97 protein-coding genes, 1 tRNA gene, 15 pseudogenes and 1 riboswitch (2 of these 114 cut by a window edge) are annotated in these 115,343 nt (G+C 62.0%); of the genes and pseudogenes, 45 read left to right on the top strand and 68 right to left on the bottom strand.

Translation table 11 applies throughout. From position 1 onward, the window contains the following. Positions 1–504, bottom strand: the 5' portion of a protein-coding gene (locus MF410_RS20470) for an invasion associated locus B family protein (RefSeq protein WP_003589764.1). It extends 6 nt beyond the left edge of the window; only the first 504 of its 510 coding nucleotides appear in the window; the start codon lies at positions 502–504; its stop codon lies off the left edge, out of view. A gap of 336 nt (positions 505–840) precedes the next feature. Here MF410_RS20470 and MF410_RS20465 point away from each other — a divergent pair, with 336 nt between their 5' ends. Beyond that, the gene (locus MF410_RS20465; RefSeq protein ID WP_097624942.1) at positions 841–1,401 is read left to right on the top strand and encodes a sigma-70 family RNA polymerase sigma factor; all 561 of its coding nucleotides are present in this window, start codon (positions 841–843) and stop codon (positions 1,399–1,401) included. Here the strand turns inward: MF410_RS20465 and MF410_RS20460 are convergent. Together MF410_RS20460 and MF410_RS20455 are read right to left on the bottom strand one after the other, a co-directional pair. Continuing rightward, the gene (locus MF410_RS20460) at positions 1,398–1,790 is read right to left on the bottom strand and encodes a YkvA family protein (RefSeq protein ID WP_097624943.1); all 393 of its coding nucleotides are present in this window, start codon (positions 1,788–1,790) and stop codon (positions 1,398–1,400) included. The genes MF410_RS20465 and MF410_RS20460 overlap by 4 nt on opposite strands. Positions 1,791–1,856: 66 nt before the next feature. Then, positions 1,857–2,162 (bottom strand): 4a-hydroxytetrahydrobiopterin dehydratase, encoded by a 306-nt coding sequence (locus tag MF410_RS20455; protein ID WP_097624944.1) that lies wholly within the window; start codon positions 2,160–2,162, stop codon positions 1,857–1,859. Between MF410_RS20455 and MF410_RS20450 the strand changes: the two are divergent. After that, positions 2,044–2,571: pseudogene (locus MF410_RS20450) on the top strand (low molecular weight protein-tyrosine-phosphatase); the annotation flags it as partial. The gene MF410_RS20455 and the pseudogene MF410_RS20450 sit on opposite strands and share 119 nt — an antisense overlap. Before the next feature lie 42 nt (positions 2,572–2,613). Here the strand turns inward: MF410_RS20450 and thpR are convergent. Both thpR and MF410_RS20440 read right to left on the bottom strand, forming a co-directional pair. Beyond that, a pseudogene (thpR, locus tag MF410_RS20445) lies at positions 2,614–3,198 on the bottom strand (RNA 2',3'-cyclic phosphodiesterase); the annotation flags it as partial. A 67-nt stretch (positions 3,199–3,265) separates the two neighbouring features. Further along, the gene (locus tag MF410_RS20440; protein ID WP_097624946.1) at positions 3,266–3,910 is read right to left on the bottom strand and encodes an arylesterase; all 645 of its coding nucleotides are present in this window, start codon (positions 3,908–3,910) and stop codon (positions 3,266–3,268) included. Positions 3,911–3,982: 72 nt separating this feature from the next. Here MF410_RS20440 and MF410_RS20435 point away from each other — a divergent pair, with 72 nt between their 5' ends. The 4 genes from MF410_RS20435 (at position 3,983) to MF410_RS20420 (ending at position 8,803) form a co-directional block, all read left to right on the top strand. Then, positions 3,983–4,690: an ABC transporter ATP-binding protein gene (locus MF410_RS20435; protein ID WP_097624947.1), complete on the top strand. Its 708-nt coding sequence runs from the start codon at positions 3,983–3,985 to the stop codon at positions 4,688–4,690. Then, a complete protein-coding gene (locus MF410_RS20430) occupies positions 4,687–7,230 on the top strand; it encodes an ABC transporter permease (protein WP_239620001.1) in 2,544 nt (847 codons plus the stop codon). The genes MF410_RS20435 and MF410_RS20430 overlap by 4 nt, the downstream gene beginning before the upstream one ends. Positions 7,231–7,409: 179 nt before the next feature. Continuing rightward, positions 7,410–8,138, top strand: coding sequence for a Bax inhibitor-1/YccA family protein (locus MF410_RS20425; RefSeq protein WP_097624949.1), 729 nt, complete (start codon positions 7,410–7,412; stop codon positions 8,136–8,138). A 107-nt stretch (positions 8,139–8,245) separates the two neighbouring features. After that, on the top strand, positions 8,246–8,803 hold the full coding sequence (locus MF410_RS20420; RefSeq protein WP_097625142.1) for a GNAT family N-acetyltransferase: 558 nt from the start codon (positions 8,246–8,248) through the stop codon (positions 8,801–8,803). A 58-nt stretch (positions 8,804–8,861) separates the two neighbouring features. Here the strand turns inward: MF410_RS20420 and MF410_RS20415 are convergent, their stop codons facing one another. The 3 genes and pseudogenes from MF410_RS20415 to acnA all read right to left on the bottom strand — a co-directional run bounded on the left by MF410_RS20415 (position 8,862) and on the right by acnA (position 13,275). Continuing rightward, positions 8,862–9,263: a DUF2794 domain-containing protein gene (locus MF410_RS20415; RefSeq protein ID WP_097624950.1), complete on the bottom strand. Its 402-nt coding sequence runs from the start codon at positions 9,261–9,263 to the stop codon at positions 8,862–8,864. A 348-nt stretch (positions 9,264–9,611) separates the two neighbouring features. Next, the gene (locus MF410_RS20410; RefSeq protein WP_097624951.1) at positions 9,612–10,352 is read right to left on the bottom strand and encodes a thioredoxin family protein; all 741 of its coding nucleotides are present in this window, start codon (positions 10,350–10,352) and stop codon (positions 9,612–9,614) included. A gap of 233 nt (positions 10,353–10,585) precedes the next feature. Then, positions 10,586–13,275: pseudogene (gene acnA, locus MF410_RS20405) on the bottom strand (aconitate hydratase AcnA). A gap of 262 nt (positions 13,276–13,537) precedes the next feature. On the opposite strand from acnA, the gene ccmA reads away from it, so the two are divergent. The 5 genes from ccmA to MF410_RS20380 all read left to right on the top strand — a co-directional run bounded on the left by ccmA (position 13,538) and on the right by MF410_RS20380 (position 16,653). Then, positions 13,538–14,173, top strand: a complete 636-nt coding sequence (ccmA, locus tag MF410_RS20400; RefSeq protein ID WP_097624953.1) for a heme ABC exporter ATP-binding protein CcmA — start codon at positions 13,538–13,540, stop codon at positions 14,171–14,173. Between the two features lie 234 nt (positions 14,174–14,407). After that, complete coding sequence (gene ccmB, locus MF410_RS20395; protein ID WP_097624954.1) at positions 14,408–15,067, top strand: heme exporter protein CcmB; 660 nt, start codon at positions 14,408–14,410, stop codon at positions 15,065–15,067. A 48-nt stretch (positions 15,068–15,115) separates the two neighbouring features. Continuing rightward, on the top strand, positions 15,116–15,877 hold the full coding sequence (locus tag MF410_RS20390; protein ID WP_097624955.1) for a heme ABC transporter permease: 762 nt from the start codon (positions 15,116–15,118) through the stop codon (positions 15,875–15,877). Positions 15,878–15,880: 3 nt separating this feature from the next. Next, positions 15,881–16,048 (top strand): heme exporter protein CcmD, encoded by a 168-nt coding sequence (gene ccmD / locus MF410_RS20385; protein ID WP_097624956.1) that lies wholly within the window; start codon positions 15,881–15,883, stop codon positions 16,046–16,048. Further along, the gene (locus MF410_RS20380; protein WP_097624957.1) at positions 16,045–16,653 is read left to right on the top strand and encodes a DsbE family thiol:disulfide interchange protein; all 609 of its coding nucleotides are present in this window, start codon (positions 16,045–16,047) and stop codon (positions 16,651–16,653) included. Before ccmD ends, MF410_RS20380 begins: the two co-directional genes overlap by 4 nt. 186 nt (positions 16,654–16,839) lie before the next feature. Here MF410_RS20380 and MF410_RS20375 read toward each other — a convergent pair whose 3' ends face one another. From MF410_RS20375 to MF410_RS20350, 6 genes and pseudogenes are all read right to left on the bottom strand, one after another. Next, positions 16,840–17,424 (bottom strand): DUF2585 domain-containing protein, encoded by a 585-nt coding sequence (locus MF410_RS20375; RefSeq protein ID WP_131710924.1) that lies wholly within the window; start codon positions 17,422–17,424, stop codon positions 16,840–16,842. Further along, positions 17,421–18,065, bottom strand: coding sequence for a septation protein A (locus tag MF410_RS20370; RefSeq protein ID WP_097624959.1), 645 nt, complete (start codon positions 18,063–18,065; stop codon positions 17,421–17,423). Before MF410_RS20370 ends, MF410_RS20375 begins: the two co-directional genes overlap by 4 nt. A gap of 78 nt (positions 18,066–18,143) precedes the next feature. Continuing rightward, positions 18,144–19,738 (bottom strand): annotated as a pseudogene (gene ftsY, locus MF410_RS20365) (signal recognition particle-docking protein FtsY). 16 nt (positions 19,739–19,754) lie between these two features. Beyond that, positions 19,755–21,029, bottom strand: a complete 1,275-nt coding sequence (gene mtaB / locus MF410_RS20360; protein ID WP_097624961.1) for a tRNA (N(6)-L-threonylcarbamoyladenosine(37)-C(2))-methylthiotransferase MtaB — start codon at positions 21,027–21,029, stop codon at positions 19,755–19,757. Continuing rightward, a complete protein-coding gene (dapF, locus tag MF410_RS20355; RefSeq protein WP_097624962.1) occupies positions 21,026–21,931 on the bottom strand; it encodes a diaminopimelate epimerase in 906 nt (301 codons plus the stop codon). The genes mtaB and dapF overlap by 4 nt, the downstream gene beginning before the upstream one ends. Positions 21,932–22,043: 112 nt before the next feature. Further along, complete coding sequence (locus MF410_RS20350; RefSeq protein ID WP_097624963.1) at positions 22,044–22,247, bottom strand: hypothetical protein; 204 nt, start codon at positions 22,245–22,247, stop codon at positions 22,044–22,046. Positions 22,248–22,667: 420 nt separating this feature from the next. On the opposite strand from MF410_RS20350, the gene ffh reads away from it, so the two are divergent. From ffh to MF410_RS20295, 11 genes are all read left to right on the top strand, one after another. After that, positions 22,668–24,254, top strand: a complete 1,587-nt coding sequence (gene ffh / locus MF410_RS20345; RefSeq protein WP_097624964.1) for a signal recognition particle protein — start codon at positions 22,668–22,670, stop codon at positions 24,252–24,254. Positions 24,255–24,270: 16 nt separating this feature from the next. Beyond that, positions 24,271–24,591 (top strand): chorismate mutase, encoded by a 321-nt coding sequence (locus MF410_RS20340; protein WP_011427149.1) that lies wholly within the window; start codon positions 24,271–24,273, stop codon positions 24,589–24,591. Positions 24,592–24,635: 44 nt separating this feature from the next. Further along, complete coding sequence (gene rpsP / locus MF410_RS20335) at positions 24,636–25,007, top strand: 30S ribosomal protein S16 (protein WP_097624965.1); 372 nt, start codon at positions 24,636–24,638, stop codon at positions 25,005–25,007. Positions 25,008–25,122: 115 nt separating this feature from the next. Further along, entirely contained in the window at positions 25,123–25,692 is a 570-nt protein-coding gene (gene rimM / locus MF410_RS20330) for a ribosome maturation factor RimM (RefSeq protein ID WP_097625143.1), read from the top strand. Continuing rightward, positions 25,692–26,393: a tRNA (guanosine(37)-N1)-methyltransferase TrmD gene (trmD, locus tag MF410_RS20325; RefSeq protein WP_097624966.1), complete on the top strand. Its 702-nt coding sequence runs from the start codon at positions 25,692–25,694 to the stop codon at positions 26,391–26,393. Before rimM ends, trmD begins: the two co-directional genes overlap by 1 nt. Positions 26,394–26,605: 212 nt before the next feature. Next, the gene (gene rplS / locus MF410_RS20320) at positions 26,606–27,160 is read left to right on the top strand and encodes a 50S ribosomal protein L19 (RefSeq protein ID WP_028758031.1); all 555 of its coding nucleotides are present in this window, start codon (positions 26,606–26,608) and stop codon (positions 27,158–27,160) included. 145 nt (positions 27,161–27,305) lie between these two features. Further along, positions 27,306–28,103: a transporter substrate-binding domain-containing protein gene (locus MF410_RS20315; protein ID WP_097624967.1), complete on the top strand. Its 798-nt coding sequence runs from the start codon at positions 27,306–27,308 to the stop codon at positions 28,101–28,103. 16 nt (positions 28,104–28,119) lie between these two features. Then, positions 28,120–28,932, top strand: a complete 813-nt coding sequence (locus MF410_RS20310; RefSeq protein ID WP_097624968.1) for an amino acid ABC transporter permease — start codon at positions 28,120–28,122, stop codon at positions 28,930–28,932. Positions 28,933–28,965: 33 nt separating this feature from the next. Continuing rightward, positions 28,966–29,130: a hypothetical protein gene (locus MF410_RS20305; protein WP_164918664.1), complete on the top strand. Its 165-nt coding sequence runs from the start codon at positions 28,966–28,968 to the stop codon at positions 29,128–29,130. 75 nt (positions 29,131–29,205) lie between these two features. Next, positions 29,206–30,615 (top strand): 3-isopropylmalate dehydratase large subunit, encoded by a 1,410-nt coding sequence (gene leuC / locus MF410_RS20300; protein ID WP_097624969.1) that lies wholly within the window; start codon positions 29,206–29,208, stop codon positions 30,613–30,615. A gap of 256 nt (positions 30,616–30,871) precedes the next feature. After that, a complete protein-coding gene (locus tag MF410_RS20295) occupies positions 30,872–31,225 on the top strand; it encodes a cell surface protein (RefSeq protein WP_097625144.1) in 354 nt (117 codons plus the stop codon). A 197-nt stretch (positions 31,226–31,422) separates the two neighbouring features. On the opposite strand, the gene MF410_RS20290 is transcribed toward MF410_RS20295, so the two are convergent. Then, positions 31,423–32,253: an aldo/keto reductase gene (locus MF410_RS20290; RefSeq protein WP_097624970.1), complete on the bottom strand. Its 831-nt coding sequence runs from the start codon at positions 32,251–32,253 to the stop codon at positions 31,423–31,425. Between the two features lie 132 nt (positions 32,254–32,385). Further along, on the bottom strand, positions 32,386–32,907 hold the full coding sequence (locus tag MF410_RS20285) for a L,D-transpeptidase family protein (RefSeq protein ID WP_097624971.1): 522 nt from the start codon (positions 32,905–32,907) through the stop codon (positions 32,386–32,388). Positions 32,908–33,074: 167 nt separating this feature from the next. On the opposite strand from MF410_RS20285, the gene MF410_RS20280 reads away from it, so the two are divergent. Further along, positions 33,075–33,758: a response regulator transcription factor gene (locus tag MF410_RS20280; RefSeq protein WP_003582964.1), complete on the top strand. Its 684-nt coding sequence runs from the start codon at positions 33,075–33,077 to the stop codon at positions 33,756–33,758. A gap of 114 nt (positions 33,759–33,872) precedes the next feature. Further along, positions 33,873–34,328 carry a cyclic nucleotide-binding domain-containing protein gene (locus MF410_RS20275; RefSeq protein ID WP_097624972.1) on the top strand — a complete coding sequence of 152 codons (456 nt, stop codon included), beginning with the start codon at positions 33,873–33,875 and terminating at the stop codon, positions 34,326–34,328. 35 nt (positions 34,329–34,363) lie between these two features. Here MF410_RS20275 and MF410_RS20270 read toward each other — a convergent pair whose 3' ends face one another. From MF410_RS20270 to tesB, 6 genes and pseudogenes are all read right to left on the bottom strand, one after another. Further along, a complete protein-coding gene (locus MF410_RS20270; RefSeq protein ID WP_131710940.1) occupies positions 34,364–35,167 on the bottom strand; it encodes an exodeoxyribonuclease III in 804 nt (267 codons plus the stop codon). 124 nt (positions 35,168–35,291) lie between these two features. Continuing rightward, positions 35,292–35,961: pseudogene (locus MF410_RS20265) on the bottom strand (outer membrane lipoprotein carrier protein LolA). A 141-nt stretch (positions 35,962–36,102) separates the two neighbouring features. Next, a pseudogene (locus tag MF410_RS20260) lies at positions 36,103–38,791 on the bottom strand (DNA translocase FtsK). Between the two features lie 279 nt (positions 38,792–39,070). Next, on the bottom strand, positions 39,071–40,504 hold the full coding sequence (locus tag MF410_RS20255) for an ammonium transporter (RefSeq protein WP_097624975.1): 1,434 nt from the start codon (positions 40,502–40,504) through the stop codon (positions 39,071–39,073). 25 nt (positions 40,505–40,529) lie between these two features. Next, the gene (locus MF410_RS20250; protein WP_003543684.1) at positions 40,530–40,880 is read right to left on the bottom strand and encodes a P-II family nitrogen regulator; all 351 of its coding nucleotides are present in this window, start codon (positions 40,878–40,880) and stop codon (positions 40,530–40,532) included. A gap of 221 nt (positions 40,881–41,101) precedes the next feature. Next, positions 41,102–41,986 carry an acyl-CoA thioesterase II gene (gene tesB / locus MF410_RS20245; RefSeq protein WP_097624976.1) on the bottom strand — a complete coding sequence of 295 codons (885 nt, stop codon included), beginning with the start codon at positions 41,984–41,986 and terminating at the stop codon, positions 41,102–41,104. 84 nt (positions 41,987–42,070) lie between these two features. Here tesB and MF410_RS20240 point away from each other — a divergent pair, with 84 nt between their 5' ends. After that, the gene (locus tag MF410_RS20240; protein ID WP_097624977.1) at positions 42,071–43,285 is read left to right on the top strand and encodes a ubiquinone biosynthesis hydroxylase; all 1,215 of its coding nucleotides are present in this window, start codon (positions 42,071–42,073) and stop codon (positions 43,283–43,285) included. Between the two features lie 18 nt (positions 43,286–43,303). Here the strand turns inward: MF410_RS20240 and MF410_RS20235 are convergent, their stop codons facing one another. The 4 genes from MF410_RS20235 to MF410_RS20220 all read right to left on the bottom strand — a co-directional run bounded on the left by MF410_RS20235 (position 43,304) and on the right by MF410_RS20220 (position 45,906). Then, the gene (locus tag MF410_RS20235) at positions 43,304–43,492 is read right to left on the bottom strand and encodes a Trm112 family protein (RefSeq protein WP_003589705.1); all 189 of its coding nucleotides are present in this window, start codon (positions 43,490–43,492) and stop codon (positions 43,304–43,306) included. 9 nt (positions 43,493–43,501) lie between these two features. Continuing rightward, on the bottom strand, positions 43,502–44,188 hold the full coding sequence (locus tag MF410_RS20230) for an LON peptidase substrate-binding domain-containing protein (RefSeq protein ID WP_172643304.1): 687 nt from the start codon (positions 44,186–44,188) through the stop codon (positions 43,502–43,504). Positions 44,189–44,365: 177 nt separating this feature from the next. Then, a complete protein-coding gene (trxA, locus tag MF410_RS20225) occupies positions 44,366–45,340 on the bottom strand; it encodes a thioredoxin (protein ID WP_097624978.1) in 975 nt (324 codons plus the stop codon). A gap of 56 nt (positions 45,341–45,396) precedes the next feature. After that, on the bottom strand, positions 45,397–45,906 hold the full coding sequence (locus MF410_RS20220; protein WP_097624979.1) for a prolyl-tRNA synthetase associated domain-containing protein: 510 nt from the start codon (positions 45,904–45,906) through the stop codon (positions 45,397–45,399). Positions 45,907–46,162: 256 nt separating this feature from the next. Between MF410_RS20220 and MF410_RS20215 the strand changes: the two genes are divergently transcribed. After that, positions 46,163–46,237 (top strand) — tRNA-Gly (locus tag MF410_RS20215). Positions 46,238–46,367: 130 nt separating this feature from the next. On the opposite strand, the pseudogene MF410_RS20210 reads toward MF410_RS20215, so the two are convergent. After that, positions 46,368–46,643: pseudogene (locus MF410_RS20210) on the bottom strand (HNH endonuclease); the annotation flags it as partial. 185 nt (positions 46,644–46,828) lie between these two features. Here MF410_RS20210 and MF410_RS20205 point away from each other — a divergent pair. From MF410_RS20205 to MF410_RS20195, 3 genes are all read left to right on the top strand, one after another. Next, entirely contained in the window at positions 46,829–48,271 is a 1,443-nt protein-coding gene (locus MF410_RS20205) for a M81 family metallopeptidase (RefSeq protein WP_097624980.1), read from the top strand. 71 nt (positions 48,272–48,342) lie between these two features. After that, positions 48,343–50,124 carry a gamma-glutamyltransferase family protein gene (locus MF410_RS20200; protein WP_097624981.1) on the top strand — a complete coding sequence of 594 codons (1,782 nt, stop codon included), beginning with the start codon at positions 48,343–48,345 and terminating at the stop codon, positions 50,122–50,124. A gap of 266 nt (positions 50,125–50,390) precedes the next feature. Then, positions 50,391–51,725: a glucoamylase family protein gene (locus MF410_RS20195; RefSeq protein ID WP_097624982.1), complete on the top strand. Its 1,335-nt coding sequence runs from the start codon at positions 50,391–50,393 to the stop codon at positions 51,723–51,725. A gap of 2 nt (positions 51,726–51,727) precedes the next feature. Here MF410_RS20195 and MF410_RS20190 read toward each other — a convergent pair whose 3' ends face one another. The 6 genes from MF410_RS20190 to MF410_RS20165 all read right to left on the bottom strand — a co-directional run bounded on the left by MF410_RS20190 (position 51,728) and on the right by MF410_RS20165 (position 60,177). Then, entirely contained in the window at positions 51,728–52,765 is a 1,038-nt protein-coding gene (locus tag MF410_RS20190) for an ABC transporter ATP-binding protein (RefSeq protein WP_097624983.1), read from the bottom strand. After that, positions 52,762–54,429: an iron ABC transporter permease gene (locus tag MF410_RS20185; RefSeq protein WP_097624984.1), complete on the bottom strand. Its 1,668-nt coding sequence runs from the start codon at positions 54,427–54,429 to the stop codon at positions 52,762–52,764. Before MF410_RS20185 ends, MF410_RS20190 begins: the two co-directional genes overlap by 4 nt. Before the next feature lie 63 nt (positions 54,430–54,492). Further along, positions 54,493–55,515: an iron ABC transporter substrate-binding protein gene (locus MF410_RS20180; protein WP_097624985.1), complete on the bottom strand. Its 1,023-nt coding sequence runs from the start codon at positions 55,513–55,515 to the stop codon at positions 54,493–54,495. A gap of 316 nt (positions 55,516–55,831) precedes the next feature. Continuing rightward, a complete protein-coding gene (locus MF410_RS20175) occupies positions 55,832–57,370 on the bottom strand; it encodes an aldehyde dehydrogenase family protein (RefSeq protein ID WP_097624986.1) in 1,539 nt (512 codons plus the stop codon). A 45-nt stretch (positions 57,371–57,415) separates the two neighbouring features. Beyond that, the gene (locus MF410_RS20170) at positions 57,416–58,699 is read right to left on the bottom strand and encodes an FAD-binding oxidoreductase (protein ID WP_097624987.1); all 1,284 of its coding nucleotides are present in this window, start codon (positions 58,697–58,699) and stop codon (positions 57,416–57,418) included. A gap of 65 nt (positions 58,700–58,764) precedes the next feature. Continuing rightward, the gene (locus MF410_RS20165; RefSeq protein WP_097624988.1) at positions 58,765–60,177 is read right to left on the bottom strand and encodes a VOC family protein; all 1,413 of its coding nucleotides are present in this window, start codon (positions 60,175–60,177) and stop codon (positions 58,765–58,767) included. A gap of 103 nt (positions 60,178–60,280) precedes the next feature. Between MF410_RS20165 and MF410_RS20160 the strand changes: the two genes are divergently transcribed. The 3 genes and pseudogenes from MF410_RS20160 (at position 60,281) to MF410_RS20150 (ending at position 62,942) form a co-directional block, all read left to right on the top strand. After that, a complete protein-coding gene (locus MF410_RS20160) occupies positions 60,281–61,189 on the top strand; it encodes a LysR family transcriptional regulator (protein WP_097624989.1) in 909 nt (302 codons plus the stop codon). 70 nt (positions 61,190–61,259) lie between these two features. After that, positions 61,260–61,495: pseudogene (locus MF410_RS20155) on the top strand (Lrp/AsnC ligand binding domain-containing protein). A gap of 268 nt (positions 61,496–61,763) precedes the next feature. Beyond that, positions 61,764–62,942, top strand: a complete 1,179-nt coding sequence (locus MF410_RS20150; RefSeq protein WP_097624990.1) for a glycosyltransferase family 4 protein — start codon at positions 61,764–61,766, stop codon at positions 62,940–62,942. A gap of 19 nt (positions 62,943–62,961) precedes the next feature. Here the strand turns inward: MF410_RS20150 and MF410_RS20145 are convergent. The 9 genes and pseudogenes from MF410_RS20145 to epmA form a co-directional block, all read right to left on the bottom strand. Further along, a pseudogene (locus tag MF410_RS20145) lies at positions 62,962–66,274 on the bottom strand (alpha/beta fold hydrolase). 191 nt (positions 66,275–66,465) lie between these two features. Then, a pseudogene (locus MF410_RS20140) lies at positions 66,466–67,643 on the bottom strand (glycosyltransferase family 4 protein). Positions 67,644–67,689: 46 nt separating this feature from the next. Then, complete coding sequence (locus MF410_RS20135) at positions 67,690–70,170, bottom strand: glycoside hydrolase family 2 protein (protein WP_239619999.1); 2,481 nt, start codon at positions 70,168–70,170, stop codon at positions 67,690–67,692. A 16-nt stretch (positions 70,171–70,186) separates the two neighbouring features. Continuing rightward, positions 70,187–71,166, bottom strand: a pseudogene (locus MF410_RS20130) (DUF1839 family protein). Further along, entirely contained in the window at positions 71,157–72,065 is a 909-nt protein-coding gene (locus MF410_RS20125) for an amino acid--[acyl-carrier-protein] ligase (RefSeq protein ID WP_097624993.1), read from the bottom strand. The pseudogene MF410_RS20130 and the gene MF410_RS20125 overlap by 10 nt, the downstream one beginning before the upstream one ends. Before the next feature lie 5 nt (positions 72,066–72,070). Then, positions 72,071–73,252, bottom strand: a complete 1,182-nt coding sequence (locus MF410_RS20120) for an acyl-CoA dehydrogenase family protein (protein ID WP_097624994.1) — start codon at positions 73,250–73,252, stop codon at positions 72,071–72,073. Beyond that, positions 73,252–73,503: an acyl carrier protein gene (locus tag MF410_RS20115; protein WP_012559298.1), complete on the bottom strand. Its 252-nt coding sequence runs from the start codon at positions 73,501–73,503 to the stop codon at positions 73,252–73,254. Before MF410_RS20115 ends, MF410_RS20120 begins: the two co-directional genes overlap by 1 nt. A gap of 262 nt (positions 73,504–73,765) precedes the next feature. Next, complete coding sequence (locus MF410_RS20110) at positions 73,766–74,818, bottom strand: lysine-2,3-aminomutase-like protein (RefSeq protein WP_097624995.1); 1,053 nt, start codon at positions 74,816–74,818, stop codon at positions 73,766–73,768. Further along, complete coding sequence (gene epmA, locus MF410_RS20105; protein WP_097624996.1) at positions 74,815–75,876, bottom strand: EF-P lysine aminoacylase EpmA; 1,062 nt, start codon at positions 75,874–75,876, stop codon at positions 74,815–74,817. The genes MF410_RS20110 and epmA overlap by 4 nt, the downstream gene beginning before the upstream one ends. Before the next feature lie 147 nt (positions 75,877–76,023). Here epmA and efp point away from each other — a divergent pair, with 147 nt between their 5' ends. Next, positions 76,024–76,593, top strand: coding sequence for an elongation factor P (gene efp, locus MF410_RS20100; RefSeq protein ID WP_097624997.1), 570 nt, complete (start codon positions 76,024–76,026; stop codon positions 76,591–76,593). Between the two features lie 160 nt (positions 76,594–76,753). Here the strand turns inward: efp and MF410_RS20095 are convergent, their stop codons facing one another. The 6 genes and pseudogenes from MF410_RS20095 to metA form a co-directional block, all read right to left on the bottom strand. Further along, entirely contained in the window at positions 76,754–77,482 is a 729-nt protein-coding gene (locus MF410_RS20095; protein WP_097624998.1) for an SIS domain-containing protein, read from the bottom strand. Positions 77,483–77,499: 17 nt separating this feature from the next. After that, positions 77,500–78,650: pseudogene (nagA, locus tag MF410_RS20090) on the bottom strand (N-acetylglucosamine-6-phosphate deacetylase). Continuing rightward, positions 78,650–79,681, bottom strand: coding sequence for an SIS domain-containing protein (locus MF410_RS20085; RefSeq protein WP_097625000.1), 1,032 nt, complete (start codon positions 79,679–79,681; stop codon positions 78,650–78,652). Before MF410_RS20085 ends, nagA begins: the two are co-directional and overlap by 1 nt. After that, a pseudogene (locus tag MF410_RS20080) lies at positions 79,678–80,450 on the bottom strand (GntR family transcriptional regulator). Before MF410_RS20080 ends, MF410_RS20085 begins: the two are co-directional and overlap by 4 nt. Before the next feature lie 147 nt (positions 80,451–80,597). After that, positions 80,598–81,620: an aldose epimerase family protein gene (locus MF410_RS20075; protein WP_097625002.1), complete on the bottom strand. Its 1,023-nt coding sequence runs from the start codon at positions 81,618–81,620 to the stop codon at positions 80,598–80,600. A gap of 93 nt (positions 81,621–81,713) precedes the next feature. Next, positions 81,714–82,637, bottom strand: a complete 924-nt coding sequence (metA, locus tag MF410_RS20070; RefSeq protein ID WP_097625003.1) for a homoserine O-succinyltransferase — start codon at positions 82,635–82,637, stop codon at positions 81,714–81,716. A gap of 48 nt (positions 82,638–82,685) precedes the next feature. After that, a riboswitch (SAM riboswitch) is annotated at positions 82,686–82,763 on the bottom strand. 155 nt (positions 82,764–82,918) lie between these two features. Between metA and MF410_RS20065 the strand changes: the two genes are divergently transcribed. Beyond that, positions 82,919–84,784, top strand: a complete 1,866-nt coding sequence (locus MF410_RS20065) for an ABC transporter ATP-binding protein/permease (RefSeq protein ID WP_097625004.1) — start codon at positions 82,919–82,921, stop codon at positions 84,782–84,784. Positions 84,785–84,830: 46 nt separating this feature from the next. On the opposite strand, the gene MF410_RS20060 is transcribed toward MF410_RS20065, so the two are convergent. The 4 genes from MF410_RS20060 to MF410_RS20045 all read right to left on the bottom strand — a co-directional run bounded on the left by MF410_RS20060 (position 84,831) and on the right by MF410_RS20045 (position 88,753). Further along, positions 84,831–85,460: a DUF5666 domain-containing protein gene (locus tag MF410_RS20060; protein WP_097625005.1), complete on the bottom strand. Its 630-nt coding sequence runs from the start codon at positions 85,458–85,460 to the stop codon at positions 84,831–84,833. 171 nt (positions 85,461–85,631) lie between these two features. After that, complete coding sequence (locus tag MF410_RS20055) at positions 85,632–87,452, bottom strand: ABC-F family ATP-binding cassette domain-containing protein (protein ID WP_097625006.1); 1,821 nt, start codon at positions 87,450–87,452, stop codon at positions 85,632–85,634. 3 nt (positions 87,453–87,455) lie between these two features. Beyond that, positions 87,456–88,112, bottom strand: a complete 657-nt coding sequence (locus MF410_RS20050; protein ID WP_179867093.1) for a thiamine diphosphokinase — start codon at positions 88,110–88,112, stop codon at positions 87,456–87,458. A gap of 113 nt (positions 88,113–88,225) precedes the next feature. Beyond that, positions 88,226–88,753: a MarR family winged helix-turn-helix transcriptional regulator gene (locus tag MF410_RS20045; protein ID WP_097625008.1), complete on the bottom strand. Its 528-nt coding sequence runs from the start codon at positions 88,751–88,753 to the stop codon at positions 88,226–88,228. Between the two features lie 115 nt (positions 88,754–88,868). Here MF410_RS20045 and MF410_RS20040 point away from each other — a divergent pair, with 115 nt between their 5' ends. Then, the gene (locus MF410_RS20040) at positions 88,869–90,407 is read left to right on the top strand and encodes an MDR family MFS transporter (protein ID WP_097625009.1); all 1,539 of its coding nucleotides are present in this window, start codon (positions 88,869–88,871) and stop codon (positions 90,405–90,407) included. A gap of 382 nt (positions 90,408–90,789) precedes the next feature. Further along, positions 90,790–92,334, top strand: a complete 1,545-nt coding sequence (locus tag MF410_RS20035) for a M48 family metalloprotease (RefSeq protein ID WP_097625010.1) — start codon at positions 90,790–90,792, stop codon at positions 92,332–92,334. 102 nt (positions 92,335–92,436) lie between these two features. On the opposite strand, the gene MF410_RS20030 is transcribed toward MF410_RS20035, so the two are convergent. From MF410_RS20030 to MF410_RS20010, 5 genes and pseudogenes are all read right to left on the bottom strand, one after another. Then, a complete protein-coding gene (locus MF410_RS20030; protein ID WP_097625011.1) occupies positions 92,437–93,300 on the bottom strand; it encodes an RNA polymerase factor sigma-32 in 864 nt (287 codons plus the stop codon). Positions 93,301–93,677: 377 nt separating this feature from the next. Then, on the bottom strand, positions 93,678–94,250 hold the full coding sequence (locus MF410_RS20025; RefSeq protein ID WP_003543775.1) for a CarD family transcriptional regulator: 573 nt from the start codon (positions 94,248–94,250) through the stop codon (positions 93,678–93,680). Between the two features lie 395 nt (positions 94,251–94,645). Further along, the gene (gene fdxA / locus MF410_RS20020) at positions 94,646–94,984 is read right to left on the bottom strand and encodes a ferredoxin FdxA (protein ID WP_007632346.1); all 339 of its coding nucleotides are present in this window, start codon (positions 94,982–94,984) and stop codon (positions 94,646–94,648) included. 193 nt (positions 94,985–95,177) lie between these two features. After that, a pseudogene (locus MF410_RS20015) lies at positions 95,178–95,583 on the bottom strand (RNA-binding S4 domain-containing protein). Positions 95,584–95,585: 2 nt separating this feature from the next. Continuing rightward, on the bottom strand, positions 95,586–98,789 hold the full coding sequence (locus MF410_RS20010) for a helicase-related protein (protein ID WP_239619996.1): 3,204 nt from the start codon (positions 98,787–98,789) through the stop codon (positions 95,586–95,588). An 816-nt stretch (positions 98,790–99,605) separates the two neighbouring features. Between MF410_RS20010 and MF410_RS20005 the strand changes: the two genes are divergently transcribed. From MF410_RS20005 to MF410_RS19995, 3 genes are all read left to right on the top strand, one after another. Further along, entirely contained in the window at positions 99,606–99,761 is a 156-nt protein-coding gene (locus tag MF410_RS20005; RefSeq protein ID WP_003543790.1) for a DUF3309 family protein, read from the top strand. 27 nt (positions 99,762–99,788) lie between these two features. Next, entirely contained in the window at positions 99,789–100,049 is a 261-nt protein-coding gene (locus MF410_RS20000; protein ID WP_003543792.1) for a glycine zipper domain-containing protein, read from the top strand. 194 nt (positions 100,050–100,243) lie between these two features. Then, positions 100,244–100,402, top strand: a complete 159-nt coding sequence (locus MF410_RS19995) for a hypothetical protein (protein ID WP_165503890.1) — start codon at positions 100,244–100,246, stop codon at positions 100,400–100,402. 91 nt (positions 100,403–100,493) lie between these two features. Here the strand turns inward: MF410_RS19995 and MF410_RS19990 are convergent, their stop codons facing one another. Beyond that, positions 100,494–101,219 carry a beta-ketoacyl-ACP reductase gene (locus tag MF410_RS19990; RefSeq protein ID WP_012559314.1) on the bottom strand — a complete coding sequence of 242 codons (726 nt, stop codon included), beginning with the start codon at positions 101,217–101,219 and terminating at the stop codon, positions 100,494–100,496. A gap of 69 nt (positions 101,220–101,288) precedes the next feature. Beyond that, positions 101,289–102,470, bottom strand: coding sequence for an acetyl-CoA C-acetyltransferase (locus MF410_RS19985; protein ID WP_097625013.1), 1,182 nt, complete (start codon positions 102,468–102,470; stop codon positions 101,289–101,291). A gap of 238 nt (positions 102,471–102,708) precedes the next feature. Here MF410_RS19985 and phaR point away from each other — a divergent pair, with 238 nt between their 5' ends. After that, on the top strand, positions 102,709–103,281 hold the full coding sequence (phaR, locus tag MF410_RS19980; protein ID WP_003583046.1) for a polyhydroxyalkanoate synthesis repressor PhaR: 573 nt from the start codon (positions 102,709–102,711) through the stop codon (positions 103,279–103,281). On the opposite strand, the gene MF410_RS19975 is transcribed toward phaR, so the two are convergent. The 5 genes from MF410_RS19975 to MF410_RS19955 form a co-directional block, all read right to left on the bottom strand. Further along, positions 103,276–103,683 (bottom strand): hypothetical protein, encoded by a 408-nt coding sequence (locus tag MF410_RS19975; RefSeq protein ID WP_003589652.1) that lies wholly within the window; start codon positions 103,681–103,683, stop codon positions 103,276–103,278. The two genes, phaR and MF410_RS19975, sit on opposite strands and share 6 nt — an antisense overlap. A 143-nt stretch (positions 103,684–103,826) precedes the next feature. Next, the gene (gene rpmF, locus MF410_RS19970) at positions 103,827–104,012 is read right to left on the bottom strand and encodes a 50S ribosomal protein L32 (protein ID WP_003543812.1); all 186 of its coding nucleotides are present in this window, start codon (positions 104,010–104,012) and stop codon (positions 103,827–103,829) included. Between the two features lie 155 nt (positions 104,013–104,167). Further along, positions 104,168–104,815, bottom strand: coding sequence for a glutathione S-transferase family protein (locus tag MF410_RS19965; protein WP_097625014.1), 648 nt, complete (start codon positions 104,813–104,815; stop codon positions 104,168–104,170). A 13-nt stretch (positions 104,816–104,828) separates the two neighbouring features. Beyond that, positions 104,829–105,551 (bottom strand): DUF1868 domain-containing protein, encoded by a 723-nt coding sequence (locus tag MF410_RS19960; protein ID WP_097625015.1) that lies wholly within the window; start codon positions 105,549–105,551, stop codon positions 104,829–104,831. A gap of 95 nt (positions 105,552–105,646) precedes the next feature. After that, positions 105,647–106,384, bottom strand: coding sequence for a transglycosylase domain-containing protein (locus MF410_RS19955; protein ID WP_097625016.1), 738 nt, complete (start codon positions 106,382–106,384; stop codon positions 105,647–105,649). A 134-nt stretch (positions 106,385–106,518) separates the two neighbouring features. On the opposite strand from MF410_RS19955, the gene MF410_RS19950 reads away from it, so the two are divergent. After that, a complete protein-coding gene (locus MF410_RS19950; protein ID WP_097625017.1) occupies positions 106,519–107,433 on the top strand; it encodes a polyprenyl synthetase family protein in 915 nt (304 codons plus the stop codon). A gap of 8 nt (positions 107,434–107,441) precedes the next feature. Here the strand turns inward: MF410_RS19950 and hisC are convergent, their stop codons facing one another. From hisC to MF410_RS19930, 4 genes and pseudogenes are all read right to left on the bottom strand, one after another. After that, positions 107,442–108,503: a histidinol-phosphate transaminase gene (gene hisC / locus MF410_RS19945; RefSeq protein ID WP_097625018.1), complete on the bottom strand. Its 1,062-nt coding sequence runs from the start codon at positions 108,501–108,503 to the stop codon at positions 107,442–107,444. Between the two features lie 16 nt (positions 108,504–108,519). Beyond that, positions 108,520–109,770: a flavodoxin-dependent (E)-4-hydroxy-3-methylbut-2-enyl-diphosphate synthase gene (gene ispG, locus MF410_RS19940; protein WP_097625019.1), complete on the bottom strand. Its 1,251-nt coding sequence runs from the start codon at positions 109,768–109,770 to the stop codon at positions 108,520–108,522. A gap of 96 nt (positions 109,771–109,866) precedes the next feature. Then, on the bottom strand, positions 109,867–111,060 hold the full coding sequence (locus MF410_RS19935) for an MFS transporter (RefSeq protein WP_097625020.1): 1,194 nt from the start codon (positions 111,058–111,060) through the stop codon (positions 109,867–109,869). A gap of 64 nt (positions 111,061–111,124) precedes the next feature. Continuing rightward, positions 111,125–111,900: pseudogene (locus tag MF410_RS19930) on the bottom strand (DeoR/GlpR family DNA-binding transcription regulator). 202 nt (positions 111,901–112,102) lie between these two features. Here MF410_RS19930 and MF410_RS19925 point away from each other — a divergent pair. The 4 genes from MF410_RS19925 to MF410_RS19910 form a co-directional block, all read left to right on the top strand. Further along, positions 112,103–112,960, top strand: a complete 858-nt coding sequence (locus tag MF410_RS19925) for a DMT family transporter (RefSeq protein ID WP_097625022.1) — start codon at positions 112,103–112,105, stop codon at positions 112,958–112,960. Positions 112,961–113,113: 153 nt separating this feature from the next. Continuing rightward, positions 113,114–113,887: an amino acid ABC transporter substrate-binding protein gene (locus MF410_RS19920; protein ID WP_097625023.1), complete on the top strand. Its 774-nt coding sequence runs from the start codon at positions 113,114–113,116 to the stop codon at positions 113,885–113,887. A gap of 207 nt (positions 113,888–114,094) precedes the next feature. Further along, positions 114,095–114,775 carry an amino acid ABC transporter permease gene (locus MF410_RS19915; RefSeq protein WP_064841116.1) on the top strand — a complete coding sequence of 227 codons (681 nt, stop codon included), beginning with the start codon at positions 114,095–114,097 and terminating at the stop codon, positions 114,773–114,775. Then, positions 114,772–115,343, top strand: partial view of an amino acid ABC transporter ATP-binding protein gene (locus tag MF410_RS19910; RefSeq protein WP_097625024.1) — the 5' portion only. It continues 193 nt past the right edge of the window; only the first 572 of its 765 coding nucleotides appear in the window; its start codon is at positions 114,772–114,774; the stop codon falls past the right edge of the window. The genes MF410_RS19915 and MF410_RS19910 overlap by 4 nt, the downstream gene beginning before the upstream one ends.

The following is a 115,343-nucleotide window of genomic DNA, read 5'->3' as shown; positions in this document are numbered from 1 at the left end:
GCAGCTTTCAATCTGCTTCAGCGCAGCCGAGATGCCAGAAAGCGAATAGCTGTAGGAGGTGCCGGTGCCTTTGCGCGAGACGGCATTCACCGTCATCGAATGACCGGTCTTCATCGCGGCGACCAGGGCGGGCTCCTGCGCCGCATTCTCGACCCAGCCGGCCTTGTCCTTGGTGAACATCACGAAGGTCTTATTGTCGATGACGACATTGATCTTCGAATTTTCCTTCACCGTGTAACCCATCATCGCCTGCGGTTCGTAGGAGATGTTCTGGCCCGGACGCTGCGAGACGATGAAGAAGTTGTCGCCGTGGTCGACGCTTGCCGGCTGCTTTGCCGTCGGAACCGACAACACGTAGCAGACGGTGCTGGCGCCCGACTTGTAGGAGTAGGCGCCCCATGCCTGGAACTGCTGGATGCGGTTCGGCGCGGCCTGCTGCGCTGCCGCAACTCCGGCCATGGCAAGGGTGAGTGCGAGAGCGGATACGATACTTTTTACAAACATGGATTCCTGCCGGTTCTTGCGATTCAAGGCCCGAAGCGATCATAGCGGGCGCCGCATAATCACGATCTGCTTTATTTTGACTTAATTCAGGTTACCAAATGGTCAACAATAGCTGCGATTTGTATCTGCCTGTGTCATTTCAGCTCGGGTACCAATTTTCGCCCCTTTGACGGTATCGGCCGCGACACGGTGCCCCGATGGCACTGGCCGTCCGTTCGGCTGAATTTAAGACACAAAGATTCAGGCAAGAGTTTGACCTTTCCCAAATCCGTTGTACCTCAGTAAGACTTGGAAATCCGATACGAAATTATTGCCGCAGGGGGCTCGTGAGGGGACATGGATGCCGAGCAAAGACAGCGTTTCGCTGCCCTCGCGAAGGCCGTCGCCAGGGATCGCGACCAGCAGGCCTTTTCCATCCTGTTCGACTATTTCGCACCGCGGCTGAAAGCCTGGCTGATGCGCCAGAAGATGACATCAGCCGAGGCCGAGGAACTGGTCCAGGAGATCATGATCGTGCTTTGGCATAAGGCGGATCTCTACGATGCCACGCGATCTTCCCTTTCAACCTGGCTTTTCCGCATTGCTCGGAACCGCCGCATCGACGTACAGCGCCGCACCAATACCCGCATCTTCGACGAGACCGATCCGGCCCTGCAGCCGTCGGCCGAGATCGGCGCAGATGAAATCATCGACAATGATGATCGCGACGCCAGGATCCGCGCCGCCGTCGGCCAATTGCCGGAGGAGCAGCGCGACATGCTGCGTGCCGCCTTCTTCCTTGGTCAATCGCATTCGGAGATCGCCGAAGCGACCGGGCTGCCGCTCGGCACGGTGAAATCGCGTATCCGGCTCGCCTTCGGCAAGCTCCGCAAGGTGCTGGAGCGCGAAAACGCTTAAATAGTTTTCATCGTTTCCTCAGTCCGGTCGGCCAGAACGCGGTCGGCTGCCTCGTAGTGACCTGGGCGGATATGGCCGCGCACCATGGCGAAGGCGGCCGAGAGCACGGCGATGTCGTCGGAGAAGCCGATGACGGCGAAAACATCCGGGATCATGTCGACGGGCATGACGAAATAGGCGAGTGCTGCGAGCAGCACGCCGCGCACTTTCGTCGGCGTCTGCGGATCGAGCGCACAGTAAAACCCGGCAATGACATCGCGTGAGAACGGAATCTGCCGCACGGCGCGGCGGAAGGTCGGCCAGAATTTCTGCCTGACCGTCTTCTCCCGCCGGCTCTGGGTGTCCTCGTCGCCTGGCAACAGAATTTCCCCGAACTTGACCTCGTCCATCCCTTCCATCCTTTCGTCCCTGCGAACATATGGTGATGGCGCGAACTCTTTCAATCGGCCCCGCTTTTAGACGCCGCGTCGGGTCGCGGCCTTGTCCATCGCCTTGGCGAGCTTGAAATCCAGCTCCGTCAGTCCGCCGGCATCATGCGTATTCAGCGTGACATCCACCCTGGAATAGACGTTGAACCATTCGGGATGGTGGTTGAGTTTTTCGGCGGTGATCGCCGCCTCGGTCATAAAGCCGAATGCCTCGATGAAATTCGAAAACTTGAAGGTCTTCGATATTGATGAAGCCGCCTCATTGAGTACCCAGCCCGCAAGCCCGGCCAGTTGCGCCTCGACCGCGGTCCGTTCCAGTCTTTCCATTTTCATGCCATGGTCCTCTCATCTGCCGATAGGTTTACCGATGAAACGCATCAGCATCCTCTTCGTTTGCATGGGCAATATATGCCGTTCTCCGCTCGCGGAAGGAATTTTCAGCCATCTGGTCGCCGAGGCGGGCTTGACCGGCCGTTTCACGGTCGATTCCGCCGGCACCGGCGGCTGGCATGAAGGCGCACCGCCCGACCAGCGGTCGATTGCCACCGCCAAAAGCCACGGCATCGATATCTTGAGGCAACGCGCCCGCCGAATCCGCTCCAGCGATTTCAGGGATTTCGATCTGATCCTGGCGATGGACCGCGACAATGTGGCGGCGCTCGAAACGATCGCGCCGCCTGAGGCGACCATCGGCCTCTTCGGCGATATCGCGCTTGGAACGGGAGAGGATATTCCCGATCCCTATTATGGCGGCCCGGCAGGTTTCGAGCTGGTCTATACCAGAACTCTTGACCGGCTGCAGCAGCCTGCTCGAAGCGCTGGGCACCGAGCGCGCCTCGTGCAGCGGGAACACTTCCTCGGTGAGGTAGGGCCCGCCGCCGACCGATTCGCGCGACGACAGCAGCACGAAACGCGGCGCCGTGAAGGTTGACGTGTGGAAATTGCCGCGTCCGGCCAGATATTGCACGACATCGTCGAGCCGCGAGGATTTGAGCCGTGCCAGCGTCACATGCGGAGTGAATTTGCGGGGATCTGGCGGCAGCCCGATGCGCTGGCAGATCCGCTCGATCTCGCCCTGCAGGGCATACATCTCCGGCGATTGAGAAACGCCGGCCCAGACCGAATGCGGTTTCTTCGAGCCGAAGGAACCAATGCCTTCGAGCCGGAACTGGAATTCCGGCCGATCGATCCGGTCGAGGCGTTCTACGATTTCATCGGCCGTGCGGCCGTCGACATCACCGATAAAGCGCAGGGTGATGTGGTAATTTTCCACATCGATCCATCGTGCTCCGGGGAGGCCACCGCGCAGCAATGAAAGGCTCATCGCCGCATTGCGCGGAATTTCGAGGGCGGTAAACAGTCTCGGCATAACGAGCACTCCCCAAATCTTTTGCAGTGCTTACACGGAATCATGCAATCAATGACCGCGCAAGCCCCTATTTCTTCACAGAAGAAATCGTCCCGACGAAATTTGTGACATCGGCTTCCATCTTCTGAACCATGACATCGACGCCCTTCGCATTCGGATGCATGCCGTCGTCGAGTTTAAGCCCCGCATCGAGCGCCACGCCGTCGAGAAAGAAGGCATAGAGCTTAACTCCGTGTTTCTCCGAAAGTTTCCGATAAATCGGATTGAAGCGTGCAGCATAATCCGCCCCCATATTGGGCGGCGCCATCATGCCGACCAGCAGCACGGCAATGCCGCGCTCCTTCAGCCGCGTTATCATCTGGTCGAGATTTTTCTCGCTTTCTTCTGGCGGGATGCCGCGCAGCGCATCGTTGGCGCCGAGTTCGAGGATGACGCCGTCGGTACCGTCGGGTATCGACCAGTCGATCCGCGCAAGCCCCCCTGTCGTCGTGTCGCCGGAGACCCCGGCATTGGCAATAGTGACGTCTAGCCCCTTCGCCTTCAGGGCCGCCTGCAGCTTTTCCGGAAAGCCGTCGCCGGGCGGCAATTGGTAGCCCGCCATCAAACTGTCCCCAAAACCGACGAGGTTGATCGTCCGGGCATTGGCTGCGGCGGCAAAGATCAGTGAGACGGCAATGACGGTGAATTGAAGCGCGGCAACTTTAAATCTCATTCTGGCTTCCCTAGATTGGCGAAGTGCCGTTATGCGGCTGTTTCGTTATAGATTTATATAGGGCGATTTCTGTTGGCAAAAACCATCATCGAGTTGAAGGGCGCCGATCTGACGCTTGGCAGTGCGGCCGCTTCGGTGCATGTGCTGAAGGGCATCGACCTCGATATCACATCAGGCGAATCCGTCGGCATCGTCGGCCCGTCCGGATCCGGCAAGTCGACCCTGCTGATGGTGCTTGCCGGGCTGGAGAAGCTCGACAGCGGCGAAATCAATATCAACAACACGCCGATCCACGCGCTGAGCGAGGATCAGGTCGCCGATTTCCGCGGCCGCAACATCGGCATCGTCTTCCAGTCCTTCCACTTGATCGCCAACATGACGGCGCTGGAAAACGTCGCCGTGCCGCTCGAACTTGCCAATGTCGGCAACGCCTTCGAGATCGCCCATCGCGAGCTGAAGTCGGTCGGCCTCGGTGAACGGCTGAACCACTATCCCGGCCAGCTTTCCGGCGGCGAACAGCAGCGCGTGGCGATCGCCAGGGCGCTCGCCCCCTCGCCCGCCCTGCTGATCGCCGATGAGCCCACAGGCAATCTCGACACCGAGACCGGCCGTCAGATCGCCGACTTGCTGTTTTCCAAACAGGCCGAACGCGGCATGACTTTGCTTCTCGTCACCCACGACGTCTCGCTTGCGAACCGCTGCTCGCGCCAGATCCGCGTCCGATCCGGCCGGATCGAAGGCGACAGCGCCACCCGCCGTAGCGAGGCGGCAATCGCATGAGCATCATCACGCCGCGCGTTTCGCTCGCTTTTCGCCTGGCGCTCCGCGAGCTGCGCGGCGGCATTCGCGGCTTTTACATCTTCCTCGCCTGCATCGCGCTCGGCACCGGGGCGATTGCCGCCGTCAATTCGGTCTCACAGTCGATCATCGATACGATCGCCTCGCAGGGACAGGAGCTCTTGGCCGGCGACGTCCGTTTCGAACTCAACAACCGCGAAGCCACGCCTGAGGAAATGGCTTTCCTCGACGGCCTCGGTACCGTTTCGGTGTCGACCGGCCTGCGCTCGATGGCCCGCAAGCCTGACGGTTCCGATCAGGCGCTGGTGGAGGTCAAGGCGGTCGACGACGCCTACCCGCTCTACGGCAGCTTCAAAGCCGAGCCGGACTATCCGCTCGCAGCTCTGCTTTCGGGCCAGGGCGGCACCTATGGCGCCGTGGCAGCGCCCCTCCTTCTCGATCGGCTGGGGCTTGCGGTCGGGGATGAATTGCTGCTTGGCAACGTCAAGCTCAGCATCACCGGCACCGTCAAAACCGAGCCGGATGCGCTGTCGGAAGGTTTCGGTTTTGCGCCGCGTCTGCTGGTCAGCCGCCGGGCGCTCGAAGCCTCCGGGCTGATCCAGACGGGAAGCCTGGTCGAACATGCCTATAAGATCCGGCTGGAAGACAAGGGCGCAATGTCGGGCATCCAGGCGCGCGCCGCCAAGGAATTCCCTTCTGCCGGCTGGGCCGTTCGGACCAGCGACCGCGCCGCGCCCTCGCTCACCGAAAACATCAACCGCTTCTCGCAGTTCCTGACGCTGGTCGGCCTCACCGCGCTGATCGTCGGGGGCGTCGGCGTCGCCAATGCCGTCCGCGCCTTCCTCGATTCCAAGCGCACCACCATCGCAACCTTCAAATGCCTCGGTGCGCCGGCGCAGGTCGTCGTTCTGATCTATCTTTTCCAGATCGCCATCATCGCCCTTGGCGGCATCACGATCGGCCTTCTCATCGGCGCCCTGTCGCCGATCTTCGCCGCCCAGTTTCTGGCGCAGTTCCTGCCGGTCTCGACGGCGCCGACGCTTTATCCCGGCGCCTTGCTGCTGGCGACGCTCTTCGGCATCCTGACGACGCTCGCCTTCGCCATCCTGCCGCTCGGCCATGCCCGCGAAGTGCCGGCGACCGCGCTCTTCCGCGAGCAGGGCTTCGAGGCCCGCCGCCTTCCCTCCTGGCCCTACATCCTGCTGGCCGCGCTGTTCATGGTCGCCCTTGCCGGCCTTGCCATCCTCACCGCCTATGACCGCTTCATTGCCGTCGTCTTCGTCGGCGCGATCGTCTTCGCCTTCGTCGTGCTGCGCCTGGTCGCAGCAGCGATCGCCTGGCTTGCGCGTCGCAGCCCGCGGGTCAACTCGCCGGCATTGCGGCTTGCGATCGGCAACATCCACCGCCCCGGCGCATCGACGCCCTCGGTCGTGCTCTCGCTCGGCCTCGGCCTGGCATTGCTGGTGACGCTGACCCTTATCGACGGAAACCTGCGCCAGCAGCTGACCGGCCGCATGAATGAGGGCGCGCCGAACTTCTTCTTCGTCGATATCCAGAGCGCCGAGGTCGATGCTTTCCGTGCTCTCGTCCAGGCACAGGCGCCGAAGGGCAAGCTGATGGAAGTGCCGATGCTGCGCGGCCGGATCATCGCCTTCAACGGCGAGGACGTCAGCAAGATGAACGTCCCGGCCGCCGGCCGCTGGGTGCTGAACGGCGATCGCGGCATCACCTACGCCGACACCCTGCCGGAAAATGCCGCGCTGACCGAAGGCAGCTGGTGGGACAAGGATTACAGCGGCGAGCCGCTCGTCTCCTTCTCCTCGGAAGAAGCCCATGAACTCGGCCTGAAGATCGGCGACAAGGTCACTGTCAACGTGCTCGGCCGCAACATCACCGCGAAGATCGCCAATCTGCGCCGCGTCCAATGGGAATCGCTATCGATCAATTTCGTCATGGTCTTCTCGCCGAATACCTTTCGCGGCGCCCCGCATGCGTGGCTGGCGACGCTGACCGATCCCGCCTCGACGCCGGCAGAAGATGCGGCGATCCTGAAATCCGTCACCAACACCTATCCGACGATCACCAGTGTGCGCGTCAAGGACGCGATCGATATCGTCAACCAGCTGGTGGCGCAGCTTGCAACCGCAATCCGCGCCGCAGCCTCGGTCGCCCTCATCGCCTCGATCCTCGTCCTTGCCGGGGCCCTTGCCGCCGGAAACCGGGCGCGCACGCACGACGCGGTGGTGCTGAAGACGCTCGGCGCCACCCGCGCCATGCTCATTCGCGCCTTCAGCTACGAATATCTGATCCTGGGGCTGGCAACCGCGATCTTCGCGCTGATGGCCGGCAGCGTTGCCGCCTGGTTCATCGTCGCCCGCATCATGCACCTGCCCTCGACCTTCCTGCCCGATGTGGCGGGGCTGACACTCGTCACCGCCCTCGTCCTGACGGTCGGCATCGGCCTGATCGGCACCTGGCGCATCCTCGGCCAGAAGGCCGCACCCGTCCTGCGCGAGCTTTGACCGGGCAGCGGCAGCCAAACCCTTCACCTTACGGCGATTTAACCGGCCGGGCTGTTGCAACCCTCTTGTTTGCGATGAACGAAAGCCTCATATTGTCGGCAGGCATGCTGGAGCTCCGCAGCGGCGCCCGGGTCGAAAACCCGACACCGTATCTCCATCGGAGCTTTTAAGAGGAAACTATGGCTGACCTTCGTAACTATCAAAGCCGCGCTCAGACCGGCGAGATGATTGATCAAGGCCTGCGCGCTTATATGCTCAAGGTTTACAACCTGATGGCGCTGGGTCTGGCGATCACCGGCGTGGCGGCATATCTCGGATTCAACTTCGCTGTTCAGGACGGACAACTCACCCAGTTCGGCGTGCTGCTGTTCCAGTCGCCCTTGCGCTGGGTCGTGATCCTCGCGCCTCTCGCGGCTGTCTTCTTCCTGAGCTTCCGCATCAATAGCATGAGCGTGGCCGCCGCACAGACGACCTTCTGGGTCTATGCCGGCCTGGTCGGCCTGTCGCTCTCGTCGATCTTCCTGGTCTACACGGGCCAGAGCGTCGTTCAGACCTTCTTCGTCACCGCCGCCTCCTTCGGCGCGCTGTCGCTTTACGGCTACACGACGAAGCGTGATCTGTCAGCGATGGGTTCGTTCCTGGTCATGGGTCTTTTCGGCCTGATCATCGCTTCGATCGTCAACGTCTTCTTGGCCTCGTCGGCCATGCAGTTTGCGATCTCGGTGATCGGCGTTCTGATCTTCGCCGGCCTCACCGCCTACGACACGCAGCGGATCAAGGAACTGTACCTAGAAGCCGATGACGTCGCCGTGGCCGGCCGCAAGGCGATCATGGGCGCGCTGACGCTCTATCTCGACTTCATCAACCTCTTCATGTTCCTGCTGCAGTTCATGGGCAACCGCAAATAAGCAAGCGGACAGAGATCGAAAAGGCGGCTTCGGCCGCCTTTTTTGTTGCGCTCATTTTGCCGGGATGGTTTTAGAGGAGCCCTGCCTTCCTGATGGACCAGCCGCCAATGTCATTCCTCCTGCGCGACGCGTCGCAAGCCGATATTCCCGCCATCACCGGTATCTACCGGGAATCCGTTCTGAACGGCACGTCGAGCTACGAGATCACCCCGCCATCCGAGGCGGAGATGGCGCAGCGTTTTGCGGCGATCGTCGGCCAGCAATATCCCTATATCGCCGCAGCCGGTGCGGATGGCGGCATGCTCGGTTATGCCTATGCCTCGGCCTTTCGCGTCCGCCCGGCCTATCGCTGGATGGTCGAGGATTCGATCTATCTGGCGCCCGAAGCCCGCGGCCTCGGCATCGGCAAAGCATTGATGGCCGAACTGATCGACCGCTGCACCAATCTCGGTTTTCGTCAGATGATCGCCGTCATCGGCGGCGCCAGCCCCGCCTCGATCGCGCTTCATCTCAAGACGGGCTTCGTGGAGGTCGGCCTGATGCGGGGCGCCGGCTACAAACACGGCCGCTGGCTGGATACGATGCTCATGCAGCGCGTCCTCGGCGAGGGCATGACGACCGATCCGGATCCCTCCGCCTATCCCGGCACGCTGTTTGCCGGCTGATGCATGTGCCCGGAAGCGTGAAGCGGTTCCGGGATAACGACATGCAGAAAAAAGCGTCCTACTTGTCGACGAGCTTCAGCGCCTTGTCGAACACCTTCAGCACCTGGTTCAACTCGTGACCGCGCTTCAGGATGGTGCCGTGGACGTTGATCACGGAATAGGCGCCCTGTTTGGCGGCGAGCTTGGGATTTTTCTCGATGCGGAAGAGCGGCATTTCGCCGGAGCGCTTGAAGACGGAGAACACCGCTTTGTCCTTCAGGTGATCGATGGCGTAATCGCGCCATTCGCCGTCACCGACCATACGACCGTAGATCCAGAGGATCGCGTCCAGTTCGCGCCGATGAAAGGTCACCGGAAGCGGGTCCTTGCTCTGCTTGTATTCCCTGAGATCGACGACGACTGAGGAACTATTGTCGACGGAACGGCTTTCGCCGTGTCGCAAATCCGGCTGATCTGTCATTCAGTCTCCAAGGCCTCTGCATGTGACAGGAGGGTGACAGTGTGCCCGAGCCGCCGCAAATTGCAAGAGCGCCGGCCGTCACATTCGGCCGCACTACAGCGCCGCGCGCAGCCCGCATGAACGCTGTAGCACTTTGAATCGGCGCATCGTCCGATGCGCGTGACAGCGCTGTCGCTTTCTCGGCAGCGCCGCATTTCAGTCAAAACAGCGCCTCATTTGCAGGAGATTTATGAATCCCGGTTTGGCGCCAGCGCGCCAAAGGGCCCGGCGGAGCGTATCGACCTTAACCCCAGCCCCGAATACGCTCAGCCGGGCCGCCCGGTACTTCACCCGCAAGCGGATGAAATCTCAGATATTTTTGCCAGCCATTACCACGGTCGCGCCAAGGATCGCCGCCGGATCGCCGTTGTCGTCCGCCGATTGCAGCAGGATCGCGCAGCCCTCGAGCTGCGGCCGCTGCAGGACGCTGGCCGGCAGCGTCAGACTGGTCGCGTTGCCGTCCCACATGCCGACCGTTTCGACATTGGTGACGCTGTGCAGATAGGACAGCTTCTTTCCGCTGTTCTCGCCTTTTTCGACCTCGATCGTCTTTTCCTTGTCGAAATAGACCATCACCACATTGGCTTTGCCCTGCCCCGCGCCGATCTTGATTTCCAGCTCGTCGCCGCGCATTGCCGCGCTGATGGGAACGGTCAGCCCGTTGCCTTCGCCGCTATAGGTGTCGATCTTGCTGTTGATGCCGTTGAGATCGGCGCCGGCCAGGTGGCCGCGCCCGTTGACGATCGCCTGCGGCGTATAGACGTTGCTGCGGCCCATTGTTCTCGCATAGCCGTATTGCCGCTCGGTGTTTTCCTTGGAGCTCAGCGTATCGGCCCAGCCGAGATAATTCCAGTAATCGACATGATAGGCGAGCGCGATGACATCGCCCTGGCTCACCAGCTTGCGGAAAGCGGCGTCAGCAGGAGGACAGGAAGAGCAGCCCTGCGCCGTGAAAAGTTCGACGACACCTTTCGGCGTGCCGTCTTCGGCCTGTAGCGGGCCTGAGAGAACAACGCCGGCGATCAGCGGAATCAAAAAACGGGGGGACATTCACCTGCACCTCTTTTTCAGCGCCGACGGCGTGATTGAACCGAAGGCACTGACATATGAACGTACGAATAATCCTTCCGGGTCCAAACGAAAAGTCACGAACGGGTGAGACGCAGCGCGACCGGAACCCGCATAAAACAAATCATCGTGAGCCCCCGCAAATCCCGTCGCCACAAAGAAAGGCCGCCGGAAACTGCTCTCCGGCGGCCATTATCATGCGAGGCTATTAACAATCAGGCAGCGAGGTCGCGCAGAACCGTCTGCAGGATGCCGCCATTGTTGAGGTAGACCACCTCATCGAGCGTATCGACGCGCGACAGCAGCGGAACTTCCTTCACGGTGCCGTCGCCATAGGTGATCTTGGCGATCTTCTTCTCACGCGGCTTGATCTTGTCGAGGCCTTCGATGGTGACGAGCTCGTCGCCCTTCAGGCCGAGGCTCTGCCAGGTCGTGCCCTCTTCGAAGACGAAGGGGATGACGCCCATGCCGACCAGGTTCGAGCGATGGATACGCTCGAAGGATTGAGCGACGACAGCCTTGACGCCGAGGAGGTTGGTGCCCTTGGCAGCCCAGTCGCGCGAAGAGCCGTTGCCGTATTCGACACCGGCGAAGATGACGAGCGGCACGCCTTCGGCCTTGTACTGCATGGCGGCGTCGTAGATCGATGTCTCCTCCTTCGACGGATAGTGTATGGTGTAACCACCTTCCTTGCCGTTCGGGCCGAGCATGTGGTTGCGGATGCGGATATTGGCAAACGTGCCGCGCATCATCACTTCATGGTTGCCGCGGCGCGTGCCGTACTGGTTGAAGTCGGCAACGGCGACCTCGTGGTCGATGAGGTAAGCGCCGGCCGGCGACGCCGCCTTGATCGAACCGGCCGGCGAAATGTGGTCGGTGGTGATCTTGTCGCCGAACAGGCCGAGGACGCGTGCGCCCTTGATGTCGGAGACGCCGGTGCCCTTCTTGCCCATGCCGACGAAGTAAGGCGGGTTCTGGACATAGGTCGAATTGTCATCCCAGGCATAGGTCTGGCCCGGCGGAACCTGAACGGCCTGCCAGTTGACGTCGCCCTTGAAGACGTCGGCATACTTGCTTTCGTAAAGCTCGCGGGTCACGTATTTCAGGATGAATTCCTGGACTTCCTTCGAGGTCGGCCAGATGTCCTTGAGATAGACCGGGTTGCCGTTCTGGTCTTCGCCGATCGGCTCCTTGGTCAGGTCCTTCTGCACCGTGCCGGCGAGCGCATAGGCGACGACGAGCGGCGGCGAAGCCAGATAATTCGCCTGCACATCGGGCGAAATGCGTCCTTCGAAGTTACGGTTGCCGGAGAGAACGCCCGATACGATCAGGCCCTTGTCGTTGATCGTCTTCGAGATCGGCGCCGGCAGCGGGCCGGAATTGCCGATGCAGGTGGTGCAGCCGAAGCCGACGAGGTTGAAGCCGAGCTTATCGAGATCGGCCTGCAGGCCCGACTTGGCGAGATATTCACCGACGACCTGCGATCCCGGCGCCAGCGAGGTCTTGACCCACGGCTTGGTCTTCAATCCCTTGGCAACGGCGTTGCGGGCGAGAAGGCCGGCGGCGATCAGCACCGACGGGTTGGAGGTGTTGGTGCAGGACGTGATGGCGGCAATCGCCACGTCGCCATGACCGAGATCGAAATCCGTGCCTTCGACCGCGTAGCGGTTGTCGAGCTGGCCGGGCTTCTTGTAGTCGGCTTCCATTGAGCCGGCAAAACCGGAGGCAATGTTTTCGAGCGCGATGCGGCCTTCCGGACGCTTCGGGCCGGCCATCGACGGCACGACGTCGCCGAGGTCGAGTTCCAGCGTGTCGGTGAAGACGAGATCCGAACCGTCGCCGTCACGCCACATGCCCTGGGCCTTCGAATAGGCTTCGACGAGCGCGATCCGGTCATGCGTGCGGCCGGACATGGTGAGGTAGTTGATGGTTTCCCCATCGACCGGGAAGAAGCCGCAGGTAGCGCCGTATTCCGGCCCCATGTTGCCGATCGTTGCGCGGTCGGCGAGCGGCATATTGTCCATGCCGGGACCGAAAAATTCGACGAACTTCGAAACGACGCCCTTCTTGCGCAGCATCTGCACGACGGTCAGAACGAGGTCGGTCGCGGTCACGCCTTCCTTGAGCTTGCCGGTCAGCTTGAAGCCGATGACTTCAGGAAGCAGCATCGAGACCGGCTGGCCGAGCATCGCCGCTTCAGCTTCGATACCGCCGACGCCCCAGCCGAGCACGCCGAGACCATTGATCATCGTCGTATGGCTGTCGGTGCCGACGCAGGTATCGGGATAGGCGATCGTCTCGCCGTCTTCTTCCTTGGTCCAGACGGTCTGGCCGAGATATTCGAGATTGACCTGGTGACAGATGCCGGTGCCGGGGGAACAACGCGGAAATTCTTGAAGGCCTGCTGCCCCCACTTCAGGAAGCGGTAGCGCTCGCCGTTGCGCTGGTATTCCAGCTCGACGTTACGGGCGAAGGCCTGCGGCGTACCGAACTCGTCGACGATGACCGAGTGGTCAATGACGAGATCGACGGGAACCAGCGGGTTGATCTTCTCGGGATCGCCGCCGAGGGACACCATCGCGTCGCGCATCGCGGCAAGATCGACAACGGCCGGAACGCCGGTAAAGTCCTGCATCAGCACGCGCGCCGGGCGATAGGCGATCTCGTTTTCGACTGCACCCTTATTGTTCAGCCATTCGGCAACGGCCAGGATGTGCTCCTTGGTGACCGACTGGCCGTCTTCGAAACGCAGCAGGTTTTCCAGCAACACCTTCATCGAATAGGGAAGCTTCGAGACGCCGGGCAGACCGTTTGCCTCAGCCTTGGGCAGGCTGTAATAGACATAGTCCTTTCCACCAACGGAAAGCGTGGAACGACAATTGAAACTGTCAAGAGATTTAGACACGAGAGACCCCGTTTCTGATAGCCAACACAGTCGTGCGAACGCCTATGCACTTAATGCACATCAGGATGCGGGTACGGCCATTTCCGCTGTCCGCACGTGGAACGGATGCTCCAAGTTCGGCGCAAGGATGAAATTCACGCCGACCGCTGGCGTGGTTGCCGGTCTTATAGATAATTTCCTAAAAACTTGCCATACCCGAGCAAGGTCAAAATCGGAGATTTTTTGACCACTCCGGAAGCCGAAACCAAGAAAGAGCCGACGCATGCATCTCACTGCCGAAAATCTGGCTGCAAGGCGCGGTGAGGACCTGATTTTCGTAAACATTTCCTTTCACTTGGCCGCCGGCGGGGCGCTCGTCCTGACGGGCAGAAATGGATCGGGAAAGTCCACTTTACTGCGCGTCGTCGCCGGCCTCCTGAGGCCGGACAAGGGCACTGTCATCTTCCGCGACGGAGAGGGCCGGGAAGACAGGCATCCGGGCGAGGCCAGCCACTACCTCGGCCATCGGAACGCAATGAAGAATGAACTTACGGTTGCAGAAAATCTCGACTTCTGGCGCAGCTTTCTCGGAAGTACCGGCTCCTCCGTCGAGGATGCGGCTAACGCCGTCGGCCTGTCGGGGATAACCCATCTTCCCTTCGGTTACCTCTCCGCCGGCCAGCAGCGCCGGATAGCTTTCGCCAAACTGCTCGTCGCCCACCGCCCCGTCTGGATCCTCGACGAACCCACGGCGGCACTCGATGCCAGCGCCGACCGGCTGTTGGCCGGGTTGATCGAAGCGCATCTGGCAGAAGGCGGCATCGTGCTGGCAGCGACACATCAGCCGCTGGGATTGAAGAATACGCAGGAATTGAAGATGACGGGTTTTTCACGTGTGGATGCGGGGGTATGGGGATGATGGTTTGCCGTGTCGCTACCCCCCTCTGCCCTGCCGGGCATCTCCCCCACAAGGGGGAGATCGGCCAGGGGGGCCCTCTTGCCCCAATGAAACGCCGCAGATAGCCGCGGCCGCTCGGCGCACGATTAAGGTTTCGCGAAGCCGGTGCATCTTGCCAATCTCCCCCCTTGTGGGGGAGATGCCCGGCAGGGCAGAGGGGGGTGCCGCCCCATCAACCGCACAGAGCCGCCCCGCATGATCGCCCTCTTCCTCCGCGATCTCAAACTCTCGATCCGCGCCGGCGGCGGCGCGCTGGTCGGGGTGCTGTTCTTTCTGACGGTCGTCGCCGTCATCCCCTTCGGCGTCGGTCCCGATCTCAAGCTGCTGTCGCGCATCGGCCCCGCCATCGTCTGGATCGGCGCGCTGCTGGCCGCACTTCTCGGCCTCGACCGGCTGTTCCAGGCCGAGCGCGACGACGGCTCGCTCGACCTGATGCTGATGCAGGATACGCCGCTCGTTCTCACCGTACTCGTCAAATGCTTCGCCCACTGGACGGCGACCAGCCTGCCGCTGGTCATCGCCTCGCCGCTGCTCGGCCTGTTCATGAACATGGACGAGGCGGCGATCGGCGCGACGGCGCTGACGCTTCTTGTCGGCTCGCCCGCCATCACCTTCATCGGCGCCGTCGGCGCCGCCGTCGCCGTGGCGCTGCCGCGCGGCGGCCTGCTGGTCTCGATCCTTGTGTTGCCGCTGACCATCCCGGTGCTGATCTTCGGCGTCAGCGCCGCCTATGCCGCGGTCGAGGATCCCGCCCCGTTCCTGCCGCCTTTCCTCATCCTCATCGCGCTGACGCTGTTCTTTGCCGTCATCGGCCCGGCTGCCGCCGCGCTGGCGCTGCGAAACACGACGGATTGAGCAGCCATTCGATTGCGGGAAAAGCCGGATCAAGGTAAGGAAGCGGACATGAGCCAAACGAGCCTTGCCATCAGCAAATTCAGCGATCTCGCCAACCCGACGCGGTTTCTGGCGCTGGCGGCACGCGTCATTCCGTGGCTGGCCGGCATCACCGCCCTCTGTTTTCTGATCGGCCTCTACCTCAGCTTCTCCACAGAGGGCGATTACCAGCAGGGCGAGACCGTGCGCATCATGTATGTCCACGTACCCGCGGCCTGGCTGTCGATGATGTGCTACACGATCATGAGCGTCTCGGCGATCGGCACGCTGGTCTGGCGCCATCCGCTCGCCGACGTATCCGCCAGGGCCGCAGCCCCGCTCGGCGCCACCTTCACCCTGCTCGCCCTCGTCACCGGCTCGCTCTGGGGCAAGCCGATGTGGGGTACCTGGTGGGTCTGGGATGCGCGGCTGACCTCCGTTTTCGTTCTCTTCCTGATGTATCTCGGCCTGATTGCGCTCGGCCGCGCCATCGACGATCCGTCGAAGGCCGCGCGCGTTTCCGCCGTCCTCATCCTCGTCGGTTTCATCAACATCCCGATCATCAAATTCTCGGTCGAGTGGTGGAACACGCTGCATCAGTCGGCAAGCGTGATGCGCCTCGACGGCCCGGCGATCGATCCGGAATTCCTGCGGCCGCTCTTCGTCATGGCGATTGCCTTCACCCTGCTCTTCTTCACGCTGCATATCATGGCGATGCGCAACGAGATCTGGCGCCGCCGCATCGCCGCCCAGCGCCGTCTTGCCGCCCGCATGGCGAGCCGGGAGGAGTAGCTGGTGACGCATGCCTTCTACGTTTACGCCTCCTACGGCTTTGCAGCATTCATGACGGCCGCCGTCACGCTCTGGACCTGGGCCGACGGTCGGGCGCGCCGCCGGGAACTCGCAGCGCTTGAAGCCGCCGGCATCCGCCGCCGCTCGGCCCGCAAAAGGGACAGCGAATGAGCGAGACGCCCGAAACCGGAATCACCAAGCCGCACGGCCTTGGCCGTTATGCTCTGGCGCTTCTGCCGCTGATCGTTTTCGGCGGCATTGCGGCAACGGCCGCAAAGATGCTCTACGACCAGGATTTCCACGGCAAGAACATCGCCGAAATCCCCTCCGCCCTGATCGGCACCAAGGCACCGGCACTGGACCTGCCGCCGCTCGAGGGCGCCAATCTGCCGGCGCTGACCGATACGGCCATCAAGGGCAAGCTGACCCTCGTCAACGTCTTCGCCTCCTGGTGCGTCCCCTGCCGCGACGAACATCCCGTGTTGAAAGAACTGGCGAAAGACGGCCGGCTGAACATCGTCGCCATCAACTACAAGGACCAGAACGACAACGCCCTGCGTTTCCTCGGCGAACTCGGCAATCCCTATCAGGCGATCGGCATCGACCCGAACGGCAAGGCGGCGATCGACTGGGGCGTCTACGGCATCCCGGAAAGCTATCTGGTCGCCCCGGACGGCACGATCCTCTACAAACGCGTCGGCCCCTTCGACGATATCAGCCTGAAGGAAGGGCTGTTTCCGGCGATGGAAAAAGCGTTGGGGAAGCCAGGTTCGTAAGAGCTCTCCCAAGAAAACCCCTCCCCAACCCCTCCTCACAAGGGGGAGGGACTGAACTTGGCGCACGTATGGTGCCAAAGTAACCTCTGCGGATGAAACGGTGAAGTGGAAAACGCCGGGCGCGGCACTCAGGCCCCTCCCCCTTATGAAGAGGGTTGCGGAGGGGTCATAATCAAACGCGGTTTATTACCCGCCCTGCCAGACCTTGATCGCCTCCACCGGCCAGATCAGCATCACCACGTTCAACGTCAGATTATCGCGGATTACATAGCCGGTGAAAACTTCGAAGAAGATCGCGATCGCCACCGTCAGCGCCACCGGCGCCCGCGATGCGAAGAAGAAGCCGATGCACATGAAGACGGTGTCCATTGCCGAATTCAGGATGCTGTCGCCGTAATAGTCGAGTGCGATCGTCGCCGTGCGATAGCGGTCGATGATCAGCGGCGAATTTTCGAGCAGTTCCCAGCCGGATTCGATGACGAGCGCCAGCAACAGCTTTGCCGCCGGCGGCTTGCGGCGCAGGACGAGATGGCCGAGCCCGTAGAACAGGAAGCCGTGGATGATATGCGACGGCGTGTACCAATCCGACAGATGCTGCGAATTGCCGCTGGTATTGACCCCGCCCTCCCACAGCTTGACATAACCGCAGGAGCAGATCGGCACGCGGCCCATCAGATATTCGGCGACGATCTGAGCAACCAGCACCGCAAGGCAGGCGACGAACCAGAAACTCTGGTGTCTCACACGATATTCGGCCTCTGTAGCGCTCATTTTTCGCCGTCCGTTTCCGGGTTGAGGCTATGCTTGAGCACCAGCGGCATCTGCGCCAGGGTGAAGATGATGGTGATCGGCATCGTGCCCCAGACCTTGAAGGCCACCCAGGTATCGTCCGAAAAATTGCGCCAGACGACTTCGTTCAGCACGGCAAGGAACAGGAAGAAGATGCCCCAGCGGATGGTGAGCTTGCGCCAGCCTTCGGCATCGAGCTGGAACGCGGCGTTGAAGACATAGCCGAGCAGCGATCGGCCGAAAGCAAGCCCGCCGAGCAGCGCCACCCCGAAGAGCGCGTTGACGATGGTCGGCTTCATCTTGATGAAGGTCTCGTTCTGCAGCCAGATCGACAACGAGCCGAAGATGACGACGACGATGCCGGAGACGAAGGGCATGATCGGCAGATGGCCGAGCACGATCTTCGAGACGACAAGTGAAAGGATCGTCGCCGCCATGAAAAGCCCGGTTGCGACGAACAGCGGTCCACCAAGCTCGGAAAGAGCAGGAAATTTCTCCACCAGCCACGGACCGCGCAAATTGGCAAAGAAGAAGATCAACAGCGGCCCGAGTTCGAGCGCCAGCTTCAGCAGCGGGTGATGCCGGTCGGCCGCGGTCGGGGTGATATCGCTTTCGGTGCTCATGCGTTCGTCAAACCTGCTATTCCTGACAATCTGGTTGCCGGCCGTGCCTTGCAGGCTCTCGGCGGCATATCTGTGGCATCATTGCGGAAGTCCGGCAATGGCATGGGCGAAATCCTCGGCCTCGAACGGTTCCAGATCGTCGACGCCCTCGCCGATACCGATGAAGTAGACCGGCAGCTTGTGCTTGGCCGAAATGGCGACGAGGATGCCGCCGCGCGCCGTGCCGTCGAGCTTGGTCATGATCAGCCCGTTGACGCCGGCGACGTTGCGGAAGATCTCGACCTGGCTGAGCGCGTTCTGCCCCGTCGTGGCATCGAGCGTCTGCAGCACGGTGTGCGGCGCATCGGGATCGAGTTTGCCGAGCACGCGCACGATCTTCTCGAGTTCGGCCATCAGCTCGGCCTTGTTCTGCAGGCGGCCGGCGGTATCGACGATCAGCACATCGCATTTTTTCGCCTTCGCCTGTTCGAAGGCATCATAGGCAAGGCCGGCGGCATCTGCGCCAAGCTTGGTGCCGATGAATTCGGAGTTCGTCCGCTCGGCCCAGATCTTCAACTGCTCGATCGCGGCCGCACGGAACGTATCGCCGGCCGCCAGCATCACCTTCAGCCCGGCGCCGGAAAGTTTTGCTGCAAGCTTGCCGATCGTCGTCGTTTTGCCGGTGCCGTTGACGCCGACGACGAGGATGACATGCGGCTTGTGCGAGAGGTCGAGCTGCAGCGGCTTGGCGACCGGCTTCAGGACCTTGGCGATTTCAGACGCCATGATCCGGCTGACATCCTCGCCGGTGACATCCTTGCCGTAGCGCTCGGACGCCAGCGTGTCGGTGACGCGCAGCGCCGTCTCGACGCCGAGATCGGCCTGGATCAGCAGGTCTTCGAGATCCTGCAGCGTCTCGTCATCGAGCTTGCGCTTCGTGAAGAGCGCGGTGATCTGGCCGGTCAGCTGCGAGGAGGTGCGCGCAAGACCGTTGCGCAGACGCTGGAACCAGCTGAGCTTCGGCTGCAACATAACCGGCTCCGGCTCGACGACCTTCGGGCCGGTGGCGAAGCCTTTGGGGAGGATGGGAGAGCCAATCTCCGGTTTTGCCGGGGGGCTGCCCCCTCTACCCTGCCGGGCATCTCCTCCACAGGTGGGGAGATTGGCTGGGAGGGCGAATCCAGTCCTGCATCATCCTGAGTCGGAATGTCTTCCGGTTCAGTTGGAATCTCTTCCGGAAGCTTTTCGACGATCTCTTCGAGGTCGGCCGGCTGTTCTAGTGCTCCGGTCTCCACATGATCTCCCGCCTGGTGGGCGAGATGTCCCAGAGGGACAGAAAGGGGTATTTCCGCAAGGGTTTCGGCGACCGCCTGGATTTCAGTCTCCGCCTCCGCTGCTGCCTCGGCTTCCAGCAATGAAAGCGGCACGACACCCATGTCGCGCAATTGGTCGGCGGCGGGCAGGATTGCGGATTCGACATCATCTTCAGCAACCGACGTCTCGACCCCGCCCTCGTCAATATCTGAAGCGGGCCCGCCGGCGGTATCCATTTCCTCGGCCAGCACTGGATCGTCAGCAACCGGCAGATCTTCGACGCGCGAACGCGGCTCCAACTCCTTTTCCACGGCCGCAGGCACAGGTTCTTCAGCCGGCTTGCCGAAGGTGAAGACCTTTTTGATGAAACTGAGCGCCATGGGGATTCCGTGAAAGTCAGGCCGCGGCTGCGGCCGTCAATTGCATGTCGAGATGCTTGCCATTGTGGCCGGTGATCGTGACCGGCACAAGTTCGCCGGGACGAAGGCCGGGCGCGGCGACCAGCGTGAAATTCTCCGTATGCGCCAGGCCGTTGTTTTCAACAAGCAGCCATTGCCGGGTTCCGATCATCCCATCGAGATGGGATTGATGCAGCCTATGTCCAGTGGCGCGCAGCCTTGCGGCGCGATCCTTGACCAGCGACCGGTCGAGTTGCGGCATGCGCGCTGCCGGCGTGCCGGGACGCGGACTGTAGGGGAAGACATGCAGATGGGCGATACCAACCTCTTCGGCCAGCCGCACGGCATTGTCGAACATGTCTTCGGTTTCTGTGGGAAAGCCGGCGATCATATCGGCGCCGAAGCTCATCTCGGGGCGAAGGCGACGCGCATCCTCGATGAAACGCAGCGCATCGGCGCGCAAATGCCGGCGCTTCATGCGCTTCAGCATCATGTCGTCGCCGTGCTGCAGCGAGAGATGCAGATGCGGCATGAAGCGTGGCTCGTCGGCGATGAGATCCATCAGGTGGGCATCGGCTTCGATGCTGTCGATCGAGGAAAGCCGCAGGCGGCGTATATCGGGGATCTGCTTCAGAAGGGTCTTCGCCAAAAGCCCGAGCGTCGGGGCGCCCGGCAGATCGCCGCCGTAACTGGTGGCATCGACGCCGGTCAGTACGATTTCGCGGTAACCGCCGTCGACGAGATTGCGGGCCTGGTCGACGACAGCTCCCATCGGCACGGAGCGGGAATTGCCGCGGCCATAGGGAATGATGCAGAAGGTGCAGCGATGGTCGCAGCCGTTCTGCACCTGGATGAAGGCGCGCACATGGCCGTCGATATGCCTGACCATCTGCGGCGCCGTCGCCTTGACGCTCATGATGTCGTTGACGCGAAGTTTCTCTTCGGCCGAAACGCCGAAATCCGGCAGGCTGCGATAGGAGGCGCTCGTCAGCTTCTCCTCGTTGCCGAGCACGGCATCGACCTCCGCCATCGCGGCAAAGGTCTGCTTTTCCGTCTGCGCGGCGCAGCCGGTGACGATGATGCGGGCATGCGGATTGTCGCGCCGTGCCCGGCGGATCGCCTGGCGGGCCTGGCGCACGGCCTCGCCGGTCACGGCACAGGTATTGACCAGGACGGCGTTGTTGAGCCCGGCCTTCTCAGCCTGCGCCTTCATCACTTCGGATTCATAGGTGTTGAGGCGGCAGCCGAAGGTAATGACCTCGATGCCGCTCACTGCGCCTCCGCCTCTCGGGTACCATCGCGCGACCAGAGACCGGTCGAAGGATCGACCCTGCCCGACCATTCCCATTCGGCCGGGCCGGTCATGATGACGTGATCGTCGCGCTCGCGCCATTCGATACAAAGCGTGGCCGGCGGCTTGGCGCTTGCCACATTGATCGTCACCTTACGGCCGGTGCGGCCGGTGCGCGCAGCACTGACGGCAGCAGAACAGGCAGCCGAGCCGCAGGCAAGCGTCAGCCCCGCGCCGCGCTCCCAGGTGCGCGTCGTCATCGATGTCGGCGAGGTCACCTGCGCCAGCGTGATATTGGCCCGCTCGGGAAACATCGGATGGTTTTCGAGCAGCGGCCCGAAGCGGGCGAGATCGTAGGACATAACGTCCCGGTCCACCCAGAAGATCGCATGCGGATTGCCCATCGACATGACGGACGGCGAATGCAGCACCGGCTTGTCGATCGGGCCGATCTGCAGCTCGATGCGGCTGGTATCGTGGAATTCTTCCGCCAGCGGGATTCTGTCCCAATCGAAGACCGGCCGGCCCATATCGACCGAAATCGTCCCGTCCTCGTGCTCGACGGCGTTGAGGATGCCGGCGACCGTCTGGAAGGTGAAGACCTTCCTACCGGTCTCGGCGGCAAGTGCCTGCACGACGCAACGCGTGCCGTTGCCGCAAGCCTGCGCCTTCGAGCCGTCGGAATTCAGGATATCGATGAAGGCATCGGTGCCGTCGGCCTTCGGATCATGGATCGCCATGATCTGGTCGAACTCGGTCTCAGGATCGGCATTGAGTGCCACCGCCGCCGCAGGCGTCACCTTATCCGGCCGGCCGCGCATATCGACGACCAGGATCTTGTTGCCAAGCCCGTTCATCCTCGCGAATTCGACCGTTGCGCTCATGGTATCATTCCGTCCGTGTTTCCGCTGTATATGGCGGAAATGCGAAGGAATTACCAGTGGGCGAGTGCGGCGCAGCTATTGCCGCCGGTCGCTCTTTCGAGGCCGTCCGGTTTTACGGCTCAACACCGTCGGAAGCAAAAGACGCCGCATGCGCTTCGACGATGGCGGCGGTAATGACCTTTCTCAGCTCGTAGACCAGCGAGCGGGACCGTTTGCGATCCAGATCCTGTGCCGCTTTGGCAAGACTAAGGCCTTCGTTCAGAACAATATGATGGGCCCGTGCAAGTGCCCAGCTTTCAATATCAGGATTGATCATTCGTATCTCCGCCGGATCATCCGGCATCAAGGATATTCACGAATCATTTTTACAGGATGCACTTAAGTAGAAAGTAGAATCATAAGCAGAATATTTTGCAACTGGCCTCTATGGCGTTTGGACTGTCCGCGGGAAATTAAACCGGTCGTGCCCGGACCACGCACGCTCTGGGAACGCCCGTTATGCGGTCTTCGGTCCCATTCGCTTGACTTTCCCGCCGCTTTCCTGTTTATCGCGCCCAATCTGCGACGAGCCGCATGACTCCGAGCCGCCGACCGGGACCTGAGATCCCGGAGGTCAACACCCGACAGCGCGATGCGCCCTCGGGTGCTTTTTGGCTTTGCGTCTTGTTTTCGTCAAGGAAAAGCACGACGTTTCCGGGCAGATCGAACCCGCCCGAAACGTATCAAGGAAGAGCCGATGTTTGAAAACCTCCAGGACCGTCTTGGATCCATTCTGAATGGACTGACAGGCCGTGGCGCGCTTTCGGAAGCCGATGTTTCCGCAGCGCTGCGAGAGGTTCGCCGTGCGCTGCTCGAGGCCGACGTCGCGCTCGACGTCGTGCGTTCCTTCACCGACCGCGTGCGTGAAAAGGCCGTCGGCGCCGAGATTCTGAAGTCGATCAAACCCGGCCAGATGGTCGTCAAGATCGTGCATGACGAGCTGATCGAGATGCTGGGCGGCGAAGGGGTCGGCATCGACCTGCATGCGCCCGCCCCCGTCGTCGTCATGATGGTCGGCCTGCAGGGTTCCGGCAAGACGACGACGTCGGCGAAAATTGCCCATCGCCTGTCGACACGCGAGAAGAAGAAGGTGCTGATGGCGTCGCTCGACACGCGCCGTCCGGCAGCCCAGGAGCAGCTTCGCCAGCTTGGCGCGCAGGCCAATATCGACACGCTGCCCATCATATCAGGCCAGTCGCCGACGGATATCGCCGCCCGCGCCGTGCAGGCGGCAAGGCTCGGCGGCCACGACGTCGTCATCCTCGACACCGCCGGCCGCACCCATATCGACGAGCCCTTGATGGTCGAGATGGCCGACATCAAGAAGCGCTCGAACCCGCATGAAATCCTGCTGGTCGCCGACTCACTCACCGGTCAGGACGCCGTCAACCTCGCCCGCAGTTTCGACGAACGCGTCGGCATCACCGGTCTGGTGCTGACCCGCATGGACGGCGATGGCCGCGGCGGTGCCGCCCTTTCCATGCGCGCCGTCACCGGCAAGCCGATCAAGCTGATCGGCGTCGGCGAGAAGATGAGCGAGCTCGAGGAGTTCCATCCCCGCCGTATCGCCGACCGCATCCTCGGCATGGGCGACATCGTCTCGCTCGTGGAGCGCGCGGCGGAGAACATCGACGCCGAGAAGGCGGCCGCCATGGCCGCCAAGATGGCCAAGGGCAAGTTCGACCTCGACGATCTCGCCGACCAGCTGCGCCAGATGCAGAAGATGGGCGGCATGGGCGGCATCATGGGGATGATGCCCGGCATGGCCGGTATGAAGGACAAGATGGCCGCAGCCGGCCTCGACGACAGACTTTTCGGTCGCCAGATCGCCATCATCCAGTCGATGACCAAGGCCGAGCGCGCCAATCCCGATCTGCTCAAGCATTCGCGCAAGAAGCGCATCGCCGCCGGCTCCGGCACCGATGCCGCCGCCATCAACAAGCTTCTGAAGATGCACCGCCAGATGGCCGACATGATGAAGATGATGGGCGGCAAGGGCAAAGGCGGCATGATGAAGCAGATGATGGGCGGCCTTGCCGGCAAGATGGGGCTTGGCGGCGGCCTGGGCGGTATGGGCGGTGGCATGCCCGATCTCTCGAATATCGATCCTCGGCAGCTCGAGGCCCTGCAGAAGCAGGCCGAAGCAGCGGGACTTGGAAAGCCGGGTGGGGGTATGCCCGGTCTCGGCGGTCTGCCGGGTGGTTTGCCTGGCCTCGGCGGCGCCAAGCTGCCGGGCCTTGGCGGTGGTTTCCCGGGATTGCCCGGATTGCCGAAGAAGAAGTGAAAGGATCGCTTGCCCCATGATTGATCCAGACGTCAAAGCCCAGCTCGCGAGCTATCGTCAGTCGATCGACAATATCGATGCCGCTCTCGTGCATATGCTGGCCGAACGCTTCCGCTGCACCAAAGAGGTCGGCGTGCTGAAGGCCAAATACAATCTGCCGCCGGCCGATCCGGCGCGCGAGGAATACCAGATCGAACGCCTTCGCCAGCTGGCGAAAGCCGCCAATCTGGACCCGGATTTCGCCGAGAAGTTCCTGAACTTCGTCATCAAGGAAGTCATCCGGCATCATGAGCAGATCGCTGCGGATCACGCTGAACAAAGCGCCGCAGCCCGATAACCCGCCTGATCAGGCGATCAAGAAAAGCCTAAGGAGTAAAGAACATGGCACTGAAAATTCGTCTCGCCCGCGGTGGCTCCAAGAAGCGCCCGTATTACCACGTCGTTCTCGCCGACGCGCGCAGCCCGCGTGACGGCCGCTTCCTGGAAAACCTCGGTTCCTGGAACCCGATGCTCGCCAAGGACGACGAGAAGCGCGTTCAGCTGAACGCCGAGCGCATCAAGCACTGGATCGAAAACGGCGCCCAGCCGACCGACCGCGTTCTGCGCTTCCTCAATGAGGCCGGCGTTGCCAAGCGCGAAGCCAAGAACAACCCGGTCAAGGCAAAGCCGGGCAAGCGCGCCCAGGAACGCGCCGCCGAAAAGGCTCAGAAGGTGGCTGACGCCGCCGCTGCTGCTGCCGACGCCGCAGAATAATCGGGACAATCCCTTGTCTAACGGGCGGCATGGCGACATGCCGCCCGTTTTCGTTTCCAATTACCCGCACTTCGTTTATGAGAAACCTGTCTTTCGGCTTCACATGAAGGAACCCATGACAAAGCTTGAAAACCCCGTTCTGATGGCGACGATCGGCGGCGCGCAAGGCCTCCGGGGAGAGGTACGCGCCAAGGCCTACACGGCCGATCCGAGCGCCCTTGGCGACTACGGCCACCTGCACAGCATGGACGGCCGCAGCTTCGAAGTCCTCGAAATCCGCGAGACGAAGAATGTCGTCGTCGTCCGTTTCCGCGGCGTCAACGACCGTAATGCCGCCGAGGCGCTGAACGGCCTCGAGCTCTATATCGAGCGCGACAACCTGCCGGACGAGGAGCTTGAAGATGACGAGTTCTACTATGCTGATCTCGAAGGTCTCGAAGCACGCGACGACAAGGGTGCCAGCTATGGCACCGTCACCGGCGTCTTCGATTTCGGCGCCGGCGATTTGCTGGAGCTCAAAGGTCCGGGCAAGCGCCCGGTGCTGATCCCCTTCTCCGAAGCCTCGGTGCTGGAGATCGACCTCGAGGCCGGCACATTGCTGATCGACCCGCTGGCGGCAGGCTTGGTCGACGACCCCCAAGAGCTTTCGAAATTCACCGCGGACAAGCCGAAAAAGAAGAAGTGATGGCTTTCCGAGTGAGCGTGCTGACACTCTATCCGGAAATGTTTCCGGGGCATCTGGGCTTCTCGCTCGCCGGCAAGGCGATGGAGCGCGGGCAATGGTCGCTGGATGCGGTGCAGATCCGCGATTTCGCCACCGACAAGCACCGCACCGTCGACGACACCCCGGCCGGCGGCGGCGCCGGCATGGTGCTGAAACCCGACGTTCTCGCCCGCGCGATCGACAGCACCGCGGAAAACGACACCCGCCCGCGCCTGCTGATGAGCCCGCGCGGCCAGCCGCTGACACAGAAGCGCGTACGCGAGCTTGCGGCTGGCGACGGCGTCATCATCGTCTGCGGCCGCTTCGAGGGCGTCGATCAGCGAGTGATCGAGGCGCGCGGCCTGGAAGAGGTTTCGATCGGCGACTACGTGCTGTCGGGCGGCGAGCCGGCGGCGCTGATCGTGCTCGACGCGATCATCCGCATCCTGCCCGGTGTCATGGGCAACGATCTTTCCGGTCTGCACGAAAGCTTCGAAGGCGGCTTGCTGGAACATCCCCATTATACCAGGCCGCAGGCGTGGGAAGGCCGGGACATTCCCGCGATCCTGACGTCTGGCAATCACGGTGCCATCGAGAAATGGCGGCACCAGGAGGCGGTGCGGCTGACGCGGGAGCGGCGGCCAGATCTCTTGGAAAAGGCTGAACCTAAGAAAAACGGCTGATTCCAGCCTCCCCTTCACAAAAATGTCGTGCGAGGGATGACAAGCCCCGGCCTTTCGTGTATTGGCGCACGCGGAAATGGGGTTATCCCCGTCTGCCAGCAAACAAAGAATGGCGAACCCGCTCCCGCCCTGAAGGGCAAAGTCCTGAGGCCAGTTCCAAAGGATCAGTGTCGAGCGCTCTGGCTGTTTCAGAAGAACCAAAGGTTAAGACGATGAACATCATTCAGCAGCTTGAGGCCGAACAGGCCGCCAAGATCGAAGCCAAGCGCACGCTTCCCGAATTTTCCCCGGGCGACACTGTCCGCGTCAACGTGAAGGTCACGGAAGGCAACCGTACCCGCGTTCAGGCCTATGAAGGCGTCTGCATCGCCCGCTCCGGCGGCGGCCTGCAGGAAAACTTCACGGTCCGCAAGATCTCCTACGGCGAAGGCGTCGAGCGCGTATTCCCGGTCTACTCGCCGATGATCGAAAGCGTCGACGTCGTGCGCCGCGGTAAGGTCCGTCGCGCCAAGCTCTATTACCTCCGTGATCGTCGCGGCAAGTCTGCCCGTATCGTTGAAGACACCGGCGTCCGCGCCCGCAAGCTCAACGACGCCGAGCGCGCCGCCATTGCCGAGGAAAAGGCACGCATCGAAGCTGAAAAGGTTGCAGCCGCTCAGGCGCTCGCCGCCGAGAAGGCAGCAGCCGAAGCTGCCGAAGCCAAGGCAGCGGCCGAAAAGGCCGCCGCGGAAGCAGCAGCCGCAGCAGCGGAACCGGCTGCAGAATAAGATCTGCGTCACGCAAAATTCTTCGCTTGAAAAGGCGGCCTTCGGGTCGCCTTTTCTATTTTTTGCTTGGGCACGCAGCCGGTGGCCTTGCCTTCGGTACGTTTTCCGTGACAATTTTCGCCGTTCACTCCCGGAGAGCCGTTCAATGTTGTTCCGTCGTACTGTCCTTGCGAGCTTCGCTGCCCTTGCTCTCGCACCCCTGGCCGCATCGGCAGCCGAGCTGCCCGATCTCGGCGGCAAGAGCGTCGTCGTCGTCACCGAGAATGCCTATCCGCCGCTGCAGTTCGTCGACCCGAAATCCGGCAAGGCGATCGGCTGGGAATATGATGCGATGAACGAGATCGCCAAACGGCTGAACTTCAAGGTCGAATATCAAAACACCAGCTGGGATGCGATGATCCAGGCGGTTTCCGACGGCCAGTACAACATCGGCATGACCGGCATCACCATCAAGGAAGACCGCAAGCAGAAGGTGGATTTCTCCGACCCTTACATGCGCTCACAGCAGTTCATGCTGGTGCGCGGCGACGAGAAGCGTTTCACCGACGCCAAGTCCTTCGGCGCGTTCAAGGATGGTCTGGTCGGCGCCCAGCCCGGCACCACGCCCTTCTATACCGCTGTCTATGAAGTGCTCGACGGCAACGAGCAGAACCCGCGCATCAAGCTCTTCGAAACCTTCGGCGCCACCGTCCAGGCTTTGAAGGCAGGCGACGTCGACGTCGTCCTGACCGACGGCACCGCCGGCAAGGGTTATGTCGACGCCTCGAATGGCGCGCTGAAGCTGATCGGCGAGCCGCTCGGCACCGAGGATTTCGGCTTCATCTTCCCGAAGAGCTCCGATCTCGTCGCGCCCGTCAACGCTGCCATTTCAGCCCTCAAGGCCGACGGCACGCTGGATGCGCTGAACAAGAAGTGGTTCCTCGACTACAAGATGGGCGAATGACGCCGAGCCATTGCTGATGGCTTTACGACCCTCTCCCGACAGACACGTCAAGGACGACTATCCCTGGTGGCTGGTCGCGCTCGTCGCGATCGGCGTCATCCTTGCCGCCGTCATCGTCACCAACGATATCTACGCCCAGGTTTTCCGCACCGTCGTCAACGGTGTCGGCATCACCGTCTTCGTCACGCTGGTCGCCTTCGTGCTCGCCACCGTGCTCGGCCTCGGCATCTGCCTGCTCGGCATGGCCGACAGCCAGATCGCGCGGCAGATCGCGCGTTTCTACATCGAGATTATCCGCGGCATCCCGATCCTCGTGCTCCTGTTCTACGTCGCCTTCGTCGGCGCCCCGGCCCTGGTTGCCGGTTATAATTTTCTGATTTCGCCGCTGGTAAACGCAGGCATGGCCGAACCCATCCTGGTGCGCGATCTCTCGCTGATGTGGCGGGCGATCATCGCGCTGACGATCGGTTACTCCTCCTTCATCGCCGAAATCTTCCGGGCCGGCTTCCAGTCGGTCGATCTCGGCCAGATCGAGGCTGCCAAGGCGCTCGGCCTTTCCCGCTACCGGCGCTTCCGCTCCGTCGTCTTCCCGCAGGCGATCCGGGTGATCTTCCCGCCGCTTTCCAACGATTTCGTTTCGATGGTAAAGGATTCATCGCTCGTCTCCGTGCTCGGCGTCGCCGACATCACCCAGATGGGCAAGGTCTATGCCGCCGGCTCCTTTCGCTTCTTCGAGACCTACTCGATCGTCACCTACATCTACCTGATCCTGACGATCGGCCTGTCGCTGGCGCTGCGGCGGACGGAGAAATGGATGAAATCACGCTAAAGCCGTCACAATGAGGAGGCCCCAGACGGGCTGTTGATGATTCAAATTGAAGCCGCCGCGAAAAATCGTTATATGCAGGCGATGGAATCCAAGTTCAGATGCACAGGCGCGCATATTTTCGTGCTGCAGGACCATTATCGCCTGCCGGCGCGGTTCTTTGCATGCGTATCCGGTGCGCTCAACAGCCGACTTCGTTGATCGAATGACGGCCGGCGGAGCTTGATCCGCTTTTTACTCGATTTCCCAAAAGCATCCAAAAACGGACTTAACGCCATGAGCGCACCGCGTACCCTCTACGACAAGATCTGGGACGATCATCTGGTCGACGAACAGGCAGACGGCACCTGTCTTCTCTACATCGACCGGCACCTGGTCCATGAAGTCACCTCGCCGCAGGCGTTCGAAGGCCTGCGGATGACCGGCCGCAAAGTTCGCGCCCCGGAAAAGACGCTCGCCGTCGTTGACCATAACGTTCCGACCTCGCCTGATCGCCATCTCGGCATCAAGAACGAGGAAAGCCGCATTCAGGTGGAAGCGCTGGCGACCAACGCCGCCGAATTCGGCGTCGAATATTATTCCGCAAGCGACAAGCGCCAGGGCATCGTTCACATCGTCGGTCCTGAACAGGGCTTCACCCTTCCTGGCATGACCATCGTCTGCGGCGACAGCCACACCTCGACGCACGGCGCCTTCGGCGCGCTGGCGCACGGCATCGGCACCTCTGAGGTCGAGCATGTGCTGGCGACCCAGACGCTGATCCAGAAGAAGGCGAAGAACATGCTGGTGCGGGTCGACGGCCTGCTGCCGCCACACGTCACCGCCAAGGACATCATCCTCGCCATCATCGGCGAAATCGGCACTGCCGGCGGCACTGGCCATGTCATCGAATTTGCCGGCGAAGCGATCCGCTCGCTATCGATGGAAGGCCGCATGACCATCTGCAACATGACCATCGAAGGCGGCGCCCGCGCCGGCCTGATCGCCCCTGACGAAAAGACCTTCGAATACATAAAGGGCAAGCCGCGCGCGCCGAAGGGCGAGGCGCTGGAGCAGGCGATCGCCTACTGGAAGACGCTGCAGACCGACGAGGGCGCGCATTACGACCGCGTCGTCGTGCTCGATGCCGCCAGCCTGCCGCCGATCGTCTCCTGGGGCTCCTCGCCCGAGGACGTCATCTCCGTCCAGGGCATCGTCCCCAACCCCGACGATATCCAGGACGAGACCAAGCGCACCTCCAAGTGGCGCGCCCTCGACTATATGGGCCTGAAGCCCGGCACCAAGATGACCGACATTACGCTCGACCGCGTCTTCATCGGCTCCTGCACCAACGGCCGCATCGAGGACCTGCGCGAAGTCGCCAAGGTGGTCGAAGGCAAGACGGTTGCTTCAACCGTCGATGCGATGATCGTCCCGGGCTCCGGCCTCGTCAAGGAACAGGCGGAAGCCGAAGGCCTCGACAAGATCTTCAAGGCCGCCGGTTTCGACTGGCGCGAGCCGGGCTGCTCCATGTGCCTTGCCATGAACGACGACCGCCTGAAGCCGGGCGAGCGCTGCGCGTCCACCTCGAACCGCAACTTCGAGGGCCGTCAGGGCTTCAAGGGCCGCACGCACCTCGTCTCGCCGGCAATGGCCGCGGCCGCAGCGATCGCCGGTCATTTCGTCGACATCCGCGAGTGGAACTGATCCGTCGTCCCACGGAAGAGAATGAAAACCGCCCGATGTGCTCTCAGCGCATCGGGCGGTTTTGCTTTTCATGGCGGCTGTGCTTCCCTATCCCGCTGTAATTCGGGTAAGCCCGATTGCGCATCGGCCGCCTTCCCAATTTCATCCGTTCGGGCAATCGACATCCAGGAGCGCCTGTGGCCTCATCGATATGGGGCGCGATACGCGACAGATACCGTTCCGGCTTCGGCAAACACGCGCCATCGAGGGAATGGCCATGAGGCAGAAAATAGTACGGAGTTTACTGCAAGCCAGCCTGATCGTCTTTGCATCTCTGACTTCGGTCGACGCCGCCGGCGCCGGGATGATCCATCCGGCGATGCCGGTCATGACCGCGTCCGGCCTGCTGCAGCAGGTCGCGCAAAACAAGATCCCATCGCTCAACGGCTATCGCGGCTATGGCAGCGCCCGGCCCGGCTATAGCAAGAGCTCGAACGGCTATTGGTATCCCGCGCGGGCTTTCAACGCTTCGGACGAATATACCGGCTCGATCGGACGGCCGCAGCGCATGCGCAATAGCTGCGACTTCGGCTTTGCTCCGACGAACGGATCGTCGAACTGCAACTATTGATCGAGCCTGCATTCACCGTCATGCGGCGGTCGCCCCGGGTAATTTACCCGGAAGACCCACGCTGCGATTGCTTTAAAGCATGTCGCGCAAAAGTGTGCCGCGGTTTTGCGGCAACGACATGCGTGAAAACAAAGAGCTAAAGCGCGTCGCATGAATCAAGTTTGACGCGACGCGCTTTAGCCTGATCGCAACGGCGATCAGAAAGTTGCCGTCATCGGATCCGGTCCCATGCGGGCGCCGGCGCTGTCGAGCCTGGCGATCGCCGCCATATCGTCGGCATCGAGCTTGAAGTCGAACACCTGGAAATTTTCCTCGATGCGCGACGGCGTCACCGACTTCGGAATGACGACGAGGCCGGTATCGATATGCCAGCGAATGATGACCTGGGCCGGCGTCTTCCGATATTTCCCAGCGATCTCACCGATAACAGGGTTCGAGATGAACTTGCCCTGGCCGAGCGGGCTCCAGGATTCGGTGGCGATACCAAGTTTCCTGTGCGCCTCCTGCGCCGCTTTCTGCTGAAAGTCGGGATGCAGCTCGATCTGGTTGATGACGGGAACGACACCGGTCTCGCCGATGATGCGCTCCAGATGTTCGGGGCAGAAATTCGACACGCCGATCGAGCGGGCGCGGCCCTCTTCGCGGATGCGCACGAAAGCCTTCCAGGTCTCGGTATAGAGGCCGCGATGCGGCGACGGCCAGTGAACGAGATAGAGGTCGACATAATCGGAACCGAGCTTCTTCAGGCTGCCGTCGAAGGCGCTGAGCGTATTGTCGTATCCCTGATCGGTGTTTCTGAGCTTGGTGGTGACGAAGATGTCCTTGCGGTCCAGACCGGAGGAGCGGATGCCTTCGCCGACACCCTCTTCATTGTCGTAGCCGGACGCCGTATCGATATGGCGATAGCCGGCGGCAATCGCCGCGCGCACCGTCGGAGCGGCAATCTCCTGCGGCGTCTGCCAGACGCCGAGCCCGACCTGGGGAATGGAATGTCCGTCATGGAAAGTGATGATGGGTTGAGCGGTCACACTATATCTCCGGGAGTTTGAAAGAATGGGACGAGGCATGAATTGCGCCCGCACTTTGGGGCGTCCCGGAGCGCATTTCAGCCTGAGCGCTCGGTCACCGGAAACATATAGGCGGCCGGATCCGGAAGACAATCAGAGGACCCGAACAATCGTGCCCTTCCGAAGATGCGGCAGAAGCCGGCGCATGTCGGCCAGGCTCACCGCCACGCAACCGGCCGTCGGCTCGTAGCCCGGTCGAATGAGATGGAAGAAGATCGCCGAGCCGCGATTGCGCGCCCGCGAGGAGATGTTCCAATCCATGACCAGGCAGACATCGTAGAGCCCGTCGCTACGCCGCATCTCCTCATGGCTTGCGCCGAACGGCGCCCGGACGAGGCGGTTGTAGCTGGCGTTGCCGGGCTGATCGCACCAGAGCATGTCAGCGCGGATCCGGCGGATGGGAAGCGGAGTGGCAAGCCGGCCGTTCCGCTCACCGCGCCGGAAGCCTGATATCAGCCGCATCGAGGCGATCGGTGTGGCGCCGTCGCCCTCGCGCTTGATCACGGTGCGGCCGGAGCGGCCGATCGCGGCGGGGACGGTGATCGCACCGAGCCGGATGATCGCCCGGCTTTTGCGCCCCGGCGCCGGCCGCACCACGATCGTCGACGGCTTCACCCATGGCTCCCGCCTTGTTTTTTCCATTTTTCTCGCATGTCTTGCATTGTCTGGGGCTCCGATTGAAATCATATCAAAACCTGCGCTGCAACGGCCCGCCGCGCGATCCTTGCCAAATGAGGAATTTGGCGTAGGACTAGGGGACTTAACATGAGGAAAGCAAGGGCATGACCGCACGCACCATTCTTCTGGTGGATGACGACGATGACCTTCGTCAGACGCTGACGGAGCAATTGTCGCTGTATGAGGAATTTTCGGTTCTGCAGGAAGCCAACGCCGGCAAGGGTGTCGCAACCGCCCGCTCGACACCGGTCGATCTGTTGATCATGGATGTCGGCCTGCCCGATATGGACGGCCGCGAGGCGGTGAAGCTGCTGCGCAAGGGCGGCTTCAAGGCGCCGATCATCATGCTGACCGGCCACGATACAGATTCGGATACGATCCTCGGCCTCGAAGCCGGCGCCAACGATTATGTCACCAAGCCTTTCCGCTTCGCCGTGCTGCTCGCGCGCATCCGGGTGCAGCTGCGCCAGCACGAGCAGAGCGAGGACGCCACCTTCACCGTCGGCCCTTACCTCTTCAAGCCGAGCCAGAAGCTGCTGACCACCGACAACGGCCAGAAGATCCGCCTGACGGAAAAGGAAGCGGCGATCATCCGCTACCTTTACCGCGCCGAACAGAAGGTCGTCACTCGCGACGTGCTCCTCGAAGAGGTCTGGGGCTATAACTCAGGCGTGACGACGCATACGCTGGAAACCCATGTCTACCGTCTGCGCCAGAAGATCGAACGCGATCCCTCCAATGCCGAAATCCTGGTTACGGAAAACGGCGGCTATAAGATCATACCCTAGAGCATTTCCGTTTTCTCAGAATACGAAAATGCTCTATCTCTCTGTTTTCACGCAATTCCGGATGCAAGACCGCGACGCAGTTTTGCCGGGATTGCTCTAAGGCGAAAAGCCCGCATGGCGCTGACCGACGACATCCGCATGCTCGCGCAGCTTCCTCTGTTCAAGGACATGAACGAGGATCAGCTCCGGCTGATTGCCTTCGGCGCCGACCGGCGCATGATCGCCGCCGGCCAGATGCTGTTTCGCCAGGGCTCGCCCGCCGAGAGCGCCTATGTCGTCCTCAGCGGCAGCCTGGAGCTGAGCGCGACGAGCAGTGACGGCATACAGAGGACGGAGGGGGTCGTCGGCCCGGGAACGCTGGTTTCCGAGCTGGCGCTGGTCACGCTGGTGGAGCGCAAATTCACCGCGGTCGCGCGCGAGGACACCAGCATCATTCGCATCACCCGCGCCCTTTTCCACCGGCTGATCGAAGAATATCCGGACGCAGCCCGGCTGATCGAGAACCGCATCCGCGACAATCTCGCCGAACTTGCGGCAAAGGCCGCAAGCCAGTTCTACCGCTTCAGCTGACCGCCGTTGGAGCGGTTCTGCGCATCCGCAAAATACTAGAAATCGAAATGCGCCGTGACCGGCACATGGTCCGAGGGCCGGTCCCAGCCGCGCGCCTCTTTCAGGATCTCGATGCGCTTGAGATGCGGTCCGAGATCCGATGACGACCAGATATGGTCGAGACGGCGGCCGCGGTCGGCCGCCTCCCAGTCCTTGGCGCGGTAGCTCCACCAGGTATAGAGCTTCTCGCTTTCCGGCACATGATGGCGCATGAGGTCGAGCCAGTTGCCGCGCTTCATCACCTCGAGCAGCCCGTCGGTTTCGACGGGCGTATGGCTGACGATCTTCAGCAGCTGCTTGTGCGACCAGACATCGTGCTCCAGCGGCGCGATGTTGAGGTCGCCGACCAGAATGGCCGAGGTGTTGGCTTCGCCGTTGGCTTTCAGGAGCTTCATCTCTTCGATGAAATCGAGCTTGTGACCGAATTTCGGATTGATCGTGCGATCCGGCTCGTCGCCGCCAGCCGGGACGTAGAAATTGTGCAGCCGGATACGGCGGTTGCCGTGCTCGAAGATCGCCGAGATGTGGCGGGCATCGCCAACTCCGCAATAATCCTGCCGGTGATCCTCCGTCAGCGGAATGCGCGAGGCGATCGCCACGCCGTGATAGCCTTTCTGGCCGTGGATGATGATGTGGTCGTAGCCCATCGCCCGCAGCGGTGCCGCCGGAAAGAGCTCGTTCGTCACCTTGGTTTCCTGCAGGCAGAGAATATCCGGCCGATGTTTGAGAACCAGTTGCTCGACGATCGGCATGCGCAGCCGCACCGAGTTGATGTTCCAGGTGGTGATCGAAAAGCCCATGCCCACGCCCTTTCTCGCACGCCGGGCGTTGAGACGGCGTGCTTTCATGAAAGGGCTTTAGAACAAAGGCGCACAGGAGGGAACCGGCCGCGTGCAAAAGGCTCGGGCGATCAACCGAAAACCCTCAGTCTCGTGAGGCTGCCGTGCCCGGAATGCTCTCGTAAGGCACGCGGAACACGCGATCGTCGAACTGCATGCCTGTTTTGACATTGAAGATCATCACCGACGTGTCCTTGCCCTGGTTGTCCGTGATCGTCCACTGGCGCAGGTCGTAGGTCTTCGGGTCGAACATCATGGTGATCGTCGAATTGCCGAACACGGTATTGTTGCCGAGCGCGATCGTCGTCAGATCAGAACTCTTCCTTCACGCGCTTCACCATGCCGGCCGACAGGTCGATATGCTGCGCCAGCAGCAGGCTGAGCGGCGTCTTGGAGAGCGGATAGAGATCCCAGGTTTTCAGCTTGGTATTGCCGATGGCGACGTTCTTGCCGTCGGCGATCACCCGCATCGGCGACGGGTCGTCATAATTGAAGCGCAGTTTGCCGGGGCGCTGAATGAAGAACTTGCCGCCGGTCTGCTCACCGCGCGGGCCGAACTGCACGAATTCGCCCTGCATCGTGGTGACGCCGGAGAAATGGTCGGCGATCGCCTGTGCCGTGCCGGAGGCGGGAGCCGCCGCCTGCGCATGCGCGCCGAAGGGAATGGCGCTTGCCATCGCAGCGACGGCAAAGGCGCCGAGAAGATCGCGGCGCGTTACCGTCAGGCCGGAGAGGAAGGTGTCGGAGTTACTCATCTAAATCTCCTTTATGCGATCTGCATGCTGCCGAAAGGCGGCGTCTTCAAGGCATTGCGATCGAGCCCGAGTGAGGTAACGGCTTGGCTGCCGTCAGGTTTCCGCAAAAGCGGCCCCCATTGGAAATATATGCCGATTATTTCAGCGGTCGAGGATGTCGCCTTCTGTGGGAACGAGAATTTCGCGTTTGCCCGCATGGTTGGCTGGACCGATGATGCCTTCCTTCTCCATCCGCTCGATGAGAGAGGCGGCCCGGTTGTAGCCGATGCCCAGCCGGCGCTGGACGTAGGAGGTCGAGGCCTTGCCATCCCGCAGCACGATGGCGACGGCCTGATCGTAAGGATCTTCCGAATCCGAAAGGTGCGACGTACCGGCAGGGCCGCCGCCACCGCCGCCGTAATCGCCATCCTCGTCGTCATCGGCGGTGATCGCGTCGAGATATTGCGGCGAGCCTTGGGTCTTCAGGTAGGAGACGATCTCTTCCACCTCGACATCGGAGACGAACGGGCCGTGCACACGCTGAATGCGTCCGCCGCCCGCCATGTAGAGCATGTCGCCCATGCCAAGCAGCTGCTCGGCGCCCTGTTCGCCGAGAATGGTGCGGCTGTCGATCTTCGAGGTCACCTGGAAGGAGATGCGGGTCGGGAAGTTCGCCTTGATCGTACCGGTGATGACGTCGACCGACGGGCGCTGCGTCGCCATGATCACGTGGATGCCGGCCGCGCGCGCCATCTGCGCCAGGCGCTGGACAGCGCCTTCGATATCCTTACCGGCGACCATCATCAGGTCGGCCATTTCGTCGATGATGACGACGATATAGGGCATCGGCTTGAGGTCGAATTCTTCGGTCTCGTACATTGCCTCGCCGGTGTGGCGGTCGAAGCCGGTCTGCACCGTGCGCGAGATCGCCTCGCCCTTCGACAAGGCCTGCTCGACGCGGGTGTTGAAGCCGTCGATGTTGCGGACACCGATCTTCGACATCTTCTTGTAGCGCTCTTCCATCTCGCGCACGGTCCATTTGAGCGCGACGACGGCCTTCTTCGGATCGGTGACCACGGGCGAAAGCAGATGCGGGATGCCGTCATAGACGGAAAGTTCGAGCATTTTCGGGTCGATCATGATCAGCCGGCACTGTTCCGGCGTCATGCGGTAGAGCAGCGACAGGATCATCGTGTTGATGGCGACCGACTTGCCCGAGCCGGTGGTGCCGGCGACGAGCAGATGCGGCATCTTGGCGAGGTCGGCTATGACGGCCTCGCCGCCGATCGTCTTGCCGAGCGCCATGGCGAGCTTGGCCTTGCTGCCGTCGAAATCGCGGGAAGCGATAAGTTCGCGCAGATAAACGGTCTCGCGCGTCTGGTTCGGCAATTCGATGCCGATCGCGTTGCGGCCGGGCACGACGGCGACGCGGGCGGCGATGGCGCTCATCGAGCGGGCGATATCGTCGGCAAGACCGATGACCCGCGACGACTTGATGCCGGGCGCCGGCTCCAGTTCATAGAGCGTGACGACCGGACCGGGGCGGACATGGATGATCTCGCCCTTGACGCCGAAATCTTCGAGCACGCCTTCGAGCATGCGGGCATTCTGCTCCAGCGCATCGGCAGAAAGCGTCGAATCGCGCACGACATTCTTCGGTTCGGCAAGCAGATGCATCGAAGGAAGCTGGAAACCTTCAGGACGAATGAACGACCCCTGCGCCTCCCGCTCGACGCGGGCGCCGGGCTTCGGACGCGTAACGGCGGGAACGACGCGCGGCTCCGGCTTGCCGACGGCTTTCGCCGGCGCGCGGATCATCCAGTCGTCATCATCGTCGTCAGGCAGGATATCGGCCGGGCGCGGCGGCATGTCGGGGTCGAAAGGCAGGTCGTCGTCGTCATCCTCGTCATCGATGGAAAGCGACGGTGCCGCGACAATGCGGCGCGGCGAAGCCGCCCTTGCTCCCATCGATGGCTCCATCGACGGTTCCATCCGCTCGCCGCGCGCAGCCGGCGCCTTGGCGCGAACCGGTTCGTTCAGCGTGCCAAACTCATCATCGTTGAAATCATAGGGCGATTCGAAATCGCCCTGGCGGCGCTTGCGCGGTCCCATGCCGAGGAGGCGGCGCAGCCGTCCCTGGCTCATGTACCAGGCATGGGTCATCGCGCCGCTGAAAGCGACCCAGCGCGAACTCGTCCTCCTCGTCCTCGTCGCCGACGACCCGCGCCTTGCTAGTCGTCTCGACGTAATCGTCCTCTATTTCGTCGTCCGCGTCGCTGCGGCCGACGAGGCCCGAGGCAAACAGCATCATCCAGGCGGTCGGCACCGCAAAGATGCAGCCGACAACCATGGCGAAGGTGCCGGTCGGATAGGCGCCGACGAAGAGCGCGGGAAAACGCAGGATCATATCACCGACGACGCCACCGATGCCGTTCGGGATCGGCCAGGTGAGCGGCGGCGGAAAGCAGCCGATCACGGCGCAGGACAGCACCGTACCGGCAAGCCAGGCGCCGGCACGGGCAGGAATGCGGCTGAAGCGGCGGCCCGAGATCAGCGTCAGCGCCCAGGCGACGATCGGCAGCATCGAAACGACGCTGGCAAGGCCGAGGAACTGCATGACGATATCAGCGAAGGCGGCGCCGCTGTAACCGAGGATATTCGTCGGCAGATTGGCCGTGGCATAGGAATAGCTCGGATCCGCGACGTTCCATGTCGCCAGCGCCGCGACGCAGAGCGCCAGCAGTAGAAAGATCGCAAAGCCGATGAGCGCCTGGATCTGCCGCAGCATGAATGCCGAGAAGGAGAACCGATCCGGACGGCCATCCATCGCCGGCGACGTGCTTCTTGCCATGTGTCTAACCCGTCCAATGCCTGCGCATGCGAATCACCGAAGCTTCGCCATGCCAAAATGCGTCCGCTCCACCTAATCAGAGCCGGGTTAAAGCGATGTTAACCATGCATGCCTGGACGGGCATTCCGGGCATGGAAATCAAAAAAAGCCCGAACCTGGAAAGGTTCGGGCCAAATGCGGTCTATGACAGCTTTTCCGGGTCTAACCCGGAAAAGCTCTAGATAGGCCGCGACGGGCCGTGAAGCGGCGCCCTTGTGCCGGGCGCCGCAAACGCTGCGATCAAGAGGCGTGGTAGGCGGCTTCGCCGTGGGTCGAAAGGTCGAGGCCTTCGCGCTCGGCTTCGACGCTCACGCGCAGGCCGATGACGACGTCGACGATCTTGTAGAGGATCGCCGAACCGATGCCCGACCACAGAAGCGTCGTCAGAACGCCCTTGGCCTGGGCCAAGACCTGGGTTGCCGTGCCGGCGTAGGAGGCAGCAAAATCGGCGGTGGAATAATCGACGATGCCTGCACCGCCGAGCGCCGGATTGACGAGGATACCGGTGCCGAGTGCGCCGATGATGCCGCCGACGCAATGCACGCCGAAGACGTCAAGGCTGTCATCGTAATTGAACTTGTTCTTCACGACGTCGACGAAGAAGTAGCAGACCGGCGAGACGATCAGGCCGAGAACGATCGAGCCCATAGGGCCGGCAAAACCGGCAGCCGGGGTGATGGCGACGAGACCGGCAACCGCACCGGAGGCGCCGCCGAGCATTGAAGCCTTGCCGCGGGTCAGGCTTTCGATGATGCACCAGGAGACGGCGGCAGCAGCCGTCGCGACGAAGGTGTTGATAAAGGCAAGCGAGGCGTAGCCATTGGCTTCGAGATTGGAGCCGGCATTGAAGCCGAACCAGCCAACCCAGAGCAGCGATGCGCCGACCATGGTCAGGGTCATCGAATGCGGAGCCATGATTTCCTTCTTATAGCCGGTGCGCTTGCCGAGCATGATGGCGCCGACGAGGCCGGCGATACCGGCATTGATGTGGACGACCGTGCCGCCGGCAAAGTCGATTGCGCCGTAGGAGAAGATCAGGCCGGCCGGCGAGGTGTAGGAGCTCGGACCGCCCCAGAACCAGACCATGTGCGCCATCGGGAAGTAGATGAAGGTGACCCAGAGCACGACGAAGAGCATGACGGCCGAGAACTTGATGCGCTCGGCGAATGCGCCGACGATCAGGCCGGGCGTGATGCAGGCGAAGGTCATCTGGAAGACGATGAAGGTGTATTCCGGAATGGCGACGCCCTTCGAGAAGGTTTCGGCGAGCGACGAGGTGTTGACGCCGGCGAGGAACGCCTTGGAGAAGCCGCCGACGAAGCTGTTCAGCGAGCCGCCGTCGGTGAAGGCGAGCGAATAGCCATAGGTGACCCAGAGCAGCGCCACGACGGCGGTGATCATGAACACCTGCATCAGTACGGAGAGCATGTTCTTGGCGCGCACGAGACCGCCGTAGAACAGCGCAAGGCCGGGGATGGTCATCAGCAGGACGAGTGCCGAGGAGATGAGCATCCAGGCATTGTCACCCTTGTCCATGGTGAAGGCAGGAGCGGCAGCAGCGGTGGTGGCAGCGGCGGGCGCAGCTTCCTGCGCGAAAGCGACAACCGGCGCCAGAAGCGCGGCCGACGTTGCGCAGATCAGCGCAAAGGGGGAAGAAAACTTCGAAATCGACATTGAAAAAAGCTCCTTGATCTGCCGCTTACAGCGCTTCTGAATCGGTTTCGCCCGTACGGATGCGCACGGCATGGTCGATCGAATAGACGAAAATCTTGCCGTCGCCGATCTGACCGGTCTTGGCCGACGCCGCGATGGCTTCGACCGCCCTGTCGACGAGTTCGGATGCAACGGCGATTTCGATCTTGAGCTTCGGCAGGAAGCTGACTGCATATTCGGTGCCGCGATAGATTTCGGTGTGCCCCTTCTGGCGCCCGTAGCCCTTCACCTCGGTCACGGTCAGCCCCTGAATGCCGATCGCCGTAAGAGCTTCGCGGACCTCATCGAGCTTGAACGGCTTGATAATAGCCATCACAATTTTCATCTGGTTTCCCATCCTTCGTTATCCTCGGCACGGAGCCGACTCTCCTTGCCGCTGACGTTCCTGAACAGCGACCGGCGATATACATTCAAAGGACGTGCCAGATTCGAAGCGAGATATAACTTATTGAAAAACAACAACTATAATATATGGTGCCAATAAACAGGCAAATGACCGGCAAATGACCGCCCAACAAGCGCACAAATAATGCGCAATTTTTCAAAGATGCATATTATTTATTCATTTGCCTTTTTCCGAATCAGACCTTCCTGTGCAACGGAAGCGATCAGCTCACCCGATCGGGTAAAGAGGCTGCCCCGGGTCAGCCCTCTGGCGCCCGAAGCCGACGGGCTGTCCTGCGTATAGAGCAGCCAGTCGTCGAGCTTGCACGGTCTGTGGAACCACATGGAATGATCGAGGCTCGCCACTTGCAGGCTCTGGTCGAAGATGGACGTGCCGTGGGCATAGAGCGAGGTATCAAGCAGCGTCATGTCCGAAAGATAGGCAAGAACCGCCGCCTGATAGAGCCGGTCGTCGGGAACCGGGCCGGTGGCGCGCACCCAGACATCCTGTTTGGGGGCGAGCTTCTTGTCGGAAAAATAATGTGTCAGCGAGACGGGGCGGATCTCGATCGGCCGCTCGCGCTGCCAGTATTTTCGGATCGCCTCCGGCGCATGCGTCAGGTACTGGTCCTTGATCTGCTGTTCGCCGAGCAGCGCTTCCGGCATTTCGACCTCGGGCATGGCGATCTGGTGGTCGAAGCCCGGCTCCTCCACCTGGAAGGAAGCTGACAGCGTGAAGATCGCCTTGCCGTGCTGGATGGCGACGACGCGCCGGGTATTGAAACTTGATCCGTCGCGGATCCGCTCCGCCTGGTAGATGATCGGCACCGAGGGATCGCCGGGACGCATGAAATAAGCATGCAGCGAATGGACGAAACGCTCGACCTCGATGGTGCGTTGCGCCGCCATCAACGCCTGGCCGATGACCTGGCCGCCGAAGACCCGCTGCCAGCCGGCCTGCGGGCTGCGCCCGCGGAAGATATCGACCTCGATCGGCTCCAGGTCGAGCGTCGAAAGCAGCGTCTCCATCGCCGAAGGCCCTGATGTTTCGCGCATCATTTTGTATGCCTCCCGGCGGTAGGAAGTGAAGTTGCGATGATCTATATAGGTCACATCTGGGGCACAAGGTACGGGAGCGGCGCGATGCTTGATATGCTGGTTGTGGGCGGGGGTTATGTCGGCCTTTCCGCCGCCGTCGCGGTCAAGCAGGCGGCACCTCATCTGAACGTCGCGGTCGTCGAGGCGGCCCCCGAGCATGTCTGGAAAAACGACACGCGCGCTTCGGCCGTCATTGCGGCGGCAGCGAAGATGCTCGAAATCTTCGGTATCTGGAACGAGATCGAGCCGGCAGCGCAGCCGATCACCAAGATGATCGTCACCGATTCCAAAACCTCAGATCCGGTCCGCCCGGTTTTTCTCACCTTCGACGGCGAAGTGGCCGAGGGCCGGCCTTTCGCCCACATGATCCCGAATGTGACGATGGTCGCAGCCCTGCGCGGTGTCTGCGAGCGCCTCGGTATCGACATCCGCCATGGGCTCGGCGCCACCGAGCTGAAGACCGAAGACAGTCATGTCACTATCACGCTTGCGGACGGCAGCACGTTGGAGAGCCGGCTGCTGGTGGCCTGCGACGGCGTGCGCTCGAAACTGCGCGACCTCGCCGGCATCAAGACCGTCACCTGGGGCTACGGCCAGTCCGGCATCGTTGCGACGGTCGAACATGAGCGGCCGCATGAAGGCTGCGCCGAGGAGCATTTCCTGCCGGCCGGCCCCTTCGCCATCCTGCCGCTCCGCAACAACCGCTCCTCGCTGGTCTGGACGGAGCGGACGCATGACGCCGACCGATTGATTGCCGCCGACGATCTCGTCTTCGAGGAGGAGCTCGAACGCCGCTTCGGCCACAAGCTCGGAGCGCTGAAGGTCATCGGCGACAAACGCGCCTTTCCGCTTGGCCTGACGCTCGCCCGCGCCTTCGTCGCACCGCGTTTTGCGCTGGCCGGCGACGCCGCGCATGGCATTCACCCGATTTCGGGACAGGGCCTGAATCTTGGCTTCAAGGATGTGGCGGCCCTTGCCGAAACGATCGTCGAGGCCGATCGCCTAGGCCTCGATATCGGCTCGATCAACATTCTCGAACGCTACCAGACCTGGCGGCGCTTCGACACCTTCCGTATGGGCATGACGACAGACGTGCTGAATCGGCTGTTCTCCAACGATGCAACACCGATCCGCATCGCCCGCGACATCGGTCTCGGCCTCGTCGACCGGCTGCCGCGCCTCAAATCCTTCTTCATCGGTCAGGCGGCTGGAACGACGGCAAAGGACAATCCGCGGCTGCTGGCCGGCCAAGCAATTTAAAGCCGATTTCCCGGGACGTTATTCGTCAAGGCGGCGGGCTTCGGAGACCAGCATGATCGGGATGCCGTCGCGGATCGGATAGGCAAGTCGTGCCTTTTCCGAGACAAGCTCATTGTGCTCGCGATCATAGGAAAGCCGGCCCTTGGAGAGCGGGCAGACCAGGAGATCGAGCAGCTTTGGATCGACGCGGCTGAGTTTTTCGTCCATGGCTGAAGTCTACTGCAGAACCGTGTCGGAGTCACCGAAGACGCGCGCCAGCACGATTTCGGTAATGGCGATCAGCGTTTCGGCCCGCGTCTTGAGATCGGGTGCCTCCAGCAGCGCCTGCTTTTCCGCCGGCCCGAACGGCGACATCATCGCCAGCGAATTGACGAGCGTCAGATTGCTCGCCCGCTCGACGCTCTCCCAGTCGGCTTCCAGCTTGTTGGCATCGAGATAGGCCTTGAAGGCGGTCAGAAGCGCCGCGCGGTCGACCGCCTCCTCCTCGTTCGCGGCCGAGAGATCGGCGATGAACGGAGCGATACGGAAGGTGCGGAAGGGATCGCTGGTGGTTTTCTCCTCCAGCAGCCGGAAACGGCAGACGCCGGTCAGCGAGACGATATAGCGCCCATCGCCGGTCTCGGCGAAGGAGGTGATGCGGCCGAGGCAACCCACAGCGGCAAGGTTGGGATCGCCGCCCTTGTCCTCGTGTTCGCCGAGCGCCGGCTGGACCATGCCGATCAGCCGGTTTCCCGTCAGTGCGGCATCCAGCATCGCCAGATAACGCGGCTCGAAAATGTTGAGCGGAAGCTGCCCGGCCGGCAGAAGAAGGGCACCGGTCAGGGGGAAGACGGCGATCGTATCAGGCAGATCGCCCGGCTTCAGGTATCTGGCATTCCCGACTTGCATGAAACCGTCCCGCATTCTTTTAACGGGCATGCCCGTCCTGACGAGAATGTGGTGCCCGCGCCCAAAAACGCAAGGGCAGATGCGCGAAACTTAGCGCATAACCCCGAAAATCGGAATCGACTTTCAACAGGATCGGACGCGGCTTCAAAGCGGTACAGCGCCTTGCCGCGCCCTATGGACGCCGCAGTTGCCCTAGGAGAACAGCATCGCCGAAAGCTTGCGCCGAGCCGAAACCGTCGCCGGATCCTTGAAACCCCAGACCTCGAAGAACTGAAGCAGCTGGCGGCGGGCGCCGTCATCGTCAAAGGCGCGATCCTTGCGCATGATCAGCAGCAGGTGCTCGGCCGCTTCGTCGCGCCGGCCTTCGACATTGAGGATCTTGGCAAGCTTCAGCCGCGCCTCGTGGTCGTCGGGATTGACGGCAAGATCACGTTCGAGCGCAACGGGATCGCCGAGCTTGCGGGCTTCCTCGATCTGTTCGAGCTTTTTCAGCACCGCCTGGATGCCGGGGTCTTTCGCCAGCTCTTCCGGCAGATCCGTCAGAGTTTGGCGCGCCCGCTCATGCTGGTTTGCGGCGATCATGCATTCGGCCATTCCGGCAACCGCCTTGGCATTTTCCGGATCGGCCTGCATCACCGCGGCGTAGAGCTGGGCTGCCTCATTGATATTGCCGGCGGCCAGCAATTCTGCGGCTTCGGTGAGCACGGCCTCGATCTCGGCCGCCTCGTCGGCGCCGGCCGGACCGGCGATACGGTCGATGAACTGCTGAATCTGGCTTTCCGGCACCGCGCCCATGAAGCCGTCGGCGGGGCGGCCGTTGACGAAGGCGATGACGGCGGGGATAGACTGGATGCCGAGCTGTCCGGCGATCGAGGGATGGTCGTCGATGTTCATCTTGACCAGCCGGACGCGGCCCTTGGCTTCGTTGACCACCTTCTCCAAAACAGGCGTCAGCTGTTTGCACGGCCCGCACCAGGGCGCCCAGAAATCGACCAGCACCGGCTGATTGCGCGATTCCTCGATGACGTCCTTACCGAAATTCGCGGTCGTCGTGTCGGTGATGTAGCCGCCTGCCGCAGCCGCGGTTGCCGGCTGAGCGCCGAAGCTTGTCGTCGCCGTCATCTGATTTCCGAAGGAACCGTTATAGGGGTTGTCACTGCCGCTCATAGGTATCTCCCGCCGCGCCGATCCAGCCGGCATCATTGTAGCGCTAAAATCGTATGTCAGGACGTCACTTTCAAGACAAGCGGCTTATGCCCGGTCGCTTCCATGAATCGGATAAGATCGCCGCTCGCAATTGATGTCGTCGCATCGTTGGAGAGCGGATGGCAGTTGACGATTTCCTCGCGCATCAGATCCGCATCGAGCACGAAAGTGACATTGCCCGCGGTATCGTTGATCGCCCCGAATGCCGTGACCGCGCCGGGGATGACGCCGAGATAGTCCATCAGCTTCTCCGCCCTGCCGAAGGAAACCCGGCCGGACCCGCCGATAAGAGTGTGAACCTGCTTCAGGTCGACCTCGGCATTTTCCTCCACGGTCAGCAGAAAATACCTGTCCTTCTTGTCTTTGATGAAAAGATTCTTGGTGTGGCCGCCGGGGATCTCGTCGCGCAGCGCAACCGATTCGGCCACGGTGAAAACCGGCGCGTGATCGACCGTCTTATGAGCAATGCCGAGCCCGTCGAGGAAAGCGAACAATTCTTCTCTGGTCTTGGGGGTATTTTCGGGCATCGGGCAATCCATTGCTCAGGGGGGACAAAGTCGAGGCATCTTGATTAAGTCCGTCCCCATCATTTGGCAATCTTCGCCACCGACGCTCACCCCCCGCATTTGCGGCCTTTCCGCCGGCCTGATGCGACCTTGCGAATTTTTCTTCGCCCCTTCGTCATTTCCCTGTTGCATTTGAAAAGCCGTTAGGCCATATAGCGCCCGTCGCCACGAGGCGGCGCCCACGGTCCAACAACTACCCCGGACCGATGCGGATTGAGCGGGTGTAGCTCAGGGGTAGAGCACAACCTTGCCAAGGTTGGGGTCGAGGGTTCGAATCCCTTCGCCCGCTCCAGTTTTCTCTCTTGTTCATACCGATGCCATGGGTACGGGAAGCAGCCGAGACAGGGTGACGGCGTCGTGTGCGCTGCCGCGGGCTTAGCTATCGTTTTGCAATCCCCGAGCAAATAAAATAGCCGACAGATTTACCGCTTGAAGCAATGTTCGCGATGCCATTGCAGAAAATGCACATGCGGTCGTTCGAATGCGCGCCGGGGCATTATCGCGCGGCCGGTGTTATTGATCAGGCCCCGTAGCGCGTCGGGATCATTAACGTCTCGTGAGATGAGAATCTCCATATCATCAGCCAGACCGATCAATCCTCGATCGAACATCCAATGGGCCGTGCCGGATAGGGCAATTCCGTTGCTGACGATATCGGGACCGCTCGCCTCGACCGGTCGGATATGCGCTGCATCGATTGTAATTTATTTTGGTTGATTGCTTCGTCTGTAAACTTATTGTCGAGGCAAAGTGAACACGTCTTCGGATCGAGACTCTCATGTTCAGTTCAGCCCCTTCCGCCGCCGCCGCCCCCACCCTGACGCATCGGCGCCGACATCACCCATAAAATCCTGATCGCTCCTAACATTATCTGAGGTTCTTCATGCGAATCGCCGTCGGTGGCATTCATATCGAGTGCAGCACATACAATCCCGTCCTGAACGAAGAGAAGGATTTTCGCGTTTTGCGCGGGGCAGGACTGCTGGAATCCTCTTACTTCGGCTTCCTTAAGGATTACGACGCTGAATTCCTGCCGACGATCCATGCCCGCGCCATTGCCGGCGGTCCGGTATCGCGCGCCGCCTACGAGGCCTTCAAGAGCGAATTCCTCGAGCGACTCAAACCGCTGCTGCCGCTCGACGGTCTCTATCTCGCCATGCATGGCGCCATGTATGTCGAGGGCATGGAGGATGCCGAAGGCGACTGGATCGGTGCTGCCCGCGCGCTGGTCGGCGAAGATTGCACGGTTTCGGCAAGCTACGACCTGCACGGCAACGTCACCCAGCGCATCATCGATGCGCTCGACATCTATTCCACCTACCGCACCGCGCCGCATGTCGATGTCGAGGAGACGATGCGCCGTTCGGTCGCCATGCTGGTGAAGAGCCTGAAAACAGGCGTGAGGCCGGTCGTTCTCTGGGCGCCGATCCCGGTCGTGCTGCCCGGCGAGCGCACCAGCACAGTCGATGAGCCGGCTAAAAGCCTCTACGACATGCTGCCCGGGATCGACGCGATCGACGGCGTCTGGGACGCATCCTTAATGGTCGGCTATGTCTGGGCCGACGAACCGCGCGCCACGGCCGCCGCCATCATGACCGGCACCGATCGGGCCGTGCTGGAGCGTGAAGCCAGACGCCTCGCGAAGGCTTATTGGCAGGCACGAGGAGATTTCGTCTTCGGCTGCGAGACCGGCTCGGTCGAGGAATGTGTTGCGAAAGCCATCGCAAGCCCGACCGCTCCTGTCGTGCTCGCCGAATCCGGCGACAACCCCACAGGCGGTGGCGTCGGTGACCGGGCCGACGTGCTGGCCGAGCTGATCGCCAAGGGTGCGACGGGCGTTGTTTTCGCCGGCATTGCCGACAGGGCGGCGACCGAGGACTGTTATGCCGGCGGCATCGGCGCGGCGCTCGATCTCAGCGTCGGCGCCTCGCTCGACACCAAGGGCAGCCAACCGGTCACGGCCCGCTTCACCGTGAAATTCCTGCACGAAACGTCGGACCCGGCCGACCGCCAGGCAGTGGTTTCGATCGATGGCATCGATCTTGTGCTCTCCGCAAAACGCCGGCCCTATCACAATATCGTCGATTTCACCCGGCTCGGACTTGATCCGCACGGCGCCAGGATCATCGTCGTCAAATCGGGATATCTCTCGCCCGAGCTGGCGCCGATCGCCAATCCGAACCTGATGGCGCTGTCGACAGGTGTCGTCGACCAGTTCGTCGAGCGCCTGCCACGGCTGCGCAAACAGCATCCGACCTACCCCTTCGATAAGGATTTTGTCTTCGAGCCGCAGGTCTTTCTCTCCGCGCGCTCGGCGCGCGCCTGAGCTTCGAACCATCCGACTTCCCAGGAAAGACATTCGGCCAGAAAAGACATCCGGCCAGAAGGGCGTCCCGAATGACCGAATTCACGACCCGTCCCGAAATCCTCGGCACCTTCGGTGTCGTTACCTCGACCCACTGGATCGGCTCGGCGGTCGGCATGAGCATTCTCGAAAAGGGCGGCAATGCCTTCGATGCCGCGGTGGCGACCGGATTCGTGCTGCAGATCGTCGAGCCGCATCTCTGCGGCCCGGGCGGCGACCTGCCCGCGGTGATTTATTCCAAGAAGAAGGACAAGGTCGAGGTCATCTCGGCCCAGGGGCCGGCACCCGCCGGCGCGACGATCGAGCATTATACCAGCGAAGGCCTGACGCTGATCCCCGGCGACGGCCTGCTTGCGACAGTCATCCCCGGCGCCTTCGACGGCTGGATGCTGATGCTGCGTGACTACGGCACGATGAGCGTGCGCGACGTTCTGGAACCGGCGATCTATTACGCCGAGGACGGCCATCCCCTGCTGTCGCGCGTCTCCGCGACCATCAAGGGGCTTGCGGCCTTCTTCGAAAAGGAATGGCCGACCTCCTACGCGACCTGGCTGCCCGGCGGCAGCGTCCCCGCAGCACAGGCGAATTTCAGGAATCCGGTGCTTGCCGAAACCTGGAAGCGCGTCATTGCCGAAGCCGAGGCAAAGAGCGGCCAGGAGGCACAGGTGGAGGCGGCACGCGACGCCTTCTACCGCGGCTTCATCGCCGAAAAGATCGATACCTATCTGAAGACCGCCGAAGTGATGGATGCGAGCGGCAGCCGCCATAAAGGCGTGCTGACCGCCAACGACATGGCGACCTGGTCGGCAACGATCGAGGAGCCGCTGACCTATGACTATCACGGCTGGACGATCGCCAAGACCGGTCCCTGGGGCCAGGGTCCGGTCTTCCTGCAGACCCTGTCGATCCTCAAAGGTTTCGATCTCGCCGCGATGAACCCTGATGGCGCCGATTTCGTCCATACCGTTACCGAAGCGATGAAACTCGCCTTCGCCGATCGCGAGGTCTATTATGGCGATCCCGATTTTTCCGAGGTTCCCGTCACCCATCTGCTGTCGGATGCCTATGCGAGCGAGCGCCGCAAGCTGATCGGCGCGGACGCCTCCCTTGATCTTCGCCCCGGCATCGTTCCAGGTTTCGAAACGCAGCATGATCTGACGATGACGATGCTCGGCGCTGCGTCCAAGACGGGCGCCGTCTACGAACCGACCATGGCGCATCTGGAAAAACGCGGCGACACCGTGCATATCGACGTGATCGACCGCGACGGCAACATGGTCTCCGTCACGCCATCCGGCGGTTGGCTGCAGTCTTCACCAACCGTTCCCGGCCTCGGCTTCTGCCTCAATTCCCGGGCCCAGATGTTCTGGCTGAAGCCGGAACTGCCGACCTCGCTGGCGCCGGGAAAGCGTCCGCGCACGACACTGACGCCCTCGCTGGGCCTTTACGAGGGCCGCCCGACACTGGCCTTCGGCACGCCGGGCGGCGACCAGCAGGAACAATGGCAGCTCTCCTTCTTCCTGCGCCATGTCAATCACAAGCTGAACCTGCAGGCGGCGATCGACCGGCCGCTGTTTCACACAGCCCATTTTCCGAGTTCCTTCTATCCGCGCACCCGCGAGCCGGGCAGCCTGATGGCGGAGGCGAATTTCGGCCCCGATGTGCTTGATGCGCTCGCCCGCAAGGGCCACAGGCTGACGGTTACCGATCCCTGGACCATCGGCCGGCTGACCGCAGCGCGGCGCGATGCCGACGGGCTGCTGCGCGCTGCGGCCACCCCGCGTCTCATGCAGGCCTATGCGGTCGGACGATAGCGCCGGAGCGCGCGTCGTCGGCCGCTTCCCCGGAGGGTGGAGGCAACAAGTATTACGGGAAAATAACCCGGGCCGGTGGCGCACGGCCCACCCTTTTTGCTGCACTGCTTATATGACTTCTGCTAGATATTATTTCACCAATAATTATTAACGACCACTTCCGCCCATTTGTGTTCTCTTATCCCTGCGAATCAAAAAGGTTTGATTTGCCCGGGGACGGTCGCCATGTTCAAGCATGGGGCGATGCAACAGTTGGGTAGGAGCCTATGCTGCAACGGATTGAAGACATTGATGCAGCGCTCGTCGACAGGCTGCAGCATTCGGCGTTCAAGTACTTCCTGAAATATACCAATCCCGAAAACGGCCTGGTGGCCGATACTTCGATCGGCGGCGTGCCGGCGAGCATCGCAGCCGTCGGCTTTGCCCTTTCCTCCTATCCTGTCGGTGTCGAACGTTGCTGGATCACCCGCAGGGAAGCAGCCGAACGGACGGTCAATACGCTGCGTTTCTTTGCCGAGGCGCGTCAGGGCGAGGAACGTCACGCAACGGGCCACCGCGGCTTCTTCTACCATTTCCTGCACATGGATACCGGCAATCGCGCCTGGAACAGTGAACTCTCGACCATCGACACGGCACTGCTTATCGCCGGCATCCTAACGGCAGCGCAGTATTTCGATCGCGAAGACGACGAGACGGAAACGGAAATCCGCGCGCTCGCGACCTTCATCTACGAGCGCGTCGACTGGCGCTGGGCCCTGAACAAGGGCGATACGATTGCCATGGGCTGGAAGCCCTCTTCCGGCTTCCTGCGCTGGCGCTATCACGGCTTCGACGAGGCGATCATCCTCTATGCGCTGGCGCTCGCATCGCCCACGCACCCCATCCCGCAGTCATGCTACGACGCTTTTACGTCGAGCTATTCCTGGATGATGCATGGCGAGCAGCCCTATCTCTATGCCGGTCCACTGTTCATCCACCTCTTCTCCCATGCCTGGATCGATTTCCGCGGCATTCAGGACAGACCGATGGCAGAGCGGAACTGGGACTATTTCCGCAACACCCAGGTGATGATCAACGTCCAGCGGGATTATGCCGAGCGCAATCCCGGCCAGTTCGTCGGCTATAACCGGAATATCTGGGGTTTCTCCGCCTGCGACGGTCCGCCGCCGACACGGCGCATGCGCGGCGGCCGCCAGCCGAAGGTTCTGGGTTACGCCGCCCGTGGCGCGCCACTCGGCCCGGACGACGGCACGATCGCGCCCTGGGCCGCGCTTGCCTGCCTGCCCTACGACCGGCAGGCGGCTCTCGACGGCACCAAGGCGCTGCTGACCAGCTATCCGAACCTGCTTCTGGAAGGCGGCTTTCCTGGTGGCTTCAACCCGACCGTCAAGACCAAGCGGCCGGAAGGCTGGGTCGATGACCGCACCGTCGGCATCGACCAGGGTCTCGTCGTCATGACCATCGAGAACGAGCGCTCCGACTTCATCTGGAAACTGATGCGGCAATCGCCGGCCATCCGCCTCGGGCTCGAGCGCGCCGGCTTCACCGGCGGCTGGCTCGAAGGCATCGAACCGGAAGAAGTGGTGCGCAAGTTCGGCTGAATTTAGTTTTCGAAGATATGCGCCTTGCCCGCGATATCCAAGCGAACGAGATCGCCTCGTGAGGGAAGCGCGACGCTTGAGGTCTTGATCAGGATCGGCGGCAGGGCGACACCGTCGAGCGAAACCGCAACGGTGCAGACCGCGCCGCCGAACTCCACCTCAACGACACGCCCGCCATAGCGGCGATCGCCTTCATCGGCAACGACGCGGATCTGCTCGGGCCGCAGCATGATCTCCGCCTTGCCCTGACGATTGCCTTCGACGGCGACGCGGCCGAGCGCACAATCGGCGAGGCCATTGCGGATGATGGCCGGAAGCAGCACGGCATCGCCGAGAAACAGCGCCGTCTCGCGATCCCGCGGATGCAGATACAATGATTGCGGCGACCCGGCCTGGATCAGCCGCCCCTCTCTCAGAACCGCAACCTGATCGGCAAAAGTCAGCGCCTCTTCCTGATCATGCGTGACGAGCACGGCGGTGATGCCGGCCGCCTGCAGCACGCGCGCCACTGCCTTGCGCATGTTCTCACGCAGGCCGGTATCGAGTGCCGAGAACGGTTCGTCGAGCAGCATCAGCCGCGGCTTGCGGCCGAGGGCACGCGCAAGCGCCACGCGCTGCTGCTGTCCGCCGGAAAGCTGGTGCGGACGCCGCACCAGCATGCCACGGTCGAGCTCGACCATATCGAGCAGCTCGACGATGCGCTTCTCGCGATCCGCTGCCCCCCGCTCGAAGCCGAAGCCGATATTTTCGGCGACGCTCAAGTGCGGAAACAGCGCGCCGTCTTGCGAAACGATGCCGATGCCACGCTTATGGGCCGGCACCGTCGCAGGCCCATCGGCAAGGACTTCGCCGTCGAGCGTTACCCTGCCGACATCGGGTTGCTCGAAGCCGGCAATAATGCGCAGCAGCGTCGTCTTGCCCGAACCGGACGGGCCGACGACGGCCGTGCGGCTGCCCGCCTGGACATCGAGCGAAATATCCTTCAGCGCCTGCACAGGCCCGTAGCGCTTGCTGATGTTTTCGATCGTAAGCAGCGTCATTGGCCGGCGGTCCGTTTCGATTGCGTATAGAGCATGAGGGTGAGCGGCAGCGACAGCACGACCATCATGAAGGCATATGGTGCGGCCGAGACATAGTCGATCTCGCTGGTCAGCGACCAGAATTTGGTCGCCAGCGTATCGACGCCGTTGGGCGACAGCATCAGTGTCGCCGTCAGTTCGTTGGTGATGCCGAGCGCGGCTAGCGCCACGCTGGCGGCCGCGCCTGGTGCGGCAAGCCGCATGGTGATCTGCCGCACCGCTTGGCCCGGCGTGCGGCCCAGCCCCATCGCGGCGCGCTCCAGCTCCACCGGCGCCTGGGCGATGCTGGCGCGCAGCCCGACCATGGCGCGCGGCAGGAAAAGCATCACATAAGCGACGAGCAGCGTTGCGAAGGTCTGATAGAGTGGCAGCACGAGACGCACGGTGATCGTCACCAGCGCCAGCGCCACCACGACACCCGGCAGCGAGCCGACGTAATAGTGGCAGGCTTCGAGCAGGCGCTGGAAGCGGCCGGGCGCACGCACGGAAAGCCAGGCCATCGGGGCTGCTGCAATCGTCGCCAGCACGCCGCCGACAATGGCAAGCACGATCGTCTGCAGAAAGGCGCTGCCGACCTCGATGCGCCAGATCTCGGTACCGCCGAGATAGAGCCAGCGGCCAAGCGTCACCAGCGGCACGCCGAGCGTCAGCACCGCCAGGGCGATGGGCAGCAAGATGGCTGGCAGCATGAACCAGCCGAGCCGCCGGCGGTCCGTGGGACGCGGCGAGCCGGTGCCGACGCGGGCATAACGTTCGTTACCGCGCACCAGCACCTCGAAGCCGAGCAGAAAAAGACAGCAGGCGACGAGCACGCCGCCAAGCATGTTGGAGGCAGGGCTGTTGTAGGAAGACTGGAACTGGTCGACGATCGCCGTCGCGAACGTGTCGAAGCGGATCATCACGAACAGGCCGTATTCCGACAGCAGATGCAGCCCGATCAGCAGCGAGCCGCCGCAAATGGCGAGCCGGAGCTGCGGCAGAACCGCCCGGAAGAAGACCCGCCAGGGATTAAGGCCAAGCGAGGCCGCGGCATCCTCGATCGCCGGATCGAGGCGGCGCAGGGCTGCGGCGACCGGCAGGTAGAGGAAGGGATAATAGGCGATCACCGAGATGAAGACGCCGCTCTGCAGGCCGCGCATGCCGGGGAGGAGACTGACCCAGGCATAGCTGTGCACAAAGGCGGGCACGGCGAGCGGGGCGATGGCAAGCCAGGCCCAGAGCCTGGCGAAAGGAATGTCGGTCCGCTCGGTCAGCCAGGCAAGCGTCACGGCAAGCGCGATCGACAGCGGAATGGTGATCGATTCCAGCAGGACCGTGTTGACGAGCAGTTCGCCGACGCGCGGCCGGAAAACCAGGGCCTTCACCGTTTCCCAGCCTACGTCGTAGGTGACCCAGCCGATGAAGCCGAGCGGCACCAGACTGAAGATCGCGACGATGGTGGCAAGCAGGAGCACGGAGGCGTGCGGCGCGCGCGCGCGCGGCAAACCCATACGCGTGGCCTTCGACGCGACCGGCGCCTTGTTGCCGGATGCGAGCAATCTGTTGTCCTGCAGCAAGGCCGATGCCTTCATACGCCGAAAAAGGAAGGCAACCGCTTTTGAGGAGCGGTTGCCGGATATCGTCATGCCCTAAGGTTTTCTTGAGCCAAAAGCAATAGTTTTGGCCATGGCAAGCCTGCGGCAGAAGCGTCAGATCAGCCCGGCAATCGTCATCAGCTCCACGACCTTCCTGCTGTCCAGCGTCGAAGCTTCGACTTTCGGCGCATTGAGATCGGCGAGCGGCGTCAGCTTGTCGTTGGAAGCGGCATCCTTGCCGATGGCATATTCGTAGGACGTGCCGTCCTTCAGAACCGCCTGGCCGGCCTTGCTGGTGATGAACTTCAAGAAAGCCTGGGCGTCCTTCATATGCTGGGTCGACTTCAGGATGCCGCCGCCCGAAACACTGACGAAAGCGCCCGGATCCTGGTTCTTGAAGTAATGCAGGCCGACATTCTTGCTGTTTTCACCGGTTTTGGCCTGATCGCCGAACCAGTAATAGTGATAGATGATCGCGCCTTCGACTTCGCCTGCATTGACGGCCTTCATGGCGACGCTGTTGCCCTTGTAGGGTGTCGCGTTGTCCTTGAGGCCTTTCAGCCATGCCTTGGTGGCGTCTTCACCCTTGAGCTGCAGCAGCGAGGCGACGATGGCCTGGAAGTCTGCACCGGCAGGCGCTGCACCCCAGCGGCCCTTCCAGGCCGGATCGGCGAGGTCGAGCATCGACTTCGGCAGCTTGTCTTCGGTGAGCTTGGTCTTGTCATAGGCAAAAACGGTGGTGCGGGCGGCAATACCGGTCCACATGCCGTCGGCCGGGCGGTACTGATCCGGCACCTGGTCCAACGTGTCCTTTTCGATGGGGGCGAAGAGGCCTGCGCCGTCGACCAGCGTCATCGCCGGCGAATTCTCGGTGAGGAATACGTCAGCCGGTGAGGCATCGCCTTCCTGGATGATCTGGTTGGCGAATTGCATGTCGCTGCCCTGGCGCATGGTGACCTTGATGCCGGTCTCCTTGGTGAAGGCGTCGATCCATTCGCGGCCCAGGCTTTCGTGCTGGGCATTGTAGACGACGAGACCTTCGTCCTGCGCATTGGCCCTGCCGGCGAGCGCAGTGGCGGAGAGAAACGAAGCGGCAAGCGCAAGCGCTTGGGAAAAACGGTTGAGAGCAAAGTTCATGATGGCCTCCGTGGCAATGCCGCCCGAGTCTCCACAAGGGCGATGAGAGGCGTATATTTTTCCTGACTGCCTATTTCAAGTTTGGCCTGCAAGGAAAAGCCATCACAATATCTTGACTAAATATTTCATATTAAAAGGGAATAAATCTCGATCGGTCGAAAAAGCGGCATTCCGCGCATGTCGCCCGGAAGTGTGCAGCGGTTCCGGGACAACGACATGCGTCAAAAGAAGAGCTAAAGCGCGTCGCAGGAATCGAATTGCGTGCGACGCGGTTTAGGGGTGCAGCCCTCCTTTTCGAGCCTTTCTGCAAGCCGGCTTATTCGACGTCGAACTTGACGCCTTGGGCGAGCGGCAGCGTTCTGCCGTAATTAATCGTGTTCGTAGAGCGGCGCATATAGGCCTTCCAGGCATCCGAGCCGGATTCGCGGCCGCCGCCGGTTTCCTTCTCGCCACCGAAGGCGCCACCGATTTCGGCGCCCGACGGGCCGAGATTGACGTTGGCGATGCCGCAATCCGAGCCGCGGGCGGAGACGAAGGTTTCGGCCTCGCGCATGTCGTTGGTGAAGATCGACGACGACAGCCCCTGCGGCACCGCATTGTGCAGGGCCAGTACCGTATCGAAATCGCTGTATTTCATCACGTAGAGGATCGGCGCGAAGGTCTCGTGCTCGACCGGGCCGGTTTGCGCCGGCATTTCGACGAGCGCCGGGCGAACGTAGAAGGCATCGGTCAAACCGTTGCCGACGCGATCACCGCCGGTCACCTTGCCGCCGGCCGATGTCGCCTGGCTGAGTGCTGCCTGCATCTTCTCGAAAGCCTGGCCGTCGATCAGCGGTCCGACCAGCGTGCCTGTTTCGAGCGGATTGCCGATGGTGACGGAACCATAGGCCTTCTGGAGCCGCGGCACCAGCTGGTCGTAGACGCTCTCATGCACGAAGAGACGGCGCAGCGTCGTGCAGCGCTGGCCGGCCGTGCCCATGGCGGAGAAGGCGACGCCGCGCAGCGTCAGGTCGAGATCGGCGCTCGGGCAGACGATCGCCGCATTGTTGCCGCCGAGTTCGAGAATGCCGCGGGCAAAACGCTGCGACAGGCGCGGACCGACGGCGCGGCCCATAGCCGTTGAACCGGTGGCGGAGACGAGCGGGATTTTCGGATGGTCGACGAGGACCTCGCCGACCTCACGGCCGCCGATGATCAATGTCGATAGATTGGCCGGCGCCGTGCCGCCCTCGGCGATGAAACGCTTCAGCGCCTTTTCGAACAGCGCCTGCACGGCAAGTGCGGTCAATGGCGTCTTTTCCGAGGGCTTCCAGACGGTGGAATTGCCGCAGACCATTGCAAGTGCCGCATTCCATGACCAGACGGCGACGGGGAAGTTGAAGGCGGAGATGATGCCGACCACGCCGAGCGGATGCCAGCTTTCCATCATCCGGTGCTCGGAGCGTTCGGTGGCGATCGTCAGGCCGTAGAGCTGGCGGGACAAGCCGACGGCGAAATCGCAGATATCGATCATCTCCTGCACTTCGCCGAGACCTTCCGAGGTGATCTTGCCGACCTCGATCGAGACGAGACGGCCGAGCGCCGTCTTTGCCGCACGCAGCTCCTCACCGAGCAGGCGGACCAGCTCGCCGCGCTTCGGCGCCGGGACGGAGCGCCATTCGAGGAAGGCCTTGTGCGCCTCTTCGATTGCTGCTTTGGTCTCGGAGACGGTATGCTCCCTCAATTTACCGATTTCCTTGCCCGTCACCGGCGAGGCGACGGAAAGCGTGCCGCCGTGATAGCGGCCGGCGTCAACGCCGAGTTCGGCAAGCAGCTTGGCGGTTTCGGTGGCGAGATCGAGGACGGCGATAGTCATTGTCGTGGTTCCAATCTTATTATTCTCAGAAGCGTTCATCGCTTCTCAGAAGCGAGCATCGGCGAAATGGGCGACCTGAGCGCCGGCTTCGTACCATAGTTCCTTGAGCGCACGGAAGCTCGGCTCGGTGGGTGATGTCAAAGGCAGCGGCAGAGCGTCTTCGGTCAGCCGGCCGAGAATATGCTCGGCCAGTGTCCGGCCGAACACCGTGCCGGGGGCAATGCCGCGGCCATTGTAACCCGAAAAGCCGACGACACCGGGCGCGAATTTATGAAAGCGCGGCAGCGCATTGTCGGTCATGCCGATCTGGCCGTACCATTCGCATTCGAATTCGACATCGCCGATAATCGGGAACAGCCGCTTCAAGGCGCGCTTAGCCCAGCCCTTGTGCACGGCTAGCCCGGTATTGCGCAGCGCCCCGACACTGCCGAAAACGAGACGCCCGGCCTGGTCCATGCGGAAGGAGGAGAGGATGTCCTTGGTGTCCCATGCGCCTTCCCGCCCCGGCAGGATCGACTGGCGCAGATTATGGCCGAGCGGCACGGTGGCGAAGTTGAAATAGGGCAGATAGACCTGCTCGTTGCGCACCTGCTCGAAGGGGCCGGTGCTGTAGGCATCGGTCGCGACGATGATCCAGTCGGCGCTGACCGCGCCGTTTGCCGTCTTCACGGTCCAGCGGCTGCCGTTGCGCTCCGTTGCGATGACGGGACTCGACGTGTGGATGGCAACGCCCGCCTTGACGGCGGCATGGGCAAGGCCGCGCGCATAGGCCAGCGGCTGCAGCGTGCCGGCGCGCATGTCGAGCAGCGAACCGGTATAGGCGTCGCTACCGATGCGTCTGGCTGTCTCCGCCGCATCGAGCAGCGTCACGGGCGCGCCGCGCGCGGACCATTGCGCCGCGCGCGCCTCGATCTCCTTCAGCCCGTCGGCGCCGACGGCGCAGTGCAGCGTGCCGTTGCGTTCGAGTTCGCAGGCGATCCGGTGCCTGTCGATCAGCTCCATGACGAGCTTCGGCGCATTGCCGAGCAGCTCGAGCAGGCGCTCGCCATGCACCGGGCCGAGCACACCGGGCAGATCGTCGGGCATCACCCACATGCCGGCATTGATCAGGCCGACATTGCGCCCCGCGCCGCCGAAACCGATTTCCTTCGCCTCCAAGAGCACCACCCTCGACCCGGCTTCGGCAAGATGCAGGGCGGAGGACAGACCGGTGTAGCCACCACCGACCACGACGACATCGGCAGACACCGCGCCTTCGAGAGGCAAGGTCGCCGGCGGCTCGGCTGCGGTCTTTTCCCAGAGGCCGTGGGAGCGCGGATCATTCAGCATGGTCTAGTCCGATCGGAACGAAATCGCGGTACTCTAACGCATATGATGAAGTGTTGAAGGCCATTTTACGCGACGGTCTTCAACTGCAGCGGCGCGAGCCCCAGCGCTTCCATTGCCGCATCCAGCGAGGCGGCCTGGCGCTCGGCATAAAGCGCCAACTCGTCCTGAACGGTGGCGCCGAGCGCCGCCTCGAAGGCGTCGCGGTTCGAACGTGTCGCATAATTCTGCTGCTGATCGGTGCCGAGATTCGACTGGAAGATGCCGGCCGCGCTGACGGGCAGGAAATCTTCGTAGACGATCGGCGAGAAGGCAAGGTAACCCTTGGCGATCAGCGCTTCCGGATCGCCGGGGAGCGGGGCGCCTACGGCCGCAGCAATGCCCGCAGGCGTCGCGCAGTAACGGAAGAAGGCGAGACCTTGCCTGCGCAGCTCTTCCCAGCTGTCCGGCAGCGCCTTGAAACGCTCGGCAAGTTCCTGATCGTAGGCGCCGGCCTTGGCGCCGCCGGCGCCGACCTGCACTTCGCCGCGGACCGAGGCGAGCAGCCGGTCGTAGAGCGCCCGGCCCTTGGCCGTCAGTGCCACGCCGCGCTGTTCGATCTCGCCGAAACGGGCGGTATGCGTCCCTTGAACCGCTTCCACGTCACCGGCAAAGACGATCGTTTCTTCAAGCGCCTTGAAGCTCGTCTGCCGCAGCAGAATATCGCAATGGCGGCGCGGCGGTCCTTCGATGACGGCCTTCGGGGTGATGCCGCGTTCCGGCATGCGGGCCTGGACGGCATCGATATCGAGCGTGCGCGGCGTCAGGTGGTTGATATGCGGGCCCTTGAAGCTGACAACGTCGGCGATCAACCGGTGCGCATCATGCAGGCGCTTATAGGTTTCGGCGCTAACCGTCGCCTCGCCGTGCCAACGGAAGGTTTCAAGCGCCTCGGCGACGAACTCCGTCGCCTCCGCCTCCGTCAGGCCGCCATTCTGCTCGTGACGCTCGATCAGCGCGACGGCGCGCGGCGTATAGATGCGCCGCTTTGCCAGAATGGCTTCGGCTTCGCTGCGCAGCCCTTCGTCCTCGATCAGCTCCAAGCGCAACAGCGAGGTGAAGACGCGGAACGGATTGATGTTGAGTGCGGCCTCGTCGATCGGCCGGAAGCAGGTAGAGTGAACAGGCACGCCGGCGACCGAGAGATCGTAATAGCCGACCGACTGCATGCCCATGACCGCAAACAGCCGGCGGATGGTGAAAAGCTCTTCCGCCGTGCCGAGCCGGATGGCGCCGTGGCGCTCGACATCAATGCGCTCCAGTTCGCCGGCGCCGGCCAGCCTTTCGCGCAGATCGGGATTGTTTTTGAGGCAGCCGGCATTCACATCCGCCACCAGTTCGATCAGCGTGCCATATTGCGGCACCTCGGCCCGATACATCTGCGACATCGCTTCGGTGAACAGCGAGCGGATACGGTCTGTGGAAACGAAGGCTTGCGGCATCTCGGAAACTCCGGCTCATTCCGTTTTTGCAGGATGAGCCTCTTTACAACGGCCATAAAGGCGGAAATATCGACATTTTGGAAATAGCTCATTCTGAAATGGAATGAACATGTTCGCTTCAAGACGTTTTCTGCCGTCGATTTCGCATCTCGCCGCTTTCGAAGCCGTTGCCCGCACCGGCAGCGTCACGGCCGCCGCCCGTGAACTCGATCTGACGCAGAGCGCCGTCAGCCGCCAGGTGAGCGCGCTGGAGGAGCAGCTTGGTGTCGAACTCTTCCTGCGCGAACGTCAGACCATGCGGCTGACGCCAGCCGGCGACAGTTATGCCCGCGAGATCCGCGAGGCGCTGCGGCGCATATCGAGCGCCTCGCTGAACCTGCGCGCCAATCCGCATGGCGGCACGCTCAACCTCGCCATCCTTCCGACCTTCGGCACGCGCTGGCTGGCGCCGCGCCTCGGGCGCTTCCTCGTTGCCAATCCCGGCGTGACGATCAATCTGGTGACCCGGCTTTCGCCTTTCGATTTCCGCCTCGATTCGATCGACGCCGCCATCCATTTCGGCCATCCGCACTGGCCGGGCGCCGAACTCGCCTTTCTGATGTCGGAGCGCACGGTGCCGGCCTGCAGCCCCGATTTTCTGAAGCGATACACGATCTCCGGGCCGCAGGATCTGCTGTCCGTTCCGCTGCTGCATCTGACGACCCGGCCCGACGCCTGGGAGCAATGGTTCGCCGGCAACGGCGTGTCTTTCGAAAGCGTGCACGGCATGCTCTTCGACCAGTTCGCCACCGCCGCGCAAGCGGCGATCGCCGGTCTCGGCATCGCTCTTTTGCCGAAATTTCTGATGCAGGAAGAGCTGCGGCGCGGCGATCTCGTCGCCGCCATCGACGGCGAAATGGAAAGCCGCGAGCGCTATTATCTCGCCTTTCCGCCCGAGCGTGCCCACTATGCGCCGCTTGCCGCCTTCCGCGACTGGATCGTCGCGGAAGCGGCCGCCGAGCCGGCAGCTTGACGAACGGCTTGCATCGGCATGGCGCTTTCGACCATTATATTAGCCAAACAACCCTTTGCAGGAAATCCCCATGAAGCCGATCTTCGTCCAGCTCCAATGCGCCCCCGGCAAGACCTATGAGGTCGCCGACGCCATCTACCAGACCGAACTGGTCTCGAGACTTATTCCACAAGCGGCGACTACGACCTGCTGCTGAAGGTCTACATTGAGGAAGGCCAGGATATCGGCAAGTTCATCAACGACAACATCGCCAACATTCCCGGCATCGTCCGCTCGCTGACGACCCTGACTTTCAAGGCCTTCTAAAGCAATTCCAGCAAAAGTGTGCAGCGGTTTTGCCAGGCAAAGCGCGAAGCGCTTTTGTCGGGAATTGCGTAAAAACAAAAGACAGAGCATTTCCGTGATGCGAAGAAAAACGGAAATGCTCTGAACTCCGTCAGACGCGGTTAACCTTTTTACGAAGAATCGCCTCTCGGGATGCCGCTTAAACCACGGCTTAACGCCTGAGATATCTGGTCGTTGCTATAAGAGTCCCGTCTCGGCATGAGGCGGCGCGTGCAGCGATAGGTGGAAAATGGTGATCGTCGAGGCAGACAGGATGCGCGAGAGGCCGCAGCCGGAAACGGCGCCGCTGATCGTCCATGTCGTGCGCCAGTTCCTGCCCAACCGGGGCGGCCTGGAAGACGTTGTCGCCAATCTCGCCCGCCAGACCGTTCGCCGCGGTTATCGCGTCCGCGTCGTCACCCTCGATTCGCTGTTCACCGCACCTGATGACAAGCTGCCGCCGCGCGAAGATATCGACGGCATCGAGGTGGTGCGCATTCCCTGGTCCGGCAGCAGCCGTTATCCACTGGCGCCCAAAGTTTTCGGCCATCTCGCCGATGCCGATCTCGTCCACGTCCATGCCATCGATTTCTTCTTCGACGCGCTCGCCTGGGGCCGGCTGCTGCACCGCAAGCCGATGATCGTCACCACCCATGGCGGCTTCTTCCACACCAGGAAATACGCGGCGATCAAGAAGATCTGGTTCCGGACGCTGACCCGCGCTTCGGCACTGGCTTACCGGCGGGTCGTCTGCTGCAGCGCCTCCGACCTCAAGCAGTTTTCCGAAATCGTGCCCGACAGCCTGCTGATCGAAAACGGCGCCGATATCGGTAAATTTGCCGACACTGCTTCGCGCCGGGCGCGGCGCCGCATCGTCACCATCGGCCGGTTCTCGGTCAACAAGCGGCTGGACCATTTGCTCGATGCGATGGCCGAGCTGAAGACGCGCAATGCGGAATGGCATCTCGACATCGTCGGGGCCGAATCCGATCAGAACCGGGCCGACGTCGAAGCCGCGATCGAAGGCCGCGACCTGTCCGGCCGCGTCACCCTGCACGTCTCACCCGACAACGCCGCCATCCGGCGCATCATCGCCGACGCCTCGCTCTTCGCCTCCGCCTCGGAATATGAAGGTTTCGGCCTGGTGGCGCTGGAGGCGATGAGCGCCGGCCTGCTGCCGGTGCTGAACGCCAACGACGCCTTTACGACACTTGCCGGCCGGCATCCCGTCATCACGCTTGCCGATTTCACCAATCCGGAGACCGCCGCGACCGGGATCGAAGCGGCCTATGAAACGCTCGCACGCCAACCTGACGCCGTCCGCGCCGGGCTTCTCGACGCCGCGCGCGGTTACTCCTGGGACATTGTTGCCGGGCGTTATATCGATCTCTATCGGTCGCTGAACGTCGCCACTGCAGACAGCATCTGAACTACCGGCCTGAAATTCCTCACGCCCTCGCCAGGCGGATGATCTCGTCGAGCACGAATTTGCGCGATTGCGGCGGCGTCAGATTGTGGTCGGCATCCGGCAGCATCAGCAGCCGCACATTCGGATAGCGGGAAAGCTTGGCGCCGCGCGGTCCGAAATGGAAATAGACGTGGTCGAGCCCGACATCGCCCTCGCTGTAAATCAGCGTCAGCGGCACCTTGCGCTTGCCGAACAGCGCGAAGGAATGCCGAACCTCGCGAGCAATATGGCGCCGGTCGGGAAGCAGTTCCAGCAGCGGCGCGATAAAGGGTGACAGACGCCGGCCACCGGCGATGACGATATTCTGCAGCGCCGACACCACGTCCACCTGGCCGCTGAGCAGCCGCTTCAGCGTATCCACCCGCGCCAGGCGCTGACCGTAGTCATCCAGGCTGCGCGGGACGGAAACGACATGCTCCCGACGCACCGGCACCTCGGGATCCCAGTAATAGACGAAGGGATTGATCGAGACCACCGCCTTCAACCGCTCGTCGGCGACGCCGGCGCGGAAGGCGACGTAGCCGCCGCTGCACCGGCCGGCCACCATGACCGGACCTGCAACGACGCTTTCGAGCAGATCGAGCGCGGCAACCGCATCCTCGGTCTGCGTGCTGGAATAAAGCACCTGTTCCGGCGCATCCGGCCGCGGCGGGCTGTCTCCGACATTGGCGGAATCGAAGCGCAGCGAAACGACGCCCTGACGTGCGAGCTCACGCGCCATATCCACCGTCGTCCGTCCCCAGCCGGCATGCCGGTCATAGGCCGTCGACAGGAAGAGAACCGCATTGCCCTTGATCTCGCCGAGCGGCCGGCTGACGACGCCGACCAGATGGTCCTGGCTGCCGAAACGCACCGGTGTTTCGACAAAACCCTCGCCGGCAAGCGGCGCATTTTCGATCGTCGCCGGCGAATGCGCGCCGGACGTCTCCGTCGTCATCCTCTCCAGCCACGTCTTCAGCAACTCGACGACCTCAGCCGGCGTCTTGGCAAACAGCGGATTGGTGGCGAGCTCGTCATAGCCTTCGAAAACCGTCTGTTCGACGTCGGCGCCGAGCGCCTTCAGCGCATCGGCAAAGCCGGTATCGTCGACCTTGGCGGGACGCTCGAGGATCAGATAACGCGACGCAGCAAGCCCCTGCGGCGGGGCGATGTTGAGCTTGCCGAGTTCGGCGGCGATCTCTTCGGGCATGACGAGCCCGGCGATCTGCACCTTCGCGGTCTGGACATGTTCCTTGCCGAGGCCGAGATCGGCATCGATGATCTTGGACCACATGTTGAGTTCGCGCAGATAGGCCCGGCCGCTCAGCACCGGCGCCAGCATGACGAGGCTGTCGACGCCGTCGATCGAGGCGCCGATGCGATGAGCAAGCGTTGCGCCGAGCCCCTGTCCGATGAGGATGATACGGTCGCAGCCGCTCAGCGATTTGAGCTTGGCGGCCGCCGCGCGGATCGAATTTTCCCAGGTTTCCAGCCTTGCCGGCAGCGCGCCGAAATCGAGCGCGTCGCCAGTGCCGCGATAGTCGAAACGCAGGCTCGCCACGCCGATATCCGAGAAATGCTCGGCGGCCACACGGAAGAATTTGCGGCTGCACATCTCCTCGAAACCCCAGGGGCTGACGAAGAGCACGGCGGCTGAACGCTTCTTCGCCAGAGGGTTTTCAGGCATGAACAGCCCGATCGTGCCGTCGAAGACGACAGGCAGGGCGGCGTTGCGCCCGGCACCCTCGGCCGGTTCGAGCGAAAATTCCCCGGGCGCGACCTTGGCGCGGTCAGGGTCGCCCGGAAGCCGCGGCGCAATGAAATTGATCGCGTAGCCTACAGGGCGCTGCAGCACCCGCGGCATCTTGGCGAGAATGGAGCGCATGACCTCGACATCTTCGGCCGGCATGACGCGCAGCAGGCGGAGTGCCACGAGATAGCAGAATGTGCCGGCAAGGATCGCGGCGACGAGACCGACCGGCCCCTGGATGAATTCCAGCACCGAGAGCGCCCCGCAAGCACAAAGCACGGCGGCAAGGGTCACCTTCGTCAGGCTTGTGTAGAGGCCTGAAAGCTGGGATCCGAATCCTGTCTGTCTGATCATCATCACCGACATCGCAACGAAGACGAGGATGCGCACGAGTGCGGCACCCTCGGCTGCAAGCCTAGGTATGATCAGTAAACAACCGACTACCATCAGAAGGCCACCTATCACACTGATGTTCAGGCGGGAGCGAACCCTGTCCATCGACAAGAGGTAGAGACTGAGGATCTGCATGAAGGTATAGGCGGGCGCGACCAGCGCAAGCAGCGCTACCACCGTTCCGCTGCGGCGGAACGCTTCGCCGAACACCACGAGCACCAATTCACTGGAGATCGCCGCCAGCCCGAGGCTCATCGGCAATACGATATAGGCCATGCTGCGGGTGACGGCGGCGAAGACCTCGACCGGCAAGGTCGAATCGTCGCTGTTGTGCCGCCGCTCGGAATAATCAGGGCAGCAGGCTGCCGGTCATCTGGATCGGCAGCTGCAGCGCGATATTGGCGATCGACAGGCCGACGGCGTAGTAGCCGACCATCTCCACCGACCAGAACTGCTGCAGGAAGAGCAGCTCGAGCCGATTAAGGAAGATCGAATCGATAATAAACTGGATCGACAGGATGACCGAGGAGGAGGCGAGCGCTTTGAGAGAGACCCCGCACCAGTCGCGCCGCGCAAGAAGGATCGGCAGTGTGGCGAAAAACAGCACGAGCTGGCCGAGCGCATAACCGACGAGCACGCCTTCCACCCCATAGAGCACAGCGCCGACGGCAACGCCGGCAAGCTGCACGATCGAGACGGCAACCGTCAGGCGGAAGAAGGCGCCCAGTTTCTTTTCGCCGATCAGGTAGAATTTGACGAAGGATCCGATTGCCTGGACGAAGAACAGCACGCCGGTGACAAGCGCGACGGACGGCGCGGTATCGGCCCAGTGCATCTCCTCCGACGTCAGGAAGAACAGCGCGTAGAGCGCCAGCAGCACGACGGTCGAAAACATCATGAAGCTGACGAGGATGGCGGCAAAACCCCGCCGACGGCGCATATCGTAACCTTCCGCCGAAAGCTGCGGCAGGGTCTTCAACAGCGTGATGCTGGAACCGAGTTCGGCGATCGAGGCGCCCGTGACCACCAGCCACAGCGAGAAGGCGACGATGCCGTTGGCCTCCGGCCCGAGCAGCCGCGCGGTTATGATCGACGAAACGAAACCCGTCAGCAGCAGCAGCATGCCTGCCGCCGCATTCATCACCGAATTTGCGATAATACCCTTCGACATCTGTCCATCCGCCGGCATCGGCCTAAAGCGCGCTGCGATCTTTCAGATTCGCTCCTCGCGCTTTAGCTCTCGTTTTTAAGCATGCCGTTATCGCAAAACCGCCGCACACTTTTGCGCGCCATGCTCTAAAGCCGCATACCCGTCATCTCTAATGCGAAAATGTTAAAATAAAGCGGAGTGACGACCTCACCTTAGCTGGATTGCATCGCCGCCAGCGTCTGGAGCGCCCTCTCATAGCTGTTGTCTGCGAGATGGTGCCGTAGGAACTCCCGCGCGTTCTCGGCCTTTCCTCGCGCGAGCTCGGGCGCGCGGAAGATGTCGCTCAAATGGGCGGCGGCGGCTTCGGGAGAGGGATCCGCCCAGACCGCACCCTCAAGCCCGGCAAATTCGGGATGGGTATCGACGACGGGGATCAGAGGAGAGGGGACCAGCCAGCTATTGCGGGGGTCGCAGAAATCCGCTGTGCCGGACCAGGCCGTGGAGACGACGGGCGTGCCCTGCATGATCGCCTCGGCGACCGTCAGCCCGAAACCCTCTGAACGATGCAGCGAAAGATAGGCGTCGGAAGAGCGGATGAGGCCGTTGATATCGGCGTTCGACAGCCTGTCGGTGACGATCCTGATCCGGGCGTCGCCCGCGACCGAAGCGACCAGCGCGCTGAGGGCTTCATCCTTGTTCACATCGCCGCTGGCCTTCATCAACAGGAAGGCGCTTGGGGCTTCGGCGGCAAATATCCTGAAAGCCTCGATGACGGCCTGCGGATTTTTCCGGTTGATCGACGAGCCGGCGCTGAAGATGAAGCTGACGAGAAAGGCGTCCTTCTCGATGCCGAACCTCTCCCGCATGCCTTCGGTCGCCGGCGCCTCGATCACCGGATGGGGAACGACGAGGACCGGTGCCTTGGTGAGCGGCGCAATCGCCCGCCGGGTGAATTCCGACGGCACGAAGACCGCGTTCATGTAGTGCATGGCATTGCGCCATTCCGCCGGCACCACTTCGAGCTCCCAGGCGAAGTAGCCGATATTGAAGGTGCGGGTGAAATTGCCGACACCCTTCTTCAGGATGGCGCGCGGCAGCATCGGCGGATTGAGGTGCCAGATACGGCTTCCTGGCGGCTCGGTGGAAAGACGCGACGACGTCCATCCGGGAAGGACTTCTCGTCGCGATGCGTGCTGACGTCGGAGAGCGAAATTGCCCTTCCGGCTTCGGAGAGCGCACCAGCGCAGAGCCTTGCCGATTCGCCGACGCCGACAGCCATCGAGAGATAGCCGACGATTTCCACCGGCCGGCGCGGATTGAAGGCAAGGCGCGACCGCGGGATCAGCCGCTGCAGGACATGGGCACGCAAAAAGCGGTATGTCGTTCTCAAATCACGGTCTTTCTCAATGGATGGGCATCGTTTTTCACAGAGAGCGTCAGCCCGAGAGCACGACACGATGCGAACTGCCTAGGCTTCTGACCTCGCCTGCGGGCGCGATATCGCTCTCAGTGCCCGACAGCGCGACGAGTTTCACGCGCCGCATCGCGCCGGGCGCGAGATGGAACCAGTCGTCATCGGGCCGATAGCCGTCGACGTCGATATGCACCGATTGCGCCAGCCGGTCGGTCCTGAGATCGACGAACCAGTCGTCGCCATCTCTTCCGAGCGATGCCTCGATGCCTGCTTCATGCAGCGCCTTGTCCCGTCCGCAGGGAAAGTGGAAGCTTTCGGCTAGAACGGCGCCATCCGCAAGCGAACGCAGGCGCGCCACACTGACATCATGCGACGGCGGTCCGAAGCGGAAGGCATAGGTCGTATCGAAAAAGGCACCGAACAGCGCGGTCGCGGCAAGACGTTCCGTGTCCCTTGCCGCCAGTTTGAAGGCCCTGCTGCCGCTGACGACCTGCTGCTTTCCATCGCGCAGGCAGACGACTTCGAGCTCGACGTCGAGGTCTGCGTCCGTCTCGTTGACGACATGCACGTCGAGGCCGTTGGTTCCCTCGTCGGTGAACACCGTCTGCACCGGCCGAAAGGCGCGGCGCATCGCATACCAGACCGGCTTCGGCTCGCCGGTGGAATCGATCACCCCCCAGCCGGGACCGGGCAGCAGGTCCTGCAGCGTCCAGACGAGCGCGCCGTTGCAAGCCGAACCCTTGCGCCGCCATTCGGCAAACGTCTCCTCAATCACCTCGCCAGTGACGGCGCGGGAGAAATCGAGATAAAGTTCCGAATCCTCGCGCCGCAGGCGGGCCGGATCGAAACCATAGAGAAGCTCCAGATAGAAATCGCGAACGTCCTCGAAATCCCAGGATGCGCTGCGGTCGCGCGGCACGCGGGCCTTCCAGAGCGGGCTGTGGACGGCCGGCACGTCGAGATGACGATGCAGCGTCCTTAGCTGCGGCACATGCGCAAACGCAAGGCTTTCTGAGGCAAAACGCACATCGGCGCGGCGCGCATCGGCAATCGGCCGCATATAGGCGCCGACGCCGTAATAATGGGCGATACCGGCATTCGGCGAAAACGGCATCGCCCCGCCATAAGGCGAATTCGGAACGTAGGGCACGTCGGGACGCATGCGCGTAACGATGGCCGGGATGATTTCATCGGTAACCGGTCCGCTCCAGAATTCCACGGGCAGACCGAGCATCGCCGCCTGCTGATGGATTTCGCTGCCGCCGCAGAGCACCGCCAGCGATGGCGACGCCTGGACGCCGTGCAGGAATTCCTCGACCTCCGCATGCACGTGGCCGAGAAAAGCCTTGTCGTTGCGCGGATAATCGAAGTTGGCGAACATGAAATCCTGCCAGACCAGCAGGCCGAGTTCGTCGCAAAGCCCGAAGAAATCCGGTGTCTCGTAGGCCATGGTGCCGCCGATGCGGATCATGTTCATGCCGGCTTGCGCGGCAAGCCGCAGGAACGGCTCATAATCCGCCCGCGTGCCCGGCAGACGCGCGATATCGGCTGTCGTCCACACCGCGCCGCGGCAGAAGATGCGTTCGCCGTTAATAAGGAGCGCGAAGTCGTCGCCATCGGCGCCGCGCTCGACGTCGATCCGCCGGAAGCCGGTCGTGCCGAGCGGATAGTCCACGCCGTCGGAAACGAGCGTCAGCTCATAGAGACGCGGAGCGCCGTGCGTATGCGGCCACCAGGGCTCGATGTCGGCAAGCTTGAGGATAGAAGAGTAATGACTGTCGCCGATCTTCTCGAAAGGCTGCTCCATGCCGCCGCAGCGCAGCAGCATTGCCGGATTCTCGGCATTGCTGTGCAGGGAAACGCTGAGACGGCCGACGCCGTTCTCGTCTAACACGGCGCGGACGGAGACATTGTCGATCGAGACGGGGTTGCGCCGCACCAGCGAGATCGGCCGCCATGGCCCGACCGCATGGATATCGGGGCACCAGCCCGGCATATGGCCGAGCAGCGTCGTGCGGAAATTTTCGAGACCCGCCGGCGTGATCATCTGCGGCCGCCAGCGCGCACGCGGGCCGGGCTCCGACAGGCGGGGGCCGAGCGCCCGGAAACACAGCGCCAGCTCGTCGCCACCCACCAGCGTCACCGGGATTTCATGGGCCGTGAACATGCTCTCGGAAAAAAGGATTTCCTGGCCGTTGAGGAAGACATGGCAAAGCGTGGCAAGTCCCGCGAAACGCAGGATCGCTTCACCCGGCTCGGCATCGAACAGCCGGCAGAGATACCAGGCATCCCGCGTATTCAACGGCTCTGGATTTTCCCGGTCGAACAGTCCGGCCTTTTCGAGTGCTGCGGCAACGGTCCCGGGAACGGGGGCGGGAGTGAACTGCGCGGAGAGCGGAATATCATGCGGCACGGCGCAGGCGCCCGGCTCCGTCAGGATCAGGTTCCAGCCTTCGGAAAGCAGGCTTTCCTCGGCACCGATGCTTGCCAAACGCCCGCGCATGGTCAGATCTCCGGCCTCAGATTCGCTCCGCAAGCGATGTCATCATGGAATCCCATGCATCGGCGGCCGGATCAAGGGCTGCCTGCAGCGGCTCGAACTTCCGGCGGGCAATGGCGCGCGCAAGCTGGAACTGCACCGATTTCGCCACGTCCGAAATGCGCCGGGCATGCTCGGCGGCGGCGGCGAATTCATCTGCGGAAAGCCAGGCCAGATAATCGGCCGCCAGCTCGAAATTGGCGCCGACCTGGCGAAGCGTGTTGAAGGCATATTTGTGGAAGAATCCGAACGGCCGCTCGGCAACCGCTTCGACCTGCTGCGGAAAGACGGCTGCAAAGGCGCGGATCGGATTTTCGCTCGGGCGCCTGCTGAAATGAACGCCGGCAAGCCGCCGGGCAGTGGCGCTGAGATGCGCTTCGTCAGCGGGCTTTTCCGGGAACCGTGCAAATTCCGTATAGGGCAGGAACGGCGGCTCGTTCTCCGTCAGCTGCAGCTGGAACAGCCCATCGAAATCCTCGCCTTCGAGGCGGAAATAGCCGGCATTGTGGAAATAATCGACGCGCTTGGCCGCAACGTCCAGCCGGTTGATCGCAACCGTCGTCTTGCCGTGCTCCTGCCGGTAGGCGGTGCCGCGCGTATCCGGCATGTAGAAGGAATCCATCTCGATCAGGCAGAGACGGCCCCGCGCGATCTGGACTTCGACATGGCGTTCGACACGGTCGTAGATGGCAAGCTCGGTTGCGCGAATGCCATAGAGCGCGTCGAGATCCTCGAGCGGCACCTTAAAGAAGGTGAACTGATCGCCCTCGAAATCCTGCGTCAGGGTGAAACCGAGCATCGCCTCGGGCGCCACCCCGAGGTCGCCAGCACTTCGATCCAGAGATCGACGTAGCAATTGGTTTCCGGCCAGGCGCGTTCGCCGGAATGCAGCGCGTGCTGACGGTAGGTTTCCGGGTCGATTCCCGAAAATACCGATGTCATCGACCGGCTCAGCCCCACAGCGCTTTCCGTACGTTGGCCGGCCATTCCTTCACCTCGAGCCCGTGATGGTGGAAGAGGGCAAGCGCGATGCGCTCCAGCCCGAAGCCGACGCAGGCCGTATGCGCGACACTGCCGTCTTCGAGGTTCAGGCCCCACTTCGAACCGAAGGCATCCTGATGATAGTTGAAGCTCATGCAGGCGGTCGGATTGGCGGCCGAGGTGATCGGGATCAGCAGTTCGAACTTCAGGTTCTGGTCGCGCTGATTGTTGGCGAGCATCTTGCCGGCGCGGCCGAAGAACGGATCGTTGGCGATATCGATCGTTACATCGAGGCCGACGGCCTTCATCATCTCGACGCCGCGATCCATCCAGCGTTGGCGGAAATCGGTGACATGCTCTTCGGTGCCCATGCAGACATATTCGCGCATGCGGAACAGCTGCTGGCGGGCCGGATCTTTCGACGGCTCATGGCGGAAGCAATAGGATTGCAGATCGAACAGGCCGCCCGTCTTCGGCAGATTGCCGCGCTTGGCAACCGTCGGATAGAGCGGATAGCAGGCAGCCGGGGTCAGCACGATATCGGTCGCCTCCTGACCCTTGGTCCAGTCCTCGCCGACTTCCATGCATTGCAGCAGGCTGACATGATCGAGTTCGCTGCCGCAGAAACTATGCACCGTTCCTGCAAGCTGCGGGAAGCTCTTCATATAGCCGCTCTTTTCGAAGAAGGCGCGATTCATGCCGGGCGGAAAGCGCATGGCCTCCGCACCGTCGCCGCCGCCAACCTTGTCGATGAGACGCTCGAAGGCAGCGATCACCTCCTCGAATTGGCCGCTGCGGCCATAGAGCCCATCGATGCCCGTATCGATCAGCAGGCCGGCTTCGAAAAGCCGGTCGAGAAACGAGGTCTGCATATCCATGACTGTCACCCCAGTAGGCTAGTGTCCTGCTTATGGACAAGAAGCATGCTCGACGTATTGCCGAGGATGCGGTCGTTCGAAATCATGAGCTGAGCCGAATGCGCGTCGCGCAGATGGCGTCCGAGACTGAAGGGCGTGCCGTTCTTGTAGCCCATGATGCCGCAGATCAGCATGGCATGGTTGACGATCTCCAGGATCGTCTCGGAAGAGGCGATCTTGACGTTGTTCATCGCCACGGCAAAGCCCATCGAGGACAGCCTGTCGACATCGGCCTTTGCATCCTCATAGGCCTTGAGTCCGGCAACCACGTTGGATTTGACCATCTGCAGCAGGTTCGAAACTTCGGCGAGGCGCAAGGCGCCCGGCGGCTGAGTATCCGGCGCCTTGCGCGCGGCAGCGCGCACGAAGGCCTGGGCGCGCGCGACGGCGTCGACCGCGATGCCGTACCAGACGCCGCTCCATAACAGGTGCGACGAAGCGAGCATGGATTGCGCCGCGATCTCGGCGAAAGGCTTCGGCAGGATCTGATGCGCCGGCGCTTCGCCTTTGAAGAGGAAGCCATCGGAGCAGGTGCCACGCATGCCGAGCGTATTCCAGGCGTGCGTCTTCTCGAGCGTGTACTGGTCCCTGAGAAAGGCCGTCAGCACCTGGTCTGAGGAAGCCGCCTTCGCATGGGCACGCGAGGTGATGAGGATGGCGTCGGCATGCGAACCGTAGGAAATGACGGTCGCATCCTTTTCGAGACGGCAGGTATCGCCGTCGACTTCGACAGCGCAGATACTGTTGCGCAGGTTTCCGCCGATACCGCCCTCGGTGGTGGCCGATGCGATCAGCAGCTGCTCGGCCGCAATGCGGCGCATGAAGTCGCCATGCCATTCGCTGTCGGCGCCATGTTCGACAAGGCTCGACAGCTTGATGTGATGCATGGCGAAGACCATGGCGCTTGCAGCGCAGGCCTGACCGAGCATCGAGCACAATTCGGCGATCTCAGTGATTGAGGCGGATTCGCCGCCGAATTGGCGCGGCACCTGGATGCCGAGCAGTCTTTCGGCCTTCATTGCATCCACGGCTTCCCTGGGGAAGCGGGCTTCGACATCGACGGCATCGGCGTGTTTCGCCGCGATTTCGGCGACTCGGGCGACCCGCGCGACAAGACCGTCCTGCATGATCTTGACGGGGAAATTCATCAGGCGACCTTCCGGCTGTCCCGAATGAGATCGACCGTCCTGGCGATCGCCGAGATGCTCGCGAAGGATTTACGGTTCAGGAGATTGTCGGGAAATTCGATGTCGAAGGCTTCTTCGATGCCAAGCATCAGCTGCACCGAAGCAAAGGACGTCAGACCTGCCGCATAAAGATCGGCATCGTCGGCGACCTGGTCGATCGACGCCGGAAGTTTGCCGAATTTGGCTACAAGGTCGCGGATTGTCTTATTCATCCCATCACTCCAAGATTCTCATGATCCCGAACCGGCGTTCATCGCCTTGTCATGAGCGTTCTTTTAGTGCGGAAAACAGAAAATTCCGCTAATTTATAGCGTTAAATATGACTAAGGCTCACAGCTAGAATTTTAGCGATCGCCGTGGCAGGAGTTCCAATATCGATTTAAAATCAACGCATTACGCCTATTTCGTCGACGGCGCTCGACGCAATTTTCGCCGCGGCGAGTACAGAAATGACACGGAAAACGCCGTTTCACGTCATTCAGCGGGTGGGTAGGAATGCTCGTCACCGCGATAATCCGAGACGGAATAACATCCATCGCCCCTGGCCTGCACGGTGCTGCCGCTGACGACGGTTTTGCCGTAACCGCCCGGGATATCGAGGATGTAGGTCGGCTGGCAGAGCCCGGAAACCCGTCCGCGCAACGCCGAGACGATCCTTTGTCCCTCCTCGATCGTCAATCTGAAGTGGCCGGTGCCGGGCGCCAGATCCGGGTGATGCAGGTAATAAGGTTTGACGCGGATTTCGACGAAGGCCTTCATCAGCGCCGCAAGCACGTCGGGATCGTCGTTGACGCCTTTGAGCAGCACCGACTGGCTGACCATGGCAATGCCGGCATCGACCAGACGGGCGCAGGCGGCACGCGCTTCCGCCGTCAGTTCCCTCACGTGATTGGCGTGCAGCGCCACATAGACCGTCTTGCCGCTCGCCTTCAGCGCGGCGATCAGTGCGTCGTCGATCTTGTCGGGATCGACGACGGGAACACGCGTGTGGAAACGCACGATCTTCACATGCGCAATGTCCGCCAGCGCCTCCATGATCTCGCGAAGGCGGCGCGGGGACAGCACCAGCGGATCGCCACCGGTGAGGATGACCTCCCAGATCTCCTCGTGACCTCTGATATAGTCAAAGGCTGCCTGCATCGCCGCCGCATCGAGCGTGCCGAGACCCTGCGGCCCGACCATTTCGCGCCGGAAGCAGAAGCGGCAATAGACCGGGCAGACATGCACGGCCTTCAGCAGCACGCGATCGGGATAGCGGTGGACGATGCCTTCGACCGGGCTATGGGCGTGATCGCCGATCGGATCGGCGCGTTCTTCAGGCAAGACCGTGAGTTCGGCGGCATCGGGCACGAACTGCCGCGCGATCGGATCAGCGGGATCGGCGCGATCGATCAGCCTGGTCATAACAGGCGTCAAGGCAATTGCGTAACGCACGGCAACCTCCTCGAGCGCTCTGCGATCGGCGGAAGAGACCAGCCCCGCCATCACCAGATCGTCGACGCTCTTGACCGGTTTGACGGCATTCATCGTCCATACTCCGCGACCGGCGCCCAAAGCACCTGATCAATGCGCGACGCTCCCGTCGCCAGCATCACCAGCCGGTCAAAGCCGAGCGCGATGCCGCTTGCCTCGGGCATCAGCGACAGTGCGGCGAGGAAATCCTCGTCGAGCGGATAGGTCTCGCCATAAACACGCGCCTTCTCGGCCATCTCGATCTCGAACCGCCGCCGCTGCTCGGCAGCACTAGTGAGTTCGCCGAAGCCGTTGGCAAGTTCGACTCCGCAGGCATAGAGCTCGAAACGCTCGGCAACGCGTGGATCGCGGGCCGAAGGGCGCGCGAGCGCTGCTTCCGAGACCGGATATTCGTCGAGGATGGTGATGCGGCCGAAGCCGAGATGCGGCTCGATTTTTTCCACAAGCACCCGGCTGAACAGATCGGCCCAGCCGTCGTCATCGGCAACACGCATGCCGACACGCTTCATCTCGGCGGCCAGATGATCGCGATCGGTCGAACCGTCGGCGGCGACCGAGGCGAGAAGATCGATGCCGGCATGGCGCTCGAAGGCTTCGGCAACGCTGATCCGCTCCGGACCGGCGAAAGGATCGCTCTCGCCGCCGCGATAGGCAAGCTTTTCGGTGTTTGCCGTCTCGGTCGCAAGCGCCAGAATCCGCTCGCAATCCATCATCAGGCTCTCATAGCTTTCGCCGGCCCGGTACCATTCGAGCATGGTGAATTCGGGATGGTGCAGCGGCCCGCGCTCGCGGTTGCGATAGACATGGGCAAAACACGAGATACGTTCCTCACCCGCCGCAAGCAGCTTCTTGCAAGCGAATTCCGGCGAGGTGTGCAGATAGAATGGCGCCTTTTGCCCGTCCGTCGTCAGCGCTTCCGTGGCGAAGGCATGCAGATGCGCCTCGTTGCCCGGCGAGATTTGCAGCACCGCCGTATCCACCTCGATGAAATCCTCGCGCGCAAAAAAGCCGCGCAGCGCCGCCTGGATCGCATTGCGCCCGATCAGGAACGGACGGCGATCGGCATGCACGGACGGGGTCCACCAGGGGGACGCTTTCGCCGAAGAGTTCATTCCAAGCTTTCTTCGCCGGAGAAGCCGGTATGGGGATGGCTATTTCCCGGATTTTAGGTTAGTTGCGCCCCAAAGAAAAATATTTGCGTCTCCGAGGCGTCTCGACAGTCATCTACGACGCCGAAAGCCGAGTTACAAGGAAGTCTTATGGTCAAGGTCATCGCCTCTTCGGTCCGCAAGGGCAACGTTCTCGATGTCGACGGCAAGCTCTACGTCGTTCTCACCGCTCAGAACTTTCACCCGGGCAAGGGCACGCCGGTCACCCAGGTCGACATGCGCCGCATCGTCGACGGCGTGAAGGTCTCCGAGCGCTGGCGCACCACCGAGCAGGTCGAGCGCGCCTTCGTCGAGGACGTCTCCTTCCAGTATCTCTATGAAGACGGCGAAGGCTTCCACTTCATGAACCCCGGCAACTACGATCAGGTCGTGGTCGATGTCGAAACCATGGGCGATCAGAAGGCCTATCTGCAGGAAGGCATGTCCTGCGTCCTGTCGATCCATGAAGGCATTCCGCTGGCGCTCGAACTGCCGCGCCACGTGACGCTCGAAATCACCGAGACCGAGCCGGTCGTCAAGGGTCAGACGGCATCGTCTTCCTACAAGCCGGCGATGCTGTCGAACGGCGTGCGCACCATGGTGCCGCCGCACATCAATGCCGGCACCCGCGTCGTCATCGCAACGGAAGACAATTCCTACGTCGAACGCGCCAAGGACTGATCCTGGTCATCATCGCATGCAAAAGGCCGGTTTCGACCGGCTTTTTTGTGTCCGCCGCCAACAGGGAATTTCCGGTCAATGCATGTCATCAGGAAGTGTGCAGCGGTTCCGGGATAACGACATGCATAAATTGCATGAATCAAATTCGATGCGATGCGCTTTAGAGATGCGGGTTGCGCGGCCGGTATTTCCGCACGAGCTTCTGATTGATCTCGGCGGCACCCGGCATATTGGCGCTGAGATAAACCGGCGCATCGCCGGATTTCGAAAGCTCCGAGGCGACTTCGGCGAAGATCGCATTGATGACCGTCACTCCGACCGCCGTCGAGACCGGCCCAACCCGAAGGCCCGTGCCTTCCAGATCGAGAACGGCGTCACCCGGCGGCAGCCCGTTGTCGAGCACCACATCGGCCGCGTCGGCAAGCCGCCGGCGGCCATTGGCGATCGCTGAGGAATAGGCGATCGACGTGATGGCGATCACCTTTGCGCCGATTTCGCGCGCATAGTCGGCAGCCTCGATCGGCGCGGCGTTCACGCCCGAATTGGAGGCGATGATGATGACATCGCCCGGCTGCATGCCGTATCGCTCCAACATCGGCCGCACCAGGCCCTGCGTGCGCTCATAGACCGAACTGATGACCGCACCCTCATGCAGCATGGCCGAGCCGACGAGCACCGGCACGGTGAAGGCGAGCCCGCCGGCCCGATAATGCACCTCTTCGGCCAGCATATGCGAATGGCCGGTGCCGAAGACATAGACGCGCTTGTCGCCGCGGGCAGCATCGAGAATGACGGCCGCCGCCTGCGCCATCGGCTCGGCAAGCGTCTGCTTCAATTCTTCCAGCCGGCCGATCAGGTTGGAGAAATAGGCATCGGTGATATCGGTCATCCCACGTCTCCTTGAGGTCACGCCGTTTCGCCGGCAAGCCAGGTGGCGATGACGGTAAGCGCATCGGTGAGATGCACGAGGTCGGCGCGCGCGCCCGGCGAGAGATGGCCGCGATCGGCAAGCCTGAGGAAACGGGCGGGGTAAAGCGTCGCCATGCGCAAGGCTTCGGCGAGCGTCAGGTCGAGATAGGTGACGCCGTAGCGGATCGTCGAGATCATGTCGACGTCGGAACCGGCCAGCGTGCCGTCGGACAGCACAAGCTTCGAGCAGAAGCCTCCCCTTTCGCGCCGGACGGTGCGCCCGTTCAACGTGAACGAGTCCTTCTCAGACCCGACGAGCGACATCGCGTCGGTGACGAAGAACAGCTTGCCTTCACCGCGCTTGGCGCGCAGCGCCGTGCGCAAGGCCTTCGGATCGACGTGATGACCGTCGGCGATGATGCCGCACCAGGTCGAGGGATGATCGATCGCCGCGCCGACGAGGCCGGGCGCTCGGTGCCCCAGCTGGCTCATGGCGTTGAAGAGATGCGTGACGCCGCGCGCCCCGCGTCGAAACGTTCCGCCGCTGCCTCGCTCGAACAATCGGAGTGGCCGATGCTGACGGTCACGCCGGCTTCCGCAAGTTCGCGCACCTGGGCAACCGTCACCTGCTCGGCGGCCATGGTGACGAGCAGCGTGCCGATCGCCTCGCGCGCCTGGATGAACGCCTTGACGTCGCGGCCCTCGACCGGCCGCATCAGTTCGGCCAGATGCGCGCCCTTGCGTGCCGGTGCCAGATGCGGGCCTTCGAGATGCAGACCGGCGACGCCGCGGTTCGCCTTGACCGCTTCTGTCGCCGCCTCGATCGCGGCAATGGACGCTTCAGCCGTATCGGTGATCAGCGTCGGCAGCAGCGATGTCGTGCCATAGGGGCGGTGCCCGCCGGCGATGATCTCCATCGAGGCAACCGAAGGTTCGTCGTTCAGCATCCGTCCGGCGCCGCCATTGACTTGCGCATCGATGAAGCCGGCCGATAGCACGCCGCCGGAAAGCGTCACCGTCTCGCCATCCGGCAGATCGTTTCCAGCAGCAATCGCTTCGACCCGGCCATCGGCAACGATGAGCGCCTTGTCGTCATGGAAGCGCTCGCCATCGAAGATGCGCGCGCCGACAAAGATCTTGCGGGCCATCAGACCGTCTCCGTCACCTTGAGCAGGTTTGCCGGCCTGTCGGGATCGAAGCCCTTGCGCCGCGTCACCGACTCGATCAGCCGATAATAGACGAGCAGCGACACCAGCGGATCGACCAGGCCGTTGCCCGTCGTCGGCACGCGCAGATTGATGCCGGAAAGCGGCTGGGTGGAAAAACCGACAGTGGTGGCGCCGAGCTTCTGCAGACGCTCCAGCGCTAGGCCGTTATTGGCGAAGGCCGCATCGTCGGGCGCAAAGGCGACGATCGGAAAGCCCGGCTGCACCAGGCGCATCGGACCGTGCATCAGTTCCGCCAGCGAGAAGGCTTCGGCATGCAGGCCGGACGTTTCCTTGGCCTTCAGCGCCGCTTCGAGCGCGATCGCGAAGGCCGGGCCGCGGCCGGCCGTATAGAGCGAGGTCGCGTTGAAGAGCACCTCTTCGGCTGCCGCCGTGTCGATCCCGGCGGTGGCCGAAAGCGCCTCCGGCAGTTTGCCGAGTGCAGCCTGCAGCTCGGACGCGCCGCCGATCGCAGCCGTCACCCCGGAAAGGGCAGCGACCGAGGCGATGAAGGATTTCGTCGCCGCGACGCTCTTTTCCGCTCCGGCATTGAGGCCGAGAACGATATCGGCCTGTTTCGCCAGCGGGCTGTCGATGACGTTGACGACGGCGATCGTCGTCGCCCCGCCCTTCTTGGCCGCCTCCTGCAGCGCGACGATATCGGGGCTGGCGCCCGACTGCGAGACGGTGAAATGAACGCCACCCTTCAGATGGAGGGCAGCGCCGTAGACCGAAGCGATCGACGGGCCGACCGATGCGACCGGGACGCCGCAGGTGATCTCGAAAAGATATTTGAAGAAGGTGGCGGCATGGTCCGAGGAGCCGCGCGCCGCCGTCGTCACCACGCTCGGGCGGGCTGAGGAAAACAGCCGGGCGATCTCGGCAAAGACCGGTTTTTCCTTTTCGAGAAGCGTGGCCACCACCTCCGGCGATTGGCCCGCTTCTTGAAGCATCAGCGACTGGTTCTCACTCATAGGTCATCTCCGATTCTCAATTCGGCAACGAAATCATAGGCGTCGCCGCGATAATGCGAGCGGGTGTATTCAACGACGCGCTGGTCTTCCAGGCGCGAGACGCGTTCGATCAGCAGCGCTGGCGCGCCGGCATCGACATTCAGGATCGCCGCAGAGGACGGGTCAAGCGTCACCGCGGTCAGCCGCTGCAGCGCCCGCACCGGCCTGTGGCCGTTGGCGGTCAGCGCATCATAGAGCGATCCCTCGCCGCCGGCATCGTCGCCTAAAAATTTGATCGGCACCACGGCACGTTCGATCGCCAGCGGCAGGCCGTCGGCGAGACGCAATCGGTCGAGCCTGAGCACCGGCTCGTCACCGCCAAGCCCGAGCAGGAAGGATTCGTCCGGCGACGGCGTATTGACCGTCCGTGACAATATCTTTGCGGCCGGTTGACGCCCGCGCGAGCGCATGTCGGCGGAGAAGGAGGACAGCCGCCAGAGCGACTGCTCCATGCGCTCGACCTTGCTCGATACGAAAGTACCGCTTCCGTGGCGCGATTCCAATGCGCCGGATGCCATCAGATCGCGATAGGCGGTGCGCACGGTGACGCGGCCGAGCTTCAAGGCCTCGGCAAGATCGCGCTCCCCGGCAGCGCCGTGCCGGGTTTCAGCAATCCTTCCTGAATAAGGCCGGTCAGCGTCTGCGCCAGCCGCTTGTAGAGCGGCCCGGTCAGCGCCGCGTCACGCAGGCCGCGACTCTTTAGCTCCGCTATCAGACTGGTCCTATCCATGGGCAAGCAATAGAACCTATTTAGAACCAATCGGCAAGATATAATTACCGGCAAGCGAGAAAAACCTCCCCGGCGCGGGCCGGAGAGGTTTTCATAGCGATAAAATTTGACAGCCGTACGTCCCGGCGCCGCGTCTCAAAAAGACGCTCAGTTCTTGGTGAAGATGTAATCCGTCTCCTGGCGCAGCACTTCGCCGGGGCGCAGCACCGCATTCGGGAAACCCTGGTGATTGATGGCATCCGGCCAGACCTGCGTCTCCAGGCAGAAGCCAGCGAAGGGGCCGTATTTGCGTCCGCCGAGGCCGGGAGCACCGGTATTGAGCTTGAAACCGGCATAGAACTGCACGCCCGGCTCGGTGCTGCGCACTTCAAGCGACACGCCGGAATAGAGACTGCGGGCGAGCGCGACGCTGCGCTTGGCGGTTCGTTCGCCGGACAGGCAGAAATTATGGTCGTACAGCACCTGCTCGCTGCCGGCGAAACGCTTCATCGGCGCCATCTCGCGGAAATCGAATTCCGTGCCGGCGACGGAACGGATCTCGCCGGTCGGCACCTGTTTCTCGTCGGTCGGCAGGTAGTGGTCGGCAGCGATCATGATGTCGTGGCCAAGCGCGTCCTCGCGACCGTCGAGATTGAAATAGGCATGCTGGCAGACATTGGCGAGCGTCGGCTGGTCGCTTGTGGATTCGTAGGTCACCGACAGTTCGCCGTTGCCGTGCACCCAGAAGGTTGCCTGGATGGTGCAATTGCCGGGATAGCCGGCGCGGCCATCGGGATCGACGATCTTCAGCACCACGCGGTCGACATCATGCTCGACGACCGTCCAGTTGCGTTTGGCAATATTGTCGCTGCCGCCATGCAGATGCGTCACGCCGTTTTCGTTCAGCTCGAGCTGGTGATCCTTGCCGTCGAGCATGAAGGCACCGCCGCCGACACGGTTGGCGCAGCGGCCGGGCGTCGCGCCGAAATAGGCTGAATGGAGCGGGTAGCTGTCGAATTCCTCAAAGCCGAGCTGCAGCGGCGCGTCATGCCCTTCCAGGCGCAGATCCTGGATGACCGCGCCCCAGCTGATGATCTTGGCGGTCAGCCCGCCGCCGCTGATGACGACGCGATAGACGGTCTCGCCCGCCTTCGTCTGCCCGAAAACTTCCCGCTCCAACTTATCCGACATGATCGACCGTCCATTTGATATCTAGCATTCCGACCGGAACCTGCCCGCATTTGTTCCAAACCGCAACCGGCCACGATGAGAAAGGGGTACGGCTCACAGATCCGTGCCGATCTCCTCCACATCGAACGGCGTCGTCTGGTAGATCTCGTTGATCCAGTTGCCGAACAAAAGATGCGCATGGCTGCGCCAGCGGTTCTGCGGCGCAAGCGCCGGATCATTATGCGGGAAATAGTTGTGCGGCATCTTGATCGGCACGCCAGCATTGACGTCGCGGAAATATTCGTCGGACAGCGAGGTGGAATCATATTCGACGTGGTTGAACATATAGAGCCGCCGGCCTCGCCTCTCGTGCACGAGGCAGACGCCCATCTCGCTGGATTCCATCAGGATCTCCAGCTTGTCCGATTTCTCGATATCGTCGCGGCGCACTTCGGTCCAGCGCGACACCGGCACCTCGAAATTGTCGGAAAAGCCGTTGAGATAGATCGACGCAGGCTTCAGGTTGCGGTGGCGGTAGACGCCGAAGGCCTTCTCCTTCAGCTCGTATTTCGGAACGCCGTGGAAATGATAGATCGCCGCCATCGCGCCCCAGCAGACGTTCATCGTCGAATGCACATTCGTTTCCGTCCAGTCGAGAATCTCCTGCATCTCCGGCCAATAGGTAACGTCCTCATAGGGCAAAAGCTCGATCGGCGCCCCGGTGATGATGAAGCCGTCGAATTTGCGGTGCTTCACCTCCTCCCAGGTCTGGTAGAAGGCAAGCAGGTGATCTTCGGAGGTGTTCTTCGCCTTGTGGCCGCCGATGCGGATCAGCGACAGCTCGACCTGCAGCGGCGAGGCGCCGACAAGGCGGGCCATCTGCAATTCGGTCTTGATCTTGTTCGGCATCAAGTTGAGCAGCCCGATCTGCAGCGGACGAATATCCTGACGGATCGCCAGCGTCTCGGTCATCACCCGTACACCCTCTTGAACGAGGGTTTCAAAGGCGGGCAGCGTGTCGGGGATCTTGATGGGCATTGCGGTCACTCGATCAAAAAACAAAAAACCGGCGGCGAAAAAATCGCTACCGGTCCGCACGCGGCCCTTTAGCGAATTTTTTAACGTGGCTGCAAGCCGGCCGGCCAAATCACCACGGAACGCTTAAATAGACCCAGTCGAGCCACGAATCAACTGTCGAATGCATGCGGGAGCGACTCATGCAAGCATCATCACAGTTTAATGACTGATAGAATCTGTTGATAGACCGGTAACGCCACCATGTTAATAATGGTAAGCATGGGCGATGTTGGAAAAGCGTGATGGCAGATAAGACCGAGGGGAGGCCGGGCATCCGAAGGCAGGATAGGGTAGGCTATGATCTCAGCCTGACTGACCGCCTCGGGGTGATGTTCTCAGCATTCTGGAATTCGCAAGTGCGTGGCAAGGTGCTGTTTCTGGCGACCGTGCTGATCCTCGTCATCCTGGCGACGTCCTACGGCCAGGTCATCCTCAACAAGTGGAATGCACCCTTCTACGATTCGCTGGAGCGCCGCGACCTCGGTGAATTCTTCCACCAGCTCGAAATCTTCGCGATGATCGCCGGCACGCTGCTCCTGCTCAACGTGCTGCAGGCATGGCTGAATCAGATGACCGCGCTCTATATGCGCGAGGGCCTGTCGCGCGACCTCGTCGACCAGTGGTTGAAGCGCAAGCGGGCGTTGCGGCTCGCCTCCAGCGGCCTGATCGGCGTCAATCCGGACCAGCGGCTGCACGAGGATTCCCGCAACCTCGCCGAGAGCACGACAGGGCTCGTTCTCGGCCTGCTGCAGTCGACCATTCTTCTCGTAAGCTTCATCGGCGTACTCTGGGAGCTTTCCAGCGGCTTCATCTTCCACATCAGCGGCCACAGCTTCTCCATTCCCGGCTATATGGTCTGGGCGGCGATTTTCTACGCCGCTTCCGCCTCGGTGCTGAGCCAGGTCGTCGGCCGCAAGCTGGTAAAGCTCAATGCCGACCGCTTCTCGAAGGAGGCCGAGCTTCGCTTCACGCTGATGCATGCCAACGAGAACATGCCGGCGATCACGGTTGCCCGCGGCGAGGAGAACGAACGCCGGCGCATCAACACCGACATCAGCTCGGTGCTAAGGGTGGTCAAGCGGCTCGCCATGGCCAATACCAACCTCACCTGGGTTTCGGCCGGCTACGGCTGGCTGGTCATCGTCATTCCGATCATCGTCGCCGCACCGGCCTATTTCTCCGGCGGCCTCACCCTCGGTCAGCTGATGATGTCGGTCGGCGCCTTCAACCAAGTCAACACGGCGCTGCGCTGGTATGTCGCGAATTTCGGTCCGATCGCCGAATGGCGCGCCACACTGATGCGCGTCACCGATTTCCGCCAGGCGCTGCTCGACATGGAAGAGGAATTCGCCCTGAAAGACGGCATCGCCTATGAAAACACCGCGCCCGACACGCTGACATTGAAGGACGTGGTGATCGTCGCCAAGATCGGTGAAGACATCGACGAATGCGGCGGCTTCCGCCTGCGCGAAACCGATGTCGTGATCAAGGTAGGCGAAAAGATCATGATCAACGGCGATCACAGCGTCAACCGCAAGCTGCTGTTCCAGGCGATGGCCGGCCTCTGGCCGTGCGGCAGCGGCACGATGGGCCTGCCGCCGGTCGACGACATGCTGTTCGTCCCGCAGATCGCCTATATTCCCGGCGGTACGCTGCGTGAGGCGCTGGCCTTCCCCGAAAGCCCCGATGCCTATGACAAAGCCGCCGTCGAGGCAGCCCTCGACAAGGCCGGCCTGCATTCGCTGATATCAAGGCTCGATACCCGCGCCCGCTGGGACAAACTGCTCGATAGCGACGAACAGAAGGCAATCGGCTTCGCCCGTCTGCTTCTCGCCCGTCCGCGCTGGATCATTTTCGACGAAGTGCTGGAGGGCATGGAGCCGGAATGGCAGGAAACGATGGCCGGGCTGCTCACTTCCATGCCAGAGAGCGGCATGATCTATATCGGCCGTTCCGAAGCCTATCTCGAGGCATTGAAGCCGCGCGTGCTGCATCTGCAGGCGCTGCCGGCAAAATCCGAGGAACAGCAGCAGCAACAGCAGCAAGTCACCCGTACCGGCGCCAGCGCCGCCACCGGTGCTGCCGCCATGCCCGCGCCGGCACTGTAGAGCGCCGCGCCGACAGCCGCTACATACCTTTGAATTTCACGAATGGTCACATCGGCGGCGTGATACCGTTCAGGCCGACGGCCACCTGGCTGGCCGAAATGCTGCCGTCCGCCGCTTTCTCGCCGGTGACGATGACGCCGGCGCCGGCCTTCAGATCGTCCTTGGTCGCCGGCGCCAAGGTCACGATCGGTGTCGCATCGGCGATGGTGATCGTCTTTTCTTTGCCCTGATAGGTCAGCGTGACCGTATGGCCGTCGACGGATTTGACGGCATTGCTGACGGTCGCGTTGGTCATCTGGCTGTTCGGCTGCGCATCCCAGGGGCGGTTGCCCTCGCCGGTTCCCTTCATCGACGCCGGAAAGATCAGCACCTCGATCGCCCCATCCGGGCCGCTGCCTTTCGGGAGCGCGGCAACACCGACGAAATCGCCGGGCTTGATATCCTCGACCGACGCTTTTTTGATGCCACCGACTTTCCAACCGGCTTTCAGCGTGATCGTCTCATCGCCGCCTTCGCGCGTCTTGACGACGAGACTATCGCCGCTGAAGCTTTCAATGGCACCGCGAACGCGAATGCGGTTGCCATCCTGTGCCTGTGCGGCCTGCAAAGCGGCAAGCGCAGCGAGGCCGCCGGCCGCAAGTATCGTGAAAATTCTGGAATTAGGCTTGAGGGACATATGAGTTTTCCTTATCGCCATTGCGATCGGCATAGCCCAGCAGCGCCGCGCGTCTTTTCAACCGCACAGCAGACGCTGCAACACTTGGATTTTCTGCCGGACGGCACCTTATGCCGCGCAACGGCAGACTGGCCAATCAAGGAAAGGTGAGGCGGGTGGAGTTGGAAAGCCTCAGCCTTCCAGCTCTTCCCGCAGCATTTCGAGCTCCAGCCACTCCTCTTCCATCTTGGTGAGGCTGGCCCGCAGTTTCTCCATCTCGCTGGCAAGCCGGTTGAAGGCAGCGGCATCGCGCGTAAAGAGGTTGGGATCGGCCATCGCCTGTTCGCGTTTGGCGATCTCGGCTTCGGCTTTCGCCATCTCCTTCGGCAAATTGTCCAGCGCGAATTTCTGCTTGAAGGAGAGCTTGCTCTTCGAGCTTCCGCCGGAAGGTGCCGCCTCCTGGGGCTTCGGCTTCTCCGTCGCCTTCTCGGCCCGCTTGCGCTCGTCGATCGCGCCCTTGCGCTGCGCAAGCATGTCGGAATAGCCGCCGGCATATTCGATCCAGCGGCCATCAGGCGCATGCGGCACGGCGGGTGCAATCGTCGAGGTCACGGTGCGGTCGAGAAAATCGCGGTCGTGGCTGACGAGAATGACGGTGCCGGGAAAACCGGCGACGATCTCCTGCAGCAGATCGAGCGTTTCGATATCGAGATCGTTGGTCGGTTCGTCGAGGATCAACAGATTTGCAGGGCGCGAGAGAATACGCGCCAGCATCAGCCGGGCGCGCTCGCCGCCGGAGAGGCTTCTGATCGGCGTTCGCGCCTGCTCCGGCTGGAACAGGAACTCCTTCATATAGCCGGTGACATGGCGCTGTTCGCCGTTGACGAGCAGGTTTTCGCCGCGCCCATCCGTCAGGTAATTGGCGAGAGTATCCTCGGGATCGAGATCCTCGCGCTTCTGGTCGAGTGTCGCGATCTCCAGATTGGTGCCGAGCTTTATCGTGCCGCTATCCGGCGAAAGCTGCCCGGTCAGCATCTTCAACAGCGTCGTCTTGCCGGCGCCGTTCGGCCCGACCAGACCGATGCAATCGCCGCGATGCACGCGGATCGAGAAGGGCGTGACGATCGGCCGGTCGCCGAAGCTCTTGGTGATCTTGTCGGCCTCGATCACCAGCTTGCCGGATTCCTGCGCGTCCGAAGCCGTCGCCTGCACCGTTCCCTGCGGCCCCTTGTGGCCGCGATATTGCGAGCGCATCGTCTGCAACTCGCCGAGGCGGCGCATGTTGCGCTTGCGCCGCGCCGTGACGCCGTAACGCAGCCAGTGCTCCTCGCGCTCGATCGCCTTGCCGAGTTTATGCTGCTCCAGCTCTTCGGCTTCGAGCACCTGGTCGCGCCAGGCCTCGAAATGCGAAAATCCCCTGTCGAGCCGGCGCGAGGTGCCGCGGTCGAGCCAGACGGTTGCCGTCGAGACCTTTTCGAGGAAGCGCCGGTCGTGCGAGATCAGCACCAGGGCGCTGCGCGTCTTCTGCAGCTCGCCCTCCAGCCATTCGATTGTGGGAAGGTCGAGATGGTTGGTCGGCTCGTCGAGCAGGAGAATGTCGGGCTCCGGCGCCAGCACGCGGGCAAGTGCTGCGCGGCGCGATTCGCCGCCGGAAAGGGTGCTCGGATCTTCCTCGCCGGTCAGCCCGAGATGGGACAGCAGATAGGTGACGCGATATGGGTCGTCGCCCGGCCCGAGGCCGGCCTCGGCATAGGCCTGGACAGTGTTGAAACCAGCAAAATCGGGCGCCTGTTCGAGATAACGCACCGTCGAAGACGGATGACGGAAGACCTCGCCGGATTGCGCCTCGACCAGGCCGGCGGCGATCTTCAGAAGCGTCGATTTTCCCGAGCCGTTGCGCCCGACGAGACAGATTTTGTCGCCGGGCTCGATCTGCAGGCTGGCACCGGCCAGAAGCGGCGCGCCGCCGAAGCTCAGAAAGATATCGTCGAGTTTCAGAATGGGAGGGGCCAAAAATCAGACTCCGGAAAGATCATAGGGCCTGGCGAGCACAATCGCCCGGCCGCTGCGGAGCGAAAAGCAAACCTTGCCTTCCGCGACATTGGAAATGGTGCGCGACGAGCCGAAAGGCAGATGGAAATCGGCCAGCGGATAACGCGCATTGTCGATGCAAAGCCCGGTCAGCTCGCTGAACCCGAGCACGGAAAACAGGCTGGCCTTGGGAAGATGCAGCTCGATCGTTCCGGCAAGCAGCGGCACCGCCTCCTCCTTGCCCGAGGTCAGCAGCAGGTCGAAACCTTGTTCCGCCAGACTGACGGCCGACAGCAGATGCTGAAGCGCGTGGTCCGAGCGTTCGCCGCCAAGCGCACCGGCCAGGATCAGCCGCCGCGCACCCCGCGCGATTGCTTCCGACACGGCGATTTCGCCGTCCGTCGCCGCCTTTGCCGCGGGATAGGGCTGTTTCGGCACATCGGGAAAGGCGCCTTCGAGATCGGCCGGGGTCGAATCGAAATCGCCGACCCAGATCTCCGGCGTAATGCCAAGTGCCGCCGCATGCCGCATACCGCCATCGGCTGCGATGAAACGGCTGCCGCCGACGGCATGGCGCAGACGCTCCGTCAGGCTGAGTTCGCCGCCAAGGAGAATGGTAAAGGTGGATTGGCTCATGGGCATTGCCCTTAGCGCAAACGAGGGGTCGAGGGGAAGGGGCGCGGCTGGATCGGCCCCATTTGCCGTCTAGCGCCGCGCATCCAACAGGACGCGCCCGCGCTCATGTGAAAATGACGCTAGCCCGGCGTGTCCTTGTCGCGCGACTGGAAGACCGCCTCGTAGCCGCCGATGAAACGTTCGAACAATATGGCGAAGCGATCGACATCCTCCTCGGACCAGTCGGAGACGATCTCGGAGATGATCGCTAGTTTCTGCGCGACGATCTCGGCAAGCAGTTTCTGGCCGACCTCGGTCATGACGACGACAATCCGCCGGGCATCGGCCTGTGAAGCCTCGCGGCGCAGCACGTTACGCCCGACCATGTCGGCCACCACCCGGCTTGCCCGTGACGGATCGATGCGCAGCATCTCCGCGATCATGCCGACCGTGACTTCGCCGGCAGGCTGCGCCCTGCGCACAGCATCGAGCACATCGAGATGCGAAAGTTCGAGGCCCGGCGCGGCACTCTGGATCGCCAACCGGCCGATCAACCGCCGCCCGGTCATCAACCGCATGCGCCCCATGCTCCGGCCGATGCGTGGGACGTTTTTCTCATCCGGCGCAGCCGGTTCCGGGGAATTGGTCTTGGTCAGCACGTCATTCATAATCGGACCATATCAGAGCCGTTTCAGATTTTGAATATGCCGATGTCATTAATGTGCTATTGACAAATATATGCTGTCAGCACATAAAAAGCGGCCAACCCGGAACGATGCTCCCATGGACATGCAATTCGCGCCTCAGCCGCTCGTGACGGATCCTCGTCGCCGGCTTATCCTCTTCTTCTTCCTGATGACGGCCATGTTCATGGCGACGCTCGATAATCAGATCGTTTCGACGGCGCTGCCGACGATCGTCGGCGAATTCGGCCATCTCGAGCGTTTCGGCTGGATCGGCTCGGCCTATCTCCTGGCGCTCAGCGCCGTCATGCCGCTCTATGGCAAGCTCGGCGATCTCTTCGGCCGCAAATATGTGATGATGGCGGCGATCATGATTTTCACCGTCGGCTCGGCGGTCTGCGGCCTCGCGGTCTCGATGAACACGCTAATCGCCGCCCGCGTGCTGCAGGGTCTCGGCGGCGGCGGCATCATGGTGTCGATCTTCGCGGTCAATGCCGATTTGTTCGAGCCGCGCGAGCGGGCGCGTTACCAGAGCTATTCCAGCCTCGTGCTGATGGCGTCCGGCGCGATCGGTCCGGTGCTCGGCGGCACGATGAGCGACCTTTTCGGCTGGCGTTCGATTTTCCTCGTCAACGTGCCGATCGGCCTGATCGCGCTCGCCGGACTTGCCATGATGTTACCTTATCGCAAGCCGCATCGCCGCCCGAGGATCGATTATGCCGGTGCGCTGCTGCTCGCGCTGACGACAACCAGTATCGTGCTTGCCACTGACAGCAGCGAACTGTTCGGCGCATTGGTCTCGCCGCAGAGTATCGCCATCGTCGCCTTCGGCGTCGTCTGCGCCGTCACTTGGGTATTCGTCGAACGCCGCGCGCCGGAGCCGATCGTGCCGCTGGAGCTCTTTCGTAATTCGACCTTCAACCTGCTCCTGGTGATCTCGATTATGGGCGGCGCCATCGCCATCGGCATGGTCAATTACCTCGCGCTCTTTCTCCAGACCACCACCGGCCTTTCGCCCTCTGCCGCCGGCCTTCTCTTCATCCTTCTGACGGGCGGCCTCGTCTGCGGATCGCTGTCCGCAGGCCGCATCATCTCGAAGACGGGGCGCTACAAGCCCTTCGCCATTGCAAGCCTGACCTGCAGCGCCATCGCCTTCGCACTGATGTCGCAGATCCATGCGGGAACGCCGATCGCTTTCATCGGCGCGATCATGATGCTGCATGGTATCGGCATCGGCCTTGCCCAGCAGGTTCCCGTCATCGGCGTGCAGAATGCAGCGTCCGCCCGCGACGTCGGCGCCGCCACCGGTTCGGTGACGCTGTCGCGCATGGGAGGTGCGTCGATCGCTATCTCCATCTATGGCGCCATCATCGCCTCTCAGCTTAACAAGGTCGGCGTGTCCATTCCCGGTGTCGCTGATATCGAGCAGCTGACGCCGAAGATGATGGCTTCCCTTCCCGAAGCAAGCCGCCAGTCTGTCGCCGACCTCTATGCCGCCGCCTTCTCGCCGCTCTTCCTGACGGCCTGCGCCTTTGCGGTGATCGGCCTTGTGGCCGCTCTCATGCTGAAGCCTGTGCAACTGCCCCGCGCCGGCGAGACGATAAGACCACAACCGACGACGGCCGAAGCCGCGGAATAACGAATCGGGGCGGATACCTCATCGGAAGGCGTTCTTCTGGAACAGGACCATCAAGGATTGTAATTTTCCCGGCTGACTGCCCCCATCAGCTCGATTGCTTCAATCGGGCCGTTCTTTTTCCGCGCAGTCGACGAATCTCCGCTTTCTGACGGAACTTTCGCCATAATTTCATCCGAGCGAAGGGAGGCCTCAACGCCCGAGGCTTGCCAAAATGCAACGCCGCCACATTTAAGCAGAGTCTCGCTATGCAACCGATGCGTAAATCAGCTACAGCAAGGACTTGTATCGGCCGATTGTGCAGCGCGAGATCAGGGGTGGGCACCTGTTGAATTCCCCTTGCCACGGTCGGTGCCAATCTGCGGCGAACCGGCAAAATAGCGACATGATGCGGAGAACCAGACTGGAAAGCTTGACGACGTGGAAATCGCCCGCGCTTTCCAGTGATGCCATCTTCGCGCCCCGGCGCTTCGCGCGTCGCCTGATGCTGCTTTCGACCATCGCAATGGCGCTGAATGGCTGTCAAACGCTGATCGAGCAATCCTATCAGCCGAGCGTGTCGCCTTCTTCCAATCCGCAGATCGTCGACGAGGTGCAGAAGAACGACCCGCGCGCGGCAATGGGCGCCCGCGAACATCCGCGCATCGTCGCAAGCTACGGCGGCGAATACAAGGACGCCAAGACCGAGCGCCTCGTCGCCCGCATCGCCGGCGCGCTGACGGCGGTGTCGGAAAATCCGAGCCAGTCCTACCGCATCACCATCCTGAATTCACCGGCGATCAACGCCTTTGCGCTGCCGGGCGGCTATCTCTACGTCACCCGCGGCCTGCTCGCCCTTGCCAACGACGCCTCCGAGGTCGCCGCCGTGCTGTCGCACGAGATGGGCCATGTGACGGCGAACCACGGCATCGAGCGGCAGAAGCGCGAAGAGGCTGAGGTCATCGCCAGCCGCGTCGTCGCCGAGGTCCTTTCCAGCGATATCGCCGGCAAGCAGGCGCTAGCCCGCGGCAAACTGCGGCTCGCCGCCTTCTCCCGCCAGCAGGAATTGCAGGCCGATGTCATCGGCGTGCGCATGCTCGGCGAAGCCGGCTACGACCCCTATTCCGCTGCCCGCTTCCTCGATTCAATGGCGGCGTACAGCCGCTTCATGTCGGTCGATCCCGAAGCCGATCAAAGCCTCGACTTCCTGTCGAGCCATCCGAATTCCGCCCAGCGCATCGAGCTTGCCCGCACCCATGCGCGGGCCTTCGGCCAGGAAGGGTCGGTCGGCGACAAGGGCCGCGACTATTATCTCGACGGCATAGACGGCCTGCTCTACGGCGACAGCCCGGAGGAAGGCTATGTGCGCGGCCAGACCTTCCTGCATGGAGGCCTCGGCATCCGCTTTGACGTGCCACCGGATTTTCACATCGACAACAAGGTCGAAGCCGTGATGGCCACCGGCCCGAACGACATCGCTGTCCGCTTCGACGGCGTCGCCGACAATCAGAACCAGAGCCTCACCAACTATATCTCCAGCGGCTGGGTGACCGGCCTCGACCCGTCGACCATCCAGCCAGTCACCATCAACGGCATGGAAGCAGCCACAGCGCGTGCAAGCGCGGATCGCTGGGATTTCGACGTTACCGTGATCCGCAACAATTCGCAGATCTTCCGTTTCCTGACCGCCGTGCCGAAAGGCAGCGACGCCCTTGAGCCGACCGCCAATGTCCTGCGCGCAAGTTTCCGGCGCATGACGCCGGCGGAGGCAGCCTCGCTGAAGCCGCTGCGCATCCGTGTCGTCACCGTCCGACCGGGTGAAAACATCTCGACGCTCGCCGCCCGCATGATGGGCACCGATCGCAAACTCGATCTCTTCAAACTCATCAATGCCCTGCCCACGGGTGCAGCCGTTTCACCCGGCGATCGCGTCAAGATCATCGCCGAATAAAAAAACCCGGCTTACGCCGGGCGAGTCAGTGCTGCTGGAGGGGAACGAAGTTACGGCGCCGGGCGTCTTTCGACGCCCTCGGGACGCAGCAGAACTTTAAATCTAAGCATAGGCCGCCATGTGCGGATCGGCGTTGACCAGCGCGCTGCGGAGCTTCTCCATCGCCCGGCTTTCGATCTGCCGCACACGTTCCTTGGAAATACCGAGATCGGCGCCGAGTTCTTCGAGCGTGGCGCCGTCTTCCGCCAGACGCCGGGCGCTGATGATTTTCATCTCGCGTTCGTTGAGATGTTTCAGCGCCGAGGCGAGCCAGACGCGGCGGCGCTCGCCGTCGATCATGTTGGAAACCTGCTCATCCGGCAGGGGATCGTCGCTGACGAGGAAGTCCATCTTCTCTGCACTCTCGGCATCGCCGGAGACCGAAGGCGCCTGCAGCGAGGCGTCGTTGCCGGAAAGCCTGGCATCCATCGTCTGCACATCGGCGAGGCTGACGCCAAGCGCCGCGGCGATTTCCTGGTGAATGGATTGCAGCGTCAGCTGGGTGTCGCCCTTGGCGAGCTTGGCGCGCAGACGACGCAGATTGAAGAACAGCGCCTTCTGGGCCGAGCTCGTGCCGCCGCGCACGATCGACCAGTTGCGCAGGATATAATCCTGAATCGAAGCCCTGATCCACCAGCTTGCATAGGTCGAAAAACGCACATCGCGTTCCGGCTCGAAGCGGGCGGCCGCCTCGAGCAGGCCGACATAGCCCTCCTGCACAAGATCGCTCATTGGCAGGCCGAAATTGCGGAACTTGCCCGCCATCGATATGACGAGCCGCATATGGGCCATGGCGATCTGGTTGCGCGCGCCGCGGTCGTCGTGATCCTTCCAGCGGATGGCAAGATCGTGCTCTTCCTGACGGGCGAGGTAGGGGGCGGCCATCGCGATCTTGATCATGCGCCGGTCTGCAGACATGTTCTTCATTTCGATCTCCTGAAACAGGCCTCTCGCCCTAAATGAACAATAAAACGCACCTTCCGGAACATCGCGGTCCGGACTGAATGGGGGATCTGAATGCATAAAGGCCTCGCCCCTGGACTTTTCAGGGGAGGCCCTATTTCTCATCATGGGCCGTTAAGACGGCCGGGCTGGACCTGTTTCTTCACCTTGCCGGATGGGCAATATTGAAAAGGCATGATCCGCTCCTCATCGAACATTGACGGAATAGCAGTTCGCCCGTCGAGGCACATTGCCCGGCGAGCAGTCCGCAATTACGTGTGTTAAACGCGGCAGCCGTGAAAAAGTTCCAATAAAAAACCCGGCTTGCACCGGGTTTTTTGACAAAGAAAAACAGGGTCGCCTTAAGCGGCTTCGTCCTGCGAATCGTCTTCTTCGATCGCCTTGCCGCGCTTCGGACCCTTGTTGAGATTGGTCTCGACGAGGCGGACGGCTTCGGTTTCCGACATCTTGTTGACGGCGGCGATTTCGCGCGCCATGCGGTCGAGTGCAGCCTCATAAAGCTGGCGCTCGGAATAGGACTGTTCAGGTTGGTTTTCGGCACGATAGAGATCGCGCACGACTTCAGCGATGGAAATCAGGTCGCCGGAATTGATCTTGGCATCGTATTCCTGGGCGCGGCGGGACCACATAGTGCGCTTGACGCGGGCCTTGCCCTGCACGACCTTCAATGCACGCTCGACGAAATCCGTTTCCGAAAGCTTGCGCATGCCGATGCTCATCGCCTTCGCGACCGGAACCTTCAGGCGCATCTTGTCCTTTTCGAAATCGATAACGAAAAGTTCGAGCTTCATGCCGGCAACTTCTTGCTCTTCAATAGCGGTGATGGTACCGACGCCGTGAGCGGGGTAGACGATCGATTCACCGGTCTTGAAGCCATGGCGTGCTGTGGAAGGCTTTTTCTGCTGAGTCGTCATTCTATTCAAAAACTCCCTGTTACGCTTCCGGCGGCGGCCGGAGCCGGGTCAGTCAGGCCCGGGTGAGACGGTAGAATCCGTCGGGTGACTTCACTCTGGTCCCATCGGGCAAAAGCAAAGAACTTCTTGCGCACGATCTTGGGACCCGGCGCTCAAAGCGTTGATATGTCACGGAAACCGCGTACGGATTTGGTTTTGCTTTCGTGATGGTTTTGGGCATGCGTCATGCCACAAATGGAACAGTAGACGAAACCTATCATAAAAATATGAGGAAATCAATAATTTGCTTCGCTTGAGTCATGCGGGCAACACATGTCCCCCATATTCCTCACGCAGCTTTTAAAACGTTTTACCCCACAGCCGCCTCAATCCGGCGGCCGATTATGGCCGCCGTCTCAATCGCCGGAACCGGGTTTTTCCGAGAAATACTTCTCGAACTTTCCGGTCTCGCCATCCATCTCCTTGGCCTCCGGCAACGGCTCCTTCTTGACCGTGATATTCGGCCAGATGGTGGCATATTCGGTGTTGATCTTCAGCCATTTGTCGAGGCCCGGCTCGGTATCCGGCTTGATCGCCTCGGCGGGACATTCAGGTTCGCAGACGCCGCAATCGATGCATTCGTCGGGGTGGATGACGAGGAAATTCTCGCCCTCGTAGAAGCAATCGACGGGGCAGACTTCCACGCAATCGGTGTATTTGCACTTGATGCAATTGTCGGTCACGACGTAGGTCATGAAGAACTCCAGGATTCCATGCTGATGGGGCCGGGCAACCTGGAACGTCGCGCCTATCCCCGTGCCGGAGGAAAAGCGTGGGCAGGCTTGGGAGGCAAGCACGCTTCCGGCAGGTTGTCAGTGACGTATCGGCTTTAACGCCGGATTTCAAGGATAAACGATCTGCAAAAGCCGCCACCGCGGGCAGAGTTTTCTAATCCTCGTCCGACATCAGCCTGTCGATTGCGCGTCGTTCCTTTTTGGTCGGCCGGCCGGTGCCGGTCGCCCGGATCGCCTGCTCGTAGGGGCTGAGGCGTTTTGCCTCATCCGGCGGCGGCGACAGGTCCTCGTAGAGCAGGCGGGCCTCCTCGTAAGGCCCCCGCCGCTCGCCGGCGAGTCGCATGACGAGAACGACGTCGCGCCGCTCCAGCGTCGAGCTCGATACGGTCGCCCGGCTTGACCATCTGGCTCGGATGATTGCAGCGCTCGCCGTTGATACGCACATGGCCCGACTGGATATGGCTCTGCGCCAGCGAGCGCGACTTCACCATACGCGCGAAGAACAGCCACTTGTCGATGCGCTGGCGCGAACCGCTTGTCGGCTGTGTCTCCCCGCTCATGATTACTTCTTCATCTGCTCCTTGAGAGCCGCGAGCTTGGCGAAAGGCGAATCCGGATCGATCGGCTTCTCCTTGCGCGGCGGCTTGGCTTCGAAGCGCAGCGGCTGCGAACCGCCGCGGTTGTTGTTGCGATCGTTGCGGTCATTTCGCTCGCCGCGATCCTTGCGGTCCTGCCGGTCACCGCGTGGCTGGTCGCCCCGTGGCTGGTTGTTGCGGTCGCCTCTTGGCTGCTGCGGCCGGCCGCCATCGCGGTTGCCGCCGTCCTTGCCGCGGTTGTGACGATTATTGTCGCGGCCTTCGCCGCCGCGATTGCCATCGCCGCCTTCACCACCACCCGGCCGGCGATTGCGGTCGCCGCGTTCCTGGTTCTGGCCCCGCTCCTGGCCCTGGCCGCCACGGCGTTCGCCATGCCCGCCGCGCGCCTGGCGCTGATTGTCGTTGCGGCCGCCGAGACGCCACAGAAGAACCGGCTTCGGTTCCACCGGCTCGCCGGTTTCCTCGGAAGCGGACACCGCTTCCTCAGGCGCGGAAGCTTCATCAGGAGCAGATGTCTCGACCGCTTCATCAGGAGCCGCGGTTTTCACCGTTTCCGCCACCGGCGTGTCGACATCAGCAGAAGCTGCCTCGGCCACAGATGGCTCGGCGGCAGTTTCTTCCGTCGCGCCGTCGGCATCGTCGTGATCGGCCTTTTCAGCTGTATCGTCGGCAGGCGTTTCCGCGGCCGTTGCCGGCACTGAGGCCGCATCCTGCGTCGCAAGATGTGCCGATGCCTCTTCCGCCTTCACCGCATCGGCGCGATAGCCGAGACCCTTGAGGATTTCTTCCATGTCCTCGAGCGTCGCCCCGAGGATCGACAGCATCGCCGTCGTCGTCGTGAAGCGGCGGCCGTCATAGGCGCCCTCCGGCCGGTTGCTCTGACCGGGCTTCCACTGCAGCAGCGGCCGGATGATATCGGCAAGCCGCTCGAGGATGTCGATGCGCACGGCACGCTTGCCGAGGAAGCGGAAGCCGGCGAGCTTATAGAACATCCGCTCGAAACTTGGGTCGGTGACGACCGAGGTGCGGCCGGCGGCAAGCACCGGAATGAGATCGCCGTAGCCCGGCTTGTCCAAACCGTCGTTCTTCAGCGCCCAGAGCAGCGTGATGAGCTCGGCCGGCGCCGGCTTCAGAAGTGCCGGAACGAAAATATGGTAAGCGCCGAAACGCACGCCGTAGCGGCGCATCGAGGCGCGGGCCTCCTGATCGAGCGACTTGACCTCCTCGGTCACGTCACGGCGGAACAGCACGCCGAGGTTTTCGACGAGCTGGAACGCGAGCCCCTTTGCCAGACCCTGCAGGTCCTCGGCGCGCGACAGATCATCGAGCGGCTTCAGCACCGTGCTGATATGATGATTGACGAAGCGTTCGACACGGGCGGCGACATGATCGCGGGCATTGCCCGTCAACTGCTCGTCGGCCAGCAGAATCACCCGCGGACGCATGATGTGATCGCTGCCCGAAAGCCGCGCCACCGGGTCGCCGATCCAACGGATCAGGCCATCCGAACCGATCGCCAGGTCACTGTTGCCAGCGGCATGGATTCGAGCCGCACGGGCCTCGAATTCGAGCGCGAGCGCTTTCTGCGACGCAGCCTGAACCGCCTTGGCATCCGGTCCGTCCGTTCCCGCCACCGGCGTGAAGCGGAATCCGCTCAATTGCCCTACATGATGTCCTTCAACGAAGACATCGCCATTCACACTGATTTCAGCTTCCAGCATCGCATTCTCTCTCAGGCGCTTCATGAGCACAGATGTCCTGCGATCAACAAAGCGTTTCGTCAACCTTTCATGTAACGCGTCGGACAATCGATCTTCGATTTCCCGCGTCTTTTCCTGCCAGTGTGTCGGATCGGCAAGCCAACCAGGCCGATTCGAAACATAGGTCCAGGTTCTTATCTGCGCGATTCGCGCCGAAAGCGTGTCAATTTCCCCATCTGTCCGATCGGAGCGATGAACCTGTTCCGCGAGAAACTGCTCGTTCACCGTGCCATAGCGCACGAGATCGGAAAAGAGGGTCGAGATAAGATCGGCATGTTGTGCCGGGGTGATACGCCGATAGTCGGGAAGCGCGCAAGCCTCCCAGAGTTTTTCGACCCGGGCCGGCCTGTCGGCAAGGTTGATCACCTCGGGATAACGTGAAAGCTGTTCCAGCGCCTGCTGGTCGACCGCAGGCAGCGCCCGCGTCAACCCCGCTACGCGCGGTCCCGCCTCGAGGCTGGCGCGCAGCGCTTGGATCGAGGAGAAGTCCATTTCGGTGGTGCGCCACTGCAAAACCTTGACGTTGTCGAATTCATGCCCTTCGATGCGCTGTACCAGCTCCTCGTCCAGGGGCGAAACCTGTCCGGTGACGCCGAAGGTACCGTCGCGAACGTGCCGCCCGGCGCGTCCGGCGATCTGGCCGAGTTCGCCCGGATTGAGATTGCGAAACTGGTAGCCGTCGAACTTCCGGTCCTGGGCGAAGGCGACGTGATCGACATCGAGGTTGAGGCCCATGCCGATCGCATCGGTCGCCACCAGATATTCGACATCGCCCGCCTGATAAAGCGCCACCTGCGCATTGCGGGTGCGCGGGCTGAGCGCGCCGAGCACGACAGCCGCGCCGCCGCGCTGCCGGCGGATGAGTTCGGCGATCGCATAGACCTCGTCGGCCGAGAAGGCGACGATGGCCGAGCGCTGCGGCAGCCGGGTGATCTTCTTCTGCCCGGCATAGAAAAGATGCGAAAGCCGCGGCCGCTCGACGATCGTGATGCCGGGCAGGAGCTGCTGCAGGATCGGCTGCATCGTTGCCGCGCCGAGCAGCAGCGTTTCCTCGCGGCCGCGAAGATGCAGGATGCGGTCGGTGAAGATATGGCCGCGCTCAAGATCGCCGGCGAGCTGCACCTCGTCGATTGCGACGAAGGCGGCCTTGGTCTCACGCGGCATCGCCTCGACGGTGCAGACCGAAAAGCGCGCATTGGGCGGCGAAATCTTTTCCTCGCCGGTGACCAGCGCCACATTCTGCGCGCCGACCTTCTCCACCACCCGCGTATAGACCTCACGCGCCAGCAGCCTGAGCGGCAGGCCGATCACGCCGGTCCCGTGAGCGACCATGCGCTCGATGGCATAATGGGTCTTACCGGTATTGGTCGGCCCAAGCACCGCGGTCACACCGCGCCCGCTCAGAATCATCGGCTGCGAAGTCAGAAGTCATGGTCCATGCAAATGAGGCGGGCAGCCCCCAGGAAAACAGTGCTCCCGCGACGGAAGCCAGAGAACACATGGACAGCCGCCGCCGCAAACGCAAGGGCAGATTTTAAAATGCTGCCGGGATTACGACCTTGGCGAGTCACGCGGACCGCCGGTATTTGCGATTCGGAACAGCGTGAGAACGAATCAGCGACGAATCGCTGACTCCCGATGATTCAGCTTTTGTTCACGGCTAAGTATTGATTTTGAATCACTTTTTCCCACTAGATGCTGAATCGTCTGACTCCCTCCGCTTGGCATTTTCGTCGCCGCCATCGGCGAATCCGGCCAGTGGCGAACAATCAAAAATTGCGCCTGAAATTAACCTCTCGACCAAAGCCGGAACGAATCGGCGACGAATCGCTGACCGCATCGTTTTCGCCTTTCGTTCACGGCCACATCTGGTGGCGAAACTCGGTCCATGCGCTATATGCGTATCGCCGATCGGCGTCCCCGTTCCGCCTTGTCCATCGGCATTAATCTTTCGGAAGCCGGATTCATATCCCGTTAAGCCGGGATGGTCGCCGGCGGCGCGCCGATCAAATACGGAACGAATCGCTGACGAATCGGCGACATCGGGACCTTCTCCCTTTGTTCACCGCAACATGTTGTATTTAAACGCCTTTTTAACCATACGGGCAGGTTTTCGATAGGGCGGGGGTCCCAGCGCGTCACATTTCCTGGCTTAACCGGGAACAAAAATCGCCAATGCGTGTTTCTGGTCCATTCAAATTGCGGATGAAATGAAGGAAACACACCATGCTTGGCACAATACTTCTTGTTATCCTCATTCTGCTCTTGATCGGAGCCTTGCCGAATTGGGGTTATAGCCGTGGCTGGGGCTATGGACCTTCTGGCGGTTTGGGGCTAGTTCTCGTGATTATCATTATCCTTGTACTCATGGGCCGCATCTAAAGGCCAACAAACCTGGGGAGTTACGACATGATGAAGAAGATTGTTCTTATTGGTGCGCTCGTCGGCGCCCTGGCATCCTGCACAGCGACCGAGCAGGGAACGGCGATCGGCGCCGGCACCGGCGCGGTCATCGGCGGTGCCGTGACCAACAGCTGGGGTGGTGCCGCCGTCGGCGCCGTTGCCGGCGGTCTGACCGGCGCTCTCATCGGCCAGTCGGTCGAACGCCGCGGCTACTGCGTCTATCGCGACCGCTACGGCCGCCGCTACGAGGCCCGTTGCCGCTACTGATCGGCAAAAGCATATCGGACTTCCCAACGGGCGCTTCGGCGCCCGTTTTTCTTTGATGGCCGCCTCCGTCAACGCGGCGTTGACGATCGGTCGCCAAAGCCAAACCTACCGACCTCCATCAGGCAGGTGCACATTTCCTTCATGAGCGCAGTGGGCAGGCGAATCCGCCCGGCGCATCTGAAAGGAACGCTTCCATGGGTCAGATTTTCCTGAATTCCGCTGTCGCCATTCTCATCGCCTTGGCTTTCCTCACAAGCGCGATTTCAGCTCTTCGCGGCCAGGATCGCTCGCCGCAGCGCGTGCCGGTCAAGATTCCGCCACGGCGTCACCAAAACACCGGCGGCCGTTCCTGATGTCCGCACGGCGGGCATCCATACAAAGAGCGATAGCGCGTCCGGCAAGACGCGCTATCGCTTTCAAGTCGATTCCGATTTCCGGGGCCGGTTAGACGAAGAACTGCCCGCCATTGGCGGTCAGCGTCGAGCCGGTGATGAAGCCGGCATCGTCGGAGGCGAGGAAGGTAACGCAGCGCGCAATTTCCTCAGGCTCGCCGAGACGCCCGACGGGAATCTGCGGAATGATACGTTCGTTCAGCACCTTCTCCGGCACGGCGAGCACCATCTCGGTTCCGATGTAACCGGGGCAGATGGCATTGACGGTGATGTTCTTGGCCGCCCCTTCCTGGGCCAGCGCCTTGGTGAAGCCGAGATCGCCGGCTTTGGCCGCCGAATAGTTCGCCTGACCCATCTGCCCCTTCTGGCCGTTGATCGACGAAATATTGACGATGCGGCCGAAGCTGCGGTCACGCATGCCGGTCCAGACCTGATGCGTCATGTTGAACAGGCCGGTGAGGTTGGTATTGATCACCTCGTGCCACTGCTGCGGCGTCATCTTGTGGAACATCGCGTCGCGGGTGATGCCGGCATTGTTGACGAGCACTTCCACCGGCCCGATCTCGCTTTCGATCCGGGCGATCCCCTCGCCGCAGGCGGCGTAATCCGAAACATCCCATTTGAACACCGGCACGCCGGTGGCGTCGTGGAAGGCTTTGGCCTTCTCGTCGTTGCCGGCATAATTGGCGGCAACCCTGTATCCGGCGTTTTTCAGCGCCACGGATATGGCCGCACCAATGCCGCGCGTACCCCCGGTGACCACAGCCACTCTGCTCATGTTCCGCTCCCCTTTTGTTTTCGCCCCGCTCTGGCGGGATTTTTCAATCAATGACGGATCGTATGCTGTTTAAAGTGCTTCGAAGCACATGGCGACACCCATGCCGCCACCGATGCAAAGCGTGGCCAGCCCCTTCTTGGCGCCGCGGCGCTTCATTTCGAACAACAGCGTATTGAGAACGCGCGCGCCGGAAGCGCCGATCGGATGGCCGATCGCGATCGCCCCGCCGTTGACGTTGACGATCGCAGGATCCCATCCGAGATCCTTGGTGACGGCGCAGGCCTGCGCCGCGAAAGCCTCGTTGGCTTCGACGAGATCGAGATCGCCGACCGACCAGCCGGCCTTTTCGAGCGCCTTGCGCGACGCCGGGATCGGGCCGGTGCCCATGATCGAAGGATCGACGCCGGCGGTCGCCCAAGAGACGATGCGGGCGAGCGGCTGGATACCGCGACGGACCGCCTCCGCTTCGCTCATCAGCACCGCGGCAGCGGCGCCGTCGTTGAGGCCGGAAGCATTCGCTGCCGTCACCGTGCCCTCCTTGTCGAAGGCCGGGCGCAGCTTACCCATCGCCTCCAGCGTGGCGCCATGACGGATATATTCGTCGGCATCGACCGTAACGTCGCCCTTACGCGTCTGAATGATGTAGGGGATGATCTCGTCGGCAAAGCGGCCGGCCTTCTGCGCCGCCTCCGCCTTGTTCTGCGAGGCGACGGCGAACTGATCCTGCTCGTCACGCGAAAGCTGCCACTGACGCGCGATATTCTCGGCGGTGATGCCCATGTGGTAGCCGTGGAACGCATCGGTCAGGCCGTCCTTGATCATGGTGTCGACCATCTTGGCGTCGCCCATCTTGACGCCGCCGCGCAAGTGCATGGCATGCGGTGCCATCGACATGGATTCCTGGCCGCCGGCAACGATGATCTTGGCGTCGCCGGTGGCGATCTGCTGCATGCCGAGCGCGACGGCGCGCAGACCCGAACCGCAGAGCTGGTTGACGCCCCAGGCTGTCGCCTCCTTCGGAATGCCGGCTTTTATCGCCGCCTGGCGCGCCGGGTTCTGGCCCTCGCCTGCAGCGAGCACCTGACCGAGGATCACCTCATCCACTTCGCCGGCATCGACGCCGGCGCGCGCGAGCGCACCCTTGATGACGGCCGCGCCGAGCTCATGCGCCGGAACCGTTGCGAAAGCGCCGTTGAACGAGCCGACGGCCGTTCGACCTGCACTGGCGATGACGATGGATGAATTGCTCATGGGGACGCTCCTCGTTTTCGTCTCACTTACATAAGAGGAAACTGGCAAAGCTTGGAGCGCAAGTCAAACGCGAAGACCGGCCGGGGTCATTTTTCGGCACGAACGCGAAAGCCCGAATTCATCTGCTCTGTGAAAGGTTTGCCGCATCGCACAAAGAGATTGTCACCGGCCTTCTTTTGCGTTTACAGTCTGAAGTGGAGGAATATCCATAATTCAGACGGGGGTCCAGGAGACTGATATGGCGAAGCATGAGGGTCAGATAGTCATCAAGAAATACGCCAATCGCCGCCTATACAATACAGGCACCAGCACCTACGTCACGCTGGAAGACCTGGCGGAGATGGTGAAGAAGGGCGAAGAATTTACCGTCCAGGATGCAAAAAGCGGAGATGACATCACTCATTCGGTGCTGACCCAGATTATCTTCGAGCAGGAATCGAAGACCGGCAACACGCTTCTCCCGATCTCCTTCCTGCGCCAGCTCATCACCTATTACGGAGACCAGATGCAGATGGTCGTGCCGAGCTTTCTCGAACATTCGATGCGCGCCTTCAGCGAACAGCAATCCCAGATGCGCGAGCAGGTAAACCGGGCCTTCGGTGAAACGCCGCTCGGCAAGAACCTGCAACTGCCGATGCAGATGGTCGAGGACCAGGTTCGCCGCAACACCGAGCTGTTTCAGCAGGCGATGCAGATGTTCTCGCCCTTCATGACGCCGCCGGCCAAGGAAAGCCGCAAGGCCGAGGCCAAGGATATCGATGAGCTGAAGGAACAGCTCCGCGCCCTTCAGAACAAACTCGACAACCTATAATCCGATCGAGACATCCCGTCCGGCGCTCCGGATCGACACGGCAAACCCGCCAATCACATCGATCAGAGCGATCGTCATCAAAATGAAGAAGACCTGCGTTGCAGCATCTCGGACGAGCAGAAACTCGACCAGGAAGGCGATGAAAACCAGCATCGACAATATGTGGTTGATGAGGTTGCCGGGACCCGTTCTGGTCGCTTTCAGGATTTCGAAGAACAGCACGACGAGCGCGATGACGATGAAAAGATCGCCGAGCGCCATGCTCCAGATCGCGCCTGATATCATCGACAACACGATGACGTCATGCTGCAGCGCCGGAATACCGCCCTCGCCCATCAGGCCGAGCATCGCCAGGTTGTAGAGAACGAACGGGATAATCATCAGCGGCATTGCAGCTATCATCGGCAATCTCCTTGGCGGCTGGAAGAATACTGCCGCAAAGCATTGCCCCACCGCAAGTCATTGCAAATATTATATCGCTGAATATGAAAAGGCCGGCGTGACGCCGGCCTTTAAGCGTTCGATCGGACGAGCCTAATCGGAAATTATGCGCTTTCCTTCGGCGTCAGAACCTGGCGGCCGCGATACATGCCGGTCTTCAGGTCGATGTGATGCGGACGGCGAAGTTCGCCGGAGTTCTTGTCTTCGACATAGGTCGGAGCCTTCAGCGCATCAGCCGAACGGCGCATCCCGCGCTTGGACGGGCTTGTTTTTCTCTTCGGTACAGCCATTTCTATTACTCCACTTGCGGGCAAAACATTCCCACGGCCAGACTGGCGGCCGAAACGGACATGTCGCGATTTCGGAATTTTGCGCGCTTATACATGCAAGGCGCGGCCTTGACCAGTCCCCATGCATATTTTTTGACACGCCGATGATTCCCACCTCAGACTTCGTCTTCCGGCACAACCCAAGGCTCGGCGCGCGCCGCCTCTTCCCATTTGCGCCAAGCCGGATGCGCCTTCATGGTCTGCATATAGGCGAGCGTATCGCTTCGGTCGACCAGCTCATAGATCTCGAACCGGTTGACGACGGGCGCAAACATCGCATCTGCGCCCCCGAAAGCGCCGAAGAGAAACGGCCCGCCGGATTGCTGCAAGAGATCCCGCCAGATCGCCTCGATGCGGCTAATATCGGTATCGACACCATCCGGCAGCGCGATCCTCGCCTTCGGCCGGCGGATATTCATCGGGCAGGCGCTGCGCAGAGCCCGGAAGCTCGAGAGCATCTCCATCGAAACCGACCGGGCGAGCGCCCGCTGGGCGCGATCGGCGGGCAGAAGACCGGCGTCCGGATGCAGCTCGGCGGCATATTCGATGATCGCCAGCGATTCCCAGATCTTCAACGCGCCATGCTGCAGAAGCGGCACCCGCCCGGTCGGAGACACGGCCTTGATATTGGGATTGCCCGCTGCGTCGTCGAAGGGGATCAGGACCTCCTCGAAATCGATACCGAGGCCCGTCAGCGCCATCCACGGCCGGAAAGACCAGGAGGAATAGTTCTTGTTGGCGATATAGAGCGTCGGTCTATCCATGGGCTTCTCCCGTTCAGACGTCGAAATCGAAAATCAGCAATTCGTGGAAATGGTTCATGTCCTCGAAGACGCAGAATGCCGGTAGCGTCAGCTCGAAAACAGGGGCCTTGCGGCGGATGTCCTCGGCAACGTCATCGAGCATCGCCTGCCAGCGCGGCAAGGCTTCGTCCTCCAGCCGTTCGATCGCATAGGCGAAGGTCATGTGAAACTTGTAGTCTTCATGGTTCGGCTGGCGATAGCCGAGGAGATCGGCAAACGCGTGGCGCCAGGCGCGCATGACCTTGCGGTCGTTCTCCGTCGCTCCGTCGAGGAGCAGGCCCGACGGGCGCGCTTCGACCACGGCGACATTGAAGGGGTCGGCCATCGAAAAACCTTCGAGCCGCGCCGCCATCAGTTCGGTCATGTCGCCGATCGGCGTCTCGAGCGGAAGATCGCCCGGCCAGAAATCCTGCCGGCGCCTGGTCTCGATGACGCCTTCGAAAAGCGTCATGTGAAGGCTCGATATCGGCGTGAAGAGGAACTGCTGGGCCTCCGGCATCGCCAGATATTTCTCCCGCGCCTCGATTAGCACCGTCTGCGTCCGCGAGCCTTTCTCGGCATGGCAGACAATGGTGTTCCCGGCTTCAGGCAAAAAGCCGCCGACCTTGCGATAACGGCTGCCGAGATGGGCGGGCGGGTTCGGATTGTGCGTCTTCGAATAGAAGAGAAGCTCGGGAGAAAACATCGTAGCGGTCATGGGCGACTCGAAGGTTCTGTTTGGACTGCACCGCCCATATGGCAGAACCAAGAATGTCAGATGACGCTCGAGGCTACCAATGACAAGTTCTGCTCTCACTCATAGATGCATTTGATGTAATCGCCGGAACCCTGTGCGCGTCTCTCGATCACGCCGGCAAGCCGGCGAAGGCCGCGGCCTGGTTTGCCGGCATTGCGGTCGATCGGGTTCGGCAGCGAGACCGCAAGCAGCGATGCCTGGCGCCGTGTCAGCTTCGAGGCCGGCACCATGAAATGATGCTGAGCCGCCGCCTCGATGCCGTAAATGCCCGGACCCCATTCGGCGATGTTGAGATAGATTTCCATCAGCCGCCGTTTCGACAGGACGAAATCCGTGGAGACGGCCAGCGGAAGCTCCATCGCCTTGCGCACGAAGGAGCGGCTGTTCCAGAGAAAGAGGTTCTTCGCCGTCTGCATCGGGATGGTGCTGCCGCCGCGCGTTGCCTGGCCCTTCAGCGTATCTTCGACCAGCAGGCGCATTTCCGCCCAGTCGACACCGCCGTGAAAGCAATATTGCCCGTCTTCGGACATCATCACCGACTGCACCACAACCGGGGCGATCTCATCAAGCGACACCCATCTGCGGTCATAGCCGCGCAGCAGTACGAGATCGCGCAGCATCAGCGTCGAGACGGGGTGAATGAACGGCAGCACGTAGAAAAAGATCAGCGCGTAAGGAAGGATCACCAGCGCCAGCACGGCAAGCACGATGCGTTTCAACACGCGCCGGTCTCCGAACCATTGCCGGCGAGCCGGCATGTCGGCGATGTCCTCTCTCTCCGGCGCTATATCCAATGTCCCCAACCCGATTTCGCTCCTGTCGTTCTCATAACGCCTGTAGGCCGCTTATGCCAGAGTGCGTGGCGAATCTTGCCGCGCCATCGACAATTCCGTTGCAAGCCCGGGGGCGCTCATGCCAAACAGCGCCCATGGATGCGAACCGGGACACTTTCGAGACGAGGCTGAAGAACAACGCCCGCGAGATCGAGGCGCTGCTCGATGCATTGCTTTTACCGAACGCCCTTTCCGACGAAATCGCCAGGCCCGAGACGCTGCGCAGCGCCATGCACTATGCCGTGCTGAACGGCGGCAAGCGGCTGCGCCCGTTCCTGGTGGTCGAAAGCGCCGCCCTTCTTGGCGGTGATGCCGAGGCCGCACGCCGCGTCGGCGCCGCACTCGAATGCGTCCACTGTTATTCGCTGGTGCATGACGATCTGCCCGCCATGGACGATGATGATCTCCGCCGCGGCAAACCGACTGTTCATATTAAGTTCGATGAAGCCACCGCGATCCTCGCAGGCGACAGCCTGCTGACCTACGCCTTCGATATCATCGCCGCGCCGGAAACTACGCTTGCCGATACGAGCAAGGCCTCGCTGGTGCTGGCGCTTGCCCGCGCCGCCGGTCTCGGCGGCATGGCCGGCGGCCAGGCGCTCGATCTCGCGGCGGAAAAACAAGCCCCTGACGAGGCCGGCATCATCCGCCTGCAGGCGATGAAAACCGGCGCGCTGATCCGCTTCGCCTGCGAAGCCGGCGCCCTCATCGCGGCGAGTCCGCCGGAAGATCGTCGCCGCCTGCGTGCTTTCGGCGAAAAGATCGGCCTTGCCTTTCAGCTCGCCGACGACATTCTCGACCTGACCTCTGATGCCGCGACCATGGGCAAGGCGACCGGCAAGGATGCGGCCCGCGGCAAGGGAACGCTCGTGGCGCTGCATGGCATCGAATGGGCCGAGGAGCAGCTCCGCCAGCATGTCCGCGATGCCGAGGCGCTGCTTGCCCCCTACGGCGCCCGCGCCTCGACGCTGATCGCGGCGGCACATTTCATCGCCGACCGGAAGAGCTGAAGCGTCACTCAGGCTGCCAGTATTTCCTTGAGGGCGGAAACCAGACGCGCGCATTCCTCGTCCGTGCCGATGCTGATGCGCAGGAAATCCGAAATGCGCGGCTTGGCGAAATGCCGGACGAGAACGCCACGCTCCCGCAGAGCCGCTTGAAGCGCAGCACCCGACCGGCTTTCATGCCTTGCGAAAACGAAATTCGCCTGAGACGGCAGCACTTCGAATTCCAACGCTTCGAGGTCCCGGACGAGACCGTTCCGGCTGGCGATCAGCTTCCTCCGACATGTCTCGAACCACGCCTCGTCCTTGATCGCTGCCGTTGCGGCAACCTGCGCCAGGCGATCGAGCGGATAGGAATTGAAGCTGTCCTTGACGCGCACCAGCGCCTCGATCAGGTCCCGCTGTCCGAGCGCGAAGCCAACTCGCAGGCCCGCAAACGAGCGGGATTTCGACAGGGTCTGAACGACAAGCAGGTTGGGATATTTGGAAATGAGCGGAATGGCGCTGTCACCGCCGAAATCGACATAAGCCTCGTCGATCACCACGACCGCATCCGGATGGGCGGCGACAAGCGCCTCTATGTCGGCAAGCGGCAGGCCGATGCCGGTCGGCGCATTCGGATTGGGTATGATGATCGCACCGCACGGCCTGTCGTAATCCGCAAGCCGGACCTGGAACTTGTCATCGACCGGCACTTCGATCGCTTCGATGTCGTATAGCAGGCTATAAGTCGGATAGAAGCTGTAGCTCACATCGGGATAGAGAAGCGGCAGCTCATGTTTCAGCAGCGCCTGAAACGTATGCGCAAGGACCTCGTCGGAGCCGTTGCCGACGAAGACCTCATCCGCCGTCAGGCCGTGACGGGCAGCGATCGTCTCGCGCAATTCCGTCGCCGCCGGATCGGGATAGAGCCGCAAACGATCATCCGCCGCTTGGCCGATCGCTTCGATCGCCTTCGGGGACGGCCCGTAGGGGTTCTCGTTGGTGTTGAGCTTGACCAGACCGGGAATGCGGGGCTGCTCCCCGGCGACGTAGGGTCGGAGCTTGCTGACGATGGGCGACCAGTAGCGGCTCATGCGAATTCGCCGACCTTCATTCCGCCGCCGTCCGCTGGCCGAAACGCTTCTCGATATAGTCGACGACGAGCGCCTCGAAGTCGGCGGCGATATTGGGACCGCGCAACGTCAGCGCCTTCCGGCCGTCGATAAAGACGGGGGCTGCCGGAGTCTCGCCGGTGCCGGGAAGCGAAATGCCGATATCGGCATGTTTGCTTTCGCCCGGTCCGTTGACGATGCAGCCCATGACGGCAACGTTCAGCGCCTCGACGCCCGGATATTTCTCGCGCCAGACCGGCATGTTCTTGCGGATGTCGTTCTGGATGTTCTGAGCAAGCTCCTGGAACACCGTCGACGTCGTGCGTCCGCAGCCGGGACAGGCGGCAACGACGGGCACGAACTGGCGGAAGCCCATGACCTGCAGGATTTCCTGCGCCACCTGAACTTCGCGCGTGCGGTCGCCGTTCGGCTCCGGTGTCAGCGACACGCGGATCGTATCGCCGATGCCCTGCTGCAGCACGAAGCCCATCGCCGCCGACGAAGCGACGATGCCCTTGGTGCCCATGCCGGCTTCGGTCAGGCCGAGATGCAGCGCGTGATTGGAACGCTCGGCGAGCATGGAATTGACGGCGATCAGGTCCTGGACCTGGCTGACCTTGGCCGACAGGATGATGCGGTTGCGCGGCAAGCCGATCTCTTGGGCAAGGGCCGCCGAAAGCAGCGCCGATTGCACGATCGCCTCGCGCGTCACCTGCCGGGCCGAAAACGGCGAGCCGGCTGCGGCATTCTCATCCATCAGCGCCGTCAGGAGATCCTGATCGAGCGAACCCCAGTTGACGCCGATGCGCACCGGCTTGTCATAGCGGATCGCCATCTCGATGATCTCGGCGAACTGCTTGTCCTTCTTGTCCTTGAAGCCGACATTGCCGGGGTTGATGCGGTATTTCGCCAGCGCTGCGGCACAATCAGGATGATCGGCAAGCAGTTTGTGGCCGATATAGTGGAAGTCGCCGATCAATGGCACGTCCATGCCGAGCCGCAACAGCCGCTCGCGGATCTTCGGCACGGCGGCCGCACTTTCGTCTCGGTCGACGGTGATGCGCACCAGCTCCGAGCCAGCCCGGTGGAGTGCGGCGACCTGCGCGACGGTCGAATCGATATCGGCCGTATCGGTGTTCGTCATCGATTGCACGACGACCGGCGCCCCGCCGCCAACGATGACGCCGCCGACATCGACGGCAACGGATGCGCGGCGCGGTTTCGGATCAAAATCGGCAATTGGAGACATTAAGAGTTCCTGGACCCCTGAAAACAGTGCCTTTCAGGTGGATCATGACTGCTTTCTTGTCAACCGCTCCTGATATCACTTTTGTTGGGAGGCGGCTTAATGGCCGCCGCCGGAGACTCCGTCGGCATAACGGGCTAGTTTGGAGAACAGCAGAACGACGAGCAGGAGTACCGGCAGCGCCATGAAGACCGCCGCAAAGCCGACATGCTCGGCGACGAAGCCGATCAAGGACGGCGCAACCAGCATGCCGGAATAGCCCATGGTCGTGACGACCGAGATGCCGATGCCGGGCTTGAGGCCGGGAATGTTGCCCGCCGCCGAGAAGGCGATCGGCACCATGTTGGAGATGCCGATGCCGCAAAAGGCAAAGCCCAGAATGGCAATCTCCGCATTCGGCGCCAGACCTGCAAGCAGCATGCCGACGATGGCAAACACGGTGCAGATCCGCAGCGTTTTGACGCCGCCCAGACGGTCGCGCACCAGGTCGCCGGCAAAGCGCATGATTGCCATCGTCGCCGAAAAGGCTGCAAAACCAAGGCCGGAGAGCGCCACGGAGGCATCCATTTCCTGGCGGAGATAGAGCGCGCCCCAGTCCAGAACCGCGCCTTCCGGCACCATGGAGAACAAGGCCATCAATCCGAGCAGCCACGGCAGCGGCACCATCGGCAGCCTGGTCTTTTCCTTCTTGGCATCGGGATGCGGCGGATCGGCCAGGATCATTGGCCAGGCGATCGCGAGAAAGATCGCCGCCAGCACCGTCGCCAGTTCGGCATGGCCGAGAATGCCCAGCTTGGAGATCACGATGCCGCCGAGACCCGAGCCGATCAGCCCGCCGAGGCTCCAGAAAGCGTGGCAGGACGACATGATGGAGCGACGCATGGATTTTTCGACCGACACGGCATTGGCATTCATCGCCACATCCATGGCGCCGATAAAACCGCCGAACAGGAAGAGCGAGATTGCCCCGGTGATCACATTCGGCGCGAGCGTCAATGCCAGGAGCAGCGGCAGCACGCAGACAGCCAGCAGCTGAACGACGATACGCGAGCCGTGTTTGGCAATCTGCGCCCCGGCGATCGGCATCATCACCAGCGAGCCGACGCCGAAGACAAGGATCATCAGCCCGAGTTCGAACTTGGAGAGCGCCAACCGCTCGGCAAAATCCGGGATCTTCGGCGCCCAGCAGCCGACGACGAAGCCGTTCATGAGAAAGAGCAGGGAAACCGCCGCCCTGCTTCTGGTGATGAAGCCGCTTCGAGCTGCCGGCGGCGCATTCACATGACTGTCCATTTCTCGGTCTTTCCTCATTGCCGGGCTTGCACGCCCGGTTTCCCTAAACTCGATGACGAGGGTCTCAGTTCGTTTTCTCGGCGACGACGGTCCTGCATCCGCGCGCGCGGTAATCGGCGAGAATGGCCGGATCGGCATCGTGCTCGACCACCAGGCATTCGCAATGGGCAACTGGCAGAATGCTATGGGGGCGGCAGTGCCGAATTTCTCCGAGGTTGCCGCCACCAATACCTTTCTGCTTCGCGACGCCGCATAGCGCTTGAACTCGGCATCTTCGAAACCGAACACGGTGATGCCGGCCTCAAGATCGACGCCGCAGGCGCCGAGAATGCAGAGATCGGGCGAAATCTGCTCCATATCCCGCAAGGCTTTGGCACCGAGCGAACCGCCCGTCTGCCGGTCCACCATTCCGCCGATCAAAATGACGTTGACGGCAGGCTTGTCGATCAGCGCCGCGGCGATCGCCGGCGCATTCGTTGCAGCCGTCAGCGCAAGTTCAGCCGGCAGTGCGTTGGCAATCGCCAGATTGGTGCTGCCGGCATCGAAGAATACCGTCGAACCGGCGGCAATCTGCTGTGTCGCAGCGCGCGCCAGCGCCCGTTTCCGGTCAACGGCAAAACCGATCCGCTGTGTCAGACTTCCATGCGCCGGCGAGATCGGCAATGCGCCGCCATAGACCCGCTCGCAAAGCCCTGCCGCGGCCATTTCGCGCAGATCGCGCCGCACCGTATCTTCGGAGACGCCGAATTCGAGCGCAAGTTCCGTCGCCAGCACGCGGCCGTTCAGCCGCAGCCTCTCGGAAATCACGCCCTGGCGCTCGCGCAACAAAAAATCCTGCATGTTTTTACCGGATTGAAATCTGTGAAACTAGAAACGTGCATAAACGCTTATGATCCGGCACACAATATGCACAAACACACATTTCCTGACGTTGTGAAACAAAGCTCCACCATGCGAAAGATCGCCTATTGACCGGTCAAGAGGCCTATCGATCGACCATTCCCCACTTCCCCGCCGGCATTCTGCCATCTGGTGCGCTCCCGTGAAAAACTCCGTCAGCCTGGGCATCCTGCTCACGAGCCTCGCCTATATGGCGTTCACATTCCATGATGCGATTATCAAGATCCTGACCTCAAGCATTCCGGTCTGGCAGATCCTGTTTTTCCGCAGTCTCACCATCCTTACCTTTGGCCGCGGCAAGCTCGTCCGCCAGACGATGCGATCGCCGATCATCAAGCCGATGATCGCCCGCAGCATCCTTCTTCTCTGTGCCTGGCTTTCCTATTATTCCGCGGCAAGCCGCCTGCAGCTGGCCGAAGTGACGACGCTCTATTACGCAGCACCCATCGTCGGCACCGTGCTTGCATGGCTCATCTTGAAAGAAGAGGTCACGCCTGCGCGCTGGCTTGCCGTCGGCGTCGGTTTCGTCGGCGTGCTAATTGCCTGCAACCCCATCGGTCTCACCATTTCCTGGCCGGTTTACCTGGCACTGCAGGCAGCCGTTCTCTGGGCCTCGGCCATGGTGCTGCTGCGCAAGACTTCGCTGCACGAGAAAACCATCGTCCAGCTTACCGTTTCCAACGTCTTTTTCCTTGTGATGACCGGTGTTGCCGTTCTCTGCACATGGAAGACCCCCGACATGGCACAGCTGCCGCTTCTCATTGCCACCGGCGTCGTCGCCGGATCCGCGCAGTTCGCTCTCTTCGAGGGCATGCGGCAGGCGCCGGTCTCCGTGCTCGCGCCGTTCGAATATACTTCCCTCGTCTGGGCCTTTCTCTTGGGTCATCTGATATGGGCCGATATCCCCACGCCCAATGTCGTATTCGGCGCGGCCATGATCCTCGCCGCCGGACTGATTATCATCGTCAGCGAAAAGCTGCGCCGCCGCATCGCGGCGTGATGCCCGTTTCTGCAGGATTCACAGCTCAGACGGCCGCTTGAGAAAAATATTTGCAGTTGCTGCTTTTATTCGCAGTTTTTTACGCTTCCGGCGCCCTAAATTTCTGCGAACTATCCCTCATCCGATGACAACCTCCCAAGGATGGATAAAACAATGAACTGGTTGAAAACCGTCGCCGTAGCCGCCCTCATTCAGGCCGCCGCCCTCCTGCCCGCCCATGCCGGCGAAAACCTCGCCGCCATCAAATCGGCCGGCGTCTTCAAGATCGGTACCGAGGGCACCTATGCGCCCTTCACCTATCATGACGAAAGCGGCAAGCTCGTCGGCTTCGACGTCGAGATCGGCGAAGCGATCGCTGCCAAGCTCGGCGTCAAGGCCGAGTTCGTCGAAGGCAAGTGGGATGGCCTGATCGCCGGCCTCGATGCCAAGCGCTACGACACCGTCATCAACCAGGTCGGCATCACCGAAGCCCGCAAGCAGAAATATGATTTCTCCGAGCCCTATATCGCCTCCAAGGCCGTGCTGATCGTCCGCGACGGCGACGACAGCATCAAGACCTTCGCAGACCTGAAGGGCAAGAAATCCGCCCAGTCGCTGACCAGCAACTTCGGCAAGATCGCAACCGAAGCCGGCGCCGAACTCGTCGGCACCGATGGTTTCGACCAGTCGATCCAGCTCGTGCTGACCAAGCGCGCCGACGCGACGATCAACGACAGCCTCTCCTTCCTCGATTTCAAGAAGCACAAGCCGGACGCGCCGGTGAAGATCGCCGCCGAACAGGAAAATGCCGATTATTCCGGCGTCATCATCCGCAAGAATGAGCCGGAGCTTCTGGCCGAAATCAACAAGGCGCTCGCCGACATCAAGGCCGACGGCACTTATAAGAAGATCGCCGACAAGTATTTCGGCCAGGACGTTTCGAAGTAAGTCCATTCAAGAAAGTCCCCTCCCCAACCCCTCCCCACAAGGGAGGGATTTCGAAGGCGGACCGCCTCATCTCAAAATAACCGTTTCGGCCCGCAGTTCGGCTGCTATTTCGCGCGGCGAGAGACTGGGCAAGTCCCTCCCCCTTGTGGGGAGGGGTTGGGGAGGGGTACAGCTCGAACGCACCAATCCACGAGAGGGAGCACCCCTTTGCCCCACTGGCTTCAACTGATGGCGGAATCGCTCCCCTCGCTCCTCTGGGCGGGATTGATCTTTACCATTCCCCTCACGCTGCTGTCCTTCGTCTTCGGCCTGATCCTCGGCCTGATCACCGCGATTGCCCGGCTTTTCGGCCCGGGACCTGTCGCGGCCATCGCCCGTTTTTATGTCTGGGTCATCCGCGGCACGCCGCTGCTCGTGCAGCTCTTCGTGATTTTCTACGGCCTGCCGAGCATCGGCATTCTGCTCGATGCCTTTCCCGCCGCCCTGATCGGCTTTACCCTGAATATCGGCGCCTACAGCTCCGAGATCATTCGCGCCGTCATCTCCTCGGTGCCCAAGGGCCAGTGGGAGGCCGCCTATTCGATCGGCATGAGCTGGCGGCAGGCAATGAGCCGCACCATCCTGCCGCAGGCCGCCCGCGTCGCCGTGCCGCCGCTGTCGAACACCTTCATCTCGCTGGTCAAGGATACTTCGCTGGCCGCCGCCATCACCGTGCCGGAGCTTTTCCAGGCGGCGCAGCGCATCGTTGCCACCACTTATGAGCCGCTGATCCTCTATATCGAGGCGGCGCTGCTCTATCTCGTGCTGAGCTCCGTCCTTTCGCAGCTGCAGGTACGGCTGGAACGCCGCTTCGCACGGTATGGCGGCATGCTGGAGGCCAATGCATGATCGAGCTTTCCAACATCGAAAAGCGCTTCGGCGACGCCGTCATCCTCAAGGATATCACCATCCGTATTCCCGAAGGCAGCGTCACCGCGCTGGTCGGCCCCTCAGGCGGCGGCAAAAGCACGCTGCTGCGCTGCATCAACCTGCTCGAAATCCCGACATCAGGCGCGATCCGACTCGGCGTAGAAACGCTGTCCTTTGCCCCGGGCAAACGAACGAGCTGGCAGGCGATCCAGAAGATCCGCCGCCAGACCGGCATGGTCTTCCAGAATTTTCAGCTTTTCCCGCATCAGACCGCGATCGAGAATGTCATGGAGGGCTTGGTGACAGTGCTGAAATGGCCGCGGGAAAAGGCGCGTGAACGCGCTATGGAGCTGTTGACCAAGGTCGGCATGACCCACAAGGCCGACGCCTGGCCGTCGACGCTCTCAGGCGGTCAGCAGCAGCGTGTGGCGATCGCACGCGCCTTGGCGCCGTCGCCGCGCGTACTTCTCTGCGACGAGCCGACCTCGGCGCTCGATCCGGAACTCTCGGCCGAAGTGGTCGACGTACTGGGTCAGCTTGCCCGCGA

It is taken from the genome of Rhizobium sp. C104 (assembly GCF_022354505.1).
GTDB classification, from domain to species: Bacteria; Pseudomonadota; Alphaproteobacteria; order Rhizobiales; family Rhizobiaceae; genus Rhizobium; species Rhizobium redzepovicii.
The sequence above is the reverse complement of the archived record's forward strand: the minus strand, read 5'-3'. Positions and strand labels throughout refer to the sequence as shown.

Bases quoted from the DNA above. Each gene is read 5' to 3' on its own strand.
- MF410_RS20465 (WP_097624942.1), top strand. From the start codon at position 841: ATGGATGCCGAGCAAAGACAGCGTTTCGCTGCCCTCGCGAAGGCCGTC.
- MF410_RS20460 (WP_097624943.1), bottom strand. From the start codon at position 1,790: ATGGACGAGGTCAAGTTCGGGGAAATTCTGTTGCCAGGCGACGAGGAC.
- MF410_RS20455 (WP_097624944.1), bottom strand. From the start codon at position 2,162: ATGAAAATGGAAAGACTGGAACGGACCGCGGTCGAGGCGCAACTGGCC.
- MF410_RS20440 (WP_097624946.1), bottom strand. From the start codon at position 3,910: ATGAGATTTAAAGTTGCCGCGCTTCAATTCACCGTCATTGCCGTCTCA.
- MF410_RS20430 (WP_239620001.1), top strand. From the start codon at position 4,687: ATGAGCATCATCACGCCGCGCGTTTCGCTCGCTTTTCGCCTGGCGCTC.
- MF410_RS20425 (WP_097624949.1), top strand. From the start codon at position 7,410: ATGGCTGACCTTCGTAACTATCAAAGCCGCGCTCAGACCGGCGAGATG.
- MF410_RS20420 (WP_097625142.1), top strand. From the start codon at position 8,246: ATGTCATTCCTCCTGCGCGACGCGTCGCAAGCCGATATTCCCGCCATC.
- MF410_RS20415 (WP_097624950.1), bottom strand. From the start codon at position 9,263: ATGACAGATCAGCCGGATTTGCGACACGGCGAAAGCCGTTCCGTCGAC.
- MF410_RS20410 (WP_097624951.1), bottom strand. From the start codon at position 10,352: ATGTCCCCCCGTTTTTTGATTCCGCTGATCGCCGGCGTTGTTCTCTCA.
- ccmA (WP_097624953.1), top strand. From the start codon at position 13,538: ATGCATCTCACTGCCGAAAATCTGGCTGCAAGGCGCGGTGAGGACCTG.
- ccmB (WP_097624954.1), top strand. From the start codon at position 14,408: ATGATCGCCCTCTTCCTCCGCGATCTCAAACTCTCGATCCGCGCCGGC.
- MF410_RS20390 (WP_097624955.1), top strand. From the start codon at position 15,116: ATGAGCCAAACGAGCCTTGCCATCAGCAAATTCAGCGATCTCGCCAAC.
- MF410_RS20380 (WP_097624957.1), top strand. From the start codon at position 16,045: ATGAGCGAGACGCCCGAAACCGGAATCACCAAGCCGCACGGCCTTGGC.
- MF410_RS20375 (WP_131710924.1), bottom strand. From the start codon at position 17,424: ATGAGCGCTACAGAGGCCGAATATCGTGTGAGACACCAGAGTTTCTGG.
- MF410_RS20370 (WP_097624959.1), bottom strand. From the start codon at position 18,065: ATGAGCACCGAAAGCGATATCACCCCGACCGCGGCCGACCGGCATCAC.
- dapF (WP_097624962.1), bottom strand. From the start codon at position 21,931: ATGAGCGCAACGGTCGAATTCGCGAGGATGAACGGGCTTGGCAACAAG.
- MF410_RS20350 (WP_097624963.1), bottom strand. From the start codon at position 22,247: ATGATCAATCCTGATATTGAAAGCTGGGCACTTGCACGGGCCCATCAT.
- ffh (WP_097624964.1), top strand. From the start codon at position 22,668: ATGTTTGAAAACCTCCAGGACCGTCTTGGATCCATTCTGAATGGACTG.
- MF410_RS20340 (WP_011427149.1), top strand. From the start codon at position 24,271: ATGATTGATCCAGACGTCAAAGCCCAGCTCGCGAGCTATCGTCAGTCG.
- rpsP (WP_097624965.1), top strand. From the start codon at position 24,636: ATGGCACTGAAAATTCGTCTCGCCCGCGGTGGCTCCAAGAAGCGCCCG.
- rimM (WP_097625143.1), top strand. From the start codon at position 25,123: ATGACAAAGCTTGAAAACCCCGTTCTGATGGCGACGATCGGCGGCGCG.
- trmD (WP_097624966.1), top strand. From the start codon at position 25,692: ATGGCTTTCCGAGTGAGCGTGCTGACACTCTATCCGGAAATGTTTCCG.
- rplS (WP_028758031.1), top strand. From the start codon at position 26,606: ATGAACATCATTCAGCAGCTTGAGGCCGAACAGGCCGCCAAGATCGAA.
- MF410_RS20315 (WP_097624967.1), top strand. From the start codon at position 27,306: ATGTTGTTCCGTCGTACTGTCCTTGCGAGCTTCGCTGCCCTTGCTCTC.
- MF410_RS20310 (WP_097624968.1), top strand. From the start codon at position 28,120: ATGGCTTTACGACCCTCTCCCGACAGACACGTCAAGGACGACTATCCC.
- leuC (WP_097624969.1), top strand. From the start codon at position 29,206: ATGAGCGCACCGCGTACCCTCTACGACAAGATCTGGGACGATCATCTG.
- MF410_RS20295 (WP_097625144.1), top strand. From the start codon at position 30,872: ATGAGGCAGAAAATAGTACGGAGTTTACTGCAAGCCAGCCTGATCGTC.
- MF410_RS20280 (WP_003582964.1), top strand. From the start codon at position 33,075: ATGACCGCACGCACCATTCTTCTGGTGGATGACGACGATGACCTTCGT.
- MF410_RS20275 (WP_097624972.1), top strand. From the start codon at position 33,873: ATGGCGCTGACCGACGACATCCGCATGCTCGCGCAGCTTCCTCTGTTC.
- MF410_RS20270 (WP_131710940.1), bottom strand. From the start codon at position 35,167: ATGGGCTTTTCGATCACCACCTGGAACATCAACTCGGTGCGGCTGCGC.
- MF410_RS20255 (WP_097624975.1), bottom strand. From the start codon at position 40,504: ATGTCGATTTCGAAGTTTTCTTCCCCCTTTGCGCTGATCTGCGCAACG.
- MF410_RS20250 (WP_003543684.1), bottom strand. From the start codon at position 40,880: ATGGGAAACCAGATGAAAATTGTGATGGCTATTATCAAGCCGTTCAAG.
- tesB (WP_097624976.1), bottom strand. From the start codon at position 41,986: ATGATGCGCGAAACATCAGGGCCTTCGGCGATGGAGACGCTGCTTTCG.
- MF410_RS20240 (WP_097624977.1), top strand. From the start codon at position 42,071: ATGCTTGATATGCTGGTTGTGGGCGGGGGTTATGTCGGCCTTTCCGCC.
- MF410_RS20235 (WP_003589705.1), bottom strand. From the start codon at position 43,492: ATGGACGAAAAACTCAGCCGCGTCGATCCAAAGCTGCTCGATCTCCTG.
- MF410_RS20230 (WP_172643304.1), bottom strand. From the start codon at position 44,188: ATGCGGGACGGTTTCATGCAAGTCGGGAATGCCAGATACCTGAAGCCG.
- trxA (WP_097624978.1), bottom strand. From the start codon at position 45,340: ATGAGCGGCAGTGACAACCCCTATAACGGTTCCTTCGGAAATCAGATG.
- MF410_RS20220 (WP_097624979.1), bottom strand. From the start codon at position 45,906: ATGCCCGAAAATACCCCCAAGACCAGAGAAGAATTGTTCGCTTTCCTC.
- MF410_RS20205 (WP_097624980.1), top strand. From the start codon at position 46,829: ATGCGAATCGCCGTCGGTGGCATTCATATCGAGTGCAGCACATACAAT.
- MF410_RS20200 (WP_097624981.1), top strand. From the start codon at position 48,343: ATGACCGAATTCACGACCCGTCCCGAAATCCTCGGCACCTTCGGTGTC.
- MF410_RS20195 (WP_097624982.1), top strand. From the start codon at position 50,391: ATGCTGCAACGGATTGAAGACATTGATGCAGCGCTCGTCGACAGGCTG.
- MF410_RS20190 (WP_097624983.1), bottom strand. From the start codon at position 52,765: ATGACGCTGCTTACGATCGAAAACATCAGCAAGCGCTACGGGCCTGTG.
- MF410_RS20185 (WP_097624984.1), bottom strand. From the start codon at position 54,429: ATGACGATATCCGGCAACCGCTCCTCAAAAGCGGTTGCCTTCCTTTTT.
- MF410_RS20180 (WP_097624985.1), bottom strand. From the start codon at position 55,515: ATGAACTTTGCTCTCAACCGTTTTTCCCAAGCGCTTGCGCTTGCCGCT.
- MF410_RS20175 (WP_097624986.1), bottom strand. From the start codon at position 57,370: ATGACTATCGCCGTCCTCGATCTCGCCACCGAAACCGCCAAGCTGCTT.
- MF410_RS20170 (WP_097624987.1), bottom strand. From the start codon at position 58,699: ATGCTGAATGATCCGCGCTCCCACGGCCTCTGGGAAAAGACCGCAGCC.
- MF410_RS20165 (WP_097624988.1), bottom strand. From the start codon at position 60,177: ATGCCGCAAGCCTTCGTTTCCACAGACCGTATCCGCTCGCTGTTCACC.
- MF410_RS20160 (WP_097624989.1), top strand. From the start codon at position 60,281: ATGAACATGTTCGCTTCAAGACGTTTTCTGCCGTCGATTTCGCATCTC.
- MF410_RS20150 (WP_097624990.1), top strand. From the start codon at position 61,764: ATGGTGATCGTCGAGGCAGACAGGATGCGCGAGAGGCCGCAGCCGGAA.
- MF410_RS20135 (WP_239619999.1), bottom strand. From the start codon at position 70,170: ATGCGCGGGCGTTTGGCAAGCATCGGTGCCGAGGAAAGCCTGCTTTCC.
- MF410_RS20125 (WP_097624993.1), bottom strand. From the start codon at position 72,065: ATGGATATGCAGACCTCGTTTCTCGACCGGCTTTTCGAAGCCGGCCTG.
- MF410_RS20120 (WP_097624994.1), bottom strand. From the start codon at position 73,252: ATGAATTTCCCCGTCAAGATCATGCAGGACGGTCTTGTCGCGCGGGTC.
- MF410_RS20115 (WP_012559298.1), bottom strand. From the start codon at position 73,503: ATGAATAAGACAATCCGCGACCTTGTAGCCAAATTCGGCAAACTTCCG.
- MF410_RS20110 (WP_097624995.1), bottom strand. From the start codon at position 74,818: ATGAATGCCGTCAAACCGGTCAAGAGCGTCGACGATCTGGTGATGGCG.
- epmA (WP_097624996.1), bottom strand. From the start codon at position 75,876: ATGAACTCTTCGGCGAAAGCGTCCCCCTGGTGGACCCCGTCCGTGCAT.
- efp (WP_097624997.1), top strand. From the start codon at position 76,024: ATGGTCAAGGTCATCGCCTCTTCGGTCCGCAAGGGCAACGTTCTCGAT.
- MF410_RS20095 (WP_097624998.1), bottom strand. From the start codon at position 77,482: ATGACCGATATCACCGATGCCTATTTCTCCAACCTGATCGGCCGGCTG.
- MF410_RS20085 (WP_097625000.1), bottom strand. From the start codon at position 79,681: ATGAGTGAGAACCAGTCGCTGATGCTTCAAGAAGCGGGCCAATCGCCG.
- MF410_RS20075 (WP_097625002.1), bottom strand. From the start codon at position 81,620: ATGTCGGATAAGTTGGAGCGGGAAGTTTTCGGGCAGACGAAGGCGGGC.
- metA (WP_097625003.1), bottom strand. From the start codon at position 82,637: ATGCCCATCAAGATCCCCGACACGCTGCCCGCCTTTGAAACCCTCGTT.
- MF410_RS20065 (WP_097625004.1), top strand. From the start codon at position 82,919: ATGGCAGATAAGACCGAGGGGAGGCCGGGCATCCGAAGGCAGGATAGG.
- MF410_RS20060 (WP_097625005.1), bottom strand. From the start codon at position 85,460: ATGTCCCTCAAGCCTAATTCCAGAATTTTCACGATACTTGCGGCCGGC.
- MF410_RS20050 (WP_179867093.1), bottom strand. From the start codon at position 88,112: ATGCCCATGAGCCAATCCACCTTTACCATTCTCCTTGGCGGCGAACTC.
- MF410_RS20045 (WP_097625008.1), bottom strand. From the start codon at position 88,753: ATGAATGACGTGCTGACCAAGACCAATTCCCCGGAACCGGCTGCGCCG.
- MF410_RS20040 (WP_097625009.1), top strand. From the start codon at position 88,869: ATGGACATGCAATTCGCGCCTCAGCCGCTCGTGACGGATCCTCGTCGC.
- MF410_RS20035 (WP_097625010.1), top strand. From the start codon at position 90,790: ATGATGCGGAGAACCAGACTGGAAAGCTTGACGACGTGGAAATCGCCC.
- MF410_RS20030 (WP_097625011.1), bottom strand. From the start codon at position 93,300: ATGAAGAACATGTCTGCAGACCGGCGCATGATCAAGATCGCGATGGCC.
- MF410_RS20025 (WP_003543775.1), bottom strand. From the start codon at position 94,250: ATGACGACTCAGCAGAAAAAGCCTTCCACAGCACGCCATGGCTTCAAG.
- fdxA (WP_007632346.1), bottom strand. From the start codon at position 94,984: ATGACCTACGTCGTGACCGACAATTGCATCAAGTGCAAATACACCGAT.
- MF410_RS20010 (WP_239619996.1), bottom strand. From the start codon at position 98,789: ATGATTCTGAGCGGGCGCGGTGTGACCGCGGTGCTTGGGCCGACCAAT.
- MF410_RS20005 (WP_003543790.1), top strand. From the start codon at position 99,606: ATGCTTGGCACAATACTTCTTGTTATCCTCATTCTGCTCTTGATCGGA.
- MF410_RS20000 (WP_003543792.1), top strand. From the start codon at position 99,789: ATGATGAAGAAGATTGTTCTTATTGGTGCGCTCGTCGGCGCCCTGGCA.
- MF410_RS19995 (WP_165503890.1), top strand. From the start codon at position 100,244: ATGGGTCAGATTTTCCTGAATTCCGCTGTCGCCATTCTCATCGCCTTG.
- MF410_RS19990 (WP_012559314.1), bottom strand. From the start codon at position 101,219: ATGAGCAGAGTGGCTGTGGTCACCGGGGGTACGCGCGGCATTGGTGCG.
- MF410_RS19985 (WP_097625013.1), bottom strand. From the start codon at position 102,470: ATGAGCAATTCATCCATCGTCATCGCCAGTGCAGGTCGAACGGCCGTC.
- phaR (WP_003583046.1), top strand. From the start codon at position 102,709: ATGGCGAAGCATGAGGGTCAGATAGTCATCAAGAAATACGCCAATCGC.
- MF410_RS19975 (WP_003589652.1), bottom strand. From the start codon at position 103,683: ATGATAGCTGCAATGCCGCTGATGATTATCCCGTTCGTTCTCTACAAC.
- rpmF (WP_003543812.1), bottom strand. From the start codon at position 104,012: ATGGCTGTACCGAAGAGAAAAACAAGCCCGTCCAAGCGCGGGATGCGC.
- MF410_RS19965 (WP_097625014.1), bottom strand. From the start codon at position 104,815: ATGGATAGACCGACGCTCTATATCGCCAACAAGAACTATTCCTCCTGG.
- MF410_RS19960 (WP_097625015.1), bottom strand. From the start codon at position 105,551: ATGACCGCTACGATGTTTTCTCCCGAGCTTCTCTTCTATTCGAAGACG.
- MF410_RS19950 (WP_097625017.1), top strand. From the start codon at position 106,519: ATGGATGCGAACCGGGACACTTTCGAGACGAGGCTGAAGAACAACGCC.
- hisC (WP_097625018.1), bottom strand. From the start codon at position 108,503: ATGAGCCGCTACTGGTCGCCCATCGTCAGCAAGCTCCGACCCTACGTC.
- ispG (WP_097625019.1), bottom strand. From the start codon at position 109,770: ATGTCTCCAATTGCCGATTTTGATCCGAAACCGCGCCGCGCATCCGTT.
- MF410_RS19935 (WP_097625020.1), bottom strand. From the start codon at position 111,060: ATGGACAGTCATGTGAATGCGCCGCCGGCAGCTCGAAGCGGCTTCATC.
- MF410_RS19920 (WP_097625023.1), top strand. From the start codon at position 113,114: ATGAACTGGTTGAAAACCGTCGCCGTAGCCGCCCTCATTCAGGCCGCC.